This is a genomic window from Methylobacterium mesophilicum SR1.6/6 (assembly GCF_000364445.2).
Taxonomy (GTDB): domain Bacteria; phylum Pseudomonadota; class Alphaproteobacteria; order Rhizobiales; family Beijerinckiaceae; genus Methylobacterium; species Methylobacterium mesophilicum_A.
In genome coordinates this window covers 1,091,774-1,203,914 of record NZ_CP043538.1, presented here as the reverse complement: position 1 = coordinate 1,203,914, position 112,141 = coordinate 1,091,774, and the positions used below count along the sequence as shown (strand labels likewise).

Below are 112,141 nucleotides of genomic sequence, written 5' to 3'. Positions count from 1 at the left end.
GTTCGCCCGCAACACCGGGGTGAACCAGCGGGGCGAGCCGGTCTTCGCCTTCGACAGCGCCGTGTTCCATCAGTGGGCGCCGTGAGCCGACCGGCCCCGTCAGTTCTGGCCCTCGCGGGCCCAATCCTCACGCCGCCTGCCGGCGCTCCGGGTACAGCCCGTACAGCCCCTCGCGGCTCGCCGCGCAGACGCCGCGCTCGGTGATGATCCCGGTCACGAGGCGCGCCGGCGTCACGTCGAAGGCGGGGTTCGCCACCGGGCTGCCCGGCGAAACCACCTCGATCGTGGCGAAGCCGCCGTCGGCCAGACGTCCGGTCATGTGGGTGACCTCGCGCCCGTCGCGCTCCTCGATCGGGATTTCCTTCACCCCGTCGTCGAGCGTCCAGTCGATCGTCGAGAACGGCAGCGCCGCGTAGAACGGAACGCCGGTGTCGTGGGCGGCCAGCGCCTTCAGGTAGGTGCCGATCTTGTTGCAGACGTCTCCGCTCGCCGTCGTCCGATCCGAGCCGACGATGCAGAGATCGACCTGGCCGTGCTGCATCAGGTGGCCGCCGGCATTGTCGGCGATCACCGTGTGGGGCACGCCGTGGCCGTTCAGCTCGAAGGCGGTGAGCGCAGCGCCCTGGCTGCGCGGCCGGGTCTCGTCGACCAGCACGTGCACCGGCACGCCCCGTTCGTGGGCCGCGTAGATCGGCGCGAGCGCCGTGCCCCAATCCACCGTGGCGAGCCAGCCGGCGTTGCAATGGGTCAGCACGGTGATGGGCCTGCCCATCGAACTACCCTTGGCCGCGTGCAGGTCGGCGATGATCTGGCCGCCATGGGCGCCGATGGAGCGGCAGCTCGCCACGTCCTCCTCGGCGATGCGGCCCGCCTCCGCGAAGGCGCGGGTGAAGCGCTCGTCCGGCGCGACCTGCCGCAGGTTGGCGGAGACCCGGTCGAGCGCCCAGCGCAGGTTGATCGCCGTGGGCCGCGTCGCGGCGAGCGTCGCCACCGCCCGGTCGATCCCGTCCGTGGAGGCATCCGCCCGCATGGCCAGCGCCAGCCCGTAGGCCGCGGTGACCCCGATCAACGGCGCGCCGCGCACGATCATGGTGCGGATCGCCACGGCGGCGTCCTCCAGGGTGGCCAGCCGCTTCAGCACGAAGGCGAAGGGCAGGCGCGTCTGGTCGATCACCTGGACGCTGACGCCGTCCGGGTCCGGGAAGATCGTGCGGTAGGGCTGGCCGTCGATGTTCATGACCGGTCCTGTGCCACAGAGGGGCGGCTTTTGCACCCACCGGAACGGGGGCGACGGCTCAGGAACGACGGCTTGGAGATGCGCGGCTTGGGGATGTGCGGCCCGGAGCCGGTCAGCCTTCCTCAACCTTAGCGGCTCGTTAAGGGGGCCGTGCCTAGCCTTCCGGGTAAGTCCCCGTCCTGCGTCCGGTCCCGCATGCGCTCGCTCCGCCGTCCCGCATCGCCCTACGACACCTTCGTCGACAGCGTGCGCCCGTTCCTGGGCAAGCGCCTGACGGAACTCGGCGGGCTCGTGCTGTTCACCGGCGCGGTGGCGCTCACGGTGGCGCTGGCCACGTGGTCGATCGACGACCCGAGCCTGAATCACGCCACCGACCACGCCGCCCACAACGTGCTCGGCCAGCCGGGGGCCGTGCTGGCCGACCTCGCCATGCAGATCCTCGGCCTCGGCTCCCTCGCCTTCGTGCTGCCCCCGGCCCTCTGGGGCGTGCGGCTGATGCGCGAGCGCGACCTGCCCGACGGGGGGATGCGCATCGCCCTCTGGATCATCGGCTTCTGCGCGGCGAGCGCGGTGGCGAGCGCGCTGCCGCCCACGACGCGCTGGCCGCTGCCCACGGGCCTCGGCGGGGTGGCCGGCGACGGCCTGCTGTCGATGGCCCGGGTGATCGTCGGAGCGGTCTCGTCGGCGGCGGCCCACCTCGTCGGATTCGTCTACGCCGCCGTGGCGATCCTCAGCCTGACCGGTGCCTGCCGGTTCGGCGCCGTCGAGGACGACCCCTTTCACGACGAGCCCTACCCGGTCCGGCGCGGGCCTGCCAACGGCCGCGACCTGGGGCGGCAATCGGGACGCGACACGGGCCGCGGGTCAGGCCGCGACGAGCGCGAGGATGCCGACGAACCGGGCCTCGGCCTCGTCGGCGTCGGCGCCCTGGCGCAGGGCCTGATGGGGCTGCGGCTCGCCGTGGGCGACCGGATCGCCGCGTGGCGCCAGGGCCGGGCCGAGCCCTTCGACGGCGCCTCGCCGGCGCTCGCGGCCCGCCGCGCCTTCACGGATGCCGACCTGCCCTGGGCCGACCACGTACCCGCCCACATGGCCGCTCCCGTGGCCGCTCCCGTGGCCGCCTCCATGCCGGCAGGGTCCCGGCCCGGTGCGGGCCGGCGCGAGCCGGTCTTCGCCGTGGAGGACGAGGTCCCCGCGGCGGCCGAACCCGTCCGGCGGGCAGCCATCACGCACGACGACGATGACGATGCGGATGCCTTCGAGCCCCCGCGCCCCGCCGCACTCCGGCCCGAGCCGGCGGCTTCCCGCGTCGCGCCGCCGGCCGCGGCCCCCGTGCCGGCCCGCCGGGCGCCGGCGCCGCCGGTCCATCCCGAGGATTACGCCCTGCCGGCCCTCGACCTGCTGGCCGCCCCCCGCGGCCCCTCGCAGGCGAGCCTGATCTCGGCGGATTCCCTGGAGCAGAACGCCACGCTGCTCGAGGCGACGCTGGGCGATTTCGGCGTGCGCGGCGACATCCTGGCGGTGCGGCCCGGGCCGGTCGTCACCCTCTACGAGCTCGAGCCCGCACCGGGCACCAAGTCCAGCCGCGTCATCGCGCTCGCCGACGACATCGCGCGGTCGATGTCGGCGGTCTCGGCCCGCGTCGCGGTCGTCCCCGGCCGGAACGCGATCGGCATCGAATTGCCGAACGCCAAGCGCGAGACGGTCTACCTGCGCGAGCTTCTGGCCTCCACGGACTTCGCCGAGAGCAAGCACAAGCTTGCGCTGTGCCTCGGCAAGAACATCGGCGGCGAGCCGATCATCGCCGACCTCGCGCGCATGCCGCACCTCTTGGTCGCCGGCACCACCGGCTCGGGCAAGTCGGTGGCGATCAACACCATGATCCTCAGCCTGCTCTACCGGCTCAAGCCCGAGGAGTGCCGCCTGATCATGGTCGACCCCAAGATGCTGGAGCTGTCGGTCTACGACGGCATCCCGCACCTGCTCTCGCCGGTCGTCACCGACCCCAAGAAGGCGGTCATCGCCCTCAAGTGGGCTGTGCGCGAGATGGAGGAGCGCTACAAGAAGATGGCCAAGATCGCCGTCCGGAATATCGACGGCTACAACGCCCGGGTCGCCGAGGCGGCGGAGCGCGGCGAGGTGCTGACCCGGACCGTGCAGACCGGCTTCGACCGCCATACCGGCGAGGCGGTGTACGAGGACGAGGCGATGGACCTCGCGCCGCTGCCGTACATCGTGATCGTGGTGGACGAGATGGCCGACCTGATGATGGTGGCCGGCAAGGACATCGAGGGGGCGATCCAGCGTCTGGCGCAGATGGCGCGGGCGGCGGGCATCCACCTGATCATGGCGACCCAGCGCCCGTCGGTGGACGTGATCACCGGCACGATCAAGGCCAACTTCCCGACCCGGATCAGCTTCCAGGTGACCAGCAAGATCGACTCGCGCACCATTCTCGGCGAGATGGGCGCCGAGCAGCTTCTGGGCCAGGGCGACATGCTGTTCATGGCCGGCGGCGGGCGCACGACGCGGGTGCACGGGCCGTTCTGCTCGGACAGCGAGGTCGAGACCGTCGTGGCGCACCTCAAGCGCCAGGGCCGGCCCAGCTACCTCGACGCCGTCACGGCGGATGACGAGGAGGGCGCGCCCGAGAAGGGAGCCGCCAAGGGCAAGGCCGGCGCGGCCGAGCTCGAACTCGACGGCGCGGTCTTCGACCAGGGCTCCTTCGGCGAGGCCGGCGGCGATCTCTACGAGCAGGCCGTCCAGGTGGTGCTGCGCGACCAGAAGGCCTCGACCAGCTATATCCAGCGCCGGCTGCAGATCGGCTACAACCGTGCCGCCTCGCTGATGGAGCGGATGGAGGTCGAGGGCATCGTCGGCCCGGCCAACCAAGCCGGCAAGCGCGAGATCCTGGTGGAGGACGCGGTCGGCTGAGGCCGTCTCGATCGGGTTCGGAGAGTGGCTGAACGGTCCCGCGCGTCTCCCTCCCCCCTCTGCGGGGGAGGGTGGCCCCCGAAGGGGGTCGGGAGAGGGGAGCGACGCTGCAGAACAAGGCTCTGCGCCGTGTGAAGGCCGCGCTCAATCCTGACGCCGGGTTCCCCTCTCCCGACCCTCGCTGACGCGAGGGCCACCCTCCCCCGCAGAGGGGGGAGGGAGGGCGCGTGGACATCCCGGTCAATCGACCTGACAACGATCCCGAGCCCGATCTGTGAATCCGCAAGCCCGCTCGGAAGCGGGGACCCACGCCTCGTTCGGCACGGCCATCGACACTGTCACAGCCCGATCGGGAACGACTCTGGGGCCGGACCCCACGCGCCCCGGAACGGGCCCCGCCGCAGCGGGTTGTCCCGCCGGTTTGCTGCAGCGCAGCCGGACGGGAGGCAGGGATGGCCGAGCCGACGACGACCCTCAAGGACAAGGCGGCCTGCGGCACGAAGCCGGCGCCGCCCTGCACGCTGGTGATCTTCGGCGCGGGCGGCGACCTGACCAAGCGATTGCTGATGCCCTCGCTCTACAACCTCGCGGGCGCGGGGCTGCTGCCCGAAGGGTTTTCCATCCTCGGCGTCGACCACAACGACGGCACCGACGAGGGCCTTCGCGACAGCCTCACCCAGACCATGGAGGCGTTCAGCAAGGATCCGACCTCCGAGTTCCACGCCGACCACATCGACGCGAAGAGCTGGGGCTTCATCCGCGACCGGCTGCACTACCTGAAGGGCGACTTCGAGAAGCCCGAGACGTTCGCCGCCATCAGGGAGCGGGTGACGGGCAGCGCGGTGTTCTACTGCGCGGTGGCGGCGCGCTTCTTCGGGACGATCGTGGACGGGCTCGGCCAGGCCGGCCTGCTCCGCCAAGAGGGCGACCGTTTCCGCCGGGTGGTCATCGAAAAGCCGTTCGGCTCCGACCTCGCCTCGGCCCGGGACCTCAACGCCCGCATCCTGAAGCAGGGCGACGAGAGCCAGTTCTACCGGATCGACCATTTCCTGGGAAAGGAGACGGTCCAGTCGATCATGGCGTTCCGCTTCGCCAACGGCCTGCTGGAGCCGGTCTGGCGACGGGAATACATCGACAGCATCCAGATCACCGCCGCCGAGACGGTGGGCGTCGAGGAGCGCGGCGGGTTCTACGAGCCCACCGGGGCGCTGCGCGACATGGTGCCGAACCACATGTTCCAGCTCCTCTGCATGGTCGCCATGGAGCCGCCGAACTCCTTCGACGCGGAGGCGGTGCGCAGCGAGAAGGCCAAGCTCGCCGAGGCCGTGAGGCCGATCCCGCCCGGGGACGCGGTGCGCGGCCAGTACACGGCCGGAACCTCGGAGGGCCGCAACGTGCCGGCCTACCGGGACGAGCCGCACGTGGCGAAGGATTCCGTGACCGAGACCTACATCGCGTTGAAGCTCAACATCGAGAACTGGCGCTGGGCGGGCGTGCCGTTCTACGTCCGCACCGGCAAGCGCATGACCGGCCGGCGCACCGAGGTCGCGGTGCTGTTCAAGCCGGCCCCGTTCAGGATGTTCGAGGACACGCCCACCGCCGACCTCGGGCCCACCGTGATGCGGATCCTGATCGATCCCGACCACGGGGTCAGCACCGAGTTCAACGTGAAGGTGCCGGGGCCGCAGATGAAGATCGGCCGGGTGCGCTCCGGCTTCCGCTACAAGGACTTCTTTCCGGACCAGCCCAATGTCGGCTACGAGACCCTGCTGTACGATTGCATGATCGGCGACGCGACCCTGTTCCAGCGGGCCGACAACATCGAGGCCGGCTGGGCGGCGGTCGACCCGCTGCTCAAGGGCTGGCCGCAGGGGGATGTCGCGTTCTACCCGGCCGGCAGCACCGGCCCGAAGGAGGCCGACGACCTGCTGGCCCGCGACGGTCGCCACTGGCTGGGGTTGGACGGGACGACCGACTGACCGGTCCGGCTCCGGGCGGAACTGCTGTTCAGCGTCGCTTGAACGGCAGCATCGCGGCGACCGCCAGCGCGTCGACCCGGTTGTTGAGCGGGTCGCTGGCGTGGCCCTTCACCCAGTGCCATGCCACGTCGTGGCGCTCGCGGGCGGCGTCGATCCGGCGCCAGAGATCCTCGTTCTTCACCGGCTTCTTGTCGGCCGTGCGCCAGCCCCGAGCCTTCCAATTGTGGATCCAGCCGGTGATGCCCTGACGCAGGTACTGCGAGTCCGTGAACAGGTCGACCCGGCAGGGACGCTTCAGCGCCTCCAGCGCCTCGATCGCCGCCAGGATCTCCATGCGGTTGTTGGTGGTGTGGGCCTCGCCCCCCGACAGCTCCTTCTGGGTGTCGCCGAAGATCAGGATCGCCCCCCAGCCGCCCGGCCCGGGATTCCCCGAGCAGGCGCCGTCCGTGTAGATCGTCACGCGCTTCGGCTCGGCCGCGGCGGCCCCCGTCCCCTCGGTGCTCATCCCGTCCTCGACCCTGCCGCCCTCAGCCCTGCCGCCCGTAATCCCGCGCATCCCGCGCCTGCCGGTGGAAGGTGAGCCGGCGATCGAATTCCCGCGGGTCCTTCGGCTTCACCAGGGCGCCGGGCGGAACGTTCAGCCAGTCCACCAGCCGGGTCAGCATGAACCGGAGCGCCGCCCCCCGGCACAGGATCGGCAGGGCCGCGACCTCGGCGGCCTCCAGGGGCCGCACGGCCTCGTAGCCGGCGATCAGCGCCGCCGCCATGTCGCGATGGAAGGTGCCGTCGGCCTCGAAGCACCAGGCGTTAAGGCACACCGCGAGGTCGTACGCGAAGGCGTCCGTGCAGGCGAAGTAGAAGTCGATGAGGCCCGACAGGGCATCGCCGATGAAGAAGACGTTGTCGGTGAAGAGGTCCGCGTGGATTACCCCGCCCGGCAGATCCCGGGGCCAGTGCGACTCCAGGAAAACGAGGTCGGCGCGGGTGCGCTCCGCGAGGCCGGGCTCGACCGAATCGGCCTGCGCCTCGGCCTGCACGAAGAGCGGGCGCCAGGAGGAGACCGAGAGGTTGTTCTCCCGCACCATGGTGAAATCCCGGCCGGCTTCGTGCAGCGCGGCGAGCGCGCGGCCGAGTTCCCGGCAATGCTCCACCCCCGGCGCCTTGACCGAGACGCCCTCCAGGAAGCTCACGATGGCGGCGGGCCGCCCGCACAGGCGTCCGAGCGCGGTGCCGGCCCGGTCCCGCACCGGCTGCGGGCAGGCGAGGCCGCGGGCCGAGAGGTGCTCCATCAACCCGATGAAGAACGGCAGATCCTGCTCGCGGACCCGCTTCTCGTAGAGGGTCAGGATGTAGGAACCGTCGGTGGTGTGCAGGAAGAAGTTCGAGTTCTCGACCCCCTCGGCGATGCCCTTGTAGGAGAGCAGGCCGCCGATCGCGTAGGCGGACAGGAAGTCGGCGAGCGCCGCGTCGGATACCTCGGTGTAGACGGCCACGTGTTGCGCTCTGAATTTTTGGAACTTCGATACGACGAGGGGCGCCGAAGCGCCCCCGCATAAAGCCTGCCGCGCCTGTGTCCAGGCTGCCTGATCGCGGCTGCCTACTCGGCGGCCTCGCTGCGCAGCTCCCGCGGAAGCGGGAAGACCATGTCCTCGATCACCGTCGAGACCGTGTCGACCATCACGTCGTAGCGGGCCGCGAACGCGTCGATGATCTCCTCGACCAGCACCTCGGGAGCCGAGGCGCCGGCCGTGAGGCCGAGCTTCCGGATGCCCTCGAAGGCCGGCCAGTCGATCTCCTCGGCGCGGAGCACGAGGCGGGTGATCGGGCAGCCGACCCGCTCGGCGACCTCGCGCAGGCGCTGCGAGTTCGAGGAGTTGGACGAGCCCACCACGATGAGCGCATCCACCAGCGGCGCCACCTGCTTCACCGCCTCCTGGCGGTTGGTGGTGGCGTAGCAGATGTCGTCCTTGTGCGGCCCGGTGATGGTCGGGAACTTCTGCTTCAGCGCGTCGACGATGTGCCGGGTGTCGTCCACCGACAGGGTCGTCTGGGTCACCCAGGCGAGGTTGTCGGGGTTCTCCGGCGTCAGGGCCTCGATCTGGTCGAGGTCCTCCACCAGGGTGATCGAGCCCTTGGGCAGCTGGCCCATGGTGCCCACCACCTCCGGGTGGCCGGAATGGCCGACCAGCAGCACGTGGCGGCCGCGCTTGTGGTGAATCTCGGCCTCGCGGTGGACCTTGGTCACCAGCGGGCAGGTGGCGTCGATCGTGGTCAGGCCGCGCGAATCGGCGTTGGCCGGTACCGTCTTAGCGACGCCGTGGGCGGAGAAGATCACCGGGGCGCCGCCGTCGGGCACCTCGTCGAGCTCGCGGACGAACACCGCGCCCTTCCGCTTCAGGCTCTCGACCACGTACTTGTTGTGGACGATCTCGTGGCGGACGTAGACGGGCGGCCCGTAGATGGCGAGAGCCCGCTCCACCACGTCGATGGCCCGCACCACGCCGGCGCAGAAGCCGCGGGGTGCACAGAGCAGGATCTCCAGCGGCGGCTTGCCGGTGGTGCCCGCGACGGGCTCGGAGGGCGCGATATCGACGGTCATGCGGGGGATGTGGCGAGGGTGAGGCTGTCCTGTCAACAGGACTGGCCCACGAACCGGGCAGGAAGAGGGAAGCGGGACGGCTCTGTAGCACGTTTGCCGCGGAACTTGGACCCTCTTCCTCGAAAGGTGCCGGCTCAGAGGCGCCTTATGCCGGTCACCGCGCCGAAACTGTTGGCCTCGATCCGGGCGACCGCCCCGGCCAGCGGCTCCGCCGCCACCGCCATGTGGTGTCCGTTGGCATGGATCAGCGTCTCGGGATCGCGCATCAGCCCGACATGGCCGCGCCAGAACACGAGATCGCCCCGGCGCAGGCCGGAGAGGTCGAGGGGCAGCGGCCGCCCGAGGTCGCGCTCCTGCATGTCGGCGTCGCGCGGGCAGGGCAGGCCGGCGGCATCGAGACAGAGCTGCACGAGACCCGAGCAGTCGAGACCGAGGCTGGTGCGCCCGCCCCACAGGTAGGGCGTTCCGATCAGCCGCGCGGCCGTGGCGACGTGATCCGGCTCGCGATGCGCCACGGGCGCGCAGTGGGCGGCGAAGACGTAGCCGCCCGGCGTCTCCAGGTACGATCCAGACTGGCCGGTCACGACCAGACGCGCCCCGAGGCTCAGATGCGCGCGGACCGGCCGCTTCAGGTCCGGCTCGGGATACAGGAAGGTGCGCAGCGCCGTGACCCGATGCGTCGGCTCCGGCTCCGCCGGGCCGAGGCAGGCGGCGGGCACGTAGCCGACATAGCCGTCGCGGACGAGTTGCACGAACGCGAAGCCGTCGGCCTCGTCGTAGAGCGCGACCGCGTCCCCGAGGAGCGCCTCGGTGTCGAGCCCGGCTTCCGGCGAAGGAGCGCGGTGCAGGGGAGCCGCCGGTGCCATGACCCGACGCGGCGTGGCGGCGACGAAGCGCGCGGCCGCGACCTGGCCGCGCAGGCGGATGTCGGCGACCTCGGGACGGGCCGGGGTCAGGCGGGGATCGAGCGGCTCGGTCATGGGCCGATCCTACACGCCGGATCTTAAGCCTGTCCGCTTCCCGCAGATGCGGTCCCGGGCGTCTCCGGTCAGACCGTCCGCAGCAGCCCCTCCCCTTGCGGCGGCCGGACCGTGCCATTATGCCGCAGGCGCGGCGATCCGGGAAGGAATCTGCCCAAGGCGTGTTCGTGTGCTCGACATCGCCGCCATCAGGCTGCCCATCGGAGTGCCAGGAATGGCCCCATCACCCCTCAGGCATGTGCCGGGAACGGCGGACACGCGTTTTTGATGCACTGCACAACCGGCCCGGAAGGCGCTATGTCTGTCCTATGAAGACCGCGAGTCGCCCCGTGAAGAAGACGCAGAAGAGCTTCGCCGACCTGCCGCCGATCCGGGTGCGCCGCGAGCCGCCGACGGTGAACGAGGCGGTGGCCGCCGCGCAGGATCTCGCCGACGACGTCGAGCAGCAGGTAGAGATCGCCGCGGGCCTGATGGGCTTGGCCGCCGACGAGGTCCGCCCGCACGTCCTGGCTGCCAAGAAGGCCAAGCCGGAGCGCACGCCGGAGCGGATCCTGACCCATGCGAGCCCGAGCCGGGCACCCCGCACGGTGGTGGTCGAGCGTCGCACCCGCCCGACCGTGGTGATCGAGCGCCGCGGCCGTCCCCTCGATCCCCGTCGCTGAGGCGATCCGGCCCCTACCAGGGCAGCGTCTCGCCCCGGTAGTCGAGGTAATGCGCGCCCGGCTCGCCGAGCCGGGCCGCGATCACCTCGGCCAAGCCCCTGACGCTGGTGGCCACGTCGATATCGGCCTCCGCTCCGCCCATCTCGGTGCGCACCCAGCCCGGATGCAGGATCAGGACGGAAAGATTCTCGGCCCGATGGCGACTCTCGAAACTGCGGGCCAGGCTGTTGAGCGCCGCCTTGCTGGCTCGGTAGGTCTCCCAGCCGCCCGTGTCGTTCAGGCTGACGCTGCCGAGGATCGAACTCATCAGGGCGACGCTGCCGCCGGGAGCGAGACGATCCAGAAAGGCTTCCGCGAAGCGGATCGGGCTGACCGCGTTCGTGAGATAGACCTGCGCGGCGACAGCCCGGGGCACCGCGTGCAGCGGGTCGTGGGCCTGGGTGGCGACGCCCGCCACCACGAAGATCAGGTCGAAATGCTCCGCGGCCAGACGGTCGTGCAGGGCGGCGACGCTCGCCTCCTCGTCGATGTCGACGGTCTCGACCCGCAGGGTTTTCGCGGCGCGGCGGGCGAGGTCGGCGGACGGCGTGCGCTGGGTCGCGGTGACGCGCCAGCCGCGCTCCAGAAAGGACTCGACGAGTCCGAGCCCGAGGCCGCGCGAGGCTCCGACGATCAGCGCGCTCTTCTGAGACTGGGTCATGGTGGATCTCCGGATTCGGCACGGTAAGGTCCGGCCGCCTTCAGAGGTTTCCTCACCGCGGGCCCACTTCGAGAAAGGCAATCCCGGAAAGTCAGTCGGCAGTCTGGACCGACCACGTGGCGTGGCGGATGCCCGGCAGGCGGGCGAGGTCGTTGGTCACGGCGTCGAGTTCCTCCGCCTTCACGGCGCTCGCCGTCAACGTCGCCACGACGTCGACCGCATTCTCGCCGCGCTCCTCCACCTCGACGTTGCTCACCGGGTAATTGGCCGCCTCCAGGCGTTCCACCAGCAGGTCTTGCGCCGGGCCGGCCTCCCCCGGCGCCGTGGTCACCTGGACCTCGTAGGTCGCCTCGGTGGCGGATTCGCGGATCGGCGCGCGGTTGATGGCGTTCACCAGCGGCCGCAGCGCCGTGTTGCAGGCGAGCACCGTGATCATCACGAACAGGGCTTCCAGCGGCAGGTCGGCGCCACAGAACGCGCCGACGGCGGCCGAGCACCACAGGGTCGCGGCGGTGTTGAGGCCGCGGACGTTCATCCCCTCCTTCATGATCACGCCGGCGCCGAGGAAGCCGATGCCGGAGATCACGTAGGCGACCGTGCGGACACCGCCGTCCGGGCCGGTGAGCCGCATGCCGAGATCCACGAAGGCGCTGGCGCCCACCGCGACGAGGACCGCGGTGCGCAGGCCCGCGGTGCGCTGCCGGTACTGGCGCTCGGCCCCGATGATCGTGCCGAGCACGAAGGCCACGAGCAGGCCGAGCGCGGATTTCGCTTCTTCGGGGAGGGCGGCGTAGCTGGTCATCGTCGGTTCTAGAAAGCGGTGCGGTGACGAAACCGTGACACCATGGCCCGGCACAGGCGCGAAAGGGCGTCCGGCGCGGGATTGACGGCCGCACCGGGCAGCGGGCACACCGGCAAGAGCCTGAGGATCCCTTAAGAATTCGGGACCCGGCCGAGGAGACGTGCAGGATGCAGCACATGGCCCGAGCGGCGGACGCGGTCCGCGCAGGATCTCTTCGCTCAGAACCCCTTCGCGCAGAACCCCTTCGCGCAGAACCCCTTTGCGCAGAACCCCTTCGCGCAGGACTTGTCCTCGCATGAGCGACGGCCTCGCCGAACGCCGGCCCGAAATCGTCCCGGATCAGGCCCTGCACGGCCGCGTCATGGCGCTGCGCGAGGGGCTGGAGCGCGGCCTGATCGGCAGCGCCGGCCTGGTCGAGCGCCTGCTGATCGGGCTCCTGACCGGCGGCCACCTGCTGATCGAGGGCGCACCGGGTCTGGCCAAGACCCGCGCGGTCAAGCGGCTCGCCGACGGCCTCGACGGCTCCTTCGCGCGCATCCAGTGCACCCCGGACCTGATGCCGGCCGACCTCACCGGCACCACCGTCTGGCGGCAGGATAGCGGCACCTTCGAGTTCCTGCCCGGCCCCCTGTTCCACGCCCTCGTGCTGGTGGACGAGGTCAACCGCGCGCCCCCGAAGGTGCAGTCGGCGCTGCTCGAATCCATGGCCGAGGGGCAGGTGACGGTCTCGGGGACGACCCACCGCCTGTCCGATCCGTTCATGGTCGTGGCGACCCAGAACCCGATCGAGCATGCTGGCACCTTCCCCCTGCCCGAGGCGCAGCTCGACCGCTTCCTCCTGCACGTCGTGGTCGACATGCCCGACGAGACCACCGAGCGGGCGATCCTCGACCTCGTGGAGGGCGAAATCACCCACCACGTCGACGCGATGACCATGCGGTTGTCGCTGGCGGACGTGCGCGCCGCCCGGGAGGCGGCGCTCGCCACCTACGTGTCGCCGGCCCTCAAGGACTACCTCGTCCGGCTCGTGGCGGCGACCCGCACCGACGCGGCCGCCCCGGACCTGCGCGCCATGATCGAGCATCCGGCCTCCCCGCGCGGGACCCTGGCGCTGATGATGGCCGGCAAGGCCCGGGCCTGGCTGCGGGGCCGGGACCACGTCACGCCCGAGGACGTCACCGACCTGGCCCGGGACGCCCTGTCCCACCGGATCGGCCTGACATGGCGGGCCGCCGCCGAGGGCAAGACGGCGCGCGGCCTCGTCGGCGAGCTGGTGCAGCGGGTGCGGGCGCTCTGACGGTGTTCGGGCTCGGGCGCGCGCGGCGCGATCTTCCTCTCCCGGCAGCGAACGGCGACCGGGAGACCGGCATCCACCTCTCGGGCGAGGCGCTGATGGGCCTGCGCCACCTCGCCCGGCGGGGCTCGGCCCCCGCGACCCGGACGCTCGCGGGCCTGCCGGGCGGGATCGTCACGCGGCGCCGTGGCCGCGGTTCTGAGCCGGAGGATGTCCGCCTGTGGTCCGAGGGCGACGACCGCCGCTTCATCGACCGCAACGCCACGGCCCGCACCGGGCAGCTGCACGTGCGCACCCACCACGACGAGCGCGACCGCGCCGTGGTTCTGCTCGCCGATTTCCGGCCCGCGATGCTGTTCGGCACCCGCCGGACCCTGCGCTCGGTGGCCGCCGCCGAGGCCCTGGCGCTGCTCGGCTGGCGGGTCGCCGCCGATGGCGGCCGGGTCGGCCTCGCGGTGGCCTCGGCGGGCGCGCCGACCGTGCTGCGGCCGGCGGGCGGCGAGCGCGCCATGGTCGCGGTGACCGGCGCCCTCGCCCAGGCCCATGCCGACGCCCTCGGGGCCGGGTCCGGCGCGCCGACCGGCGCGGAGCCGCCGCTCGAGGCGACGCTCGCCCTCGCCCGCAGCCTGCTGCCCGCCGGCGGCCACCTCGTCATCGCCAGCGCCCTGGACGATCCCGGCCCGGGCTTCGACGAGCTCCTGACGCTGCTGGCCGAGCGGATCGCCATCCGGCTGATCCTGGTGAGCGACGCCTTCGAGCGGACCCGGCCGCCGGGCTTCTATCCCTTCGCCCTCGCGGATGGCCGCCGCGGGACCGCGCTGCCGACCGCGGCCGGAGCAGCGGGGGATTCCGCCGAGGCGCGGCTCGCCGACTACGCCCGCCGGGGCATCGCGGGCGTGCGCCTCGACGTCGAGACCGGCCCGGAGGCCTACGCGCCGCTGATGGAGCGCCTCGATGCGGTGCTGTGAGGCCGGGCCTGCCCGTCGGATCCGTGCCGGTCGGATACTTGCCGGTCGGATACTCGCCGGCTCGATCCGATGACTCCCGTCACGCCCGCCGAGATTCCCCTGTCCCTCGAGCAGCTCCGGGGCCTGCACCTGCCCGGCGGCGCCGCGGGCGCCGTGCAGGGCGAGGTCGTCGCGGCGGCCGTCCTGGGCTTCCTCGCCGCCCTGCTGGTCGGGCTCGTGCGGTACGGCCGCAGCCGGGCGCGGGCCAGCCTGCGCCGGGCGGCGCTCGCCGAACTCGCCCGGAGCCGCGGCCTCCCTCCGGAGGCGCGCCTCGTGGCCCAGGCCCGGTTGCTGCGCCGCCTCGGCCGGACGCTCGGCGACGATGCCGGGGCCACGGGCGCCGACTGGGCTGCCCGCCTCGACGGCCTGCTCAGGACCGACTTCTTCACGCGCGGTGCCGGCCGGGTCCTGACCGACGGGCTGTACCGGCGTCAGGATCCCGACCTCGACGCCCTGGACGCCGAGCTCGGCCGCCTGATCGGACGGCTGCGGGCATGAGCGCGCATCTGCCCGCGTGGCTCAGCGCGCTCCTGTCGGCCTTCGACCTCGCCGCGCCGTGGGCGCTGCTGGCCTTGCCCCTGCCGCTGCTGGCCGCCCGCCTGATCCCGGCCGAGCCGGAGGGCGGCAGCGGCGCCCTGCGCGTGCCCGGCACCCTGGTGGGCGCGGCGCGCTCCGGCGCCGACCGCACCGCCCGGGGACGGCGCAGGGCCCTGCTCACCTGGACGCTCTGGGCCGCCCTCGTGGCGGCGCTGAGCGGTCCGCGCCTCGTCATGCCGGCGGCCGCGCTGCCGGCGTCCGGCCGCGAGATCATGATCGCCATGGACCTGTCGGGCTCCATGGAGCGGCGCGACTTCGCCCTCGACGGCGAGACCGTGACCCGCCTCGCCGCCGTGAAGCGCGTCGGCACCGACTTCATCCGGCGCCGGGCCGGCGACCGGATCGGCCTCGTGATCTTCGCCGACCAAGCCTACGTGGCGGCCGCGCCGAGCTTCGACACCGCCGCGGTCGCCCGCGCCCTCGACGAGGCGACGATCGGCATCAGCGGCCGCTCCACCGGGATCGGCGACGGCCTCGGGCTGGCCCTGCGCCGTCTGGATCCCCGGGATGCGGAGGGTGGCGCGGCGTCGGGCAGCGGGGCCGGCGAGAAGGCCGCGAAAGCCGTGGTCCTGCTCTCGGACGGGGCCAACAATGCCGGCCAGACGGCGCCCAAGGACGTGGCCGAACTCGCCAAGTCGCTGGGCATCAAGGTCTACACCATCGCGCTGGGCCCCCGCGACATGGCCGACGCCGACGGCGAGCAGGACGTGGTCGACACCGAGACGCTGCGCGACATGGCGCAGGCCAGCGGCGGCGAGGCGTTCCGGGTGCGCACCACCGAGGATCTGGTGCGGGTCGCCGACGCCATCGACCGGCTGGAGGGCGGCCGGGCGCTCGCCCCGCCCCTGCCCCTGCGCCGGGACCTCTGGCCCTGGCCGGCCGCCCTGGCGCTGCTGGCCGCCGCGGCGCTGCTCGCGAGCCGGAGGGGGGCGTGATGAATCTGTCGTCCGCAGTCTTGGTCGATCACGCATCGATACCCGCGGCGGCGATGTGGCGCCTGATCGATAGGGGCGACGACCGAAGCCGAGCGCTGCTCCCGCCCCCCTCTGCGGGGGAGGGTGGCCCCCGAAGGACGTCGGGCCGGGACGTAGTCCCGCAAGAGAGGCAGCGCGACGGTGGAGGACAAGGCTTTGTGCTGCATAAAGGCCGTGCCCTTTCCGGAAGCCGGGTTCCCCTCTCCCGACCCTCGCTGACGCGAGGGCCACCCTCCCCCGCAGAGGGGGGAGGGAAGGCGCGCCCGCTCTGCGGATCCATCCGATGAGCCTCCTCGAGACCTTCGCGCTGCTGCGCCCCTGGTGGTTCCTGGCGGTCCCGGTCGTCGTCCTGCTGGCGCTCCGCGCCGCCTCGCGCTCGGCGCCGCTGGGCGACTGGGCCCGGGCGGTGGACCCGGCGCTGATGGCCCATCTCGCCCGCGCCGGCGCGGTGCTCGGCGGCCGCCGGCAGGCGAACCTCGCCGCCGCGCTGGCGGCCGGGCTGATCGCCGTCGCGCTGACCGGTCCGGCCGTCGAACGGGCGGACGGGCGGACCTACCGCAACCTCGACGAGACCGTGATCGTCGTCGATCTCTCCCGCTCGGTCACGGAGGGCGGCAACCTCCTGGGCGTCCGGCAGGCCGCCGCCGCGGTCGCCGAGGCCGCCGGCACCCGGGCCGTGTCGCTCGTGGTCTACGCGGGCGACGCCTATCTCGCCGCCTCCCCCACCACCGACCGCGACAGCCTCGGCACCACCCTGTTCGCCCTCGACGCCGACACGGTGCCGGACCGCGGCACGCATCCCGAGCGGGGTCTCGCGCTCGCCCGCCGCACGCTGGCGGAGGCCAACGTGGTGGCGGCCGACGTGGTGCTGATCAGCGACGGCGACGGCATCGGCGAGGCCGCCACCCGCGAGGCGCGGGCCATCGCCCAGCAGGGCTGGCGCCTCCAGGCGCTGTTCGTCCCCGCCGACAAGCCGCTCCCGCCCGGCGCGCCGAAGCCTGACCGGACCGCCCTCGACGCCCTCGCACGGGCCGGCGGCGGCACGGTCGCCGACATCGCGACCCCGGGCCCGGTGCTCGACGCGGTCGGCGCCGGTCTCGCGCAGCACCTCGCGGCCGGCGGCTACGGGGTGCTGGCCTACGCGGATCTCGGGCGCTGGCTGCTGCTGCTGGCCGCCCTGCCGGCCCTGATCCTGTTCCGCAGGAGCGCCTGATGAGGAGCGCGTGATGCGGCTGACCCTTCCCGATACGGGCTTCGCCGTCCCGCTCCGGGCCGGCCTGCCGCCGCGCTGGCGGCGCCGCGCCCGCATCGCCGGCCTGGCGCTCGCCGGCGTCGGCCTCCTGGCGCTGCTCGCCGTCTCGCAGCCCCGCACCGGCTTCGGGCGCCTGCTCATGGGTCTCGGCCTGCCGGGCCTCGCGGCCGACGTCTTCATCGACCCGGCCTGGCGCGCCGCCGCGCTCTACGAGGCCGGCCGCTACGACGCGGCGATCGCGCTGTTCCGCGCCGGCGGCCGCCGCGCGAGCTACAACCTCGGCAACGCGCTCGCCAGGGCCGGGGACCTCGACGGGGCGCTGGCCGCCTACGACGAGGCCCTGCGCTTCAACCCCCGCGACGCCGACGCCCAGGCCAACCGCTCGCTCATCGCCCGGATGCGGGCCGAGGTGATCGACCGCGGTCCCGGCGGCGGCATCGCCAACGGCACTGCCCAGTACGGCGCCCGCTACAACAACACCGCCAACCAGGACCAGAACAACGACATCAACGCCGCCTCCAGCGGCGAGGGGCTCGCCGGCAACAAGGAGTCGAACGCCAGCGCCTCACTGCCGGGCAACAGCAAGGTCGCCCGCCGCGGCAAGGCCGAGCAGCAGTCGATCGACGCCGGCAAGGGCCAGGCCCGCGGCTCCGCGGGCGACGCGGCCGGCCGCGGCCGGACCGGCGGCGGCTCCGCCATGGTGGCCGAGGCGCCCGAGCGCGAGGTCCGCCGGGTGACCAAGAGCTTCGAGGCGCACGAGATCCGCCCGGACCGGCTCTGGCTCCAGACCCTGCCGGACGATCCGGGCCGGTACCTCAAGCTGCGCCTGCGCGCCGAGCAGACCCGCCGGGTCGAGGCCGGCACCGCGATTCCCGCCGGGAGCAACCCGTGGTGATGTTTTTCGGGGTATCGAGTCGGCGTACCCTTGCCGAGATGCGCCCATCCCCTCCCCCTTGCGGGGAGGGGTCAGGGGTGGGGGTGGCCCAGGATCGAGCGCAGCGGTGCCGTCTGCACCACCCCCACCTCCAACCCCTCCCCGCAAGCTCGAGCGATCCCGGGCAAGCCCGGGATCGCCAGGGGAGGAGAGAGCCCGGCGGCCGACGACGCGTGATTATCGGAGCCCTCGCGCAGCGGAGGGGGACGCACGCGTGGCGCCTCGCCCTGTTCCTCGTCCTCGCCCCCCTCCCCGCCCAGGCCGAGATCGAGCCGGGCGACCTCACCCTCACGGTCACCGCGGAGCTGAATGGCAACAGCGCGCCCTTCCCCCGCGAGATGGTGCTGCTGAAGATCCACGGGGTCTACAAGCAGCCGATCCTGCTGGAGGAGGTGGTGCAGCCCTCGCTCGCCAACTTCTCGTGGACGCAGCTCGGCCGGGACCACTGGAGCAAGGCGAAGCTCCCCGACGGCCAGAGCGCCATCGCGTTCGACCGCACCGTGGCGATCTTCCCGCACCATGCCGGTCAGTTCACCATCGAGCCCTTCACCCACAAGCTGACGATCAACGATGTCGGCGAGCGGCGCATCGTCGAGGTCCGCTCGAAGCCGATCCCCTTCCCGGTCGCGCAATGGACCGACCCCACGGGCGGCCCCGACGCCAAGGAGCCCTGGTGGCTGCCGGCCAAGGACGTCGCCATCACCGATTCCTGGAGCCCCGATCCCGAGACCATCAAGGTCGGCGAGACCACCCGGCGGATCGTCACCCTGGAGGCCCAGGGCATGATCGCCGAGGGCCTGCCGCCCCGGCCGGTGATGCGCACCCGCGGCATCATCACCTTCGCGGGGCCCGTCACCCGCGAGACCCTGCTGACGCCCTCGGGTCCCGTGGCCCGCGCCACCTACCAATGGGACGTGAAGCCCGGCGTCCCGGAGATCATCCCCCTCGACGCCATCGCGATCCCGTGGTTCGACACCAGCACCCGCACCCTGCGCGAGACCGAGATCCCGGCCCGTCAGATCGGCGGCGGCCTGCCCGACCGCGAGACCGACCGGGCGCCGCCATCGATCCCCTCGCCCCTCGTGGTCGCCGCCGCGGCGCTCGCCGCCTTCGGGCTGGGGCTGGCGCTGATCGGCTTCGGCCTCGGCCGGCCCGCCTTGCGCCTGTCGGCTCCGGCCCGCCGGGCGCTCCACGCGGCGGCCCAGGCCGGCGATCCGGCCGGGTTCCGCGCGGCGCTCGACGGGGCGATGCGGGAGGCGCCGGACCTCGCCCGGATCTGGCGGGCGCGGCCCGACCTCGCGGCAGCCTTCGCGGCCCTCGACCGGTCGGTCTTCGGAGCCGCGGGCGCGGCGGCGCCGGACCTGCCGGCCCTCGCCCGCGCCCTGTCGCGTCCCGAGACGGTCGCCGCCGCGGCCGGTCCGGACCGGCTGATGCCGCTGGATGGTCCGGCCCGCTGAACGTCGGCCCGTGATGGCCGGCTTCTGATCGTCGCCTTGTGAAGGCGCCTTCGGGAACGGCCGGAGCCGTGACGGCTTGGGCTGCCGGCGCTGATCGCCACCGGAGGTTCCAGTCCATGCCCGCGACCCTGCACCGCCCCGCCCGCGCCGCGACGCTCGCAGCGACCCTCGCCATCCTCGTCCTGCCGGCCGCGCTCTCCGCCCCGGCTCTCGCCCGGTCCGCCGGCACCGAGCGCACGCTGAAGATGGTCGACACCGACCACGACGGCTCGATCGATCTGGCCGAGGCGCAGGCCGCGGCCGGAAAGGTCTTCGACGGCGCCGAGAAAGACAAAGACGGTACCGTCGACGCCAAGGAGCTGAAGGGCCGCGTCAGCAAGAAGGAGCTGAAGGCCGCCGACACGGATGCCGACGGTACCCTCGACCGCAAGGAATACCTTGCGCTGGTCGAGCAGCGCTTCAAGGCGGCCGATCCCGACAACGACGGCACCCTCGACGCCAAGGAGCTCAAGACCCCGGCCGGACGGAGCCTGCTGCAGCTCCTCAAGTAAGCGCACCGCAGCGCACCCGGCACGATCGATCCGCCGCTGCACAGTTCGTGAGCAAGTATTATTCCTGTGCAACGGCTCAAGATCTGAGCAAGCATCAATATTTTGCACGATCTTGCATCATCTGAATTGTCTTCGTAGTCTCCCAGTGTCCGAGCCAAAGCATCGGGCCGAACCACCAGGGAGGAGCGCGATGGCACGCGCGAACGAGATCAAGGACAGGTTCCGCGCGCGGCTGCAGGAGGCCGATGCCCGCAGCAACGACTTCCGCATGAAGCTTCTGGCGGACGGCGCGCGGGCGCTGGAGCCGGTCGTGGGCGTCCTGAACCTCATGGCCGAGGTCCTCAACGAGGAGGACAACGTCCACGGCAGCATCACCGGCCTCGAGGCCAAGATTGATCAGGACAACTTCATCAGTCTCTGCGCGCAGCTGCGCGGCACCGACTCGGAGCAGAAGATCAAGATCAAGTACGGGCCCGAACTCGGCGGCAGCAACTACATCTCGGTCTCGGGCCTGAACCAGCGCTACAACGAGCGCCTCGTGCCCGGCGCCGCGAGCTGCTCCGTCGGCCGGACCGTCGGCAGCGACATCCAGCTCGACGAGCACCGGGGCGACGAGCTGGCCGAGGTGGTCCGCGAGGTCGTCGAGGATTTCTACGCCGCCCAGATCGAGCAGCGCAGCCACTTCGCCTACGCGCGCTGACGCGGCGGGGCGGCGTGCGGGGCCCGGAAAACCGGATTCCCCTGCCCGGTCTCCTGCGCTAAGCCTGTCCGCGATGGGGATGGAGCTCCCCGACAACCGCCCGGCCTCCCGCGCCGGGCTGATGGCTCCTACCGCACGGGCGCGCCTCTCGCCGTCCGCGGTGGGGCCGTGCGCCGAAGCCGCGACGTGACGGGGCCGCCCGACCGAACAGGAAGGGCAGGCATGATCAACACCCTCATCGTCATCCTCGGGGCCGGGCTCGGCGGCGGAGCCCGCCACGGGGTCAACGTCGCGGTGGCCCGGCTCCTGCCGGGCCTCGGCTTCCCGCTGGCCACGCTGATCATCAACGTGCTGGGCTCGTTCCTGATGGGCGTGCTGGCCGAGGGATTCGCCCTGCGGGGCGCGGCCGGACATCCGGCCCGGCTGCTCCTGACCACCGGGGTGCTCGGCGGCTTCACCACCTTCTCGACCTTCTCGCTCGACGCGGTCAGCCTGTACCATCGGGGCGAGACGGCGGCGGCCGCGCTCTACGTGGTGGCCTCGGTGGGGGCCGGGCTGATCGGGCTGGTGGCCGGCCTCGCCCTGGTCCGGGCGGTCCTGAGCGGGGGCTGAGAAGTCCTGGTTTCGAAAGGTCGAGACCTTCCGCGGGGCCAGGGCGGAGCCCTGGTCATTCAGGGGCTCCGCCCCTGAACCCCGCCAAAGAGCTTGCCCTTTGGGAACCCGGTTTCAATCCGCGATGAACTTCAGGCGGTGGTCCCGGTAGAGATCGACGATCGCCGCTGCCGTCTCCTCGATGGAGCGGCGGGTCACGTCGATCGTCGGCCAGCGGTTCTTGACGAACAGCCGGCGGGAGGCGGTGATCTCGTCCGCCACCGCCGAGCGGTCGACGTAGAGGGACGATTCGTCGGCGTTGAGGCTCGACAGCCGGTTCTGCCGGATCTGCACGATGCGCTCCGGCGAGGCGAACAGGCCGACCACGAGGGGCTTGCGCGCCCGCTCGATCGCCGGTGGCAGCGGCATGCCCGGCACCAGCGGCAGGTTGGTGGTCTTGAGGCCCCGGTTGGCGAGATAGATTGAGGTCGGCGTCTTCGACGTCCGGCTGACGCCGAGCAGGATCACGTCGGCCTCCTCCAGATCGTCCGGCAGGTTGCCGTCGTCGTGGGCCAGCGTGAAGTTCATCGCGTCGATGCGCTTGAAGTACTCGGCGTTCAGCATGTGCTGGGCGCCGGGCCGCGCCGTGGTCTCGGCGCCCAGATAGGCGCGCAACAGGTCGTGGACCGGCCGCAGCACCGACAGGCAGGGCGAACCGGTCTCCCGGGCGACCTCCTCCAGCCGCTCGCCGAGGTCGCCCCCCACCAGCGTGTACAGGACGAGGCCCGGCGCGGCCCGGATCTCCGAGATCACCCGGTCGAGCTGCGCGGCCGAGCGCACCAGCGGGTAGACGTGCTCGATCGCCGACACGCCCTCGTACTGGGCGGCGGCCGCGCGCCCGACATTGATCAGCGTCTCGCCGGTGGAGTCGGAGACGAGGTGGAGGTGGAAGTAGCTGCGGCCCATTCCGATCGCCTCTGCGGTCGACCTCTCGGCCGACTGTGCGGTCGCCTCGCGCGGCGCCCACGTTGTCCACCGCCGGCCGCCAGGGGAGTCGATGAGTGTGGATAGGATGCCCCGCCGGGCCGGTCCAGCGCGATCCCGATGCGCGCTATCGACTCCGCCGTTCACAGGCAGATGATCGGGACAGGCGGAATCCGGCTCTCTGGACGAATCGGCCGCGAATCCGGCGCCCGTACACGACTCAGCGTTGCCAAGCTGCTGTCGGACCATCCGGTTCTCGCAAGTTGGAGGAAATCCTTTAAAGCCCCGTTAACGGCGCGGCGCCGGGGACCGCCTGTGGACGCTTTTGTGCCCCCGAGATTCGGCCCTCCAAGAGAAAAAACAGACTCCAAGAGTCTCTCTTATCTTTTCGAAGGGGCCTGTGTGGGGATCGGCGCGCCTCGACTCGACAGGACGCCCGCCGACGGGCATGCGGGGTGAGGGATACGGGATGGGAGCGACCATGACGGGGACGGAGCGCGAGCCCGGGCAGACGACGTCGGGGACGACGTCCGAGCGCAAGGTGCTGCGGGTCCTCGAGGGCGAGGCGATCGGGCCGCCCCCCGCCTGGATGATGCGCCAGGCCGGGCGCTACCTGCCGGAATACCGGGCGACCCGGGCGGAGGCCGGCTCGTTCCTCGACCTCTGCTACAGCCCGGATTTCGCCGTCGAGGTGACGCTCCAGCCGATCCGGCGCTTCGGCTTCGACGCGGCGATCCTGTTCTCCGACATCCTGGTCGTCCCCCACGCGCTCGGCCAGGACGTGCGCTTCGTGGAGGGCGAGGGGCCCCGGCTCGACCCGCTCGACGGCCGGGACGCGTTCGCGCGCCTGCGCGAGGCCGGCGACCCGGCGGTGATGACCCATCTCGCGCCGGTCTTCGAGACGGTGACGCGGCTGCGCGCGGAATTGCCGGGCGAGACCACGCTGCTCGGCTTCTGCGGCGCCCCCTGGACGGTGGCGAGCTACATGATCGGCGGCCGCGGCACGCCGGACCTCGCCCCCGCGCGGGCGCTCGCCGAGGGCGACACCGCCCTGGTCGACACCCTGATCGACCGCCTCGTCGCCGTGCAGACCGAGTACCTCGTGCGCCAGCTCGAGGCCGGCGCCGACGCGGTGCAGATCTTCGAGTCCCACGCCGGCACCCTCCCCCGCGCCGTGCCGGCCTCCGGCGGCGGCGTCGAGCCCGTGGGCGACGTGGCCGAGAGCGCCCTGCCGGCCGCGTCCGCGGCGGACGCCCTCACCCGCTGGTCGCTGCAGCCGATCGCCCGGATGGTGGCGGGGGTCCGTGCCCGGGTGCCGGGAGCCAAGATCATCGTGTTCGCCCGCGGCTCGGGCCTCGACGGCCATGCCCGGGTCGTCCCGGAGACCGGCGCCGACGCCGTCGGCGTCGACTGGGGCGTGGACCTGAAGGCCCTGCGGCAGACGGTGCCAGCCACGACGGTGACGCAGGGGAACCTGCATCCCGACACGCTGATCGCGGGCGGCGCGGCCCTCGACGCCGCGGTGGACGCGGTGCTGGCGGCGACCGCCGGCCTGCCGCACATCTTCAACCTCGGCCACGGGATCACGCCACAGACGCCGGTCGCCCATGTGGAGCGGATGCTCGCGCGGCTGCGCGGGCAGGGCTGAGGCCGGGCGTGCTGTACGACTGGATCAAGGCCCTTCACGTCATCAGCCTGATCGCCTGGATGGCCGGGATGCTCTATCTGCCCCGGCTGTTCGTCTATCACGCGAGCCTGCCGCCCGGCTCGGAGGCGCAGGCCGCGACCTTCAAGGTGATGGAGCGCCGCCTGCTCAAGGCGATCATGAACCCCGCCATGATCGCCACCTGGGCGTTCGGGCTGGCGCTCGCCTGGATGAGCGGCTTCTACGCGAGTCCCTGGCTGCAGGCGAAGTTCGTACTGGTGCTGGCGATGTCGGGGATCCACGGCTGGCTCGCCCGGATGGTCAAGGATTTCGCCGCCGACCGGAACACCCGCGGGCACCGGTTCTACCGGGTGCTCAACGAGGTGCCGACGCTGCTGATGATCGGCATCGTCATCCTGGCGATCGTCAAGCCGGGCCTCTGATCCTAGGATCCCGTGATCCCGGGACGATGCACCCTGCCGCCGCACGGGCCGGAGCCTTTCGGGCGGCGGGCCGTTGGGAGGCCATGTCGAAGCCGCTCGTCCTCGCCCTGTCGCTGGCCGCCCTCGCCGGCGCATCCCCCGCCCGGGCTGCCAGCTTCCCGTGTGCGAAGGCCGCGGCGCCCGACGAGGCGGCGATCTGCGCGCATCTCCCGCTCAACGACCGGGACGTCGAGATGGCGACCCGGTTCGAGATCCTGAAGAGCGTGCTGCCGATGGGCGGCCAGGCCAAGCTGCGCGACGACCAGGAGGCGTGGCTGAAGGAGCGGCAGGCCTGCGGCGGCGACGTCGCCTGCCTGACGGCCGCCTACGACGCCCGGCTCAAGGTGCTGCGCGGGGTCCTGGCGGAATTCGCCAAGCAGGGGCCGCAGTAGAGCCGACTTCCGACCCGGGTCCCGAAAACGCGAAAGGAGGCCGAGGCCTCCTGATGCTGTGGGGCGGGGCCTGCCGGAACCCCGCATGGCGCTCCCGTCATCCGCAAGGACGACGGTGCTGCGGCAGGCAGATTGTCACCGTGTCACCCACGCGCGAGATATACGCTCCGGCTGGTGAGTCTTCCCGCTGTCCGGCACCGGATCGGCCGATGAACCGGGCGCTCATACCGTTTCCGGTTGAACGCGTCGGTCGGTGCAGCCCACTCCGGCTTTGCGAGCGCAGCGAAGCAACCCAGGGCTGCGGTACCTCAGGGAACGTGGTGCCGGCTGGATTGCTTCGCTCCGCTCGCAAAGACGGCGGAACCGATCTGATCCACCGAAAACGGTATCACAACCGCGCCAGCAGCCGCTCCGCCAGCGGATTCTCGGCCGCGAAGGCATAATCCACCCGCCGCACCGTCACGGCCCGCGCCCCGGCCTCGACCAGGGCGCCGGCGAGGTCGAACACCGCGGCCTCCCTGCAGCGCAGCACGATCTCGCCCTCGGCCCCGCGCGGTGCGCCGTAGGGCAGTTCGGCCTCGTGCAGGCCCGCCAGGGTGGCGAGGTCGATCGTACCGCTCTGCGGCAGGGCGGCGCGCACCTCCCGGGTGGTGCGGGCGCGCTCCTCGGCGGCGATGCGGCCGAGCACGGTGCGGAGCGCGGCCCGCTGGCCCTCGCCCCAGGGGGCCTTCAGCGAGGCGACGAGGTTCGCCTCCGAGCGCAGGATGATGCCGTCGTCCAGCACCTTCAGGGCGTTGGCCGAGAGCGTCGCCCCCGTGGTGGTGATGTCGACCACGATCTCGGCCGAGCCCGCGGCCGGCGCCCCCTCGGTGGCGCCCAGGCTCTCGACGATCCGGTAATCGGCGACGCCCTTCTCGGCGAAGAACCGGCGGGTCAGGTTCACGTACTTGGTGGCGACCCGCAGGCGCCGGCCGTGGCGGGTCCGCATCCCGGCCGCCACCTCGTCGAGGTCGGACATGTCGCGCACGTCGATCCAGGCCTGGGGCACGGCCACCACCACGGTGGCGTTGCCGAAGCCGAGCGGCGTCAGCAGCTCGACCTGGCCGCGCACGTCCGGCAGGGTCTCGCGGATCAGGTCCTCGCCGGTGACGCCGAGATGGGCAGCGCCCGAGGCGAGCTGCGCGGCGATCTCGGAGGCCGAGAGGTAGCGCACCTCGACGTCGGGCACGCCGAGCAGCTTGCCCCGGTAGTCGCGGGCGCCCGCGCCTTGAGCGAGCTTCAGCCCGGCCCGGCCGAAGAACGCGCTGGCATTCTCCTGCAGGCGGCCCTTGGACGGGACGGCGAGGATCAGGGCGCCCTCGGAAGAACTCATCGGCCGGCTCCCGCCACGCGCGCGATCCAGAAGGTGCAGCCCACCGCGGGCAGCGGCACCGGGCTGCCGAGATGGCCGAGCAGGCCGTCGTAGCGGCCGCCGCCGACCAGGGTCGGACCCTCGCCCGAGGCATCCCGCTCGGTCACCTCGAAGATGAAGCCGGTGTAGTAGTCGAGGTTGCGGGCGAAGCCGCCCTGGAAGCGGAACCGCTCGATCGGCAGGCCGCGGGCCGCGATGAAGCCGATGCGCTCCTCGAACAGGTCGAGGGCGGCCGCCAGGGCGTCGTGGCGGATGTTCGCGTCGGCGACCAGCGCCCGCAGGTCGCGGGCAGCGGCGTCCGGATGGCCGCCGATCGCCCGGTAGCGGTCGAGGAGCGCGCGGTTCTCGGCGTTGAGCCCGGCCCCGCCATGGGCCTGCGCGGAGGCCTTGGCGAGGAAGCGCTCGGCGATCTCGCCGGCGCTGCGGCCGCCCACCGCCGAGATCCCGGCGATTGCCAGCACGTCCTCCACGAAGGCGCGCACGCCCCGTGGGTCCTGGCCCTGGATCGCCGCCAGCAGGCCCGCATGGGGATCCTCGGGACGCGAGCCCTCGGCGCCGTTGGTCACGGCGTCGAGCGAGCGCCCGGCCGCCAGCGCCCGGAGCGTCCGCCGCTTGGCCGCGGGCGGGACCGCGAGCCCGTCGAGGAGCGCCACGGTCAGGCCCATGTCGCCGAGCCGCACCGCCGGGTCGGTCCGGCCGAACAGCGCGAGCCCCTCCAGGGCGAGGCCCAGCACCTCGGCGTCGGCCGCCGGCGTATCGGTCCGCCCGATTGATTCGATCCCGGCCTGGAAGAACTCGTCGGGCTCGTCGGCGGCCAGCCGGAAGACCGGGCCGCAATAGCTGTAATCGGCCGCCTGCCCGTCGGCCTCCGCCCGGTGCAGGCGGCAGACGGGAATGGTGAATTCGGGCCGCAGGCACAGTTCGGCCCCGCCCGTGTCCTGGGTGACGAAGATCCGACGGCGGATATCCTCGCCCGACAGCTCGAGGAACGGCTCCAGCGGCTGCAGCACCGGCGGCGTGACCGGCCGGTAGCCCGCCGCCGCCAGATGCGCGGAGAGACGCGCGCGCGCCGAATCCCCCGCCCCCGTCTCGCCCGGCTCCGGTCGTGTCATCGCAATCCACCTCGCGGGGCGATCCACCTCGCGGGCGCTCTGTAGCAACCGCGACCCGGCTTGGCGACAGGGCTCAGCGACAGGGCTCGGCGACAGGGCGCAGGGGAATGCGGCCGGCGGCTCGTCCCGAACAATATTCGCGCCGCTGCCTCGCCCCGCGCGCGGGAAGAAAGCGATGTGCTCATCGACCGCGCCGTGGTGTGGGATGCCGGTGGGAGCCGCCGGCCAGCTTCAATCGGGCCCGTCGCTGAAGATCAGGATTCCGATTTGAAATCCAACGCTGCAGGATCCGTCCGTCAAGGGCGCCCTGATCTGAAATTTCGTAATTCATATATCTCGAAAATGAATATCGAGCGATACTTCATGTCGAAATAAGGAGCAAAAATACGAGCGGTTGCGCCCGCCCTCCCGCTTGATCCATGATCCCGCGGCTCACGCATCCGGCGAAGACAGGGGCAAAGACCGTGATATCTCGGCGGGTTCTTGGAGCCTTCGGCCGCCTGCGCCATGCCGGGCTCGGCGCCGGGCTGACCCTCCTCCTCGGCGCACCGGCCTCCACCGGGGCCGAGCTCAAGCTGGACCGGGTGGTGCTGGTCACGCGCCACGGGGTGCCCGCGCCGACCGCCTCGCCGGCCGCGCTGGACAAGGTGACAGGTCGGCCCTGGCCGGCCTTCCCGGCGGAGCCGGGCGAGCTCACACGGCACGGCGCCGAGGCGCTGTCCCGGATGGGGGCCTATCTGCGGACCGTCTATGCCCGGGCAGAGCTGCTCCCGGAGACCGGCTGCCCGGCGGTGAGCGCCGTCCAGGTCTGGGCGGACGGATCGGCGAGTCGCACCCTGCGCAGCGGCCAGATCCTGGCCGACGCTCTCGCGCCGGATTGCGGCCTCGTGGCGCGTCACGGACCGGCGGGCGCACTCGACCCGGTCTTCGACAGCGGGCGGGTCTGCCCCCTCGATCCGGCCGAGGCCCTGGCGGCGATCCAGCGCCGGACGGCGGGCGGGACCGCCGTGACCGACAAGCCTGCCGACAAGGCCGTCGCGGCGCTGAAAGGGATCCTCGGACCGGAGGCCTGCGCGGCGATCCCGGCCGCCTGCCTCGACGGCCCGAGCACCCTGGTCGCCGACCCCGCCAAGCCGAGGATCGCCGGCCCGCTGGCGCTCGCCGCCCCGGTGTCGGAGAACCTGCTCCTCGCCTACGCCGAAGGCCTGCCGGCCGATCAAGTGGCCTGGGGCCAGGGGCTCCCCCGGGACCCTGGCGGTCCTCGCCGCCGCCCATCGCCGCGCGGCCGACCTCCTGTACCGGACGCCCGAGCTCGCCGTCTTCCGCGCGGCGACGCTGCTGCGGATGCTCGCGGACCTGCTGGCGGGCGAGGCGCCCCGGGGCCTCGGCGTCCCGCCGATCGGGACGCGCGCGCGCCTCCTCGTCCTGGCCGGCCACGACACCACCCTGTCGAACCTGGCCGGCGCCCTCGGCCTGGGCTGGCAGCTCCCGGGACAGCCGGACCCCACGGCCCCCGGAGCCACCCTCGCCTTCGAGGTCTGGCGCACCCCGGAGACGGGCGCACGGACGGTCAGGATCCGCATCTACGCCCAGACCCTCGACCAGCTGCGCTCTGCCCGGGTCCTCGGCCCCCTCGATCCGCCGGTCTCGCTGCCCCTGGCGATCGGGATCTGCCAGGCGCGGGACGGGGCCTGCGGTCTGGAGACCTTCGCGACCAATGTCCGCGCCGCGCTCCCGCCCGCCTGCGTCCGGTAACGCCTGCCCTCAGAGCGGGCGGAGGCTGCCGAGCCGCGCCCCCCGGGGCCGCCGCGCCGGCTTCCGCCGGGTCAGGGCCGCGAGCGCGGGGGCGCCCGCGACGCCGGCGCTGAGGATCGGGGCGCTCCCGGTGCCGGGCGTGGCGGCCGCGACGGCACTCGGCAGCCGGCCGGGGAGCGGACGGGCCGCGGAGGCCGGTGCCGCGCCGGCGAGGACCAGCCCGGCCGGCAGAAACAGGATCTTGAACAGGAACTCGGCACGCATCCCCGGGTCTCCCGGCCGACGGCGTCGCGGCCCAGACCCGGAACCAACGCCGCTGCAGCCGCGGCGTTTCAATCCGCGGCGGATGAGAAGTGCCGGGCCAGCACGGCGCGGACCTGCGCCACCAGATCGGCCTCGGGGCAGGAGAACTGGGCCGGTCGCGCCGCCTTCCACTCGGCGTTGCTGGCGATGGACTCGGCCGCCCGGGCACCCTCGATCAGGTCCTTGATCTGGACTTCGCCGGCCAGCCGCTCGTTCGAGCCCTGGATCACCGCCACGGGGGCGCGGCGGCGGTCGGCATACTTCATCTGCGCCTTCATGCCCGCAGACCCGAGGTAGAGCTCGGCCCGGATGCCGTCCGCCCGCAGCAGCGCGACGAGGCGCTGGTAATCGGCCATGTTCTCCCGGTCGAGGACCAGCACCACCACGGGCCCCGGCGCCTCGGCTCCGGCGAGCAGCGGGCTGTTCACCAGCTGGAGCGCCGAGAACAGCCGCGAGACGCCGATCGAGAAGCCGGTGGCCGGCACCGGCTCGGCCCGGAACCGCCCGACGAGCCCGTCGTAGCGCCCGCCGCCCGCCACCGAGCCGAAGCGCACGGTCTGGCCGTCCTCGTTGGTGACGGGGAACGTCAGCTCGGCCTCGTAGACCGGGCCGGTGTAGTATTCGAGCCCGCGCACCACGCTCGGATCGGCCCGGATCACGTCGTGGCCGTACCCGGCGGCGGCGCAGAGGCGCATGATCGCGTGCAGCTCGGCGATGCCCGCCCGCCCGGTCTCGGAATCGCCCACCGCGTCGTGCCAGCCGGCGAAGAACCTTTCCCAGAACGCCACCTTGTCGGCCCCGTCCGCGGCGTCCGCCTGGAACGACACGTAGGCGAGGATCCGGCCGATCGCCGTCGCGTCGAGCCCGGCGCCCTTGGTGAAGTCGCCGCTCTCGTCCTTGCGGCCGGCGCCGAGGAGGTCGCGTACCCCGTCGACGCCCAGCCGGTCGAGCTTGTCGATGGCCCGCAGGACCGTCAGGCGCTGGCCGGCCTTGTCGGGGCCGGCGAGCCCGATCGCCTCCATGACGCCGTCGAGCACCTTGCGGTTGTTGACCTTGACCACGTACTGCCCGCCGAGCCCGAGGCGGTTCAGGGTGTCGGCCATCAGCATGCAGGTCTCGGCATCCGCCGCGACGCTGCCGGCGCCCACGATGTCGGCGTCGAACTGCATGAACTGGCGGAAGCGGCCCGGCCCCGGCTTCTCGTTGCGGAAGACGTAGCCGGCCCGGTAGCTCCGATACGGCTTCGGCAGCGCGTCGAAATTCTCGGCCACGAACCGGGCCAGCGGCGCCGTGAGGTCGTAGCGGAGCGACAGCCACGCCTCGTCGTCGTCCTGGAACGAGAACACGCCGGCGTTCGGCCGGTCGAGGTCGGGCAGGAACTTGCCCAGAGCCTCGGTGTACTCGACGAAGGGCGTCTCCAGGGCCTCGAAGCCGTAGAGCTCGAAGCTCCGCCGAATCGTCTCCAGCATCCGGCCCTGCGCGGCGATCTCGCCGGCGCGCCGATCGACGAAGCCGCGCGGCAGGCGGGGCTTCAGGGTCTCGGCCTTCTCGGCCTTCGGAGTTTCAGCTTTGGACATGGGTGCATTCGCTTCTCGCGGACCCGAGTCCTGGGTCCCACATCGAATCGTCGATCGTCTCCGGCGCACGGAGATCCTGCGGCCGGGCTCTAGAGCATGCCGGGCGAAAGGGGAATTCGGTTCGGCGGCGCTCTTTGCAGGCACTCTCGGCACCCGACCAGCCGGCGCAAGACGGCGCCGCCCTCCTTGCGGGCGGAGCGAGGCAATCCAGGCGGCGCGACGCTGACCGGGGTCACCCTGCCCGGGGTCACGTCGCTGCGCTCGTGATGACGGGCGGGGCGCATCAACCGAAGCGTTGAAGCGGGGACAGGACGTGTGTGGTTCGCCCCGGAACAAGAACTCAGTACGGCGCGGTCAGCTTGAGCCACATCAGGGCCGCGAGGCTCACCACGGCGATCGGCATCTGCAGGGGACGCAGGCGGGCATGGGCGAGGGGCACCTCGCCGGCGCGCGCCGCGATCGGGTCGAGGATCCCGATGAGGGCGTAGCCGAGGATCAGCATGGCGAGCGCCGGGACCGCCTTGCCCAACACGGCGGTGAACAGGCTGGCGAGCCCGAGGGCGTACAGGACCAGCATCGTGACGATCTGCGAGATCTGCGGGCCGCCCTCGGTCCGGAAGCTGACGCCCCGGTGCACGCCCGCCAGGAACAGCAGGATGGACGCGGCGTAGAGAAGGGTGAACAGGGCCACCAGGTAATCGAGGGGCTGCCCGTTCATCCACCACGCCGCCGCGGCTCCGACGGCGATCGGCACCATGGGACCGAAGCCGAAGACGATGTCGAGCCAGGGGATCCGGCGCGGCTCGTGCGCGGTGAGGGTGCGTCCGGTGGCGTCGTCGCGCATGGCGTTCAGGTGGTTCTCGGGTGGAAAGGTCTCGGGTGGATCTCTGTTGCGCTGCGGCGCCGGCACGATGAACGGCCCCGCGCGGGCACGGTTCCGAATCGGCGCCCGCACCGCGCCGGCGCATCGGCGCGGCCGGTCCCGAGTCAGCCGATCCTGAGGGATCAATCTTGCCGGGCGCTTGTGACCCCGCGTGCCCCCCGGCCTGCCCCCTCGGCCTACCCCCTTGAGTGCGGTGAGGAAACGCGTTATTTCTCCCTTGCCCTCATCACAAGGTCTGCGCCGCAGCGCGCCCGTGAGCCGCGAGGGTCCTGCCAAAACGGTTTTGCCAACCTGATCTCCGGGCCCCTCGCCGCAGCGCGGCCCGCCCTTCGGCGCCCGTCCCCCGGGTGCCTGGCATAGAACCGGCCCTCCCACCTTCTCCGTCGGTTGCAAGACACCCCATGACGCCAAACCCCGACGCCCTCGCCGACCTCGAAACCGCGGAGCCGGCCGACGCGACCGCCGAGCGGCCCGCCATGCCCGCCGCCCTCGAAGGCGTCCGCGAGGTCAAGCTCCAGGACCTCAAGTCCAAGACGCCCACCGACCTCACGGCCTTCGCCGAGGAGGTCGAGGTCGAGAACGCCTCGACCATGCGCAAGCAGGAGCTGATGTTCGCGATCCTGAAGCAGCTCGCTGCCAAGGAGGTCGAGATCATCGGCTCGGGCACCGTCGAGGTGCTGCAGGACGGCTTCGGCTTCCTGCGCTCCTCCGACTCGAACTATCTGCCGGGTCCCGACGACATCTACATCTCGCCGACCCAGATCCGCCGCTTCGGCCTGCGTACCGGCGACACCGTCGAGGGCCCGATCCGCGGCCCCAAGGACGGCGAGCGCTACTTCGCCCTTCTGAAGGTCAACACGATCAACTTCGAGAACCCGGAGAAGATCAAGCACAAGGTCCACTTCGACAACCTGACGCCGCTCTTCCCGACGAAGCGCTTCAAGCTCGAGCTGGACAACCCGACCAAGAAGGATTTCTCGCCGCGGATCATCGACATCGTGGCGCCGATCGGAAAGGGCCAGCGCGCCCTGATCGTGGCGCCGCCGCGCACGGGTAAGACCGTGCTGATGCAGAACATCGCGCAGTCGATCACCCTGAACCACCCGGAGTGCTACCTGATCGTGCTGCTCATCGACGAGCGGCCCGAGGAGGTCACCGACATGCAGCGCTCGGTGAAGGGCGAGGTCATCGCCTCCACCTTCGACGAGCCGGCCACCCGCCACGTGCAGGTCGCCGAGATGGTGATCGAGAAGGCCAAGCGCCTCGTGGAGCACGGGCGCGACGTGGTGATCCTGCTCGACTCGATCACGCGGCTGGGTCGCGCCTACAACACCGTGGTGCCGTCCTCCGGCAAGGTGCTCACCGGCGGCGTCGACGCCAACGCCCTGCAGCGGCCCAAGCGCTTCTTCGGCGCGGCCCGCAACATCGAGGAGGGCGGCTCGCTCTCGATCATCGCCACGGCGCTGATCGACACCGGCTCGCGCATGGACGAGGTGATCTTCGAGGAGTTCAAGGGCACCGGCAATTCCGAGATCATCCTGGACCGCAAGGTCTCCGACAAGCGTATCTTCCCGGCGATCGACATCACCCGCTCGGGCACCCGCAAGGAGGAGCTGCTGGTCCCGCCGGACTCGCTCAAGAAGACCTACGTGCTGCGCCGCATCCTCAACCCGATGGGCGTGACCGACGCGATCGAGTTCCTGCTCGACAAGCTGCGCCAGACCAAGAGCAACAGCGACTTCTTCGACTCGATGAACACCTGAGGCGGTACCGCGCGTCCTCCTCCCCCCTCGGCGGGGGAGGAGGGAAGCGGAACGGGATTCATCCACTCCCTGTCCCGCCGCGGCACGGAACGGCCAGACGACGCGGTTCGCCCGTTGACCTTCCCCTAACCGGCCCCTGCCTAAGGTCATCCCCGGGCGCCAGGTTGCGTATCGGCCCCGCGACAGCCCCGCCGGCCGGCCCATCCCGGCGGCGGGGCTCGTCGCAGCCCCGTCATGGGCGCGGTCGCCGACTTGCACCCGTCCGCGGATCCGTGACACTGGCGCGATGCCCCGCACGCCCTGGACCGGTCCGGACCCGCTCCTCCTCGCCTCCACGAGCCCGACCCGGCGCCTCCTGCTGGAGAGCGCCGCCCTGCCGGTCGAGACCGCCGCGCCCGAGGTGGACGAGCGCGCCCTGGAGGCGGAGAGCGCCGGCCTCTCCCCGCCGGACCTCGCCCTGACGCTGGCCCGCGCCAAGGCCCGGTCGGTGGCGGCGCGGTTCCCGGGACGGTTGGTCATCGGCGCCGATCAGGTGCTCGACCGCGACGGCGCGGTGTTCCACAAGCCCGCCGACGCCGCCTCGGCCCGGGCGCAGCTCGCCCGGCTCGCCGGCCGGACCCACGCCCTGCATGCCGCTGTGGCGCTCGCCGGTGCGGTGGAGGATGCCTTCGTGGAGACCGCCCGGCTGACCCTGCGCCCCCTCGATGACCGGGCCATCGCGGCCTATGTGGACTGCGCCGGCGAAGACCGCGTGCGGTCGAGCGTCGGCGGCTACCAGCTCGAAGGGCCGGGGATCCACCTGTTCGAGTCGGTCGCGGGCGATCACAGCACCGTGCTGGGCCTGCCGCTGCTGCCGCTCCTCGCACGGCTGCGCGCCGCCGGCTACCTGGCCTTCTGAGGGAGCACCGACTTGGCCGGACACGATCATGCGCACGGCGGCCATGCCCATGGTGAACACGTCCATGGTGAACACGTCCATGGCGAACACGCCCATGGCGGCCCTTCGCACGGCAGCCACGCCCATGGCGGCCTCGGCGGCCACGCCCACGCGCCGAAGAATTTCGGGCCGGCCTTCGCGATCGGGATCACCCTCAACACGGTCTTCGTGGTGGTCGAGGCGATCTACGGCTACCTCAGCAACTCGATGTCCCTTGTGGCCGATGCCGGCCACAACCTGTCGGACGTGCTCGGCCTCGCGGCGGCCTGGATCGCCGCCATCCTGGTCCGCCGCCGCGCGACCGCGCGCTTCACTTACGGCTACCGGGGCTCCTCGATCCTGGCCGCCCTGTTCAACGCCGTGTTCCTGCTGATCGCCATGGGGGCGGTGATGTGGGAGGCGCTGGTCCGGCTGGTCCACCCGGAGCCCGTGGCGGGCACGACCGTGATGGTGGTGGCCGGCATCGGCATCCTGGTGAACGGCGTCACCGCGTGGCTCTTCGCCAGCGGCGCCAAGGGCGACATCAACATCCGCGGCGCCTTCCTGCACATGGCGGCCGACGCCGCCATCTCGGCCGGGGTCGTTGTGGCGGGCCTCGTGATCCAGCTCACCGGCCTCGTCTGGCTCGACCCGGCGGTCAGCCTCGGGGTCGCGGGTCTCGTGGTCTGGGCGACCTGGGGTCTCCTGCGCGACAGCGTGGCCATGTCCCTCGACGCGGTGCCGCCGGAGATCTCCCCCGCGGCGGTGACCGGCTTCCTGCGCGAACGCCCCGGCGTCGCCGACCTCCACGACCTGCACATCTGGCCCATGAGCACCACCAGCGTCGCCCTGACGGTCCATCTCGTGATGGAAGACGGCCATCAGGCCCATCGCGCGCCCGGCAACGGTTTCCTCAACGAGACCGCCGAGGGCCTGCGCGCCCGCTTCGGCATCGGCCACGCGACCCTGCAGATCGAGGAGGCGGGCGGCCCGGCCTGCCGGCTCGCGCGGGATTGCGCGGCATGAGCGGTCCGCATCCCCGCGCCTTCGTGGTCGGCCACCCGATCGCCCACTCGCGCTCGCCGCTGATCCACGGCCACTGGCTCGCCGCCCACGGGATCCCGGGTTCCTACGAGCGCCTGGACGTGGCGCCCGCGGCCTTTCCGGACTTCGTCCGCGGCCTGGCCGCGTCCGGCTACCGGGGCGGCAACGTCACCCTCCCCCACAAGGAGGCGGCCTTCGCGCTGGCGGACGGGCTGACGCCGCGGGCGGAAAAGATCGGCGCGGTCAACACCCTGGTGGTCGGGCCGGACGGACGGATCCGGGGCGACAACACCGACGCGCCGGGCTTCTGCGCGCATCTCGACCAGAGCCTCGGTGCCGACTGGCCGGCGCGGGCGGGCGGCACCGCGGTCGTGCTCGGGGCCGGCGGGGCGGCGCGCGCCATCGTGGTCGGCCTCGCCGAGCGCGGGGCGGCGCGCATCCTCGTCGCCAACCGTACCCCGGCACGGGCCCAGGCGGTCGCGGCCCTCGCGCCGGGCATCGCCGATGCCATCGCCTGGGACGACCTCCCGGCCGCCCTGAGCGAGGCCGGTCTCCTCGTCAACACCACGTCGCTCGGCATGAAGGGGCAGCCGCCCCTGGCGCTCGACCTCGCCCCGATGCCCGCCGGGGCCGCGGTGGCCGACATCGTCTACGCGCCCCTGGAGACGGATCTCCTCGCCGCCGCCCGGCGCCGGGGCCTCGCGGCGGTGGACGGGCTCGGCATGCTGCTGCACCAGGCGGTGCCGGGCTTCGAGGCCTGGTTCGGCCTGCGCCCCGCCGTCACGCCGGACCTGCGGGACCGGATCGTGGCGGATCTCGGCGGATGAGACCCAGGGCCGGATCCGGACCCCTCGTCCTCGGGCTGACCGGCTCGATCGGGATGGGCAAGTCGGCCACCGCGGCGATGTTTTCGAGGCTCGGCGTCCCGGTCCACGACGCGGACGCCGCCGTGCACGCCCTCTACGGGCCCGGCGGCGCGGCGGGGGCGGCCATCGCGGAAACCTTCCCGGGCGTGCTCGACGCGGACGGCGGCGTCGACCGGACGCGCCTGCGCGCCGCGGTGCTCGGCGCCCCCGAGCGGATGGCGGCCCTCGAGGGAATCGTCCACCCGCTGGTCCGGGCGGCCAGCACGGATTTCCTCGCGCGCCACGCGGGGGCGGCCCTCGTCGTCCTCGACATCCCGCTCCTGTACGAGACCGGCGGCGAGGCGCGCTGCGACGCGGTCGCGGTGGTGAGCGCCCCGGCCGAGATCCAGCGCGCCCGGGTGCTCGCCCGCCCCGGCATGACCGAGGCGGCCTTCGCGGCCATCCTGGCCAAGCAGATGCCCGATGCCGAGAAGCGCGCCCGGGCGGATTTCGTGATCGACACGAGCCGGGGGTTCCCCGCCGCCGAGGCCGAGGTGGCGCGGATCGTGGCTCAACTGACGGAGGGCCGTGCGCCGCGACCCGATGGGGAGGCCTGAGGGGCCGATCGCGTGCTCGGCCCGGGACAGGGGGTTTCGATGGCGGAACGGCTGCTGGGCAAAGTGGCGCTCGTGACCGGCGCAGGCCGCGGGATCGGTGAGGCTGTGGCCCGGGCCTTCGCCGTCGAGGGCGCGTTCGTGTGGGTCACCGATCGCGACGGCACGGCGGGCCGAGCGGTTGCCGAAGCGATTGGTCGCGATCAAGCCCACTTCGCGCAGCTCGATGTCCGCAACGAGGCGGCCTGGGAGGCCGTGATGGCCGACCTCCTCGCCCGGCATGGCCGCCTGGACGGGCTCGTCAACAATGCCGGCATCACGGGATTCGAGGACGGGCCTGCCGCGCACGATCCGGAGAACGCGACGCTCGCCGATTGGCGGGCCGTGCACGCGACCAATCTCGACGGCGTCTTCCTCGGCTGCAAACACGCGATCCGGGCGATGCGGCACAGGGGCTCGGGCGCCATCGTCAACATCTCGTCGCGCTCCGGCCTCGTCGGCATTCCCATGGCCGCAGCCTACGCCTCCTCCAAGGCGGCGGTCCGGAACCACACCAAGTCGGTGGCACTCTACTGTGCCGCGCAGGGCCTGAATGTGCGCTGCAATTCGATCCATCCGGCCGCGGTACTGACGCCGATGTGGGAGCCGATGCTGGGAGACGGGCCCGGACGCGCGGACCGGATGGCAGCCCTCGTCGCCGACACGCCGCTGCGGCGCTTCGGGACCCCGGAAGAGGTCGCGGCGGTTTGTGTCCTGCTCGCCTCGGACGAGGCCGCCTACATGACCGGTTCGGAGATCAGCATCGACGGCGGATTGCTCGCCGGCACCGCGGCAAGTCCCGGAGACTGAGCAGATGCCGTTCGAGCCACGGAGCGTTTCCGAGAGGGCGTCATCCCATGTCTCACGCCGGACTGTTCGCCTGTGTTGCTCGCATCCTGGCCGTGATGGCCCTGCTCGGAGCCGCGCCGGCGCAGGCGCAGTACGCCACCAGCTGCCCGCCGCCCAGGAAGCTCGCGGCCGGCGCCTGCGTGGCGGCCTGCCCGGCCGGCTACGAGGACCAGGGCCGCGTCTGCGTGTATCGCAACACCTCCCGGTGAGGCGCGCACGGGCGCTTAACCGCGCCGGTCTATGCGGATAGCTTCCGCCCCTCATCTGGGAACCGCGAGACCCATGCTGCGCGAGATCGTCCTCGACACCGAGACCACCGGCACGGAGGCCAGGGGCGGCGACCGGCTGATCGAGATCGGCGCGGTGGAACTCCTCAACCACATCCCCACGGGGCGGACCTTCCACCGCTACTGCAACCCGCAGCGCGCGGTCTCGGAGGGCGCCTTCAAGGTTCACGGCCTCTCCGACGCCTTCCTCTCCGACAAGCCGGCCTTCGCGGAGATCGTGGGCGAGCTGCTGGCCTTCCTGGCCGACGGGCGCCTCGTCATCCACAACGCCCCCTTCGATGTGGGCTTCCTCAACATGGAATACGCGCGGCTCGGCGCCGACGCCCCGCCGCCGATCCAGCTGGAGGACGTGGTCGACACCCTGCCGATGGCCCGGCGCAAGCATCCCGGAGCAGCCAACAACCTCGACGCCCTCTGCGCCCGCTACGGCATCGACAACACGAAGCGCACCAAGCACGGGGCGCTCCTCGACGCGCAGATCCTCGCCGAGGTCTACGTGGAGCTGCTCGGCGGCAAGCAGACCAGCCTCGGCCTCATGGAGGCGGCGGTCGCCGCCCCGGTCCCCGGATCCGTCCTCGATGCGGCGGCTCCCGCGGCGCCCCGGCCCTACCGGAGCCGCCTGACCGAGGCGGAGCGGGCCCGGCACGACGGCTTCCGGGCGAGCCTCGGTCCCGCCGCGATCTGGGCCGACTATATCGGCGCGGAGGATCCCGCCTGACCTGATGCGCCCCGGTCGTGCCGGCCGGTCCGCCGGCCTGCCCCGTGCCGGGCGGCTGTTGCCGCAGCGCACATCGGCGTTTATTGCAATGCACAATAAGCCGTCGGCCCACCGTCTCGACCTGGGGGGTTGAGGGCGATTCGTGCGGCGGCACAGGCGTTCCGGTCCCGACCGCGACAGGATTGCTGAGGCAACGAGGCGTGCACGCATGACCGAGGATATCGGTGGCCGCGACGGGGACCACGGTGCGGATCGCGGCGCCAAGGCAGGCGCATCGCCGTTCGCCGACATGATCGAGGCCACCCGGCTCACCGGCCTCGGCCGGCTGGAGGAGGCGACCGCCCTGATCCAGCGCAGCCTCGGGGGCCAGAGGCCTCCGCCCGCGCCGCCCGAGGGTCCGGTGCGTCGCGAGGAGACCCGCCCCGCGGCGGAGCCGGGGACGCGGGTGCGCGAGGTGGTCGGCCAGGTCGTGGGCGACGTCGTGCGCGGCCTCGCGCCGGTTCTCAAGGGCCTCGGCAACCCGCTGCGCCAGCCCGCCTCGCCCCCCGAGCGGAAGCGTCCGGCGGGGGGCAGCTTCGTGACCCTGAGCCACACAGAGACCGCCGGCACCCGCGAGTACAAGCTGTTCATCCCGAGCCATCCGGACAGGCGCGCGCCGCTGGTCGTGATGCTGCATGGCTGCACGCAGAATCCGGACGATTTCGCCGCCGGCACCGGCATGAACGCGCTGGCCGAGCGGGCGGGCGTGTACGTCGCCTACCCGGCTCAGAGCCGTCAGGCCCACGCCCAGCGCTGCTGGAACTGGTACGATCCCCGCGACCAGGTCCGCGGATCGGGCGAGCCGGCGATCGTCGCGGGTCTCACCCGAGCGCTCCTGGCGGAGCACCCGATCGACCCGGCCCGGGTCTACATCGCCGGGTTGTCGGCCGGGGGCGCGGCCGCTCTCAACATCGCCCGCGCCTATCCGGATCTCTACGCGGCGGTCGGCGTCCATTCGGGCCTCGCCGCCGGCTGCGCCCGCGACCTCGGCTCGGCGCTGATGGCCATGCAGGTCGGCGCCCCGGGCCTCGGCAGCCCGACGCCCTTCGGGGCGCCCCCCGCGGCGACGCGCGTGCCCACCATCATCTTCCATGGCGAGGATGACGGCACGGTGAGCGTGCGCAACGCCGATCAGGTTCTGGCGCAGGCCAATGTCGCGGGCCTGACCGCCCGGTCCGAGACCATCGAGGGCCGCGGCCATCCCTTCACTCGCACCCGCTACCGGGACCCGGCGGGCCGCGTGGTCGTCGAGGATTGGCGCGTGCGCGGCGCCGGCCACGCCTGGTCGGGCGGCCGCCCCGAGGGCAGCTACACCGACTGCGAGGGCCCCGACGCCTCCCGCGCCATGCTCGACTTCTTCGCCGAGCACCGGCTGGGCCCGCAACGCCGGTAACGGGTGTCCATAGGGCGCGCCCTTTGGCGGGTCGCCAGGGCGGAGCCCTGGCCTCGAGGAACTCGCCCGCTTGCAGGGCGCCGCCCTGCACCCGCAAAAGGTCCCGGACCTTTTGAAACCAGGACGTCCACGGACCATCATGACCGCCATCCCGACCCTGAATGGCCTCGCCGCGATCGCCGACCGATACGACCTGATCCTCTGCGACGTGTGGGGCGTGCTGCACGACGGCCAGAAGGCGCACGGGCCCGCCGGCGAGGCGCTGATCCGCTTCCGCGGCCTTGCCGGAGACCGGCCGCGCCGGGTCGTCCTCGTCTCGAACGCCCCGCGGCCCGGCGACGGGGTGGGGCGCATCCTCGACCGGTTCGGGGTGCCGCGAGAGGCCTACGACGCGATCCTCACCTCGGGCGACCTCACCCGCGACCTGATCGCCCAGCGCCCGGGCGCGCGGATCCGCCATATCGGGCCGGAGCGCGACCTCGGCATCTTCCAGGATCTCGACCTCAGCCTCGTCCCGGAGGCGCAGGCCGACCTCGTGGTCTGCACGGGGCTGTTCGACGACCGCAGCGAGACCGCGGAGGATTACCGCGACGAGCTAGGGCGCCTCGCCGCCCGCGGGCTGACGATGATCTGCGCCAATCCCGACCTCGTGGTCGAGAGCGGCAACCGGCTGATCCCCTGCGCGGGCCTGCTGGCGGCGGCCTACGCGGAGATCGGCGGCACGGCCGTCTATGCCGGCAAGCCGCATCGTCCGGTCTACGAGGCGGCGCTCGCCAGGGGGGCGGACCTGATCGGCGCCCCGGTGGATCCGGCCCGGGTCCTGGCGATCGGCGACGCGATCCGCACCGACATCGCCGGTGCCCGGGGCTTCGGCATCGCGAGCCTCCTGGTGGCACGGGGCATCCACGCGGAGGAACTCGGCGTCACGGCCGAGCACCACCGGCTCGGCGACGTGGCGGAGTGGCTCGGCCGGCAGGCGGTGCATCCGGACGCGGTGATCGAGCGGCTGGTCTGGTAGGGCCGCGCCGGTCTACGGCGGCGGGCCGGCGTGCTACGTCAGGCCATGACCGAGCCTGTATCCGCCGCCGCCCATGCCCGGACCGTCCTGGCCGCGCACGAGCATCGCCGCCGGATCCCGCCCCTGACCGGCTGGGATCCCGGCCTCGATCTGCCGGCCGCCTATCGGGTGGCCGCGGAAGTCCGGCGGCTGCGTGAGACGCGCGGCGAGCGGCCGGTCGGCCGCAAGATCGGGTTCACCAACACGACGATCTGGGCGCGGTACGGCGTCGATGCCCCGATCTGGGGCCACATCTACGACACGACCCTGCGCGACCGGGACGCGCTGGCGGAGCCGGTGGCGCTCGCCGCCTTCGTGGAACCGCGGATCGAGCCCGAGATCGTGTTCGGCCTCGCCCACGCGCCGGAGCCGGGCATGGACGCCGCGGCCCTGATCGCGTGCCTCGACTGGGCGGCCTGCGGCTTCGAGATCGTGCAGTCGCTCTATCCCGGATGGCGCTTCGCCGCCCCCGACACCGTGGCGGCCTTCGGGCTGCACGGGCTGCTGGTGGTCGGCGAGCGGGTCCCGATCGTCCCGGCGGATCGGCCGGCCTGGATCGGGGCGCTCGAAGCCTTCACCGTCGACCTCCTGCGGGACGGCGCCGTGGCGGAGCGTGGCGGTGGCCGGAACGTGCTCGGGACAGGCCCTCTCACGGCCCTCGGCCACCTCGTCGATGTGCTGGCTAACGATCTGGCGTCGCCGCCGCTGGCGGCCGGCGAGGTCGTCACCACCGGCACCCTGACCGACGCCCTGCCGGTAGAATCCGGGCAGGTGTGGAGCGCGCGGCTGGCGGGCCTGCCGCTGCCGGGCCTGGATCTTGCCCTGATCTGATGTGGCGCTGCGGCCGGATCCCCCGTGTCGGATAGGCGCGAGAAATCAGGTGTTGGTGATGGTTAGCCGACATGGCACATGCTGAGACATGCCCGGACGCCTGCGGAGACGCTACACGACTTTCCTCGTCTCCGTCACGACGGGGCGACCCGGCAAGGCGCAGGGTTCCACCGTCTACGCGGTGATGAAACCCGGAGCCGAGGAGGCGCTGGAGGCGATCCGGGCCCTCGCCGGTCGGGAGGCCGCCGTGGCCGTCGTGGGCAGCCTGTCCACCCGGATCGCCAAGGCCCTCAAGCTGAAGCCCGACGAGCCGCGCGTCGTGTGATCCGGACGCCGCTTCAGTCCACCGCGAGCCGGTAGCCCACGCCCCGCACGGTCTGCAGGAAGACCGGGTTGGCGGGATCGACCTCGGTCTTGCGGCGCAGGCGGTTGATCTGGACGTCGACGGTGCGCTCCGCCGCCGCGCCACCGCTGCCCGCGAGCTGCTCGCGCTCGACATTGGCGCCGCCCGCCATCGCCAGGATCGTCAGGATCTCGCGCTCGCGCTCGGTGATTCGGATCAGCTCGTCGTCGCGGCGCAATTCGCCCCGGTCGATCCGGAACGCGAACGGGCCGAAGGTCACGGCCTCGGCGCTCACCTCGCGGGGGCGGCCGTTGCGCTTGATGATGTTGTTGAGCCGGAGCGTCAGCTCCCGCGGCTCGAAGGGTTTCGGCAGGTAATCGTCTGCGCCGATCTCCAGTCCCATCACCCGGTCGTTGGTGTTGGAGCGGGCGGTGAGCATCAGGATCGGCACCCGCGAGGTCTCGCGCACGCTGCGGGCGTAGTCGAAGCCGTTCTCGCCCGGCATCATCACGTCGAGCACCATGGCGTCGAACACCACGCTCTGGGCCCGCGCCCGGGCCTCCGCGGCGCTCGCCGCCGCGGTGACGCGAAAACCCTGGTCGGTGAGGTAGCGGGCGAGCAGCTCGCGCAGGCGGCGGTCGTCGTCGACCACCAAAACGTGCGGGGCCTCGTCGGGCAGTTCGGCCCGGACCGGGATCGTCACGCGCCGCTCCCGCGCCGCGCCATCAGGCGCTGGACAGCCGGGCGATCCTCCGGCTCGATCATGGCCATCAGGAAATCCTCCGGCGAGCCCCGCGCATCCGGGGCGGCCAGCGCCCGGGCGAGGCGGCGGGCCTGGACGCGGGTGAGGTCGGCCGCCAGGCCGGCGCCGGCAACCGTACAGTACAGCAGGCGCTGGCGCCGGTCGCTGGAGCCGGGCTTCTGCGCCACGTAGCCCTGGCCGATCAGGTCCTTGAGGACCCGGTTCAGGCTCTGCTTGGTGATGCGCAGGATGTCGAGGAGTTCCGCGATGGTCAGGCCCGGGTAGCGGTCGACGAAGTGCAGCACCCGGTGGTGCGCCCGGCCGAAGCCGTAGGCGGCCAGGATCCGGTCCGGATCGCCCACGAAGTCGCGGTAGGCGAAGAACAGGAGCTCGATCAGGTCGTCGCTGCCGAGGGCGGCCTGCGCGGCGACCGGGACGGGCTTTGCCGCGAAGGACTCCTCGTGCGGGGCTGTCCGTCTCACGGCGCGGCCGCTCCCAACAGGTGATAGGTCAGGTTCCGTGACGTTTCTCAAGCACGGCCGGGCCCGTCAACCCTGGCGCCCGTCCGGCCGGGGCAGAACGCCTGCCATCCCGGGGTGGCGACCTCCAGGTCCGCCCGGATGGAGTTCCGCCCGGATGGGGAATGGGCCTGCAGGATCCCGGCTTGGCAACGGGCCTCCGCCTGACGGCGCGCCCGACCCATGTCCGACCCTTGTCCGGCCCATGTCCCGCGGCGCATCCCGGGATGGGGCGGAAGGATGGGGCAGCCGGTCCTGAAGCGGCCTCCGCCCGGGCGCAACCCGAGCGGGCACGGCACGACAGGCCACCGGCCGCGGGGGCGGCCTCCCGCCCTCTCAGGCGGCCAGCGCCAGTCCTTCCTCCTCCTCGGCCTGGGTCGCCATGAACTGCGCCCGGGCGAGGTCGGCGAAGCGGCCGTCCTGGGCCACCAGCTGGTCGAAGGTCCCGGCCTCGACGATCCGGCCCTCGTGGAACACCAGGATCCGGTCGGCGTCGCGGATCGTCGCGAGGCGGTGGGCGATCACGAAGGTGGTACGCCCCTCCATCACGGTCTCCAGCGCGCCCTGGAGCTTGCGCTCGGTGGCGGCGTCCAGCGCCGAGGTCGCCTCGTCGAGGATCAGGATCGGCGGGTTCTTCAGGAGCGCCCGGGCGATCGAGAGCCGCTGGCGCTCGCCGCCCGAGAGCGACCGGCCGCGCTCGCCGATCACCGTGTCGAGCCCGTCGGCCTGGCGCGCCATGAAGGCGCTGGCCTGGGCGCGCTCCAGGGCGTCGAGCATCTCCTCGTCCGTCGCGTCGGGGCAGCCGACCTGCAGGTTCTCGCGGATCGAGCGGGCGAACAGCATCGGCTCCTGGAACACCACGCCGATGTTGTGGCGCAGGGACGACAGGCCGACGTCGCGGATGTCCATCCCGTCGATGCGGATCGCGCCGGCGGACGGGTCGAAGCTGCGGTGCAGGAGGCCGAGCGTCGTCGACTTGCCCGAGCCGGTGGTGCCGACGAGCGCGATCGTCTCGCCGGGGCGCGCCGAGAACGAGACGCCGTCCAGCGCCTGGCGCCGTCCGTCATACGAGAAGGCGACGTCCTCGAAGGTGACCGCGCCCTCGAACCGGGCGACCTGCCGGGCGTGCGGCCGGTCGGCCACCGCCGGGACGGTGTCGTAGATCTCGAAGAACTCGGCGATCTTCGGGGCCTGCTGGAACAGGCCGTTGACGAAGCCGACCACGTGGTCGAGCCGGGCCACGAAGGCGGTGGCGAGGCTCATGAAGGCCACGACCTCGCCCACCGTGGTGGAGCCCGCCTGATAGAGCCAGATGCCGGTGACGAAGATCGCCGTCATGGTGATGGTCGCGGACGCCCGGGTCGCCACGTTGGCGAGCGCCCACCAGGACAGGACCGGGATCTGCGCGGCGAGCAGGTTGGTGATGATGCCGCGCATCGCCTCCTTCTCGGCCTTGGCGCGGGTGAAGGACTGGATCACCGCGACGTTGCCGAGCGCGTCCGAGGCATGGGCCGCGAGGCCGGAATTGAATTCCTCGACCTGCCCCTGGAGCGCCTCGGTCCGGCGCATCACGAAGGTGGTCAGCGCCGTGAAGGCGAGCACCAGCACCACCAGGATCGAGCCGAGCTGCCAGTTGATGAACAGGGTCATCGGCAGGAGCACGCCGAGCGAGACCAGGGCGACGAGGTGGTCGCGGAAGAAGCCGAGCCACAGCCACGCCATCCCGTTCGTGCCCTCCAGCATCGCCTTCAGGACGCGGCCGGAATGGTTGGCCGAGTGGAAGGCGAGCGGCAGGTCGAGGACGTGCTCGAAGTAGCTCGCCATCGACGACAGGCGGTTGCGGTGGGCGAGCCGGTCGGCGTGGAGGGCGATGAACACGCCCGCCGCGATGGTGAAGAAGCCGAACGCCACCCAGGCGGCGAGCAGGGGCAGCATCGTGCCCATGGCGTCGCCGCCGCGCTTGAGATGGGTCAGCTGGTCGATGATCCGGCCCATCAGCAGGGGCTCGGCGAAGGCCGCGATCGCCAGGATCACGTTGGTGACGGCCAGGCCTATGGCCAGCCGCCTTTCCGCCTTCAGGAATCCCAGGACCCGCCCGTACAGACGAACCATCGTACCGCTCCGCCACCCCTGGCGCGGCCCGTGTGACCCGGGTCTCACGCCTTATCTGAGGAGTTCCGCGCGGTCGGCATCGGCGCCGGATCCGGGTCAAACCCCTCTTGGAGAACGGCTATGCCAGCTTCCGCCTGAACGGGCGATGACGAGCCGATACAGGTTCGAAACAGTTTCCTTACGATCCGCTAAGCAAGATTTCCTGTTCGCGCGATCCCGGCCGGTACCGAGTTCCGGACGACCGGTTCGCCTCGGTCGCCGGCAAGGCCGGCACTGGGCGGATGTTCCCCGACGCCCCCTCCAGGCCGGCCAACCGCCGCGTGGTCGTGAGGGTCCTCGAGAGGGCCATCGAGGAGGCGCCGCCGATCCCAAACGGGACGGGACTGCCGGAGGGACCGAGGCGATGGGAGTCGCGGCTACTTGGCCGTCAGGAGCGCCCAGTAGACCTTGTACTTCGACCCCGGCGCGTAGGCGGTGGCGATCCCCATCTTGGTCGCCCGGGGCGCCAGCATGGTGGCGTCGTGCGGCGCGCTCTCGCGCCAGCCGGAGAACGCCTCCGCCAGGGTGTGATAGCCCGCCGAGAGGTTGGCGTTCACGTCCGCGTAGCCGAGCCGCTCCACCGCGGCCTTGACGGTCTGCGCCCGGCTCGGCCGGTCGGCGAGCGCCATGGCGGCCGCCTCGGCCTCCGCGAGCCGCTGCAATTCGGGATCGACCGCGAGCGGCGCTGCGCCGCGGTTGCGGCGATAGGACGAGATCATGTCGCGCGCCGCCTCGACGTCGATATGGGCGCTGTTGCTGGCGAGCGGCAGGTAGATGCTCGGCAAGGCGGAGGTCGTCGGCGCCTCGGTGTTGCAGGAGCCGAGGAGCGCCAGCACCGGGATGCAGGCCGCCCGCCTCAGGATCCGTCTCGTGTCTCGTGCGCCCACGTGTCTCTGGTCCCCGCTCGGCAGCCGGCACGGCCGCCCGAGGCATATAGGCGGCCCCGGGCCAAACCGCATCGGTCCCTCAGCCCCCCGCGCTCCGCAGGGCCCGGTCCCGCTGCGCCCGGGCCGGTTCCCCCGCCTCGGCCGCCTCGGCGGCCGGCGCCGGCAGCCCGAACCGGCTGGCGATCTCGCCCATGGCGCTCTGCATCGTGTCGAGGCCCTGGATGGTGACGATGCTGGAGCCGGGGCCGAGCGGCGGGATGAAGCCCGCCCCCGAGAGCGTCGCGAACACGGAGAAGTTCAGGTCGGTCAGGACCTTCTGGCCGAGGCTCACGTCCACGATCCAGACCAGCAGCTCGAACTCCAGGAACGGGTCGCCGATCTTCTTGAACACCACCCGCGGGGCCGGGTCCTTGAGCACGTCCGAATGCGCCTGCGCGCAGCCGACGATCATCTCGGCGGCCCGCACCGGATCCTGGTTGCGCAGGACGCTGACCGTGATGCTGACCCGCCCGGAGCGGTCGCCCCGCACCCGGTTCTTGACCACGCCGGAGATCAGGTTCGAGTTCGGCACGATCACGGCCGAGCGGTCGAAGGTCTGGATCTCCGTGGAGCGGACCGAGATCCGCTTCACGATGCCCTCGGAATCGCCGATCACCACCTGATCGCCGACCCGGATCGGGCGCTCCCAGAGGAGCAGCAGGCCCGACACGAAGTTGTTGACGATCGACTGGAGGCCGAAGCCGATACCGACCGACAGGGCGCCGGCCACGATGGTGAGTTTCTCCAGGCTCAGGCCCAGATACGAGAAGGCGAGCGCGAGCGCGATCAGGAAGCCGCAATAGCCCGCCACCGTGGTGATCGAGTTGCGCAGGCCCGCGTCGAGGTCGGTCGCCGGCAGGTAGGTGTTCTCCAGCCAGCGCTGCACGCCGCGGGTGATGAACACCCCGAGCACCAGGATGCCGACGCCCAGCGCGATGCTGGACAGCGAGATCGTCACGTCCCCGACCTTGAAGCCGAAGAAGGCCTGCCGGACCGACGAGAGGATGTCGGTGGAGTCGAGCCCCCAGGGCGCCAGCACCAGGACCGCCGCCGCCAGGAACAGGACGAGCCGGGCCGCGCCGGTCGCCAGGACCGAGATCTGGTTCAGCGACCGCTTGCGCAGGCCGGTATTGGCCTGGAGCGTGGTGGCGAGCCGCGTCTCGTCCGAGAGCGCCCGGCCGATGAAGATGTCGACGCTCTGGACCAGGAGGTAGAGCATCACCAGGACGCCCGCGTCCCAGATCAGCTGGTCGATCATGAAGGCCGCGAAGGCGACGTAGCCCACCAGCGCGCCGAGCCCGATCAGCGCCACCGCGGCCCAGCCCAGGAGCCGGGCCGGCCCGCCGATGCCCGTGGTGGTCTTGGTCGGCACGTAGGGGCCGAAGCAGGCCTCCTCCTCCTGCTCGGTGTCGGCGAAGCGGTGCAGGCCGATCGCCAGGATCAGCGCGGTCGCCACGGCGCCGATGCCCCGCGTGGCGATGGAGATCGGCAGGGCCGCCGAGATCCCGGAATTCAGGGCCTCCACGGATTTCACCACGGTGATCACCGTGGCGATGCCGACCGCGAGCCGGGTCAGGCGGACCGCCGCCGCGTCGCTCACGGGCGCGGGGCGCCAGGCCGGCTTCTCGGTGCTGAGCAGCCCGTCGCAGAGGGCCTCCACGAAGGCGATGAAGGCGAGGCCGCCGAGGATCGCGGCCGCCACCGGCAGGAGCCGGGAGGGCAGGAGGTTGGTGGCGTCCAGCGCGTAGTAGACCGCGTAGGACCCGGCCACCGCCGGGACCGTGCCGAGCAGGATCACCCGCCACGCGGCGAGCATCACGGCCCGGCGCGACGGGTCGGTCTTGCCGGCGTCGCGGCGGGCGCCGCGCGGGGCGATGTTGCGCCGGCCGAAATACAGCGCGACCGAGATCCCGAAGGCGAGCCCCAGGAGCAGCAGGTTGCCGAGGCTGCCGTTGCGGGAGAACAGCAGGCCGATGTCGGAGACCGCGCTCTGCAGGGCGCGCGTGTCCCGGGGGATGTCCCCCATCACCTTGGCCCAGAGGCCCGGTCCGACCAGCGGCTGGGAGCGCTGGAACAGGTCGCGGGTGAAGGATTCGCGGCGGCGGTTCGAGACCCGGTCGACGATCTGGTCGCCCTGCACCACCAGGGAGCGGGCCAGCCGCTGGGTCTCGTCGATCCGGGTCACGGCGGCCTCGCGCTCGAGGCGCTGCTCGGCGACGTCGGCGCTCTCCTGGGTGTCCTTCGGCTTCGGCCCGAGCTGGGCCAGCCGCTCGCGGGCGGCCTCCAGCGGCGCGTCGAGGCGGGTGACCAGGGTGCGGATCTCGTCCGTGACCGTGACGGCGCTGTCGCGGATGGCGGTGAGGTCGGCCACCGTCAGGTCGTTATGGCCGAGCTGCTTCTCGCGGGCATCGAGCTCGGCCTTGGCGGCGTCGATCTTGGCCCGGACCGCCTTGAACTGCTCGGGAAGTTCGGCCTGTGCCGGGCTGGGCTTCGCGACCGCCGGCTTGGTGTCCGAAGGCTTGGCCTCCGCCGGCTTGGCCTCCGCCGGCTTGGCCTCCGAAGGTTGCCCGGTCGGCTTGGCCTCCGCAGGCTTGGCCTCCGAAGGTTGCCCGGCCGGCGCGTGATTCTGGGTCTGCCCCTGAGGCTGCGTCTGGCTCTGAGCCTGGGCGAGGGCCGGCGCGACCGCGGGGGGGCCGAGCACGAGGGCTGTGAGAACCGGAAGGAGCAGCAACGGGCGCGGACAGATCCGCGCTGGCGTACGAGTCATGGGCAACCTCTCGTCGGGTGCGCCGGATGCGGGGTCACGGGGCCGGCATCGGCGAATCGGCGGGGATGGGGGACCGGGGCTGGCCGCTCAGTGGCCCAGCATGGCGGCCCAGCGCTCTGGGCGAGCTTTAGGGCGAAACGTTGCTCCTGCCCACCCTCGGGCGGATTCGACGCCCGGCGGGCGGCCTGTGGGTGCGTCCCTGGGGCCCGGCGGGAAAAGCTTCACAAGGGTGTCACGCTGGGATTAGATGAACACCTGATGGACAGGGCCTTTTCGTCATCACGCGAAAGGGCACGGCCGGTGACAGCGCCGGCCCGGCCCGGCCGCGTTCCGGATGTGACCGCCCCGACCGGCGCCCCCGCGCGCCGGCCCGCCGCCCTGTTGCTCCCTCCGCCTCTCCCGCCAAGCCGACGCGCCGCGCGCCGGCCCGTCCCGCATCGGCCCTGGGCCGGTCCGGACGGGCCTGTGGGGCGGTGGCGCGGTCCCGCGCGTTATCCGCGTTCGAGATAGTCCGAAGAGTCGCGCCGATGATGGATCTCCAAACCCTCGTCCTCAACGCGGATTATCGGCCGCTCTCGTACAATCCGCTCTCGCTCTGGTCCTGGAAGGACGCGTTCACGGCCCTGTTCCTCGACCGGGTCACCCTGGTGGCGAGCTACGACGTGGAGGCCCGCTCGCCGTCCCGCGCCCTGCGGGTGCCGAGCGTGGTGGCGCTGAAGAACTACGTGGCGCTGGCCCGCAGCCCGGCCTTCACGCGCTACAACATCTACCTGCGCGACGGGTTCAGCTGCCAGTATTGCGGCCTGCGGCTGCCCTCGGGCGGCCTGACCTTCGACCACGTGGTGCCGCGCTCCCGGGGCGGCCTGTCGAGCTGGGAGAACGTCGTGGCGGCCTGCTCGCCCTGCAACCTGCGCAAGGCCAACCGCACGCCCGACGAGGCCGACATGCCGCTGATGAACGCGCCCCGCCGGCCGACGCGCTACGAGCTGCACCACCGCCAGCCCGAGTTCGACCACCGGCAGTACCACCACACGTGGCTCGACTACCTGTACTGGGACAGCGAGCTGGAGAGCTGAGGGCGTCGCCGGCGCGTCACCAGGCCGGCCCGCGCCGGGGCGGCTCGTTGTACATCGGGACGTTGTGGTTGCGCGGCAGATAGTCCCGGAAGAGCACGGGCGGCGGCGCGACCGGGACCGGGTCCAGGCGGACCCGGTGGTGCCGGATCACGCGCGGCGCGTGCCTGTGTCCATGCCTGTATCCGTGCCCGTGCCGGGCTGCGGAGGGCTCCGGTGCCAGGACGAGCCCGGCGAGCAGGAGGGGCGCGGCAAGCCGGAGGAACCGGTGTGTTCGCATGTGCAGGCTCCGCCAGCGCGGCACGAGGCGCTTCAAGACAAGGCGCTTCAAGACGAGGCGCTTCAACGAGAGGGACATCGACCCGCGGTCGCCGGCCGCGGGCCCGGCTTTCAGAACTTGACGGCGGCGCCGGCGCGGACGGTGTTCAGGTTGACCTTGTGCCCGTCGAAATCGTTGAACAGCACGTACTGGTACTCGGCGCGGAGCAGGATGTTCGGCGTGATCGCGTACTCGATGCCGGCTCCCGCCGCCACGCCGGCGACGACCTTGGTCTTCGACTGCGCCTGGAGGGAGGTGTACGGCGTGCTGCTGTAGGGCGCGCCCGGGTTGAAGCTCGCGTAGCCGAAGTTGCTCACGGAGGTCGGCGTCCCTGCCAGCGTCGCGTTGTAGGCGGTCAGGTTGAACCCGTAATTCTGGTAGCTGGTCGCGTCGGCGATGCGCGCCCGGCCGATGGCCACGCCGCCGGTCACGTAGGGCATGAAGTTCTCGAACGCGTAGCCGATGCGGGCGCGCAGGGTCCCGTAATCGTTGACCCGTGTGGCCGTGGAACCCGACAGGTTCACGGCCTCGTACTGGCCCGCGGCCGAGACCTGGCTGCGCCCGAGCCCGTCGCTCGACACGCCCATCCGGCCGAAATAGGTGTAATCGGCTTCCACGCCGAAGACGAACTGATCGTACTGGACGTTGTAGCCCGCGAAGGCGCCGAAGCTCATGTCGCCGACGCGCCGCGACGGCGGGCTCAGGAGGGTCGAGGCGCCGAAGTCGGACTCGCCGGTCGTGTTGTGCGAGTCGCGGTAGATCAGCGGCTGGAGCGCCCCCCGGCTGCCCAGGGCCGCGGACGTGTAGCCGCCGTGGCCGCCGACATAGATGCCGCTCCAGTCGACCACCGCGGGGGCGGGCAGCGGATCATACTCGGCGCCGCGCAGGTAATCGTAGTCCAGATCGGCGGCCCGGGCCGTGCTCACGCCGCAGAGGCCGAGAACTGCCAACAACGGAAAGGTGACGGTACGCATCGGGATCGTCCTGGCACTACGAGGCGGACGGCTGATCGAGCCTCGACGCAGTGATAGACGAGTAACCTTAATTGTCCGTTGCTTCGGGGTAATCTCGGGTTTCCCGCCGAAACAATCCTGTTTCTGACGGAAATGCCGGGCTTCAGGACTGATCTTCCTCGCAGGTCCGGCATGGCCCGCGGCGCGGCCGTGAAAACGCGAAACGGCGCGGAGAAGCTCCGCGCCGTCAGGCCTTGGCGGTGAGATCAGGTCCGGTCGGTGCTCAGTACTTGCGCACCAGCGGGCCCGGGACCGGCTCCGGCATCAGCGGCGGCAGCGGGGCCGCGACGAAGCCGCCGAGGTAGTAGCGCAGGCCGATCTTCACGTCGTGCGCCTCGATGTCCTTCACCTTGACCGCCGGCAGGGCACCGGTGCAGCACGGCACGTAGCCGGCGCCGGTCTCGGCCTTGCCGAGGTTCAGGTAGCGGTAGGCCAGTTCGACCTTGAACGCGTCGGTCACGTTGTAGGCCAGACCGGCGTGGAGCGCCCAGGCGAAGCTGCCGCTCGACTTGTCCTTGTAGAACTTGGTGCCGCTGTTGGTGTTGTAGACCGGATTGCCGTTGTTGTCGTAGACCGGCCTGTAGTTGTACGAGGGTGCCCCGCAGTCGCAGCCGTAGATCGGGTTGGCGTAATCGTAGCCGTAGGTCGGGCTCGTGAACTGCTGGTTGGTCGAGTAGGACGAGACGTGGTTGAAGGCGTAGCCGACGCCGCCACCGATGAACGGCGTGATGCCATACCAGGTGCCGAGGTCGAAGTAGGCGTTGGCGAGCACCACCGCGGAGTCGAAGCTGCCGCTCGACTTGTTCACGCCGTAGGAGCCGAGGCCGTCGTCGTAGTCGGGGCCGCGATAGTACTCGCTGCCGCGCAGGCCGGTGGAGTAGCGGTACTCTCCGGTGATGTCGCCGCGGAAGAACGGGGTGAACTGGTAGCCGACGCCGACACCCGCGAAGCCGCCGCTGCCGATGACGTTCCCGAAGGAGCGGTTGGCGTCGGCGTAGCCGGTGTAGTCGTAGGCCTCGCTGTATTTCGGGCGGGTGTAGATGCTCGCGCCGACATCGCCGCGCAGGTACCAGCCGCCGCCGACCTCGATCGGGGGGGGCGGAGGCGGCGGGGGTGGCGGCAGCAGATCTGCAGCGGCGGCGAGGCAGGGCGCGCCGACGCTCGCCGCGAGCGTCAGGCTACGCACCAAAGCGTTCAGCTTGGAGCGGGCCATAGGACTTCCTTCCGGACTCATGAGCGGACACGCAGCGCGCGGCTCGGGGACACTTGGTGAAGGATGTCCGGAAGGTCTTAAATCCGGCTTAACGTTAAATGTTATGCTTGCACGTTCATTGCGCGTCCTTCGAAACTGGCGAACGGGAAGTATTTGTTTATCTTCTTGGCGCCGTGCTGCGGCGTTCCGGGCATCAACTCTACGTACGAAGGCGTGCCCATGGTGAATCCGATCCCGGACGGCCCTCCGGGCGGCCAGGGCCGACCGGCCCGGCCCCTTCAGGTCGGCTGAGCGCTCCGTGCTGCCGGAGGACGTGCGCATCCTGGCGTTGATGCTGCCCGAGACGGTGGCGGGCGCGCACAGCGGCAACCCGGATTTCCGCGTCGGCGGCCGGGTGCTGGCCACCCTGTGGGTCGAGGAGGCGCGGGTGGTGCTGCGCCTCGCGCCCGAGGATCAGGCGGCACTGTGCGAGGCCGAGCCCGACCTGTTCACGCCGCTGGACGGAGCCTGGGGCCGGCGCGGCTGGACCAACCTCGACCTCGACCTGTGCGCGGAGGACACGCTGCGCGACGCCCTGCTGGCGGCGTGGCGCAGGACGGCGCCGCCGGAGCTGCGCGCCCTCTACCAGGACGCGTGAGCAGGCCGGCTGAGGCCCGTTTCAGGCCGCCGCGCGGGTCACGGCGTCGACCACCTCGTCGACCACCTCGTTGACGAGGCTGCGGTCGTCGCCCTCGGCCATCACGCGGATCACCGGCTCCGTGCCGGAGGGGCGGATCACCAAACGCCCGGCATTGCCCAGCCGCTGGCGGGCGTGCTCGATGGCGCTGACCACGCTGTCCTGGCGCAGCGGCTCCCCGGTCCGGTAACGGACGTTCTTGAGGATCTGCGGCAGCGGGTCGAAGCAGTGGCAGACCTCGCTCACCGGCCGGTTCTGCCGCTGCACGACGCTGAGCAATTGCAGCGCCGCCACGAGGCCGTCGCCCGTGGTGGTGTAGTCCGACATGATGATGTGGCCGGACTGCTCGCCGCCGAGGTTGTAGCCGTGCTCGCGCATGTGCTCGAGGACGTAGCGATCGCCCACCGCGGTGCGGGCCAGCGTCAGGCCGAGGCCGCCGAGATAGCGCTCCAGGCCGAGATTCGACATGATCGTCGCCACCACGCCCGGCTGGGTGAGGCGCTCGTCCTCTTTCCAGGAGCGGGCCACGACGGCCATGAGCTGGTCGCCGTCGACCACCTGGCCCTTCTCGTCGACGATCAGCACCCGGTCGGCGTCGCCATCCAGCGCAATGCCGATATCGGCCCGGCGCTCGCGGACCATGTCGATCAGGGCCGCCGGGGCGGTGGAGCCGACGGCGCGGTTGATGTTGAACCCGTCCGGCTCGGTGCCGATGGCGATCACGTCGGCGCCGAGTTCCCACAGGGTCTCGGGGGCGACCTTGTAGGCGGCGCCGTTGGCGCAATCGACCACGACCCGCAGGCCGTCGAGGGTCACGTGCCGCGGCAGGGTGCGCTTGGCGAACTCGATGTAGCGGGCATGCACGCTCTCGATCCGCTTGGCCCGGCCGAGGTCGTTCGCGCCGGAGAGGCGCTTGTGCATGTCGGCGTCGATCAGCCCCTCGATCTCGTGCTCGATCGCGTCGTTGAGCTTGAAGCCGTCGGGCCCGAACAGCTTGATGCCGTTGTCCTCGAACGGGTTGTGCGAGGCCGAGATCATCACGCCGAGATCGGCCCGCATGGAGCGCGTCAGCATCGCCACGGCGGGCGTTGGCACCGGCCCGAGCAGCAGCACGTCCATGCCCACCGAGGTGAAGCCCGCCACCAGCGCGGTCTCGATCATGTAGCCGGACAGGCGCGTGTCCTTGCCGATCACCACCCGGTGGCGGTGGTCGCCGCGCTGGAACACGAGGCCGGCCGCCTGACCGACCTTGAGGGCGAGTTCGGGGGTGATCACCCCGTTGGCCCGGCCCCGGATGCCGTCGGTTCCGAAATACTTGCGCGCCATGACGTCTCCGATGCCGGGCCGCGGACCCGACATAGCCTAGCAGATGACCGGTGCTTCCGGATGCCTAGTGACCGGAAGGATGAATCGGGTGCTCCGCGACAAAGGCGGTCGAAATGCGGCGCCCGGCGCGCTCCGGAAGCCGCGTTCCAGGAGCCGCGGCACCGAGGCCGAGACCAGCGCGAGACCCGAGAGGGTCAGGAGGCTGAGGACGAGCCGGCGGAACGCGGCCTCGCTGATGCCCAGGTAGATCCGGGCGCCGAGGAAGGTCGGGACCAGCATCGCCGGCAGCACCACCGCCAGCATCGGCAGCGCCGCCCGGGTGACGAGCCCGGAGGCGAGATAGGTCGCCATGGTCACGCTGAGCATGGCGAGGTTGAAGTTCTGGATCACCGACCGCTGCACGTCGCGCTCGTAGCGGCGCAGGGTGCACCAGAGGGTCGGCAGCACGCCGGTGAAGCCGCCGAGCCCGCCCATCAGGCCACCCCCGAGTCCCACCGCGGCATCGGCGAGCCGGCCGCCGGCCGTGATCCGCGGCAGGTTCTGGGCGAACAGCATGGCCGGGCACCAGACCATCAGCAGGGCGCCGAGGAGGGCCTTGAACCAGTCGGCGTCGAGCCGCGGCAACAGGAGGAGGCCGAGGGGGATCCCCGCGAGGCCGCCGAGCACAAAGGGCGCGAGGCGCCGGAGGTCGAACCCGCGCCGGACCGAGAGGGCGGCCACGACCTGGCCGGTGAAGGCGCCGGACACGGCCAGAACGGCGGCGAGCTGCGGATCGATCACCCAGGCCCAGAACGACAGGGAGACGAGCCCGAAGGCGAAGCCCGAGAGGCCCTGCACGAAGCCGGCGACGACCGCGCCCAGGGCGACGACGAGATAGGTCGAGACCGGCATCGGGGCTTTTGGGTGCGCTGCCTGGAGGAGGACCCTGTGTTTCCGATTCGCGGTGGGAGGCCGAGGCTCCGGCCAAGCTGGCAGCGTCGGTTTGCCGACAGGGGAAGCGGTTTGTCACGGGAGACGCGATGCGTTCTTCGATCCTCTCGGCGCAACGATGAGCCCGCGGCTTTGGCGAATACCGACGCGCGCGGCCGGGGGCGACAGGCTCCTCTCCCGTGCGGAGGGGGTTGGGGTGAGGGATACGACGGATCCGGATAGGACCCGCCATCGTCGCGCGCGCGACGAGCCACTTCCGGACGGACCCGATCCCTCACCCTGTCCCTTTCCCGCACGGGCTATGGGTTGCACAGTGGGCGATCGTCATCTCCTGTTTGCGGGAATGTCTCGATTCTCTTCTCTGTATCGCAGCGTCTCCGTTTCATCCCGTCATCCCGGGGCCGCGCAGCGGAGCCCGGGATTCAGAGACGCTGGTGCGGCAAGACCTTGCACCGATAGAGGTTCTGGATCGCCCGCCTCCGGCGTGCCCCTTCGGGTCCGGGCTCGCCTTCGGCGCCCCGGAATTGTCTGTTGCGGTGTTGCTAAGGTCAGGCCGTTCCGCGCAAGCGGGATGCTTGGTCCGGGTGGCCACCCGGACCAAGCGCGGAGCGCCGGCCGTCCCGGAATGGGGCTGCAACTCCCGAGAACGCATCGCCGATCTGAATCCCGACTCTGCAAGCCCGAGGGCGAGATGTCTGCGCGATCCGGACTGCGCTATCCCGAACCGGCACGCGCAACGAAAAAGGGCGCCTCGCGGCGCCCTCTTCGCTCATCCGACCCGTAGGGTTTCAGGAGGGTCTCAGGCCTGCGGCTGGGGCTCCAGCCCGCCGTCGGTCTCCTTCGGCCGGCCGCGGCCCGCCGAGGGGACCGAGGAACCCCGGGCCGGGGTCGGCGGCACGTCGCCGCCGTCGCGGATCGGGGGCTGGCCCTTGAGCAGGTTGCGGATTTCCTCGCCCGAGAGGGTCTCGTACTCGAGGAGCCCCTGCGCCAGGGCCTCCAAGTCGTCCTTGTGCTCGGCCAGGATGCGGCGCGCCTCCTCCAGGCCGGTCTCGACGAGGCGGCGGACCTCGGCGTCGATCTTCTGGGCGGTCGACTCCGAGACCGATTGCTGCCGGCCCATCGACATGCCGAGGAAGACCTCGTCGTTGTTGTCGCCGTACGCGACGGTGCCGAGCTCGGGGCTGAAGCCCCAGCGGGTGACCATCATCTTGGCGAGCCGCGTCGCCTGCTCGATGTCCGACTGCGCGCCCGAGGTCACCTTCTCGCGCCCGAAGATCATCTCCTCGGCGATGCGCCCGCCCATCATGATCGCCAGCCGCGAGGTCATCTGCTCGAAGCTCATGGAGAGCTTGTCGCGCTCGGGCAGCTGCATGACCATGCCGAGCGCCCGGCCGCGGGGGATGATGGTCGCCTTGTGCACCGGGTCGGTGGCCGGGACATTGAGGGCGACGATGGCGTGGCCGCCCTCGTGGTAGGCGGTGAGCCGCTTCTCGTCCTCGGTCATCACCAGGGTGCGCCGCTCGGCGCCCATCATGACCTTGTCCTTGGCGTCCTCGAACTCGTGCATCGTGACGATGCGCTTGCCGCGACGGGCGGCGAGCAGCGCGGACTCGTTGACCAAGTTCATCAGGTCGGCGCCCGAGAAGCCCGGGGTGCCGCGCGCGATGGTCTTCAGGTCGACGTCGGGGGCCAGCGGCACCTTGCGGACATGGACGCGCAGGATGCGCTCGCGGCCGGTGACGTCCGGGTTCGGCACCATGATCTGGCGATCGAAGCGGCCGGGACGCAGCAGGGCCGGGTCGAGCACGTCGGGGCGGTTGGTCGCCGCGATGATGATCACGCCCTCGTTGGCCTCGAACCCGTCCATCTCCACGAGGAGCTGGTTGAGGGTCTGCTCGCGCTCGTCGTTGCCGCCGCCGAGGCCAGCGCCGCGGTGGCGGCCGACCGCGTCGATCTCGTCGATGAAGATGATGCAGGGCGCGTTCTTCTTGGCCTGCTCGAACATGTCGCGCACGCGGCTGGCGCCGACGCCCACGAACATCTCGACGAAGTCGGAGCCCGAGATGGTGAAGAACGGCACGTTGGCCTCGCCCGCGACCGCCCGGGCGATCAGGGTCTTACCGGTGCCGGGCGGGCCGACGAGCAGCACGCCGCGCGGGATCCGGCCGCCGAGCCGCTGGAACTTCTGCGGGTCGCGCAGGAACTCGACGATCTCCTGGAGATCCTCCTTCGCCTCCTCGACGCCCGCGACGTCGTCGAACGACACGCGGCCGTGGGCCTCGTTCAGGAGCTTCGCCTTCGACTTGCCGAAGCCCATGGCGCGGCCGGCGCCCGACTGCATCTGGCGCGAGAGGAAGATCCAGGCGCCGATGAAGACGAGGATCGGCAGCCAGCTCACCAGCAGCTGGATGAACCAGGGGGTGTTGTCGGACGGGGGACGGGCGGTGATCGTCACGCCCTTGCCCTGCAGCTTGGAGACCAGGCTCGGGTCGTTGGGCGCGTAGCTCGTGAAGTTGCCGCCGCCGACATAGGTGCCGGACACGTCCTGCCCGGAGATCACCACCGACTGGATCTTGCCGGAATCGGCGTCGTTCAGGAGCTGGCTGTAGGCGATCTCGCTGCCGCCGCCCCGGTGTCCCGGATTCTGGAACAGGGTGACGAGGGCCAGCACCAGCAGGAAGATGACGACCCACAAGGCAAAGTTGCGAAAATTCGGGTTCATCGATCAATCCCTGGCGTGTGCGGCCCCCGGATGGACGCGTCACCCGGCTCGGCCGGCCCATCCGTGCACACCTCGCCAATGTAAGCGGGGGGCCCTCCCTTGCCAAGTAATCGGGGATCCCCTGCGGCGAGGGCAGCATCTTGCGGGTGTCGTCGCGGCGGCGCGGGGGCCAGACTCACGGTCGCCGCCGCGTCGGACGCGATCAGAATCCCGGCCAGCGTGCGCCGGATCGGCGCGTTGCGCCGCAGGGCCGGCAGCAGGGATTCGAGGACGAGCGCCTCGAGACGGTCGAGACGGCGTGGCGCGGCCCCGGCCCGCGACAGGGCCAGATCGACGCAGCGCAGGGCCACGGCCTCCGGCAGGGCCGCGAGGCGTGCGCCGTCGAGGCGCAGCGTCGCCCCCTGCTCCGTGCCGGGCCGCAATGCCGTGGCGAGCGCCCGCTCCGCCGCGCTCCTCAGGGCGGCCTCGTCGCGCGCCGCGCGCTCGGCGAGGCGGGCGAGGCGCGCCGCGCTCAAGCCTTCGCGCTCCAGGGCCGGCCAGGCGTCGCGCAGGCGGCCGCGGGCGAAGCGCGGGTCGGCGTTGGTGGGGTCGCGCAGGACCGGGATGCCGCGCGCTTCGCACCACGCCACCAGGGTCGCCTTCGGCAGGTGCAGGAACGGTCGCCCGAGCACGATCTCGGGGGCGAGGTTCCGCTCGGCGCGCATGCCGGCGAGGCCCGCGAGGCCGCTCCCGGCGGCGAGGCGCATCAGCACCGTCTCGGCCTGATCGTCACGGGTGTGGCCGGTGAGCACGAGGCCGGCACCGATCGCCGCGGCCTGGGACGACAACAGCGCGTAGCGGGCTTCGCGGGCGGCGTCCTGCAGGCCGCTGCCGGGTTTCGGCCCCGTCCAGCGCAGGGTGGTGTGCGGCAGGCCGAGCCGGTCCGCGGCGCGGGCGACCCCCTCGACCTCGTCGCCGGATGTCGGCCGCAAGCCATGGTCGACGGTGGCGACCCGCAGGGATGTGCCGGGATGCGCAAGGGCCGCCGCCGCGTGCATCAGGGCGCTCGAATCGGGCCCCCCGGAGACGGCGAGCAGGACGGCGCGCCCGTGGCGGGCGGACCGTTCGAGCCAGGGGGCGATCGCGTCGCGGAGCGGGTCGCCCGCTCCGCTCAAGCGGCGCAGCGGGCGCGCTTCTGCTCGCGCACGACGCCCTGGCGGACGCCCGCGGCGGCGTTGGGGAACTTCCGGTCGAGCTCGGCCAGCGTCGCGCAGGCCTGTTCGCGGGCGCCCAGCGCGTTCAGCGTGACGCCGAGCTTCAGCATGGCTTCGGGGGCCTGGGTCGAGCGGGCGTAGTCGGTGGAGACCTTCAGGAACTGCTCGGCCGCCTCGCGGTTGCGGCCGCGGGCGAGGTAGCTCTCGCCGAGCCAGTAGGTTGCGCCGGCAACCCGATTGTCGCGGGGATGCGACTGGATGAACTGGCGCAGGCCCATCTCGGCCTGCTCGTACTGCTTGGCGCGGAACAGCTCCACCGCGGCGTCGTAATCCGCCGCCGGGTCGCCGCTGCGCGTGGCGGCCACGCTCTCGGAGGGGCGCGCCGCCGGGATCGCGCCGGTCCGCGCCGGCGGGCGCAGGTCCACCGGCTCGTCGTAGCCGGGGGCGGCGGACTCCGCGTCCTCGTCGTCCGTCGCCCCGCTGATCGCGCCTTGGGGGATACGCTGCGGACGGGGCGCAGTCTCGGCCTCGACCGCTTCCCGGGGCGGCAGGGGCGCGGAGGGCTGCGTGCTGCCGAGCTGCATCGGCGCGCCGGGGGCGCCGGGAGATTGCGCCGGGTCGAAGGCGTCGCCGCGCTTGCCCGGGCGACCGGAGCCGGGATTGACGCCGTTGACGTTGCCGCCACCCGACCCGGAGGACGGAGCGGCCGAAGGCGCCGGCTTGCCGCCGCCCTTGCCCTCGTTCAGGCGGAACTCGACGTCCTCCTGGAACTTGCGCAGCTGCTCCTTGAGCTGGCGGTTCTCGTACTGGAGGGTCTCGATCTGCCCGGCCATGACCCGGGACTGGTTCTCGATGCGCCCGAGGCGCACCACCAGTTCGGAGGCGTCCTGCGCGGCGGCCGGGTGGCCGAGGAGCGCGGCGCCGAGGGCCGTGGTGAGGGCCGTGGCGAGGGCGAGGCGGGTGCGAAGGCGGGCGGGCATGGTGCGGCTGCGGTCCGGTGTCAGCGCGAGGCCCTATCAGATGCGCCGCACCGCGGCAAAACTGGGGCGCGGTGCGGAGGCGGGATCGTTCCCGCCCCCGTCGGGGGTGCCAGGGGGCTTACGCCCCGGCGCCCCGGTCGAGCACGATCACCGCCCGGCGGTTCTGCGACCAGCAGGAGATGTCGTTGCACACCGCCACCGGCCGCTCCTTGCCGTACGACACGGTCCGCATCCGGCTCGCCGCGATGCCGCGGGTGGCGAGGTAGTCGTTCACCGCCTGGGCGCGGCGGGCACCCAGGGAGAAGTTGTATTCGCGGGTGCCGCGCTCGTCGGCATGGCCCTCGATGATGAAGGTGTAGCGCGGGTAGCGCTGCAGCCACGCGGCCTGCTTGTCGAGGGTCGCGGTCGCGGTGGGCGTCAGGTCGGTGGAATCCGACTCGAAGAAGACCCGGTCGCCGATATTGACGACGAAGTCCTGCGCGCTGCCCGGGGTCGCGGCACCTGCCCCGAACGCGGAGGCGTCGGCGAGGTCCTTGTCGTTGCTGCAGGCGCCGAGGCCGAGCGAGGCCACGAGGGCGAGGCCGAGGGCGGCGGCGCGAAAAGACTGGGCCATGATCTGGAAAAACTCCTCGAGCGGTGCCGAAGGCCGGCTGCGGGTCTTCGAGGCGGGTCCGCGTACTCCTGAGCGCCGTCTTAGGCGCGGATGGTTAAGCGACGGTTCCGCCGCCTGGGGCGGAGACGTGGTGGCGGCTCGCCCCGGTCGGTGGCGTGCGCTGTCGCACCCGGAATGCGGCGGCTGCGGGGCGCATCGGCGTGCACGGGGGCGGAGTGCGGCTCCAGCGGCGATTTCGGCGGCGCGGGTTGCGGCGTAGCCACACGGCGGCCCGCGCGCGGTGGTCGTCAGAGGCCGGTATTTTAAGGGTTCCTCAACCCTAATGACTTCTGAATCGCGGGTGTAAAACTCCGGACCCTTGCCATGCGACCCGCCCAGAGCGTCCTCATCGTCGAGGACAGCTACCTGCTCCTCGAGATCATCGCGAGCCTGTGCGAGACGCACGGGATCCGGGTGATTGAGGCCTCGACGGGCGAGGCGGCGCTGACGCTCCTGCGCGCGCAGGGCGCGGCAATCGACTGGCTGTTCACCGACATCCACCTGCCCGGCCTGATCGACGGCTGGACGGTGGCCCACGCCTTCCGGGCGATCCATCCGGACCGGCCGGTGGTCTACACCTCGACGGACACGAACGGCCGCAGCGGCGTGCCCGGCAGCCTGTTCCTGCGCAAGCCGTTCCAGATGCAGGAGGTCAACCGGCTCGTGCGGATGATGGTCGACGGCCTCGGCGCCGCGCATCTCGACGCGCCGCTCCGCGCGGCGGGCTGAGCGGCCTCAGCCGCCCCGGAACAGCGCCACGATGTCCGGCGCGGCGAGCCACGCCTCCACCCGCGGGCAGGCGAGGTCGCCGGGCGGCGTCGTGTCGTAGATGGAAAAGCTCGCCGCGACGAAGCCCGGCAGGTCGTAGAGCACCGGGAAGTCGTCGCCCCGGGGCTTCGCCTTGAACAGGTACGCGCCGGTGAGCCCGAAATGCTCGGCGATGGCCGGGTAGAGCGGCCAGACCACGTCCTGCGCCAGCTCGTCGCCGAGGTAATCCTCGATCTCCACGGGCTCGGGCGTCAGCCCGTTCTCCTGCAGCAGCCGCCGGGCGATGTCGCCGAGGACGTGGACCTTGGGATGGTTCATCAGGTGCATGAAGGCGCCGCGGCGCGCCCAGCGGGTCACCTCGCGCTGCAGGTCGAAACCGAGGGCATCCGCCGCACCGACGAGTTCCCGCACCGCCGGGTCCCAATGGTCGAGGTAGCCGAGGCGGGCGAACACGTCCTCGCGGAACAACGCGGCGGTGCGGCCGGCATCGAGGCCGAGCCGGTGGGCGGTGAGCGCGATCGCCGAGTGGTACTGACCCATCGGCGACGGGGTCAGCTTCAGGGCGGCCAAGTCCGAGGCCTGGCCCACGTAGACCATGTCCGGGTGGAAGGCCGAGAACACAATCGACGGGAACAGCCTGAGCCGGGGATCGGCGGCGCGCAGGGTGGCGACGTCGCCGCCCGGGATCAGCCCGGCCGGGAAGGCCTGCGAGAAGACGTGGTCGTGGGCGCGCAGGGTCCGGATCAGGCCGTCGACATGGCCGTGGTCGCGCTTCAGCGAGCCCATGGGCAGGTAGCGGACCGGGCTCCGCGGGGCGAGCAGGCGCATCGCCCGGGCGATGCCCCGCGCCTGGCAATTGCCCAGCACCGCGATGGTCGGCCCGTCACGGGTCGTGGCGGCGCGGGCGCGGTTCCGCCATGGTGTCGCCCAGGTGGGAGCCCAAGTGGTCGGCGAGAGGGTGAACGCGCTGCGGGCGCGCCGGGGCAGGTCGTTCAGGGCCACGTCGCGTGCCGGTGTCCGCGGACGGCTCAGCACCCCCGAGGGCCTGTCGCCGTCGTGAAGAAGAGGGTTCGAGGATGGCGTTGAATCCGTATACGGGTCTACCGGCCGAGCGATTCTGGCGCAAGGTCGTCACCAACGTGCCGCCTTTCGCGGTCAACCCGCATCCGAAGGACACCTTCGTGATCGCGCCGACCGACAAGGTCGCCACCGGCGGCTCCTGCTTCGCGCAGCGGGTGGCCGAGGCGGTGCGCGGCGCCGGGTTCAACTACTACCTGACCGAGCCGCCGACCCCGGGGATGAGCGCCGAGGAGGCGAATGCCCGCCAGTTCGGCACGTTCTCGGCGCGCTACGGCAATCTCTACTACACGCGCCAGTTCGTGCAGCTGTTCGACCGGGCCTACGGCACGTTCGAGCCTGAGCTGAAGGCGTGGCTGCGCGACGACGGCCGCTACGTCGATCCGTTCCGCCCGACCGTCGAGCCGGACGGCTTCGCCAGCGAGGCCGAGGTGGTGGCGGCCCGCGACGCGCACCTCGCCGAGGTGCGCCGCCTGTTCGAGACGCTCGACGTGTTCGTGCTGACCCTGGGTCTCACGGAAGGCTGGCGCTGGCGGGCCGATGGCGCGGCGCTGCCGCTCGCCCCCGGGGTCGCGGGCGGGACCTTCGACCCGGCGCTCTACGAGTGCGTGAATGCCGGGGCGGGCGAGGTGCTCGGCGACCTCAACGGCTTCCTCGACCGGCTCTGGAGCGTGAACCCGAAGGCGCGGGTGATCTTCACGGTCTCGCCGGTGCCGATGATCGCCACCTACATGGACCGGCACGTGATGGAGTCGAACAGCTACTCCAAGTCGGTGCTGCGTGTGGCGGCCGGCGAGGTGGTCGGCCGGGGGGACCCGCGGGCGGTCTACTTCCCCGCCTACGACATCGTCACGAGCAACGTGAATGCCGGGCGCTACTACAACGAGGACCAGCGCACCATCAACGACGCGGGCGTGCGCCACGTCATGCGGCTGTTCCTGGCGACCTTCGCGCGCGACCGGGTCAATGCGGCCCCGGTCCGCGCCCCCGTCGATCTCGCGGCGGAGTTCGAGGGCAATGCCGGCGTGATCTGCGACGAGGAGGAGATCGAGCGCAGCGTGGCGTAGCGGTCCAGAGTTTGCCTCCGGACGGGCGTTTCGGGCAAGCTCGGCCGCCCGGGCGCCCGCGCCCTTCCGGAGACAAATCCCTTGAGCCTGCCCCCGCCCCGCCGCGCCGACCACGACATCGATCCGGTCTTCGTGAAGCGGCACTCGCCCCGCGCCTTCACGGGCGAGGCCGTGCCCGAATCCGAGCTGATGCGGATGATCGAGGCGGCGCGCTGGTCGCCCTCCGCCTACAACTCGCAGCCCTGGCGCTTCCTCTACGCGCTCCGGGGCGACGCCCACTGGGACACGTTCTTCGGCCTGCTCGTGCCCGGCAACCAGAAATGGGTCTCCGGCACCGGGGCGATTCTGTTCCTGGTCTCCAACGGGATGATGAAGGTCGGCGACGAGCTGAAGCCGTCCTACAGCCACTCCTTCGACGCAGGCACCGCCTCCCTCGCCTTCCAGCTCCAGGCGATCCACCAGGGCTGGCATGCCCACGGCATGGTCGGCTTCGACCATGTCCGCGCGCCGGAAATCCTGCGCCTGCCCGAGAACCACCGGATCGAGGCCGCCTTCGCGGTCGGCCGCAAGATCCCGGAGGCGGACCTCACCGAGGAGCAGCGCCCGCGCGAGACGCCGAACGGCCGGCGGCCGATCGGTGACTTCACCATCGCGGGCCCGTTCCCCGCCGCCAGCTGAGGCGAAGCGGAACCGGCGCCTGCGACCGAGGATTGTGCTCGCATCGCAACGCCGTCGCGGCCGGGGATCATCGCCGACAGGCTGGTCCCCGGGCAGCGGGTCGCCGGTTCCGCGCGCATCCCGTCCGCCCTGCGACGTGTCCGGAGCCGACCCGATGGATCCGTCCGACAGGACCCCTGCATCCGCCGCCGTCCCGGACGAGGGCGGGTTCGACCATGCGTCAGGGCTGCGGAGCGTCGCCGAGCGTCACGGGGTCAGCCTGGACGCAGTACGCCACGTCGTGCAGGCGCTCGAGCGCGGGCACGGCACGATGGCACAGTTCGACCATCCCGACCTCGGCGGGATGGGCCAATGGTTCGCCGGCGGCATGGTGATGGTCGGCCGGATGTTCGACGACGGCCTGAAGGCCCGGGTCAAGGCCCTCTGCGACGAGCTGGCCGCGGCGCTCCCGAAGGCCGGCTTCTCGGAGGCGCCGCCGACGGCGCGGCGCGGCGGCGGCGAGTGGTGGCCGGCCGATCTCGGATCGCCGGCGAGCACCGGCGCGCAGAACGGGCTGCGCTACGCGTATTTCCCCGGGCGCCGGCGGCTCGCCGTCGAATCGGGCTCGGGCGTCGCCGTCTACGACACGGGCGAACACCACATCACGGGGGTCTCCCAGGCGAACGGCACGCTCGGCTTCACCGGCCCGGCGGGTGTCGTCGATCTCGACCGCCTGCACCGCATCGAGGCCGCGGCGGCGGCCCCACGGCAGGCCGACCCGGCGCAGGCGCGGCCCGCGCCCGTCGAGGCACCCGCGCCGATGCGGCCGTCCGGGGAGGACGTGCTGGCGACCATCGAGCGGCTCGCGGACCTGCACGCGCGGGGCGTGCTCACCGAACGGGAATTTTCCGACAAGAAGGCGGAGCTGCTGGCGCGGCTTTAGGGATCTCTTCGCCGAAGCGGACGCAATCCGCGCCACCGCGCCCCCCGCAGGGCGATCCCATCCATTCCCCTCATCCTGAGGTGCCGGAGCGCAGCGGGCCTCGAAGGAGAGCCCCAGGGATCGCGGTGGCTTCTGAAGGGCTCCTTCGACGCCTCCGCTGCGCTCCGGCACCTCAGGATGAGGGGGTGGGACAGCCGAGACGTCGGTAGTAGCTCCGGAGCCGCGGCTGAGATCCTACTCGTCCGGCCGCACCGCCTGCCCGCCCCGGTCGATCGGGAGGCTCGGACCCTTCAGCTCGGAATCGCTCGGCAGCGAGCGTACGTCCCAGCCGCCGCCGAGCGCCCGGATCAGCGTCACGGCCGCGGTGAAGCGGTTCAGCCGCACCTGAAGGGCGTTGATCTCGTTGGTCACCAGCAGGCCCTGCGCGGTCACCACGGTGGTGAAGTTCTGCGTGCCGGCCCGATACTCGTTGAGCGTGATCTCCACGGCCTTGCGCGACAGGTCGACGGCCTTGTCCTGCGCCCCCTGCTGCTGGCCGAGGATGCGGAGCGCCGCCATCTGGTTCTCGACCTCCGCGAAGGCGGCGAGCACCACCTGCCTGTAGCCGGCCACAGCGGAATCGTAGCCGGCTTCCGCCGAGCGCAGGGCGGCGGTGCGGGCGCCTCCGTCGAACAGGACCTCGCTGCCGGACGCCGCGACCGACCAGACCTGGTTCGCCGCCGACAGCAGCCCGTTGCGGGTCGCGCCCGAGATGCCGCCCTGGGCCGAGATCGTGACGGTGGGGAAGAAGGCCGCCACCGCCACGCCGATGCGCTCGCTCTGTGCCTGGAGGAGGCGCTCGGCCTGGGCGACGTCCGGCCGCCGCTCCAGCAGGTCGCTCGGGATCCCGACCGGCACGCCCGGCGGGTTCCGGGCGATGCCCGCGACCGGGATCGACACCTCGGAGGGCGGCCGGCCGATCAGGGTGGCGATGGCGTTCAGGTACTGCACCCGGGTCAGGCGCACCGCGATGGCCTGGGCCTCGATGGTCTGGACCTGGGTCTGCGCGGTGATCACGTCGGAGCGCGCCGCCACGCCGGCGGCGTACTGGTTCTCGGTGATCGCCAGGGTCTTCTTGAAGTTCTCGACGTTCTCGTCGAGCACCCTCTGGAGGGAATCGGCGTAGCGCACTGTCAGGTAGTCGGCTGCCACCTCCGCCTGGATGGTCAGGCGGGTGAGCGCGATCGTGGCGGCGTCGGACTGGGCCAGCGCCGCCTCGCTCTCGATGGTGCGGCGGGTACCGCCGAACAGGTCGAGTTCCCAGCTCGCCTGACCGATCAGCGAGACGTTGGTGCGCGTGGTGCTGCCGCTGCCGGTCCGGGTGATGCTCGGCGCGCCGATCACGGTCGGGTACAGGGCGGCCTGCGCGGAGGCGACGAGCGCCCGGGCCTGCCGGTAGTTGGCCACCGCCTGCCGGAGGGACTGGTTGTCCACGTCGACGAGGCGGATCAGCCGGTCGAGGGTCGGATCCCGGAAGACCCGCCACCAGTCGCCGCGCTCGACGGCATCGCTGGGCCGGGCCTCGCGCCAGCCCTTCCTCCGGGCGGCGACGTAGGCGGGGCTGTCCTCCCGGACGCCGCCCTGCTTGTAGGCGAGCGGAGTCTCCACGGAGGGCCGGGCATAATCGGGACCGACCACGCAGCCGGCGAGGAGGAGCGGCAGGCACAGGGCCGGCAGAACGGCGCGCGACACGCGCGTTCTCGCAGCCGCCGCTGTTTCACGTGAAACCGTAACCATCACTCTCCGGCCGGCATTGCCGCTTCTCCACCCCGTCCGGTGCGCCTGCGCCGGTCGAGCACCCTGTGCCGGAGGCGATCGAGGGTGAGGTAGACGACGGGGGTGGTGTAGAGGGTCAGGATCTGGCTCACAATCAACCCGCCGACGATGGCGATGCCCAGGGGACGGCGCAGCTCCGCGCCCTCGCCGTTGGCCAGGATCAGCGGCACGGCCCCCAGCATGGCCGCGAGCGTCGTCATCATGATCGGCCGGAAGCGCAGGAGACAGGCCTCGCGGATCGCGTCCACGGGATTCGCGCCCTGGGTTCGCTCGGCGTCGATGGCCACGTCGATCATCATGATCGCGTTCTTCTTCACGATGCCGATCAGGAGGAAGACCGCAATCAGCGCGATGATGGTGAAGTCGGTGCCGGTCACCAGCAGGGCCAGCACCGCGCCGACGCCCGCCGACGGCAGGGTCGAGAGGATCGTGAGCGGGTGCACGAAGCTCTCGTACAGGATGCCCAGCACCGCGTAGACCGCCAGGATCGCCGCCAGGATCAGCAGCGGCTGGCGCGAGGCCGAGGCCACGTAGTTTTTGGCCGCGCCCGCGTACTCGCCGTGGATCGTCGCCGGCAGGTGCAGGGAGGCCATGGCCCGGTCGATGGCGTCGGTGGCGTCCGACAGGCTCTTGCCCGGGGCGAGGTTGAACGAGATCGTGGTCGCCACGAACAGGCCCTGGTGGCTGACCTGCGTGGGCGCGTTGCCGGGCTCGATCCGCGCGAAGGCCGAGAGCGGGATCATCGTCTCCTTGGCGGCCGAGACCGGCGCGCTCGACGAGGCGCCGCCCTTCGAGGCCGCGATGGCGTTGGACGAGGCGTTGCGCGCCGAATCCGACGCGATGGCGGCGGCGTTCGAGGCGGTGTCGGCCGTGCTGGTGGACGCGGCGGCGGTCGCGGCCGCGGCGCCGCCGGGGCTGGCCGAGCTGCCCCCCACCGCGCCGGAGCCGGTGGCGGCCCCCGCGGCGGCAGCCGTCGACGCGCTCCCCGGGCTGCTGGTGCCGGTGGCCGCGTTGGTGTTGACGCTGCCCCCCGCCGCCACCGTGCCGGCCACCGCGTTGGTGGTCGCAGAGCCCGCCGCGTTGCCGCCCGAGGTCGAGACGTAGATCTGCTTCAGCGTCTCCGGCGACTCCAGGTAGCGCGGCGCGATCTCCATCACCACGTGGTACTGGTTCAGCGGGTTGTAGATCGTCGAGACCTGCCGCTGGCCGAAGGCGTCGTAGAGGGTGTTGTCGATCTTGTTCGGCGTGATGCCGTAGCGGAAGGCCGTGTTGCGGTCGATCACCACCCGGCTCTCGAGCCCACCCTCCTGCTGGTCGGAGGTCACGTCCGCGAAGGTCGGGTCCTTCTGGAGGGCCGCCACCAGCTTCGGGGCGGCGGCGAACAGCTCCTCGGGGGTGTCGCCCTGGAGGGTGTACTGGTACTGGGCGAAGCTCTGGCGGCCGCCCATCTGCAGGTCCTGCCGGGGGAAGACGTAGAGCCGCGCGCCGGCCACCTGGGCGAGCTTCGGCCGCAGCCGGGCCATCACGGCGGAGATCGGCGCCCGCTCGTTGAGGGGCTTCAGGCCGATGAACACGTTGGCCGAGTTGGTGCCGCGCCCGCCCGTGAAGCCGACCACACTCTCGATCGCCGGATCGGCGCCGACGATCGACGTCGCCTGCTTGAGCTTCTGCTCCATGGACTGGAACGAGATGCGCTGGTCGGCCTGGATGCCGCCCATCATCTGGCCGGTGTCCTGCTCGGGGAAGAAGCCCTTCGGGACGATGATGTAGAGGTAGACGTTCAGCCCGACCGTGGCGAGCAGGGTCAGGAGCACGAGGCGCGGATGGGCGAGCGCCACCTCGAGCGTCCGCGCATAGGCGCCGAGCAGCCGGGTGAAGCCGCCCTCCAGCATCCGGATCAGCCAGTTCGGCCGGCGGCCCGAGGGGGGGGCACCGTTGGTCCCATGCCCCTCGGCGCGCAGCAGCCGGGCGCACATCATCGGGGTGGTGGTGAGCGACAGGACCAGCGAGATCAGGATCGACAGCGACAGGGTCACCGAGAATTCCTGGAAGATGCGGCCGACGAGGCCGCCCATCAGCAGGATCGGCAGGAACACCGCGATGAGCGACAGGCTCATCGAGATCACCGTGAACCCGACCTCCCGCGCCCCGATCAGCGCCGCCTGGAGCCGGGGCTTGCCCTCCTCGATGTGGCGCTGGACGTTCTCCAGCACCACGATGGCGTCGTCGACCACGAAGCCGGTGCCGATGATCAGCGCGGTCAGCGACAGGATGTTGAGCGAGTAGCCGAGCAGGTACATCGCCGAGAAGGTGCCGATGATCGAGATCGGCACGGCCACCGCCGGGACCAGGGTGGCCCGCCAGGAGCGCAGGAAGGCGAAGACCACCAGGATGACGAGGCCGACCGCCACCAGCAGGGTCTCCTCGGTGGCCGAGAGCGAGGCGCGGATCGTGGCGCTGCGGTCACCGGTGAGCTTGATGTCGATGCCGCCGGGGAGCGCCGCGGTGATCTGCGGCAGGGCCTCCTTCACGGCCTTGATGGTCTCGACCACGTTGGCGCCGGGCTGCTTGTAGACGAACAGCAGCACGCCGGGCTTGCCGTTGACGATGCCGAGGTTGCGCTTGTCCTCGACCCCGTCGAGCACCTGCCCGACATCGGTGAGCTTCACCGCGGCGCCGTTGCGGTAGGCCACGATGATGTCGCGGTAATCGGCGGCCTTGCGGCCCTGGTCGTTGGCGTAGAGCTGGTAGCGGCGGTCGCCGGCGTCGATCTCGCCCTTGGGCGAGTTGGCGTTGGCGGAGGCGAGCGCCGCCCGGATGCCCTCGAGGCCGATCCCGTAGTTGAACAGGGCGGTGGGATCGAGCTCGACCCGCACCGCCGGCAGGGACGAGCCGCCGATATCGACGTTGCCGACGCCGGGCAGCTGGGAGAGCTTCTGCTGCACGACGGTGGCGGCGGAATCGTAGACCTGACCGCGGGTCAGGGTCTCCGAGGTCATGCCGAGGATGATGATCGGCGTGTCGGCGGGGTTGAACTTGCGGTAGGTCGGATTCTGCCGGAGCGCGGTCGGCAGGTCGGCGCGGGCCGCGTTGATGGCGGCCTGGACGTCGCGGGCGGCGCCGTCGATGTCGCGGTTGAGGCCGAACAGCAGCACGATCCGGGTCGAGCCCAGGGTGTTGGTGGACGTCATCTCGTTGACGTCCGCGATGGCGCCGAGCCGCCGCTCCAGGGGCGCCGCCACGGTGGTCGCCATGGTGTCGGGGGAGGCCCCGGCCATCTGGGCCTGGACGAGGATCACCGGGAAGTCGATCTGCGGCAGCGGCGCCACCGGCAGCTTCAGGAAGGCGAACAGCCCGGCGAGCAGCACGCCGATCGTGAGCAGCGTGGTCGCCACCGGCCGCCGGATGAACGGCTCGGAGATGTTCACGGCAGCGCCTCGCCGGGCGCGAGATCCGGTCCCCGCCGCCCGGAAATCCGCCGCTCCAGCCGGTCGAACGCCAGGTAGATCACCGGCGTGGTGAACAGCGTCAGCACCTGGCTGACGATCAGGCCGCCCGCGATGCAGATGCCGAGCGGCTGGCGCAGCTCGGAGCCGACGCCGGTGCCGAGGATCAGCGGCACCGCGGCGAAGAGCGCCGCCAGCGTCGTCATCAGGATCGGCCGGAATCGCAGCAGGCAGGCCTGGAAGATCGCCTCTCGGGGCTCCAGCCCGTCCTCGCGCTCCGCCTGGAGCGCGAAGTCGATCATCATGATTGCGTTCTTCTTCACGATGCCGATCAGCAGCACGATGCCGATCACCGCGATGATGTCGAGCGACAGCCCGAACAGCATCAGGCCGAGCAGCGCTCCGATCCCCGCCGACGGCAGGGTCGAGAGGATCGTGATCGGGTGGATGAAGCTCTCGTAGAGCACGCCCAGCACGATGTAGACCGTGACGATCGCCGCCAGCACGAGGAACAGCTCGTTGCCGAGCGCCGACTGGAAGGCGAAGACCGAGCCCTGCGGCACCACCCGGAACGAGGGCGGCAGGCCAATCTCGGCCTTGACCCTGTCGATCGCCTCGACCGCCTGGCCGAGTGCCGCGCCGGGCGCGAGGTTGAACGACACGGTGGTGGCCGGAAACTGGCCGAGATGCGAGATCAGGAGCGGCGCCCGCCGCTCGCTGATCCGCGCCACCGCGGAGAGGGGGACCTGCCCGTTCGCCGCCGTGGACGAGGGCAGGTAGATCGCGTCGAGGCTGCGGAGCGTCGTGTGCAGCTTCGGATCCGCCTCCAGGATCACCCGGTACTGGTTGGACTGGGTGAAGATCGTCGAGATGATCCGCTGCCCGAAGGCGTCGTAGAGGGCGTTGTCGATGGTGGCGGGGGTGATGCCGTAGCGGCCGGCGGTGGGCCGGTCGATCGTCACGTAGGCGGCGAGGCCCTGGCCCTGGTGGTCGCTCGCCACGTCCATCACCACGGGCGATTGCGCCAGCGCCTCGGTGAAGCGCGGCACCCAGGTCTCGAAATCGTCGATGTTCGGGCTCTCCAGGATCACCTGGTACTGGGTCGCCGAGACCGCGGTGTCGATGGTCAGGTCCTGGACCGGCTGCATGTAGAGCCGCATGCCGGGCTCGTTCGCGGCCGCCGCCGAGATCCGCCGGATGATCGCGCTGGCGGACGCCGAGCGCGCGTCCCGGGGCTTCAGGTTGATCAGCATCCGGCCGGAATTCAGCGTGACGTTCTGGCCGTCGACGCCGATGAAGGACGACAGGCTCGCCACGTCCGGGTCCTTCAGGACGATCTCGGCCATGCGCTGCTGGCGCTCGGCCATGGCGGCGTAGGAGACCGACTGGTCGGCCTGGGTGATGCCCTGGATCACGCCCGTGTCCTGCACGGGGAAGAAGCCCTTCGGGATCACCGCGAACAGGTAGATCGTGAGCGCGAGCGTGCCGAGCGCCACCAGCAGCGTCAGGCCCTGGTGGTTCAGGACGATCCGCAGGGAGCGGCCGTAGGATTCGATCGTGCCGTCGATGGCGCGCCGGCCGAGGCGGGAGAGCACGCCCTCCCGGCGTTGGGCCGCCTCCGGCACGTGCTTCAGGAGCCGGGCGCAGAGCATCGGCACCAGGGTCAGCGACACCACCGCCGAGATGATGATGGTCGCCGCCAGGGTGATGGCGAATTCGTGGAACAGCCGCCCGACCACGTCGCCCATGAACAGGAGCGGGATCAGCACGGCGATCAGCGAGACGGTCAGCGAGATGATCGTGAAGCCGATCTCGCGGGAGCCCTTGAGCGCCGCCTCCAGGGGGGAGATGCCGGCCTCCGAGTCGCTGCCCTCCACGTGCCGGGCGATGTTCTCGATCACCACGATGGCGTCGTCGACCACGAAGCCGGTGGCGATGGTGAGCGCCATCAGCGACAGGTTGTCGAGGGAGAAGCCGTACAGGTCCATCACCGAGAGGGCGCCGACCAGCGACAGGGGCACCGACAGGCTCGGGATCAGGGTCGCCGACAGGCTGCGCAGGAACAGGAAGATCACCAGCACGACGAGGGCGATGGCGAGGCCGAGCTCGAACTGCACGTCCTCCACGGAGGCGCGGATCGTGGTGGTCCGGTCGGTGAGCGGCGCCACCGCGACGGCGGCCGGCAGGCTCGCCTGGAGCTGCGGCAGCAGCGACTTGATCTTGTCGACGGTGGCGATGACGTTGGCGCCGGGCTGGCGCTGGATGTTGAGGATCACCGCCGGTGTCGCGTCGGCCCAGGCGCCGAGCTTGGTGTTCTCCGGCCCCTCGACCACGTCGGCCACCTCGGAGAGCATCACCGGGGCGCCGTTGCGGTAGGCGATGATCGCCGAATCGTAGGCCTTGGGGTCGCGGATCTGGTCGTTGGCGTTGATCGCGTAGGACTGCTTCGGCCCGTCGATCGTGCCCTTGGGCGTGTTGACGTTGAGGTTGGTGATGGTGGTGCGCAGGTCGTCGATGTTGAGCCCGTAGGCGGCGAGCGCCCGCGCGTTGAACCGCACCCGCACGGCCGGGCGCTGGCCGCCCGAGATGCTCACCAGCCCGACGCCCGCTACCTGGCTGATCTTCTGGGCGAGGCGCGACTCTGCGAGGTCGCGCACCTGGGTGAGCGGCAGGGTCTTCGAGGTCAGCGCCAGCGTCAGCACGGGCGCGTCGGCCGGGTTGACCTTGGCGTAGATCGGCGGCGCCGGCAGGTCGGAGGGGAGCAGATTGCCGGCGGCGTTGATCGCCGCCTGGACCTGCTGCTCGGCGATGTCCAGGGGCAGATCGAGGCTGAACTGAAGCGTGATGACCGAGGCGCCCGCCGAGGATTGCGAGGTCATCTGGTTGAGGTTGGCGAGCTGGCCGAACTGCCGCTCCAGGGGCGCGGTGACCGAGGAGGTCATCACCTCGGGGCTGGCGCCGGGATAGAAGGTCTGGACCTGGATCGTCGGGTAGTCGACCGCCGGCAGCGCCGAGACCGGCAGGTTCAGGTACGACACGCCGCCGACGATCAGAATCGCCAGCATCAGCAGCGTCGTGGCCACCGGGCGGAGGATGAAGAGGCGGGACGGGTTCATGACGCGCTCCCGTTCTCCCTCCCCCCTCTGCGGGGGAGGGTACCCTGCGCAGCAGGGGGGCAGAGGGGAGCGACGGCGCAGGAGAGGGCGCCGGCCTTCATGAAGGTCACGCTACATCCGGAGACGTCGCTCCCCTCTCCCGACCCATGCTGACGCAGGGGCCACTCTCCCCCGCAGAGGGGGGAGGGGGAGGGGAGCGCGAGTCCGGTTCTCACTGCGCCTGACGGCGCCGGTGCCGACGACCGCCCTCCGCTGCCCCTTGGGAATCTGCCGCGCCGGGCTGCACCTCGCCCTTGCCGTCCGGCTTCGCCTCAGCGGCCTTGCCGGCATCCGCCTGCGCGCCCTCGGTGATCCGCACCGGTGCGCCGTCCTTCAGCCGGTCGGTGCCGTCCGTGACGACCCGGTCGCCGGGGTTCAGCCCGGAGACCACCACCGTGTGGGTCCCGTCGGTCTCGCCGGTCTTGATCGGCCGGACCGTGACCTTGCTGTCCCCGTCCATCAGGTAGACGTAGGTGCCGGGCGTGCCCTGGAGCAGGCTGGAATTCGGCACCAGCGTCGCGCCCCGCACCGTGTCGACGGTGAGCTTGGCGTTGACGAACTGGTTCGGGAACAGCTCCTCGTCGGCATTGTCGAACAGGGCGCGCAGCTTCACCGTACCGGTGGTCGTGTCGATCTGGTTGTCGACCGTGTCGAGACGGCCGGTGGCGATCTCGTGGGCGTCGCCGCGGTCGTAGGCCCGCACCGTCAACTTCGTGCCCGCCCGGACCTGCCGCATCACCCGCGCGACGTCGTCCTCCGGCAGGGTGAACACCACCGAGATCGGGTGAAGCTGGGTCACCACCACGATCGCCGTGGAGGCGGCCGAGATGTAGTTGCCCTGGTCGACCTGACGCAGGCCGACCCGCCCGTCCACGGGCGAGACGATGTGCGTGTAGGCGATGTTGAGCTTCTGCTGGTCCACGAGCGCCTGGTCGGCCGCGACCGTGCCCTCGTTCTGCTTCACCAGCGCTCCTTGCGTGTCGACGTTCTGCTTCGAGATCGAATCCTGCCGGTTCAGCGTCTGGTAGCGCTGGAGGTCGAGCTTCGAGTTCTGCAAGAGTGCCTGGTCGCGGGCGAGCTGGCCCTGGTACTGGGCGAGCAGGGCCTCGTAGGGCCGGGAATCGATCCGGGCCAGCTCGTCGCCCGCCTTGACCATCTGGCCCTCGCGGAACTGCACCTGCGTGAGATAGCCGCTGATCTGCGACTTCACCGTCACGGTGGCGAGCGGCGTCACCGTGCCGAGGCCCTGCAGCACCACCGGCATGTCGCCGGTCGTGACCGACGCGATGCCCACCGCCTGCGGCATGTCGGCGCCGCCGTGCCGGCCGCCGCGGCCGCCGGTCCGGTGGGCCGTGGCGGGCTCCGCGCCCTTGTCGGTGCGCGCCTCGTACCAGCGGTGGCCGATCGCCCCGGCGCCCGCGAGCAGCACGAGGATGACCAGCCAGCGGATCGGCCGGAACCGCCGCCGCCGGACGTCGCGCACCGGCGCCTCGCCCGGCTGGTAGGCGCGGGCCGTGTCGGTCCGGATCGGTGAACTCTCGTTCATGCCTGACTAGAGCACAGGACGGTCACCTGCGCGACCGTCGGCACCCTATCCCTCGCTGTCCAAGCCCCCGGTCCGATCGCCGCGGCGCCGCACCCTGCTGCGCCCCGGAAACCCGCGTCGGCGCCGCCGTCCCTCCCGGGCCGACGATTCCGATCCCGCACGCGGGAGCATAAGCCCATAAAGCTGTCCGGCTCCCGAACGGCTCCTTACCGCGGCGACATGTTCGCTCTGCGCTGTCACCGAACGGGTCCGTCACTGGACACGGCGCATCGGTGCCTGCCCAATGCGCCGTCACTAGGGCGGCGACGTTTCACTCGTGTTGCTGAGGCCCGCCGGCCGGGTCCGGCGCCGCGTAGGCCCGCAGCACGGCGCGGAACGCGTCGTCCACCGGCGTGACCGCCACGGCGCGCCGCAGACCCACGCCGAGGCCGCCGATCAGCAGGGCCAGGAGCAGGCAGACGGGGAGTTCGCGTGGCATCGTCCGCATCGTCGCATCCGGGGCGGCGGCCCGGTGATCGGGGCAGCCCGCCCCGGACATGACGAAAGGGCCACCGGCCCGCAAGCCGATGGCCCTTCGAGAGGACCGGAGCGGCACCCCGCTGACGGGGCGAGGGGGCGAAGCCCCGTCGGCGAGAGCGCCGCTCCAGCCGTGCCATCAACCTACGATACGAGTGATGAATGTCAACATTCGTCAGTCGGTTGCTGCGATGCCGAAAGGAGGTCTGTGCGGAGGCACACATTCCGCTCCGCGGCGCGCCCGTGCTACAGGCCGGCCATGTCGCGATCTGTCCTATCGGGATCTGCCACTCCGAGATCCGTCCTGCCGCAGCCCTCCAGGCCCGGCGCCGCCCGCCGCGCCGCATGAACCCGGTCTTCGATGCCCTGCCGACGACGGTGTTCGAGACCATGTCGCGGCTGGCGCGGGTCCACGGCGCGATCAATCTCGGCCAGGGTTTCCCGGACGATCCCGGCCCGGAGGACGTGCGCGAGCGCGGCGCCCGGGCTCTGCGCGACGGCTGGAACCAGTATCCGCCGATGATGGGGCTGCCGGCCCTGCGGGAGGCGGTCGCCGCCCACTACGCCCTGCATCAGGGGCTCAGCGTCGATCCCGAGACCGAGGTGATGGTGACGTCCGGCGCCACCGAGGCGCTGGCCGGCGCGCTCCTGGCGCTGATCGAGCCCGGCGACGAGGTCGTGCTGTTCGCCCCCATGTATGACGCCTACCTGCCGCTGGTCCGCCGGGCGGGGGGCGTGCCGCGGGTCGTGGCCCTGAAGCCGCCGGCTTTCCGCCTGGACGAGGACGCGCTGGCGGAGGCGTTCGGGGACCGCACCCGGGTCGTGGTGCTGAACAATCCCCTCAACCCGAGCGCCACCCTGATGGCGCCGGACGACCTCGACCTGCTCGCCCGCTACTGCCGGCGTTTCGACGTGACCGCCCTCTGCGACGAGGTCTGGGAGCACGTGGTCTTCGACGGCGCCCGTCACCAGCCGCTGATGGCGCGGCCCGGGATGCGCGAGCGGACGGTGAAGATCGGCTCGGCGGGCAAGATCTTCTCGCTCACCGGCTGGAAGGTCGGCTTCGTGATGGCCGATGCCCGGCTGATGCGCGGCCTCGCCAAGGCGCACCAGTTCCTGACCTTCACCACGCCCCCGAACCTCCAGGAGGCCGTGGCCTACGGGCTGGGCAAGCCGGCCCCGTGGTTCGAGGCGATGCGGGCGGGCTACGCGCGGTCCCGCGACCGGCTGGCCGGGGGCCTGCGCGACCTCGGCTTCGCGGTGCTGCCGGCCCAGGCGACGTGGTTCCTCAACATCGACATCGCGGGTCTCGGCTACGCCGACGACGCGGCGTTCTGCGAGGCGCTCGTCACCCGGCACGGCGTCGCGGCGATCCCCGTGAGCGCCTTCTATCCGGACGCCGCGGTGCGCAACCTCGTCCGGCTCTGCTTCGCCAAGGCCGACGCCACCCTGGATGCGGCGCTCGACCGCATGGGCGGGCTCCCCGGGAGGCCGGCATGAGCGCGGCGGGCGCCGTCCTTGCGGGGATCCGATCGGGGGGCCACATCGTTGGGAGCGATGGCTTTCCGACGGACCCCGATCATGGACTTCACCCAGGCTGCCCGGGCCGGGCGTTTCTCCCGTGCCGAGACCTTCGCCGAGACCTTCCCGGGCGACGCCCGCGCGGCCCATCGGCCACCCTTCCTGTCGGCGGATCTCGGCCGCGAGGCGAGCCTCGCCCGGCTGGAGACGCTGGCCCACCTGATGGACACGGCCTTCATCATCCCGGGCATCAACCGCCGGGTCGGCCTCGACGCGGTGATCGGCCTCGTGCCGGTGATCGGCGACGTGGCCGGCATGGTGATCTCGTCCTTCATCGTCTACGAGGCCAAGCGCCTCGGGGCGCCGCGCTGGCTGCTGGCCCGGATGGGGCTGAACGTGGCCTTCGACGGGCTGATCGGCGCGGTGCCGGTGGCGGGCGACCTGTTCGACGCCGCCTTCAAGGCCAACCGCCGCAACGTCCGCCTGCTGCGCCGCTGGATGGAGCGCAGCGGCGGCCTGCGCCCCGCCGAGATCGACGGCACCGCGACCCGGCTCGAGGGCTGAACGGGTCTGGCCTTCATCGCGAGACAAGCCTTCACACCCCGCCGGGTGAACGGGTGGGCGCGGCTCCGCGCCACGTTCTCCTCGGTGGGCAGACGGTTCGCACGGCGTGTGTACCGACGCGGCGTCAGGATCGAGCGCAGATCCCCTCTCCCGTGCGGGAGAGGGACAGGGTGAGGGGTGGGACGTGTCAGGATCAGGCGCTGCCTGAACGCGCCGCGATGGCGTGCCCGCTCCGGAAACGTCTGGTCGCTCACCCCAACCCTCTCCCGCACGGGCTACCGGATTCACACGTCTCGGTCTGGCGCCAACGCTTTGAAAAAAGGGCGCTTTCCCCTCCCCCTTGCGGGGAGGGGTCAGGGGGTGGGGGTGGTGCAGAAGGCACCGCGGCGCTCGATCCTGAACCACCCCCACCTCCAACTCCTCCCCGCAAGGGGGAGGAGAGAGCCCAGCGGCCTGCGATGTGTGAACATCGTAGCCCGCTCGGGAGAGGGGGCGCGGCGCGATCCGTCACCAGCGTCAGCCTTCCGCGCAGACCTGCGGCCACCGGCGCTCGCCGAGGAACGGACAACCGCGCGGACCGACTTGGGAGCCCCCAGCGATGAACGAGGTCGCCCGCCCCGGCGAGAGCGAGGTCGTGCCGGCGCCGATGCCCGGTGCCCAGCCGCTCGTGCTGCGCCCGGACGAGGGGGCGCCCCCGCCCCTGACCCCGGCGGGACGCCGCGGGCTGTCGCCGCTCAACCGGCGCCGGCTCGACAATTTCCGCCGCAACCGCCTCGGCTTCTGGTCGTTCCTGATCTTCGCCGGGTTGTTCGTCCTCAGCCTGTTCGCCGAGTTCATCGCCAACGACCGCCCGATCCTCCTGTCCTACAAGGGCGAGTGGCTGGTCCCCGTGCTGGTGGACTATCCGGAGGAGAAGTTCGGCGGCTTCCTCGCGGTGACCGATTACCGCTCCCCCGAGATCCGGAAGGAGATCGCCGAGAACGGATGGGCCCTCTGGCCGCCGATCCGGTTCTCCTACGACACGATCAACGAGGACCTGCCGACCCCCTCCCCCTCCCCGCCGACCTGGATGCTGTCGGACGCGCAGTGTCGGCCCGTGGCGGAAAAGCTCGGCGGCGCGACCTGCGCCGACATCCCCTGGCACTGGCTCGGCACCGACAACACCACCCGGGACGTGCTGGCGCGGGTGATCTACGGCTTCCGCATCTCGGTGCTGTTCGGCCTGATCCTGGCCGCGGTCTCGTCGGTCATCGGCGTGATCGCGGGGGCCGTGCAGGGCTATTTCGGCGGCTGGGTCGATCTCGCCTTCCAGCGCTTCATCGAGGTCTGGGGCGGCATCCCGACCCTCTACCTGATCATCATCATCTCGGCCTTCATCGCCCCGGGCTTCTTCGTGCTGCTCGGGATCATGCTGCTGTTCTCCTGGGTGGCGCTGGTGAGCGTCGTGCGCGCCGAATTCCTGCGGGCGCGCAACTTCGAGTATGTCAGGGCCGCCCGGGCGCTCGGCCTGTCGAACATCCGCATCATGGCGGTGCACCTGCTGCCGAACGCCATGGTGGCGACGCTGACCTTCCTGCCGTTCATCCTGAACGGTTCGATCACCACGCTGACCTCGCTGGACTTCCTGGGCTTCGGCCTGCCGCCGGGCTCGCCGTCCCTCGGCGAATTGCTCGCCCAGGGCAAGGACAACCTGACCGCGCCCTGGCTCGGGCTGACCGGCTTCCTGGTCATCGCCGTGATGCTGAGCCTGCTGGTCTTCGCCGGCGAGGCGGTGCGCGACGCGTTCGACCCGCGCAAGACCTTCGCCTGACCACCGTCGCCCGGACGTCTCCGCGCCCGACGGCCGGTCCGCGGGGCCGAACCGAATGACGCATGCGACGCGTTCATCGCGGACTTTTGCGCGAAGATTGTGCCGCTTTTTCAACAGGACCGAAAAACGGTGCCGCAAGACCGTCTAGAAGGCCGGCTCTGCTCGCGGGTAAAGGTCTCTGCCGTCAACGAAAACCCGGCCGGCGGATCCGCCGAGCATTCACAGATTTGACCGGGACAAATCGCTTTGGAAGAGCCCTTATTGTGCCGTGAATGCAACCTTGCCCTGTAAGCCAAGCCCCATGATGCATACTTAGACTTTTGGCTGGGCACAGGGAATTGTATGGATCACCTTGCATTTTCCAGGCGGTGTCTTAACTCGCGAAAAGAGGGGACCTCATCAGGCTTCGTTGCCAAGGAAAGAGAGAATGTCTGACGCTGCGCCGACATCCCAGATGGATTACATCGAACAGACCGTAGACGTCGTCGCGGCCTACGTTTCCAACAACTCGCTGCCCTCGGCCGAACTGCCGCTGCTGATCGCGAGCATCCACGAGGCGCTGCATTCGATCGGGTCCGGTCCGGCCGCGGTCGTCGACGAGAGCGTGGAGCGCCCGACACCGGCCCAGGTCCGCAAGTCGATCCGCCCCGACGGTCTGATCAGCTTCATCGACGGCAAGTCGTACAAGACCCTGAAGCGCCACCTGACCAAGCATGGCCTGGATCCGCAGGGCTACCGCGAGCGCTACGGGCTGCCGAGCGACTACCCGACGACCTCGGCGAACTACTCGGCGCAGCGCTCGGCCCTGGCCAAGAGCCTCGGCCTCGGTCAGCCCGGCCGCGCCCAGCAGGGTGGCAAGGAGGAGGCCGAAGCGGTGGAGGCAGCCCCCGCCCCCGCGGAGAGCCGCCGCAAGGGCGGGTCCGCCTCGGCCAAGGGCCGCGGGTCCAGCCGCAAGGTCGAGGCCGCCTGAGCGGCCCCGGACGGGCGGCCTGGATCAGGCCGCGATCCGTCCCTCCAGCGGGAAGACCTTGGCGGGGTTCAGCATCCAGTCCGGATCGAACACCGCCTTGACCCGCATCTGCTGCTCGAGATCGACCTGATCGTACTGGAAGCGCATCAATTCGCGCTTCTCGATGCCGACGCCGTGCTCGCCGGTGAGACAGCCGCCGACCTCGACGCAGAGCTTCAGGATCTCGTCGCCCGCTTCCTCGGCCTTCTGCAGCTCGCCGGGCCGGTTGATGTCGAACAGGATCAGCGGATGCAGGTTGCCGTCGCCGGCGTGGAACACGTTGGCGACCCGCAGGCCCTTCTCGGCGCAGATGGCGCCGATCCGCTCGAGCACCGGCCCGAGCTGGCCGGTGGGGATCGTGCCGTCCATGCAGATGTAGTCGGAGATCCGGCCGGTGGCGCCGAAGGCCGACTTGCGGCCCTTCCAGATCGCGGCGGACTCGGCTTCCGAGCGCGAGACCCGCACGCTGGTCGGGCGGAATCCTTCCGCGATCCGCTCGATCCGCGCCAGCATGGCGTCGCACTCGGTGTCCGAGCCCTCGACCTCGATGATCAGCATCGCCTCGGCGTCGCGCGGGTAGCCGGCCTGGGCGAAATCCTCGGTGATCAGGATCGCCTCGCGGTCCATGTACTCGATCGCCACCGGGATGATGCCGGCCGCGATGATCGCGGCGACGCAGTCGCCCGCATCCTCGACCTTCGAGAAGCCGACCAGCACCGGCCGCGCCCCTTCGGCCGCGCGCAGGATCCGCACGGTCGCCTCGGTGACGATGCCGAGCTGCCCCTCCGAGCCGCAGACGAGGCCGAGCAGGTCGTAGCCGCCGCTGTCGAGGTGCTGACCGCCGATCTCCACCACGGTGCCGTCGTTGAGCACCAGGGTGACGCCGAGCAGGTTGTTGGTGGTCACGCCGTATTTCAGGCAGTGCGCGCCGCCGGAATTCATCGCGATGTTGCCCGCGATGGTGCAGGCGAGCTGGCTCGACGGGTCGGGGGCGTAGAAGAAGCCCTCGTGGGAGACCGCTCCCGAGATCGCCAGGTTGGTGATGCCGCTCTGCACCCGGGCGGTGCGGTTGGCGAAGTCCATGTCGAGGACCTTCGTCATCTTGCCGACGCCCAGGATGATCGCGTCGGCCTGCGCGATGGCGCCGCCCGCGAGCGAGGTGCCGGCACCCCGAGGCACGACCCGCACGCCGTTGGCGTGGCAATAGGCCATGACCGCCGCGACTTCCTCGGTGGTCGAGGGCAGCACCACGGCGAGCGGCATCTGCCGGTAGGCGGTGAGCCCGTCGGTCTCGAAGGCCCGGCGCTCGTCCTCGCTCACCACCAGGGCCTCGGGCGCCACCAGGGGCGCGAGTCCGGCCAGGATCGCCTCGCGCCGGGCGAGGATGGCGGCATCGGGTTCGGGGAAGCGGATCGACATGGGGCTGGTGCCCTCGGTTACGTGTGGCGTGGCACCAGCATGGACCCGGGCGGGCGCGGCTTCAACCGGAGCGGGGTCGGCGGGCCTGCGGCCCTGCGTCGTCCCCGCGTCACATTTCAACCACGACGGCTGCCTAGCGTCGGCGCTCACGCTTCGCATCGCCGGCCCGGCCGCCGGGTTCAGAACGGAACCGATGAACGCTCCCGCCTCCAGCGCCCTGCGCGACGACCGCCGCGACGACAGCTTCGCGGTGCCGTCGGCGCACCTCGCCACCACCCGGGATCTCGGGATCCGAAGCCTGCAGCTCGGCATCGCCGCCCTGCAGGAGGCGAGCGCGGCGTTCCAGGGCCGGCTCGGCGCCGCCTTCGAGGAGGCGGTGCAGACGATCCTGCAGAGCAAGGGCCGGGTGATCGTCAGCGGCATCGGCAAGAGCGGGCATGTCGGGCGCAAGATCGCCGCGACGCTGGCCTCCACCGGCACCCACGCGTTCTTCGTCCACCCCACCGAGGCGAGCCACGGCGACCTCGGGATGATCGCCCGCGACGACGTGATCATCGCGCTCTCCTGGTCGGGGGAGACCGCCGAGCTGTCCGACCTCGTGGGCTTCAGCCGCCGGTTCTCGATCCCGCTGGTCGCCATCACCCGCAACGGCGAGAGCACGCTGGGCCGCGCCGCCGACGTGCTCTTGGAACTGCCGCGGGTGCGGGAATCCTGCCCGCACGACCTCGCGCCGACCTCCTCCAGCCTAATCCAGCTGGCGCTCGGCGACGCGCTCGCGGTGGCGCTGCTGGAGCGGCGGGGCTTCACCTCGGCCCGGTTCCACACCCTGCATCCCGGCGGGACCCTGGCGGCCCGCCTGAAGACCGTGCAGCAGGTGATGCACGGCCCCCAGGACATGCCGCTGGTCAGCGAGACCGCGCTGATGTCCGAGGTGCTGATCGAGATCGCGGCGCGGCGCTACGGCTGCGTCGGCGTCACCGACGCGGCCGGCCGGCTCGTGGGCATCGTCACGGACGGCGACCTGCGCCGCCACATGGGCCCGGCGCTCCTCGACACGCCGGTCTCGGCGGTCATGACCCGCGACCCGATCACCGTCGAGCCGCACAAGCTCGCCCAGGCGGCCCTGGAGCTGATGAACCGCCGGCTGATCACGGCGGTCTTCGCGGTCGCGGACGGGCGGCCGGTGGGCATCGTCCACGTCCACGACCTGCTGCGCGCCGGCATCGCCTGATCGGAGCCGACACGGGCCCCGCCCTCCCTTCCGCGGGGTGAGAGGGCGCGGGATGTCGGGTGCGCCCCATCGGCCGATCGGGCGACGATGCCGAGCCCGATATGTGAGGCCGCACGCTTCTACGGGAGGGAGATCCGCAGATCCGGCTGCGCCGCCCTCATCCCCCGCGTCGAGCCCCGAAAAATTTCGCCTCAGCCCGGGAACCCACGCCCAACCCGCGACATTTCGCGCGTGCGAGGCCCGAAACCGGGCTCGCCTTGGGCGCCGGACACGGTGTCCGGCGTCGCTTGTAGTCACGTTGCTCGTCGGAGGATGTGGTTATGAGGACTTACGACGTTTCGCCCCTGTTCCGGTCGTCGATCGGGTTCGACCGGCTGTTCGAGCTGCTCAATCAGGCTGAGCGCGTCGAGACCACCGCGGCCTGGCCGCCCTACAACATCGAGAAGGTCGCCGAGGACCAGTACCGCATCACCATGGCGGTGGCCGGCTTCACGCCCGATGAGATCGAGCTCATCCAGCAGGACACCACGCTGCTGGTCTCGGGCCAGAAGGCGGCGCCGGAGGGGGAGCGGCACTACCTCCACCGCGGCATCGCGGCGCGCACCTTCCGCCAGACCTTCAACCTCGCCGAACACGTGAAGGTCGTCGGCGCAAGCCTGGAGAACGGCCTGCTCATCGTCGCGCTGAAGCGCGCGGTGCCGGAGGCCCTGAAACCCCGGCGCATCGCCATCGGCGGCGTCCCGGCCACGTCTGCGCAGGACAATGCGCCGACGCGGATCGCCGAAGCCGAGGTTGCCGAGAGCAAATCCGTCCAGGCCAAGGCTGCCTGATCGGCCGACCGACCGGCCGCCCGGGCTTCCCAAGCCCGGGCCACTCCCACCTGAGCCGATGGCATTCCTCCTGCCGTGCGCGGCCTTGGCGGCGCCCTGCCCGATGCCGGCGCTACCCCGGGTCCTGGCCGGGCTGCTGGCCTGTCGGGCTTTGCCTGGCTCGGCCTTGCGATCGCGCGGGCCGGCCGGGCCACGCGCCCCACCGGACAGCCTGGGACGCCGCGCTGCTGTCGCTCGCGGGCGCGTTTCGGCGTTCGATCCGCCCCACGTCGCGCGCTCCTCTGATGCGCGGGCGCATGATCGACGCGGAGACAACCATGCAGGATCCTGTTCAGGATCGTGTAGCCGGCTCCGGACACAGCGACCTGCCCGTCGGGACACCGGCCTGGGCATCCGCGCCGGGGCTGGCCGGCCGCCGGGCCCTGATCCGGCGTCGCGGCCGCGCCGCGCGCAATCCCGTCCGCCCTCCTGGGCGTGACCGGCGCGGCGACCCGGAGCGGCGCAGCCAGCCGGATAGTGCGGCCGGACCGTTCGAGCGGGGACGGGCTCACGCCGCCGAGAACCGGAACTCCGTGGTCGCCGCGAAGGTCTCGCCGGGCCGGAGCACCGCGGACGGGAAGGTCGGCCGGTTCGGCGCGTCGGGAAAACCCTGCGTCTCGAAGCAGACGCCGTCGCCGGATCGGTAGATCCGTCCGGAGGGTCCGATCAGCGTGCCGTCGAGGTTGTTACCGGTGTAGAGCTGCAGCGCCGGTTGCGTGGTCCAGACGTCGAGGCGCCGCCCGCTGCCGGGATCGATGCAGGTGGCCGCCGGCCGCAGCGTGCCGGCCGGCCCGCGCAGCACGAAGGTGTGGTCGTAGCCCTTGGCGATGGCGAGCTGCGGATCGCCGTCCCGGATGTGCGCCTCCAGCCGGCGCGGCGTGCGGAAGTCGAACGGCGTGCCGTCGACCGGCCGGATCTCGCCCGTGGGGACCTGCGTGGCGTCCGTCGGGGTGAAGGCGTCGGCGTCGAGCCGAACCTCATGGCCCAGCACGCTGCCGGCGCCCTCCCCGGCGAGATTGAAGTAGCTGTGGTTGGTGAGGTTCAGGATTGTCGGCCGGTCGGTCGTGGCGGCGTAGTCGAGGCGCAGCACGCCCTCCCCGGGCAGGCTGTAGCGCACGCGCACCTCCAGATTGCCCGGGAAGCCCTCCTCGCCGTCCGGCGAGAGCCGGGCGAGGGCGAGGCTCGTCGCGTCGGATCGCTCCACCCGCCACATCCGCCGGCCGAAGTTCCGCGGCCCGCCATGCAGGGTGTTGGGGCCCTCGTTCACCGGCAGCCGGTAGGTGTGCCCATCGAGGCTGAAGCGCCCGCCCCCGATCCGGTTGGCGTAGCGGCCGACCACCGCGCCGAAGCTCGGGCTCACGGTCTCGTAGCCCTCCAGGGTGTCGAGGCCGAGGACCACGTTGGCGCTGCGACCGGCCCGGTCGGGAACCTCGATCGCCGTGACGGCAGCCCCGAAATCGATGACGGCGACGCGCAGGCTCCCCCGGCTCAGGACGTGGCGCGCGACCGCCTGTCCGTCCGCCGTATGACCGAAGACCTGACCCGGCATGCCGTTTCCTTCCGGCCGAAGCCCGGTCAGCGCTTCCAGACGCCGAGCCGCTCGCTCCGGGCATGGTCCTCGGCGGCGACCAGTTCCGGGCTGGCCTCCGGCGAGGCGCGCCCGCCGCCGTTGAACAGCACCACCTCGGAGAGGTCACGGCCGTCCACGAGGCAGTTCATGGTCTGGCTGCCGGGGGCGGGCTGGCAGGTCACCGGCCGGCCGCCGATGTAGCGGGCGAGTTCCTCTGCCTGACCGCCCCGCACCCATTCGACGCCGAACAGACGCACGACCTTCCCGCCGACCTTGAGGGTGGCGGTGTCGACCACCTGGACCGGACCCGTCACGGAGTTCGGGGCGGGCGGCGTCGGGTCGGGCTCGGGTTCGCCGCCGGTCTCGGGCGGCGGCGTGACGGTATCGGGGGCGGACGGCGTCGCGGCGGGCGGTGCGGCCGGGGCCGCGCCGCCGGGGACGGGGCCGCTGGGAGTTGCGCTGCCGGGGGACGCCGTCTGGTCCGGGGTCCGCGCGGTGGCAGCCGGGCGCGCGGCCTCGGGCGGGCGACCCTCCAGGACGAGGCCCGCGGCGATCACCGCCACCAGGGCCGCCACGCTGGCACCCGTGAGCCAGCGGCGCTGGCGGTTGGCGCCCTCGTCGCCGAGGCCGCCGCCGAAGCCGAGGCGATCGCGCACCGCCTCCAGACGGTCGCGCACGGCCTCGCCGAACCGGCCGGGACCGCTGTTCCAGGCCGCGACCGGATCCGGCCGCCGCGAAGCGCCGGCCTCGTCGACGGCCGGGCCGGCGCCGGGATCACCGATCGCTTCGACCGGCCGCACGAACCGGCCGCGCAGGGTGGTCCGCAGGGTCGCGAACCGGCCGGCGGCGGTCTGCGCCAGCGCCCGGCCCTGCACCGAGGAGCGCTCCGCCAGGGAGCGCGCACGCTCGGACTGCGTCCCGACGAAGCGCGCGGTGGCTGCCTTCACCTCGTAGGCGCTGCTCAGGAGGGCTGAATCCCGCTGTTCCTCGGCCTGCGGGACAGGCTCCGGCTCCGGCTCGGGCGGCAGGAACAGGGCGGGATGCCGTTCCTGCAGCTCCGCGATCAGATCCGCGAGGGTCATCGGCTCGGCGGTGTCGCCGCGCCTGCGCACGGCCCCGTGCCGGTCGAGCACGCGGATCCCGGTCCCGGCCGCCTCCGGGGCCGTGGCGGCTTCCGCCAGGAGTTCGAGGGTCCGGACGGCCACCGGGCGGGGACGGGCGCGGACGATCTCGGCCCGGATCGCCGCGCGCAGGGCGGCGCGGCCGGGATCGTCGAGGGCCGGACGCGCCGGCTCCTCATCCTGTTTCGCCACCACCGTTGAAGACGTCATACACCCGATCCCGGCCCGACCCGCGCGGCGCAGGGCCTGCGCGGGAGCGCCTCGCTCAACGCCCGATCGCCGGGACGTATCCCTCGTCCGCGCCGCGGCGCAACCGGGCGCGCCACGGCCCGGGGCCCCACCCGGATGCTCTTACGCCTTGCCGGGCGAGGGAGCCAGGGTGCCGGCCTGGAGGCTCCGGCGCAGGACGCGCCCGCTCTCCCCGATGATGTAGGGCCGGGTGCCCGCGAAACCCACCTCCAGGATCAGCTCGGCCTCGCCGCTGGAGACCGCGCCGCGACCGGGGTTGGCGGTGCGGAACGCCACGAGCGTGCGGATCGTGCAGGTCTCGGCGTCGCAGGCGGTGCTCATCGCCCGCGGCTCGTAGCGACGCTCGGGCCAGCGCTGGACGAAGCTGCGCTTCTCGGCGGCGAGGCCCGCCGTCGTGACCGGCCGGCCGTAGAAGCGGACGCGCGTCGCGTACAACCGGTTCGCGGCCCCGACCATCGTGTCGACCGGGCCCGAGACGGTGGCGAGATAGTCGGCGGTCAGGGTCCGCGCCGCGGCGGCACGTTCGCCGGAGACGGCCGGTGCCATCGGCCTCGTCGGAGCGGTCGGCACCGCGGCGAGGCGGTGCGCCGCGTGGGCGTGGCGGCGGAGTGCCTCCCGGGCCGGCGGCCGCTCCGGGGCGGCCCGATCCGGAGCGCGAACCCGGGTCGCGGCGGCCTTCGGCTGCGCGCGGGATGCCGTCCCGGCGGCCTGCCGGACGGGCGCAGGATCGCGGTTCCCGTCGTCCCGGTCCTTCGCCACCGTCTGAGAGCCCTGTCGGCCGGCCGAATCCTGCGCGGGCGCCGCCACGGACGCGCGCTGCGGTGGATCCACCCAGGCCGTCTGCGGCGCCCCCGTCTGCTGCTGGGCCGAGGCCGCCCCCGCCAGAGCCAGCGGAAGCAGCAGGCCGAGCGCGAGGGCTTTGGGCGCGAAGGCTTTGGGCGCGAGGACTCGGGGCGCCAGGACTTGGGGCGCCAGGACTTGGGGCGCCAGGACTCGGGGCGCGAGGACTTTGGGGCGGTGGGAAACGGTGGCGGGCATCGGTGCCTTCCTGGCGGCCGGGTCTGACGTCTGATGGCGGAACGCGCCCGCCTGTCCGAGGCGCTTCATGGACGGCTCGGGCGCGTCCACCATCCTGCCGGATGATTCGGCCGCGACCAGCCCTGGATTGCGGGGATGATGGGGTTGCGTTCGTGCGTTTGGGTACCAAGTCGGGGACAGCCTTGGCCTTGCCGGGCCTGAGGCTGTTCCCAGGTTCTCATCCCTTCCGCACCGCGCCGCCGCGCATCGAGGATTCCGTGGTCCGACCTGAGACCGAGACGCCGGCCGGCCCGCAGGCCGGGATCCCGCGATGAGCACCGTCCAGCGCCGGGCGCTGCTCATCTGCAACGCCAAGGCCCGCAACGGCGGGCTCGACCTGGAGGAGGTGCGCCGCATCCTCCGGGAGGGCGGCATCGAGCCGGTCGAGCCGCCGCCGGACGCCGAGTGCCGCGACGTGATCCGCGCCGGGGCCGGCAAGGTCGACCTCGTGATCCTCGGGGGCGGCGACGGTACCATGAACCACGCCGCGCCCGCGCTGGTCGAGAGCGGCCTGCCGCTGGCCATCCTGCCGCTCGGCACGGCCAACGACCTCGCCCGCTCGCTGAGCCTGCCGCCGGATCCCCTGGCGGCGGCACGCTTCATCCCGACTGCGCAGGCGCGGCCCGTGGATCTCGGCTGGGTCAACGGCCATTATTTCTTCAACGTGGCGAGCGTCGGGTTCTCGGCGGAACTCGCGGGCGAGCTCACCGCCGAATCGAAGAAGACGTTCGGCGTGCTCGGCTACGCCGTCGCGGCCGTTCGGGTCCTGCGCCGGGTCCGGCCCTTCACGGTGACGATCGAGCACGACGGCACGGTGGAGAAGGTCACCACCATCCAGGTCTCGGTCGGCAACGGCCGCCACTACGGCGGCGGCATGACGGTGGCCGAGAGCGCCGCGGTGGATGACGGCAAGCTCGATTTCTACAGCCTGGAGATCAACCACTGGTGGCGGCTGCTCGCGCTGCTCCCCGCGCTGCGGCGGGGCACGCACGGCCGCGCCGCCGACGTGCGGGCCTTCCACGCCCAGGAGATCCGGCTCTCGACCCGCAAGCCCCGGCCGGTGAACACCGACGGCGAGCTGACCACGCACACGCCGGCCCACTTCAAGGTGATCCCGAAGATCCTGCAGGTCTTCGCCCCGGAGCCGGTGCGCGGGCCCGCCCCGTTCGACCTCGCTTCCCTCGGCAGCTCCTTCGGCAGCCGCCTGTTTCCGACCAGCGAGGCGCCCCGCCTGTGACCGACCTGCTCCAACTCGCCAGCCAGCCCGCCGTCTGGGCCGCCCTCGCCACCCTGGTGGTGATGGAGGTGGTGCTCGGCGTCGACAACCTGATCTTCATCTCGATCCTGACCAACAAGCTGCCGGCGGGTCAGCAGACCCGGGCACGGCGCATCGGAATCGGGCTGGCGCTGATCCTGCGGCTGGGCCTGCTCGGCACGGTGGCGTTCATCGTGCACCTGACCGAGCCGGTCTTCTCGATCCTCGGCCAGGACTTCTCCTGGCGCGACATGATCCTGATCGGCGGCGGCCTGTTCCTGCTGTGGAAGGCCACCAAGGAGATCCACCACACGGTCGATCCCGACCCCGACGCGAAGGAGGGCGGCGGCAGCCTCGGTTTCGGCGCGGCGATCGGCCAGATCCTGCTTCTCGATCTCGTCTTCTCCATCGACTCGATCATCACGGCGGTCGGCATGACCGAGCACGTGCCGGTGATGATGGTGGCGGTGGTGGTCGCCGTGATCGTGATGCTGGTGGCGGCCGAGCCGCTCTCGGCCTTCATCGCCCGCAACCCCACGGTGGTGATGCTGGCCCTGGGCTTCCTGATCATGATCGGCATGACGCTGATCGCCGAAGGGTTCGGCGCGCACGTGCCGAAGGGCTACATCTACACCGCCATGGCGTTCTCGGCCGGCGTCGAGGGGCTCAACATGCTGGCCCGGCGGCGCAGGCGGGGTGCCAAGGGAGAGGCCGTTGCGCCGGTCGATCAGGCGCGGCGGGCCTGAGGCCGTGTCCGAGTGATCAAACCGAGGCCGCAGGCGAGCCCGGCCCCGGAGGAGCACGCCGCAGGCGGGCGATCCCGAATCGCCCGCCGTGCCGTGCGCGTTGTGGATCCGGATTCCGGGCCCTGCTCCACAGTCCCGGAATGACGATGTTGTTCCTGCGCGCGGGAGCCAGATCTCGTTGGCCCGAATTCGGAGCCCTGCGCCCGGATGGGTCTGCCGGTTGGCGGGTCGCTCTCTAAAACGGCTCTCCGAATCGACCCGGACGCTTCACACCACCAGGTTCACGATCCGCCCCGGCACCACGATCACCTTGCGGGGCGCCCGCCCCTCCAGGATCGTCTGCACCGCCTCCAGCGCCAGGGTGGCGGCCTCCACGGCCTGGGCGTCGGCGTCCCGCTTCACGGTGACGTCCGCGCGCTTCTTGCCGTTGATCTGGACCGGCAGGGTGATCTCGTCCTCGACGAGGAGGCCGGCCTCCGCCTCCGGCCAGGGGGCCTGGGCGACGAGGCCCGGGCGCCCCAGCACGGCCCAGCACTCTTCCGCCAGATGCGGCATCATCGGCGCGATGAGCTGCACCAGGATCCCGGCCGCTTCCTTGGCAGCCGCCGGCGAGACCGGGCCGCGCAGGCCCTCCTCCAGGGCGTTGGCCAGGGTGTAGATATGGGCCACGCAGCGGTTGAAGCGCAGGCGCTCGATATCGTCCTGCACGGAGGCCAGCGCCCGGTGGGCGGCCTTGCGCAGGGCGAGGTCCGCGGCGCCGTCGCCGGTCGCCTGCCCGGCAGCGTTCACCAGCCGCCAGACCTTCTGGACGAAGCGGGCTGCGCCCTGCACGCCCTCCTCGGTCCAGATCACGTCGCGCTCGGGCGGCGAGTCGGACAGCATGAACCAGCGTGCCGTGTCGGCCCCGTAGCTCGCGATGATGTCGTCGGGGTCGACCACGTTCTTCTTCGACTTCGACATCTTCTCGATCGGGCCGATGGCGACCGGCGCCTGAGTTTTCACGTGAAACGCGCGGCGCTCGCCCTCCTCGGCGGTGATCCGGACCTCGGCCGGGGGCACCCAGGCGCCGGCGGCGTCCTTGTAGGTCTCGTGGACGACCATGCCCTGCGTGAACAGGCCCGCGAAGGGCTCAGGCGTGCCGGCCCAGCCGGTCTCGCACATGGCGCGCATGAAGAACCGCGCGTAGAGCAGGTGCAGGATCGCGTGCTCGATGCCGCCGATATACTGGTCCACCGCCAGCCAGCGGTCGACCACCGCCCGGTCGGTGGGGGCGTCCGCCAGCCAGGGCGCGGTGAAGCGGGCGTAGTACCAGGACGAATCGACGAACGTGTCCATCGTGTCGGTCTCGCGCCGGGCCGGCGCGCCGCAATGCGGGCAGGGCACGTTCCGCCACGCGGCGTCGCGCTCCAGCGGGTTGCCGGGCTGCTCGAAGGAGACCTCCTCCGGCAGCCGCACCGGCAGCTCCGCCACCGGCACGGGGACCGGGCCGCAGGACTCGCAGTGGATGATCGGGATCGGGCAGCCCCAGTAGCGCTGGCGCGAGACGCCCCAGTCGCGCAGGCGGAACTGCACCTTGCGGGTCGCGATCCCCTCGCCTTCCAGCCGCCGGGCCACGGCCTCGAAGGCCTCCGCCGTGCTCATCCCGTCGAGGAAGCGCGAGTTGATCATCCGCCCGTCCTCGACATAGGCGGTGTCGGTGACGACGAAGGCCGCCGGGTCCTGGCCCTCGGGGCAGACGACGGGCGTGTTGCCCAGCCCGTACTTGTTCGCGAAATCGAGGTCGCGCTGGTCGTGGGCCGGGCAGCCGAACACCGCGCCGGTGCCGTATTCCATCAGCACGAAGTTCGCCACGTAGACCGGCAGCTCCCAGGACGGGTCCAGGGGGTGGCGGACGGTCAGGCCGGTGTCGAAGCCGTGCTTCTCGGCGGTGTCGATCGCGGCCTGGGCGGTGCCGGTGCGGCGGCACTCCTCGATGAAGGTCTGCAGGTCCGGCCTGCCCACGGCCAGAGCGGCCGCCAGGGGATGGTCGGCCGCGATCGCCAGGAACTTGGCGCCGTACAGCGTGTCGGGCCGGGTCGTGTAGACGGTGACCGAATCACCGGCGCCGGCCACCGGCCGCGCCAGGGCGAACCGGACCTCCAGACCCTCCGAGCGGCCGATCCAGTTCTTCTGCATCAGCCGGACCTTGTCCGGCCAGCGGTCCAGACCGTCGAGGGCGGTCAGCAGATCCTCGGCAAAGTCGGTGATCTTGAAGAACCACTGGGTCAGCTCGCGCTGTTCCACGAGCGCGCCCGAGCGCCAGCCGCGCCCGTCGATCACCTGCTCGTTGGCCAGCACCGTGTGGTCCACCGGGTCCCAGTTCACCTTGGCGGTACGGCGAGTGACCAGGCCCTTCTCCAGGAAGTCCAGGAACATGCGCTGCTGGTGCTTGTAGTAGTCGGGGTCGCAGGTCGCGATCTCCCGGCTCCAGTCGAGCGACAGGCCCATGGCCTTCAGCTGGTCGCGCATCGACGCGATGTTGGCGTAGGTCCAGTCCCGCGGGTTGACCTTGCGCTCCATGGCGGCGTTCTCGGCCGGCAGGCCGAACGCGTCCCAGCCCATCGGGTGCAGCACGTTGAAGCCGCGGGCGCGCTTGTAGCGGGCGACCACGTCGCCCATCGCGTAGTTGCGGACATGGCCCATGTGGATGCGCCCCGACGGGTAGGGGAACATCTCCAGCACGTAGTATTTCGGGCGCGAATCGGAATTGTCGGTCTCGAACAGGCGCTGCTCGGCCCAGGCTTCCTGCCAGCGCGGCTCGGCATCCTTGGCGTTGTAGCGCTCGACGGGCTGGGGGGCGGTGCTGGTCATGGATCCGATGAGGTCAGAGGCTCGACGGTGTTCGGGAAACGGCCGCGGCACGGTCGCGCCGCGATAGCATATCTGCGCCGGAGCCGGTCAACGGCGGGCGCGATTCGGACTTGCGCGGGGCGCGCGAGCGCATAGGTCGGCAGGAACGGTACACGACGCGGACTCAACCGCGGGGTCATCCCATCCACCCCTCATCCTGAGGTGCGGCGAAGCCGCCTCGAAGGAGGGCTCCAGGGATCGCAGTGGTGTCCGGAGGGCTCCTCCGAGGCCTCCGCGCCGCTCCGGCACCGCAGGATGAGGCGGTTGGACGGGATGACCGTCGCGCAATCCGGCGCCCGGCAGCGACAGGACAGGCACGCCATGGACGATGCGACCACCGACACGAACGCCCTCCCGACCGACGGGATGGGTCACAGGACTGAGAAGCCCCCGGTGGGGCAGGCCGACGTCGCCGCCGGCCTCGCCGAGGTGCGGGCCGCCATCGCCCGGGCGGCCGAGGATTCCGAGCGCGACCCCGCCTCGGTGCAGCTCGTCGCGGTCTCCAAGACCGTGCCGGCCGACGGCATCCTGCCGGCGCTCAAGGCCGGACAGCGGGTCTTCGGCGAGAACTACGTCCAGGAATCCACCGCGAAGTGGCCGGACCTGCGGGCCCGCTATCCGGATGTGGAGCTGCACCTCGTCGGCCCGCTGCAATCCAACAAGGCGCGGGAGGCGGTGGCGCTGTTCGACGTGATCCACTCCCTGGACCGCCTGTCGCTGGCGGCGGCGCTCGCCAAGGAAATCGACCGGTCCAGCCGGACGCCGAAGCTGCTGATCCAGGTCAACACCGGCGCGGAGCCGCAGAAGGGCGGGGTTCTGCCCGACCAGCTCGACACCCTGCTGTCCGAGTGTCGCGAGACCCACGGCCTGGCGATCCAGGGGCTGATGTGCATCCCGCCGGCCGAGGATCCGCCCTCCGCCCACTTCGCCCTGCTGGCCCGGCTCGCGAAGGCGCACAACCTGCCGATCCTCTCCATGGGCATGAGCGCGGATTTTCCGGCCGCGATCCAGCTCGGTGCCACCCATGTCCGGGTCGGGACGGCGATCTTCGGGGCGCGAACCCGGAAGGCGTGAGCCTCACCCGATCCGCAGATGCGTCCGCGGTCCGAGCCGGCGGAGCAGCCGCAGCAGATCGGCCCGGGCCAGGGCGACGCAGCCCTCCGTCGGGCGGTAGCCCTCCCGGGCGACATGCAGGAAGATCGCCGAGCCCCGCCCCTTCCGGATCGGGGCGCGGTTGTAGTCGAGGTCGATCACCACGTCGTACAGCCCGTCGCCCCGCCACATCGCCTCGGCGCTCACCCCCGGAGCCGGCAGGCGGATCGGTTGGTTGTAGCGGCGGTGGCGCCGGTCGTCGCACCAGCCGTCATCGGGACGGGTCGCCCGGAGCGGCAGCGCCGTGCGCGGACGGATCCCGAGATGGTCGGGCCGGTAGGCGCCGCCCCGCAGGCGGAAGCGTCCCCGCGGCGAGCCGCCGTCGCCCTCGCGCTTGTCGCCGACGATGCCGCCGGCCCCGAGGGCGCAGGGAATCACAGCCGTGCCGACCAGGAGTTGCCCGCGTCGCCGGTCTCCGACCAGCGCCCGCACGCGGATCTCGCCCAGCGTCTGACGGATCGGTTCGGGATGCTCACTCTGCCGTCGACGCACGCAACCCCTCCGCTATTCGTCCTCACCGGGCCGCCGAGGCCGGGTGGCGCCTCTCAGGACCGGAAGCGCGTAGCAAAACCGGTGAACAATTGCGCACAAGGCAATTTCCAGCCACAAACGTTGCCCTATCCTTAGCCGGAAACCGGACCGCCGAGTCGGGATCAGGGAGCGAACCCACCCACCGCCTGGGCGGAGGGATCGACGCCTCCGGATCCCGGTCCCGTCCAGTCCGCCGCCGCAACCTCGTTCGCCGCGCGTTCAGCGTCCGGCCTGAACAATGATGCGGAAACAAAAGCCTCGGCAGAGTCGCCGCGCGCGATCCTGCCGAGATTTAGTCATCGCACGCTGCGACCGGAAGGCGGCCCTCCCCTTCCCGCAGCTTGCTCTGGGACCCGGACGATGTCGAACGCCTACCGCCTGCTGATCTGCGACGACGACGCGATCCTGCGCGACACCCTCACCGAGCAGCTGGATCTCTGCGAGGAATTCTCGGTGTTCACGGAAGCGAACGCCGCGGACGCGATCCGGCGGGTCGCTTCGGAGCGCATCGACCTCGCCGTGATGGATGTCGGCCTGCCCGACCTCGACGGGCGCGAGGCCGTGCGCCGGATGCGGGCCGGCGGCTTCCGCGGCCCGGTGATCATGCTGACCGCGCAGGATTCCGAGGCCGACCATGTCGAGGGCCTGGAGGCCGGCGCCAACGACTACGTCACCAAGCCGTTCAAGTTCGGCATCCTGCTGGCCCGGATCCGCGCGCACCTGCGCAGCCACGAGGCCTCCGAGGACGCGGTGTTCCAGATCGGCCCCTACACGTTCCGGCCCGGCGCCAAGCTGCTGGTCGGCGAGCGCGGCTCGAAGCTGAAGCTCACGGAGAAGGAGACCGCGATCCTGCGCTTCCTCTACCGGGCGGGGCGCGCCGTGGTGAACCGCGACACCCTGCTCGCCGAGGTCTGGGGCTACAACGCCCACGTCACCACCCACACGCTGGAGACGCATATCTACCGGCTGCGCCAGAAGATCGAGCCGAACCCCGCCACCGCGGCGATCCTCGTCACCGAGGGTGGCGGATATAAATTGCTGCCCTGACTGTTCCGGTTTTTGCGTGTAATCGATCCTGCAATCCCGGTCGGCAGGGTTGATGGGGCGGTTCCTTGGGGCTCGACGACGACATCGCGATCCTCGCCGCCGCGCCGGTATTCGGCTTCCTCGACCGTGATGCCCTGCGCCTGCTGACCTTCGCGGCCGAGCGGCGCGAACTCGCCGACGGCGACCTCCTGTTCGACCGCGGCGACGCCGCGGATGGCGGCTTCGTGGTCCTGTCCGGCACGATCCGGCTGACCCCGCGCCACGGCGGCGAGCCGGTGCGGGCCGGCCGGTCCGCGGTGATCGGGCAGCTCGCCCTGTTCGTGCGCGGCACGCGACCCACGCAGGCCCGGGCCGAGGGCCCCGCGGAAGTCATGCGCATCACCCCGACTCTGATGCGCCGCGTCCTGGAGGAATTTCCGGAGGCTGCGCAGGCGGTCCACGCCACGCTGGCGGAGGATCTCGCGGCGTTCGTGACCGATCTCGACCGCGTGCGGGTTCTGCTCGACGACGCGTGAGGATGACGGCGGTGCGCGCCGCCTGCGCCGTCCCCTCCCCTCCCCTCAGGTGACAGGCCCGAGCCCCGCTTGTAAGCACGGGCTCCCGTCGCACGAGTTGTCCAGATCTCCATGTCTCAGCCCTCCCCGTCTCAGGCCGGCATGCCCCATTCCGATCTCGCCCAGACCATCGAAGCCGCCTGGGAGGACCGCGCGAACGTCTCGACCGCCACGAAGGGCGCGGTGCGCGAGGCCGTCGAGGCGGCCCTGGACCTGCTCGATTCGGGCAAGGCCCGCGTCGCCGAGAAGAGCGGCAACCACGACTGGGTGGTCAACCAGTGGCTCAAGAAGGCGGTGCTGCTCTCCTTCCGCCTCAACGACATGGCGACGATCGAGGGCGGCCCCGGCGGCGCTCCCTGGTGGGACAAGGTCGCCTCCAAGTTCGCCGGCTGGGGCGAGGCCGAATTCCGGGCCGCGGGTCTGCGCGCGGTGCCGGGCTGCTTCGTCCGTCGCGGCTCCTACATCGCGCCGGGCGCCGTGCTGATGCCGAGCTTCGTCAATCTCGGCGCCCATGTCGGCGAGGGCACCATGGTCGACACCTGGGTGACGATCGGCTCCTGCGCGCAGGTGGGGAAGAACTGCCACATCTCGGGCGGCGCCGGCATCGCGGGCGTGCTGGAGCCGCTCCAGGCCAACCCGGTGATCATCGAGGACGATTGCTTCATCGGCGCCCGCGCCGAGGTGGCCGAGGGCGTGATCGTCGGCCAGGGCAGCGTCCTGTCGATGGGCGTCTATATCGGGGCCTCCACCAAGATCGTGGACCGCACCACCGGCGAGGTGATGTACGGCCGCGTGCCGCCCTACTCGGTGGTCGTGTCCGGCACGATGCCCGGCAAGGCCCTGCCGGACGGCTCGCCCGGTCCGGGCCTGTACTGCGCGGTGATCGTCAAGCGCGTCGATGCCGGCACCCGGTCGAAGACCGCCATCAACGAGCTGCTCCGCACCTGATTCGTCCGGGACTCGAGGGCGGCCCCATGGAGACGCAGGCGCTGAACCTCACGGTGGCGGGCCGGCCGGTGCCGACCCCCTGCGACGTGATCGGGCAGGGCAGGGACGCGCTGCTGCTCCCGGCCCTGTCGACCATCTCGGCGCGTGCCGAGATGGAAGGCCTCGCCCGGGCGCTCGGCTCGGATTACCGCTGCCGCATCCCCGACTGGCCGGGTTTCGGCGCCCATCCCCGGGTGCGGGTGCCGCTGGCCCCGGAGACGTTCCACGCCTACCTGGACGCGCTGCTCGAAGCCGCTCCGGGCCCCTACGCCCTCGGGGTCGCGGCCGGCCACGCGGCGGGCTACCTCGTGGCGGCGGCGCGGCGCCATCCGCAAGCCTTCGCGCGGCTCGTCCTGGTGGCGCCGACCTGGCGGGGGCCACTGCCCACCGCGATGCCGGGCCGGGCCCACTGGTTCCCGCGCATCCGCCGGGCCGTGGAGGCGCCGATCCTCGGCGAGGCCCTGTACCGGATCAACATCAGCCCGCCGATCATCGGCCGGATGATGCGCGCCCACGTCTACGCCGATTCGGCCCGGGTGACCCCGGACCTGATCCGGGGGAAGCACGCGATCACCCGCCAGCGCAACAGCCGGTTCGGCACCGCCGCCTTCGTCACCGGCGGCCTCGACCCGGTCGGGAGCCGGGAGGCGTTCCTCGACCTGTTCGGCGGCCCCCTGCCGCCGACCCTGGTGCTGCGGCCCGCGGGCGCCCCGCGCCGCTCCGGGGCCGAGATGGACGCCCTGATCGCGAGCGGCCGGGTGACCGGCGCCGCGATTCCCGGTGCCCTGAGCCCTCACGAGGAGCATCCGCAGGCGGTCGCGGCCGCGATCCGGGCGGGCTGAGGGCGGCCGGCGCAGGGTGCCGGGTCGATGCTCCGGCGGCCCGGATCGACGGCGGGGCGCGCCCCTGGACAGATCGGGGCGGCTGTGCAGGGACTGAGGCGGCCGGTCGGGACGTTCGTTCGGCAGCGGGAGCGGCCCGCAGATTCCATCCGAGCCAACCACGGATCCGATGCTCCGCACCCTGACCCCGCCGATTCTCGCCGTGCTTCTCGCCGCCGTGCCCGCCCGCGCCGAGGAGACGCCCCGCCCTCCCCCGCCGGACGCGGCCGCCCCGTCCCTCGGCTCCGACACGCTCAAGCCCGGCAAGCCGGCCGTGAAGCCCTACCTGGCCGACGCCGCGGTCCCCGACGGGATCCAGATCCTCCTGCCGCCGCCCGCCCACGACGCGCCCCTCGACAAGGCGGACCGGGCCGCCTTCGCCAACACCCGCGCCCTCAAGGGCAGCCCCCGCTGGGACATCGCCGCCAACGACGTCTCCGAGGGGGCCGCCGCGGTGCTGGAGAACTTCGCCTGCGTGCTCGGCACCCGCATCGACCAGGCCCGGGTCCCGGCGGTGATCAACCTGCTGGAGCGCGCCCGCCTCGATCTCGCCCGGGCGACGCGGGGACCGAAGGTCCACTATCGCCGCCTTCGACCCTTCGTGGGCAACGAGGCGCCGATCTGCGTGCAGCGGACCCAGGCGCTGGCCGACAGCTTCAGCTACCCGTCGGGCCACGCGACGCAGGGATGGGCCTACGCGCTGATCCTGGCGGCCCTGGTGCCCGAGAAGGCGACCCCGATCCTGGTCCGCGGGCGGGCCTACGGCGAGAGCCGGGTGGTGTGCGGCGTGCACTGGCTCAGCGACGTCGTGGCGGGACGCCTCACCGGCACCGCGGTCTTCGCGGCCCTGATGGGCGACCCGACCTTCCGCGCCGACCTGGAAAAGGCCCGCGCCGAACTCCGCGCCGCCCTGGCCGGGGCCGGGGCGGCCCCCGATCAGGCCGTCTGCACCCGCGAGGCCAACGCCCTGCGCGAGCCGCCGCTGGATTTCTAGCCTCGAACGATTCCAGATTTGAAGTCTTCTAAGTGTGTGATTTACAACACGAATTCGGCTTGATCGCGAGGCCGTGACCGGTTGAACGTGGGCTCCGTACCGCGCCTGAGTTTGAGCGCGTTCGGGGTCTCCGATGTCACTCAGTTCCGTCCGGATTGGTCTGCTTCTCGCCAGCACCGCCTTGACCGGCGTCGCCCTCGTCGGCGCGGCCGCCGCGCAGGGTGCCGCCGCACAAGGTGCGGCCGTGCAGCTCAACGAGATCTCCGTCGAGGCGAGCCGCCCGGCGGCGGCGCCGGTGGCCGGTGCCGGGACCGGCGGCGCGAACGTGAGCGGGGGCGGCGGCAACAGTTCGGCGACGAGCGGCGGCGGGGGCGGCCCCTCGGGCGTCACCGGCTACGTCGCCCGCGTCAGCCCCACCGCGACCAAGACCAACACGCCGCTGATCGAGACGCCGCAATCGGTCTCGGTGGTCACCCGCGAGCAGCTCAATGACCGCAACGTCCAGAGCCTCAACGAGGCCCTCGCCTACACGCCGGGCGTGGCGAGCAACGTGTTCGGTTTCGATCCGCGGGCCGATTCCTTCTACATCCGCGGCTTCGCCGAGACCTACGACGGCATCTTCCGCGACGGCCTGCGCCAGACCGGCGTCGGCTTCGCGGTGCCGCGCATCGAGCCCTACGGCGCGGAAGCCCTGACGATCCTGCGCGGTCCGGCCAGCGGGCTCTACGGCCTCGGCTCGCCGGGCGGCATCGTCGACGTGACCAGCAAGCGCCCGGTCTTCGCGCCCTTCGGCGAGGTCTGGTTCCAGGGCGGCAGCTTCGACCGCTACCAGGGCAATTTCGACCTCGGCGGCCCGGTCGAGGGCTCGGACGGCACCATGGCCTTCCGGCTCACCGGCGTCGCCCGCCAGTCCGACACGTTCCTGCCGGGCCCGGGCGTCCGGGACGACCGGTTCACCATCGCCCCCGCCTTCACGTGGCGGCCCTCGAGCGACACCACCTTCACGCTGCTGACCGAGTTCCAGGAATCGAACGTCCCGGGCAACGCGAGCTTCTACAACTTCCCGGGCTTCCGGGTGTCGCGGATCTACTCGGGCGACGGCGCGCTCAACACCTACCGGACCGACCAGCACCGGATCGGTTACGCCTTCGAGCACGTCTTCACGCCGGACCTGATTGTCCGGCAGAACTTCCGCTACACCGGGGTCGACGCCAACTTCTCGTACACGCAGGTCGATTCGGTAACCGGCCTCAGCGCGCAGCGCTCCACCGGCCTGTTCAAGCAGTCGCTGGCCTCCGTCGCGGTGGACACGCAGCTCGAGGGCCATGTCCGGACCGGGCCGGTGGCCCACACGCTGCTCGCCGGAATCGACTACTACCACTACGATTTCTCGAGCCTCGCCGGCTTCGGCGTGGCGCCCGACCTCAACCTGCTCACGCTGAACTACGGCCGCCAGCCGATCGCCCGGCCGAGCATCGACCGCACCTCGCGGCAGGCGCAGGACCAGGTCGGCCTCTACATCCAGGAACAGGCCAAGTGGGGTCAGTTCGTGCTGACGCTGACGGGACGCCAGGACTGGGTCGCCTCCGACACGGCGAGCAACACCCGGGGCGTGATCGCCGGCCCGCAGAGCCAGAACGACAGCGCCTTCACGTACCGCGCCGGCCTGAACTACGAGCTGGCCCCCGGCCTCGTGCCCTACGCGAGCTACGCCACGACCTTCACGCCGCAGGTCGGCGTCAACACCGTCACCGGCCGCCCGTACCGGCCCGCCACCGGCGATCAGATCGAGGCGGGCGTGAAGTACCTGATCCCCGGCACCAACATCAGCGCGGCGATCGCGGGCTTCGACATCAACCAGACCAGCATCTTGCGCCAGGACCCCACGAACTTCGCCAACCAGGTGGCGACCGGCGCGGTGAATTCCCGCGGCTTCGAGATGGAGGCGACGGCGAACTTCGCGCCGGGCACCAACCTGACGGTCGCCTACACGCATCTCGACTTCCGGTTCGTCCGGCAGACCTCCGCGGTGACCGGCGCGGCGATCGACGGGAATCAGCTCTCGGGCATCCCGGGGGACACGTTCGCGTCCTTCCTGACCTACCTGTTCCCGCCCTCCTCGGCCCTGCGCGGCCTGACGATCGGCGGCGGCATCCGGTTCAACGCCAACAACTTCGCCGACGACGAGAACACGGTGCGCAACCCGACCGTGACGCTGTTCGACGCCCTCGTGGCCTATGATTTCGCCGCCCTCGACCCGAAGTACAAAGGCTTCCGGGCGCAGATCAACGCGTTCAACATCTTCGATCGCGATTACTACAACTGCCAGGCCGGCTTCTGCTACCGCGGTGCCCCCGCCACGGTGATCGGCAGCCTGATCTACCGCTGGTAGGCAGCCGGAAGGGTAGGGGGCGGGACCAGCAACATGGCAGGCCCCCGCCTCCGGCACTGGAGATCGGCGCGGGGATCGTCCTAAGGCCGGAGCATCGTCCTCCGTCCCGGACCCGCCATGCTCTCGACCCTGCTGGTCGTGCTGCCGATCTTCGCGCTGATCTTCGCCGGCTGGCTCGCCCGGCGGATCGGCGTGCTCGGCGCCGCCGCCACCACCGAACTCAACCGCTTCGTGGTGTTCCTGGCGCTGCCGGCGCTCCTGTTCGACGTCACCGCCCACGCCCATTGGAGCACCATCTGGAAGCCCGGCTTCATCGGCGCCTTCGGCCTCGGCAGCCTCGCGATCTTCGCGCTCACCGTGCTGATCCGGCGGGGGCAGGGGCGCCCGCTGGCGGACGCCGCCGTGGACGGGCTCAACGCCGGCTACGCCAATTGCGGCTTCATGGGATTTCCCCTGGCGCTCGTCGCCTTCGGGCCGGAGGCCCTGGCGCCCACCACGGTGGCGGCCATCATCACGGTCTGCGGTGTGTTCGCGGTGGCGATCGTGCTGATCGAGACGGGGCTCCGGCGGGAGGCGGCAGCAACCGGCCGGACCGGGCCGCGCGTGCCCGTCTGGCGCGCGGTCGGCCGCTCCCTGGTGCGCAACCCGCTCCTCGTGGCGCCGGCGCTGGGTGCCCTGGTGCCCGCCGCGGGGCTGGCGCTGCCGGCCGCCGCCGAGACCTTCCTGAAGCTCCTCGGCGGCGCGGCCGCGCCCTGCGCCCTGGTGGCGCTCGGCCTGTTCCTGGCCCAGGAGCGCCGGCCCCAGGCCGGGCAGGGGCGGGTCGCGGCCCTCCTGGTCGGTCTGAAGCTGGCCGGCCACCCGCTCCTGGTCTACGGGCTCGGCCGCTCCCTGTTCGACCTGCCGCCGCTCCTGCTGCACACGGCGGTGCTCATGGCCGCGCTCCCCACCGGCACCGGGCCGTTCATGCTGGCGGAGTTCTACCGGCGCGAGGCCGACCTGACCGCCACGGTGGTGCTGGTCTCCACGGTGCTGGCGGTCATCACGGTCTCGGCCTACCTGGCGGCGATCGGCTAGAGCCGTGACATTCCGAAACCGCGCGACCACGCTCTTGCCGCAGAGGACGCGCAACGAGGACGCGCGACAGGGAATCGTAACGGTTGGTCTCTAGCATCGTGGCGCGGCACGCCGTGTCCGCGCTAGAACGAACCGGCGAAGCGGGGTGGAACAGCGGCGCGATGGTGAGTTCGGGCGTATCGATTGCGGGGCGGATCGCTCGCCTCGCCTGCGTGGCCAGCCTGGGCTTGAGCCTCTCGGCCTGTTTCCGGCCGCTCTACGGGCCGACGGCGTCCGGCGAGTCCGTCCAGGCGCTGCTCGCCTCCGTCCAGGTCGACGAGGTTGCCATGGCTCAGGGCCAGGAGCGGCTCGGGCACTACCTGCGCAGCGAACTCGTCTTCGACCTCGACGGGTCGGGCCAGCCGGCGACCAAGCGCTACCGCCTGAAGCTCGCGGGCTCCGAGATCGTGCAGACGCCGCTCGTCTCCACCACCACCGGCCGCGCCGAAGCCGGCACGCTGGTGGCCAACATCAAATACAGCCTCGAGGACATGAGCGGCGCGAAGGTCTACACCGAGGGGGTCGCCACCTCGACGGCGACCTACGACCGCTCGGTCCAGCGCTTCGCCAGCCAGCGCGCCGCCCGGGATGCCGAGATCCGGCTGGCCAGCGTCCTCTCCGACCAGATCAAGAGCCGCCTCGCCGCCGTGCTCTCGACGAAGCCTTAGGCGTGACCGCCGTCAAGGCCGGCGAGATCGAGGGGCTGATCCGGCGCGGGCCCGATCCGCGCATCCCGGTGATCCTCGTCTACGGGCCCGACACCGGCCTCGTGACCGAGCGCGCCCGCAAGCTCGCCGAGGATTTCGTCGCCGACCCGGCGGACCCCTTCGCGCTGGTGCGGATCGACGGCGACGCCCTCGCCTCCGATCCCGGGCGCCTCTGCGACGAGGCCGGGACGATGGGCCTGTTCGGCGGCCGCCGGTCGATCTGGGTCCGGCCGGGGAGCCGCAACTACGCGCCGGCCGTCGAGGCGGTGCTGGGGGCCGCGGTCGCCGACGCCCGCATCGTCGTGGAGGCGGGCGACCTCGCCAAGAACAACCCTCTGCGCACCCTCTGCGAACGCTCGGCCAAGGCACTGGCGATCCCCTGCTACGCCGACGACGAGCGGACCCTCTCGGACCTGATCGAACGCACCCTGCAGGCGCGCGGCCTGCGTATCGACCGGGCCGCCCGGGAGGTTCTGGCCCGCAGCCTCGGCGGCGACCGCCGGGCCAGCCTGATGGAGATCGAGAAGCTCGCCCTCTACGCGGCCGGGGAGGGGACCGTCACCCTCGACCACGTCGAGGCGGTGACGAGCGACGTGGCGGCCAGCGTGCTCAACACGCTGATCGACGCCGCCTTCGACGGCCGCCGCGACGCGGTGGAGCGGGATTACCGGCGGTTCCGCCACGAGGGCCTGGACCCGGGGGTCGTGCTGGGTTCGGCCCTGCGCCACGCCCTCACCCTGCTGACGACCCGCCTCGACAACCCCGACAAGACGCCCGCCCTGATGGTGGCCACGTGGCGCGGCCTCCATTTCAAGCGCAAGGCCAGCATCGAGGGCCAGCTGGGCGCCTGGCCGGCCGGAACCCTGCGGCAGGCGGTGGCGGCCCTCCAGGAGGCGGTTCTCGCCTGCCGGCGGGCCGAGCCGGACCTCGCCCACGCGCTCGCCTCCGCGGCGCTGCTGCGCGTCGCCGAGGCGGCGGCGCGGCGGCGGCGGTAGGGGGCTCAAGCGCCGTCGAAGCGTCCGGCACGGCGGCGCGCGAGCCACGCGCCCCAGAACAGGCTGGAGAAGAAGCGGGTCGGAGCTTCGAAGCCGGCCGCATCCAGCAGGGTCGCGACGGCCTCCTCGGAGTGGGGCGGATCGGCGCCCTGCAGGATCTTCCCGCGCTTGGCCTCGATCTCCTCGGCGCCGGCGCCCTGCTGACGCCAGCGCTCGCCCCAGGCCGCCAGCAGCAGGGGCTGGCTCGCATACGCGTAGTGGTTGCCGGCCAGCACCAGGGGCGCCCCCGGCCTCAGGCGCTTGGCAATGGCGTGCAGGATCGCCCGCTTCGCCGCGTCGCCCGGCAGATGATGCAGCACGCCGATCAGGGTCGCGGCGTCGTAGGCCGCATCGCGGGGGAGGGCCTCCGGCGGGCCGCAGACGATCTCGGTCCGGTCGAGGAGCCCGTCCTGCTTCAACCGAGCGACGGTGAGATCCATCATGGCGCTGGAGGGGTCGACGGCAGTGAAGCGCCACGCGGGCTCAACGGCCGCCGCGGTGACGATCTCGGTCCCCCCGCCGCCCGCACCGACGATCAGCAGCCGCGCGGGCGTGCCGCGACCCAGCGCGGCGGCGAGCATGCAGGCGGCGAGTTCGTGGCAGGCGTCGTAGCCGGCCAGGGCGATCCGGCTCTGCTGCGCGTATTCCCCCGCCCGGTCGGCGTCGAACTTCCGCGCCGCGGCGCTGACCCGTTCTGCCAAGATCTGTCCCTCCGATCATCGGGGCACTGACCGGGCTGCTGGTCCCGACCTCCGGTGGAGCGGCACGGCCGCTCAACCGGGATGGCCCGCGTTGGTCGAGGGCGGCGCCGACCGAGCCTTCTCAGCCGTCCGACACCCGGAAGCGGTTGAGCAGCCCCTGCAGCTCGTCCTGAGTCTCGTAGCGGATGCGGATCTCGCCCGAATCCGCGTCCTTCGGCCGGTAGGAGACCGGGACGCCGAGCGCCCGGTGGATCCGCAGCTCCAGGTCGCGGACCGGGGCAGCCCGCTCGGCGGAGAGGCGAGGGCGGCCGGCCCGGGGGGTCTCGGTCGGCTGGGCCTCGGCGGCCGCGATCGCCTCCACGTCCCGGACCGACAGGCCCTCCGCGACGACGCGGCGGGCCAGCGCCTCCGGATCGCGCACGGCGAGCAGCGCGCGGGCATGGCCGGCGGTGAGCTCGCCCGCCGAGACGCGCTCCTGCACGGAGGCCGGCAGGTTGAGCAGGCGCAAGGTGTTGGCGAGGTGGCTGCGGCTCTTGCCCAGGATCTCGGCCAGTTCCTTCTGCGTGTAGGAGAAGTCCTGCATCAGGCGCTCGTAGCCCGAGGCCTCCTCGATCGGGTTGAGGTCACTGCGCTGGACATTCTCCAGGATGGCGAATTCCAGCGAGCCCCGGTCGTCGATCTCGACCACCACCACCGGCACCTCGTCGAGCTCGGCCCGCTGGGCCGCCCGCCAGCGGCGCTCGCCGGCGACGATCTCGAAGGTCCCGGGCACGTCGCTGATCGCCCGCACGACGATCGGCTGGATGATGCCGCGCTGGGTGATCGAGGCCGCGAGCTCGGCGAGTTCGGTCTCGCCGAAGCTGCGGCGCGGGTTGCGCGGGTTGGGGCGCAGGAACTCCACCGGCACCTTGCGCTGCCCCTCCGCCTTCGCGGGCGCCTGCCCGGTATCGCCGAAATCGCCGATCAGCGCCGCGAGTCCGCGCCCCAGTCGGGGTCTTGCCCCCTCCTCCGCCATGATCGCCACCCGTGTCACGCTCCACACTCGACCCCTCAGGCCATGAGGGGGCTCACCGGGACGCGCCGCCCCGCGAGGCCGGCCGGTCCCCGTTCGACGTCGATGCCGTCAGGCCGCCGCCGGCACCCGGCCCTCGCGCTGGATCACCTCCGAGGCGAGGCGCAGATAGGCTTGGCTGCCGGCGCATTTCAGGTCGTACAACAGGGCCGGCTTGCCGTGCGAGGGCGCCTCGGAGATCCGGACGTTGCGCGGGATCACGGTCTCGTAGACCTTGTCGCCCATGAAGCCGCGCACGTCCGCGACCACCTGGGCCGAGAGGTTGTTGCGCGGGTCGAACATCGTCAGCACGATGCCCTGGATCGTCAGCTTCGGGTTGAGGGCGCCGCGGACCTGCTCGACCGTCCGCAGCAGCTGGCTCAGGCCCTCCAGGGCGAAGAACTCGCATTGCAGCGGCACCAGCACCGCGTCGGCGGCGGCCAGCGCGTTGATGGTCAGGAGGTTGAGCGAGGGCGGGCAGTCGATCAGCACGTAGCTGATCCGGCTGAGGCTCGGCGCCTGGGTCAGGCTCTTCAGCACGCCACGCAGCCGGTGCGCCCGGTCGGGCAGGGTGGCCAGTTCCAGCTCCAGCCCCAGGAGATCCATGGTCGAGGGCGCGATCGAGAGCCGCGGCACCGCCGTGGGGACCACCGCCTGCGCCAGGGAGGCCTCGCCGGCCATCACCTCGTAGGTCGAGACCCGGCGGCTGGCGCGGTCGATGCCCAGCCCCGTGGACGCGTTGCCCTGCGGGTCGAGGTCGATCACCAGCACGTCCTCGCCGATCGCCGCCAGGGCGGTTCCGAGGTTGATCGCCGTGGTGGTCTTGCCGACACCGCCCTTCTGGTTGGCGAGCGCCAGCACGCGCAGGGGGCGTCGCATGGATGAATCCATGGACCGGTCGGCGGGATCGCCGAGGATCGCTTCGCTCATCGGTGGCTCGGGGCGGCGAGGGCAGTGACGCGCACGATCCGGGCTTCGGAATCGGTCCGGCTCGGCACGAGGTCGTTAACGACTGTCCACTGCGTGGCGGCCTGGGTCAATTCGGCTTGTACGTCCCGGCCCTTCGGAAACAGACCGGTGGTGCCCGTTTTCAACAGAGGTGCCGTCCAGGCGAGGAGCTGGGTCATCGGCGCCAGCGCCCGGGCGCAGACGATCTCGGTCCCGACATACGCGTCGATCACCGCCTCGATCCGGGCATTGCGCACCCGGACCGGCGCCTCCGTGAGGCGGGCCGTCTCGGTGAGGAAGGCGCATTTGCGCGCGTTGCTCTCCACGAGGTCCACCCGGATGCCCCGCTCCGCCCCGGCGATGGCCAGAATCAGGCCCGGGATCCCGGCGCCTGAGCCGAGGTCGAGCCAGCTGCGGGCCTCCGGCGCGAGATCGAGGAGCTGGAGCGCGTCGTCGATGTGGCGGCTCCAGACCTCCGTGAGCGTGGCCGGACCGACGAGGTTCTTGATCGGCTGCCAGCGCCTGAGCTGGGCCACGTAGAGGTCGAGCCGCTCGGCTGTTTCACGTGAAACACGAGAGCCGGCGAGGACGCGGGCGCGGTCCGGGTCGGTCATGCCGACAGGCGGCCAGCGCCCGCACGGTCCGCGCCCGATCGCTCACCCCGCCGGGCGTGGGCGGCCAGGAGCGTCAGCGCCGCTGGCGTGACGCCCTCGATCCGCGCCGCCTGCCCCAGGGTGCCGGGCCGCACGGTCTCCAGCTTCGCGCGCATCTCGTTGGACAGGCCGCTGATCGCCGCGTAGTCGAGACCGGCCGGCAGCCGCACCGCCTCGTCGCGCCGGAAAGCGGCGATGTCGGCGTTCTGGCGGTCGAGATAGACCGCGTAGGTCGCGTCGGTCTTGAGCCGGTCGGCGATGCGGGACGGGACTGCCGCGAGGTCGGGCCAGACCGCCGCCAGGTCCGCCCAGGCGATCTCCGGATAAGCCAGGAGCTGGAAGCCCGTGCGCCGGATCCCGTCCCGGTTGAGGCCGATCCCGTGGGCGGCCGCCTGGCTCGGCGTCAGGCTCACCGCGTCCAGCCGGGACCGGGCCTCCGCGAGGGCCAACTGGGAGGCGGTGAAGTGCCCGGCGCGGTGGGAGCCGACGCAGCCCAGGGCGACGCCGCGGGGCGTCAGGCGGGCATCGGCATTGTCGACCCGCAGGGACAGCCGGTACTCCGAGCGTGAGGTGAACATCCGGTAGGGCTCGCTGACCCCGTGGGTCACGAGGTCGTCGATCATGACGCCGAGGTAGGACTCGGCCCGGTCGAAGGCGGCGATGCCGAGCCCACCCGCGTGACGGGCCGCGTTGAGCCCGGCCACGAGCCCCTGGCCGGCCGCCTCCTCGTAACCCGTCGTGCCGTTGATCTGGCCGGCCAGGAACAGGCCCGGCAAGCGTTTCACCTGAAGGCCCGCATCGAGCTCGCGCGGATCGACGTAGTCGTACTCGATCGCGTAGCCGGGTCGGAGGATCGCGGTGCGCTCCAGCCCCGGGATCGCCCGCACGAGGTCGTGCTGCACGGCCTCGGGGAGCGCCGTGGAGATGCCGTTCGGGTAGACCGTCGGGTCGTCGAGGCCCTCGGGTTCGAGGAAGATCTGGTGCCCCTCCCGGTCGCCGAAGCGCACGACCTTGTCCTCGATGGAGGGGCAGTAGCGCGGGCCCCGGCTGGCGATGCCGCCGGAATACATCGGCGAGCGGTGCAGGTTGGCGCGGATCAGGTCGTGGACCGCCTGGGTGGTCCGGGTGATGCCGCACCGGATCTGCGGCGTGGTGATCCGCTCGGTGAGGGTCGAGAACGGCACCGGATCGGCATCGGCCTCCTGCATCTCCAGCTCGGCCCAGTCGATCGTCCGGCCGTCGAGGCGCGGGGGCGTGCCGGTCTTCAGCCGCCCGAGGCGCAGGCCCAGGCGGTCGAGGGTCCGCGCCAGCCCGATCGCCGGGGCCTCGCCGACACGGCCGGCTGGAATCTGCGTCTCGCCGATATGGATCAGGCCGCGCAGGAAGGTGCCGGTCGTCAGCACCACGGCGCCGCAGAGGAGGGTGCGCCCGTCGGCCAGGACAAGTCCGCATAGGTGGCCCGCGGCATCGAAGGCGAGATCCTCGCAGGCGCCCGCGATCACCGTCAGGCCCGCGGTATCGGCGATAGCCGCCTGCATGGCGGCCGCGTAGAGCTTCCGATCGGCCTGCGTGCGCGGGCCGCGGACGGCCGGTCCCTTGCGGCGGTTGAGCAGGCGGAACTGGATGCCGGCGGCGTCCGCAACCCGGCCCATCAGGCCGTCGAGGGCGTCGACCTCGCGCACGAGGTGTCCCTTGCCGAGACCACCGATGGCGGGGTTGCACGACATGGCGCCGATCGTCGCCGGATCATGCGTCACGAGGGCGGTGCGGGCGCCGCAGCGCGCCGCCGCGGCGGCGGCCTCGACGCCGGCGTGACCGCCGCCGACGACCGCGACGTCGAATCGGTCGCGTGTTGGTGTGTCCATCGTGGAACGAGCAGCCTCTCGCAGGGATCCCGCCGCAGGCTCGCGCGGGGGAGGGGGCCGGCTGGCCCGACATGGCGGGGCTGGTCTAAGCGGGTGCGGGCGCGGCGGTCAACGCGCCCGCGCGCCAGACCATGCCGCGTCGCACGAGATCGACGTCGATTTCGAATCCAGTATTCAGATCGATAATGTAGGCGAATGAAGTCTCACCTGCCGGTTGTACTGCTGGCAACGTGATCAGGACTTGATGTCAAAACTTGCCAGTTGGCACGGCTCATGCAAGGCTCGCGTCGTGCCCGACTCCCGAACGGACAACGGCGTCCGGCAGGCCCACAGGATGGACTGTTCTTCCCGCGCGGCCGGGGACGCGGGATGAGGAGAGACCGAGATGTCGTCGCTCACGATCGGCCTGGGTGCCGTCTGTTGCGCGGCCGGCGCCGCCGCCCATTTCCTCGATCGCACCAAGCGGAAGGAAGGCCTGTTCGGGCTCGCGGGTTTCGCCCTGCTGCTCGCCGGGATGTTCCTCACCCGCTCGTAAGCCGGGTCCACCCCTGGCGAGGCCTGTGCCTGGCCTGCGTCGGCCGGTCCCGGCGACTCAGCCGGTCATGGCCGTGGCCGCGTAGCCTGCCTTCGTGAGGGCTTCGGCGATGATCAGGGCCTGCGCGTCGGTGCGGATGGCCACGCGCCCCGCGCTCCGGTCCACCGCGACGTCGGCTTCGGGATCGATGCGGCGCACCGTGCGGGTCACCGCGGCGGCGCAGCCGTCGCAGGTCATGCCGTCCACCCGCATCAGCAGCTCGGCGCGCGTCTCGTCCATGGCGACCTCCTGGAATCGTGTCGCCGGCATGTCGGGGTCCGGTCCGGCCCGCGCAAGCGGGTCAGAACAGGGCCGGCATGCGGAAGGCGTAGTCGATGCGCAGGCCGAACTGGTACTGGTTGGGGTTGCCGAACGGGCGGCGCACCAGAGGGCTGTCGCCGGAGGCCCCCAGGATGCGGTTGTAGCCGGCGTAGGCCGTGTAGGCCCAGGTCTCGCTCTGCGTGTAGGTCACGGCGCCGAGGACGCCCGCCGCGTAGTAGCTGTCCGGATTGTACGGGGTGACGCGGCCGTTCAAGGCCGCCTCGGCCGGCGACACGCCGAAATACTTCCGCGCGAAGCTGGCATCGCCGATGTTGAAGCGCGGACCCACCGAGAACAGGAACTTCTCCGTGGGGATGAGGTAGTCGGCCGCCAGTGAGCCGACCGTGCCGTGATGGCCATACACGCCCTGCCGGATCTCCGCCCGCGTGCGGATGAAGGAGACCGGGTAGAACTCCACGAACAGGCCCGGCTCCACGGCGAAGCGTGCGTCGCGGAGCCCGAACAGGTGACGGCGGTCGTCGCCGTAGTAGCGACCGGGCACGAACCGCGCCGTGGGGCCGATCCGGAAGGTCTGGTCGTCGTAGAGCGACAGGCTGAAGCCGTCATCCGGCGTCGAGAAGCG

101 protein-coding genes, 1 pseudogene and 1 riboswitch (2 of these 103 cut by a window edge) are annotated in these 112,141 nt (G+C 71.7%); of the genes and pseudogenes, 56 read left to right on the top strand and 46 right to left on the bottom strand.

Annotated elements, in window-relative coordinates; translation table 11 throughout:
- Positions 1–85: the final stretch of a MaoC family dehydratase gene (locus MMSR116_RS05470; RefSeq protein WP_010685254.1), read on the top strand. 905 nt of this gene lie to the left of the window's left edge; only the last 85 of its 990 coding nucleotides appear in the window; the start codon falls outside the window, past its left edge; it ends in the stop codon at positions 83–85.
- 42 nt (positions 86–127) lie between these two features.
- Here the strand turns inward: MMSR116_RS05470 and mtnA are convergent, their stop codons facing one another.
- A complete protein-coding gene (gene mtnA, locus MMSR116_RS05465) occupies positions 128–1,237 on the bottom strand; it encodes an S-methyl-5-thioribose-1-phosphate isomerase (RefSeq protein ID WP_010685253.1) in 1,110 nt (369 codons plus the stop codon).
- Positions 1,238–1,432: 195 nt separating this feature from the next.
- On the opposite strand from mtnA, the gene MMSR116_RS05460 reads away from it, so the two are divergent.
- Both MMSR116_RS05460 and zwf read left to right on the top strand, forming a co-directional pair.
- Positions 1,433–4,171 (top strand): DNA translocase FtsK, encoded by a 2,739-nt coding sequence (locus MMSR116_RS05460; protein ID WP_010685252.1) that lies wholly within the window; start codon positions 1,433–1,435, stop codon positions 4,169–4,171.
- A 452-nt stretch (positions 4,172–4,623) separates the two neighbouring features.
- On the top strand, positions 4,624–6,150 hold the full coding sequence (gene zwf / locus MMSR116_RS05455; RefSeq protein ID WP_010685251.1) for a glucose-6-phosphate dehydrogenase: 1,527 nt from the start codon (positions 4,624–4,626) through the stop codon (positions 6,148–6,150).
- A 28-nt stretch (positions 6,151–6,178) separates the two neighbouring features.
- On the opposite strand, the gene rnhA is transcribed toward zwf, so the two are convergent.
- The 4 genes from rnhA to MMSR116_RS05435 all read right to left on the bottom strand — a co-directional run bounded on the left by rnhA (position 6,179) and on the right by MMSR116_RS05435 (position 9,729).
- Positions 6,179–6,655 carry a ribonuclease HI gene (rnhA, locus tag MMSR116_RS05450; protein ID WP_010685250.1) on the bottom strand — a complete coding sequence of 159 codons (477 nt, stop codon included), beginning with the start codon at positions 6,653–6,655 and terminating at the stop codon, positions 6,179–6,181.
- Between the two features lie 22 nt (positions 6,656–6,677).
- A complete protein-coding gene (locus tag MMSR116_RS05445) occupies positions 6,678–7,643 on the bottom strand; it encodes a homoserine kinase (RefSeq protein ID WP_010685249.1) in 966 nt (321 codons plus the stop codon).
- A gap of 104 nt (positions 7,644–7,747) precedes the next feature.
- Entirely contained in the window at positions 7,748–8,749 is a 1,002-nt protein-coding gene (gene ispH, locus MMSR116_RS05440; protein ID WP_010685248.1) for a 4-hydroxy-3-methylbut-2-enyl diphosphate reductase, read from the bottom strand.
- 134 nt (positions 8,750–8,883) lie between these two features.
- On the bottom strand, positions 8,884–9,729 hold the full coding sequence (locus tag MMSR116_RS05435) for a C40 family peptidase (protein ID WP_010685247.1): 846 nt from the start codon (positions 9,727–9,729) through the stop codon (positions 8,884–8,886).
- Positions 9,730–10,058: 329 nt separating this feature from the next.
- Here MMSR116_RS05435 and MMSR116_RS05430 point away from each other — a divergent pair, with 329 nt between their 5' ends.
- A complete protein-coding gene (locus MMSR116_RS05430) occupies positions 10,059–10,391 on the top strand; it encodes a hypothetical protein (protein ID WP_010685246.1) in 333 nt (110 codons plus the stop codon).
- A gap of 13 nt (positions 10,392–10,404) precedes the next feature.
- On the opposite strand, the gene MMSR116_RS05425 is transcribed toward MMSR116_RS05430, so the two are convergent.
- Both MMSR116_RS05425 and MMSR116_RS05420 read right to left on the bottom strand, forming a co-directional pair.
- Positions 10,405–11,091 (bottom strand): SDR family oxidoreductase, encoded by a 687-nt coding sequence (locus MMSR116_RS05425; RefSeq protein WP_010685245.1) that lies wholly within the window; start codon positions 11,089–11,091, stop codon positions 10,405–10,407.
- Between the two features lie 91 nt (positions 11,092–11,182).
- Positions 11,183–11,893: an MgtC/SapB family protein gene (locus MMSR116_RS05420; RefSeq protein WP_010685244.1), complete on the bottom strand. Its 711-nt coding sequence runs from the start codon at positions 11,891–11,893 to the stop codon at positions 11,183–11,185.
- A gap of 295 nt (positions 11,894–12,188) precedes the next feature.
- Here MMSR116_RS05420 and MMSR116_RS05415 point away from each other — a divergent pair, with 295 nt between their 5' ends.
- From MMSR116_RS05415 to crcB, 10 genes are all read left to right on the top strand, one after another.
- On the top strand, positions 12,189–13,190 hold the full coding sequence (locus MMSR116_RS05415) for an AAA family ATPase (protein WP_010685243.1): 1,002 nt from the start codon (positions 12,189–12,191) through the stop codon (positions 13,188–13,190).
- 95 nt (positions 13,191–13,285) lie between these two features.
- A complete protein-coding gene (locus MMSR116_RS05410; RefSeq protein ID WP_039893956.1) occupies positions 13,286–14,155 on the top strand; it encodes a DUF58 domain-containing protein in 870 nt (289 codons plus the stop codon).
- Between the two features lie 69 nt (positions 14,156–14,224).
- Positions 14,225–14,692, top strand: a complete 468-nt coding sequence (locus MMSR116_RS05405) for a DUF4381 family protein (RefSeq protein ID WP_010685241.1) — start codon at positions 14,225–14,227, stop codon at positions 14,690–14,692.
- Positions 14,689–15,726 carry a VWA domain-containing protein gene (locus MMSR116_RS05400; protein ID WP_010685240.1) on the top strand — a complete coding sequence of 346 codons (1,038 nt, stop codon included), beginning with the start codon at positions 14,689–14,691 and terminating at the stop codon, positions 15,724–15,726. The genes MMSR116_RS05405 and MMSR116_RS05400 overlap by 4 nt, the downstream gene beginning before the upstream one ends.
- A gap of 322 nt (positions 15,727–16,048) precedes the next feature.
- Entirely contained in the window at positions 16,049–16,978 is a 930-nt protein-coding gene (locus tag MMSR116_RS05395) for a VWA domain-containing protein (protein ID WP_010685239.1), read from the top strand.
- A 13-nt stretch (positions 16,979–16,991) separates the two neighbouring features.
- A complete protein-coding gene (locus MMSR116_RS05390) occupies positions 16,992–17,912 on the top strand; it encodes a tetratricopeptide repeat protein (RefSeq protein ID WP_010685238.1) in 921 nt (306 codons plus the stop codon).
- Between the two features lie 212 nt (positions 17,913–18,124).
- Positions 18,125–19,408, top strand: coding sequence for a BatD family protein (locus MMSR116_RS05385; protein ID WP_010685237.1), 1,284 nt, complete (start codon positions 18,125–18,127; stop codon positions 19,406–19,408).
- Between the two features lie 116 nt (positions 19,409–19,524).
- Entirely contained in the window at positions 19,525–19,959 is a 435-nt protein-coding gene (locus tag MMSR116_RS05380) for an EF-hand domain-containing protein (protein ID WP_010685236.1), read from the top strand.
- 190 nt (positions 19,960–20,149) lie between these two features.
- Positions 20,150–20,659, top strand: coding sequence for a hypothetical protein (locus MMSR116_RS05375; protein ID WP_010685235.1), 510 nt, complete (start codon positions 20,150–20,152; stop codon positions 20,657–20,659).
- Between the two features lie 66 nt (positions 20,660–20,725).
- A riboswitch (Fluoride riboswitch) is annotated at positions 20,726–20,797 on the top strand.
- 84 nt (positions 20,798–20,881) lie between these two features.
- On the top strand, positions 20,882–21,271 hold the full coding sequence (gene crcB, locus MMSR116_RS05370) for a fluoride efflux transporter CrcB (protein WP_010685234.1): 390 nt from the start codon (positions 20,882–20,884) through the stop codon (positions 21,269–21,271).
- 114 nt (positions 21,272–21,385) lie between these two features.
- Here crcB and MMSR116_RS05365 read toward each other — a convergent pair whose 3' ends face one another.
- The gene (locus MMSR116_RS05365; protein ID WP_010685233.1) at positions 21,386–22,216 is read right to left on the bottom strand and encodes a pyruvate, water dikinase regulatory protein; all 831 of its coding nucleotides are present in this window, start codon (positions 22,214–22,216) and stop codon (positions 21,386–21,388) included.
- Between the two features lie 499 nt (positions 22,217–22,715).
- Here MMSR116_RS05365 and MMSR116_RS05360 point away from each other — a divergent pair, with 499 nt between their 5' ends.
- The 3 genes from MMSR116_RS05360 to MMSR116_RS05350 all read left to right on the top strand — a co-directional run bounded on the left by MMSR116_RS05360 (position 22,716) and on the right by MMSR116_RS05350 (position 24,753).
- Positions 22,716–23,882, top strand: a complete 1,167-nt coding sequence (locus MMSR116_RS05360; RefSeq protein WP_039893950.1) for a uroporphyrinogen decarboxylase — start codon at positions 22,716–22,718, stop codon at positions 23,880–23,882.
- Between the two features lie 8 nt (positions 23,883–23,890).
- Positions 23,891–24,322: a protoporphyrinogen oxidase HemJ gene (gene hemJ / locus MMSR116_RS05355; RefSeq protein WP_010685231.1), complete on the top strand. Its 432-nt coding sequence runs from the start codon at positions 23,891–23,893 to the stop codon at positions 24,320–24,322.
- An 83-nt stretch (positions 24,323–24,405) separates the two neighbouring features.
- A complete protein-coding gene (locus tag MMSR116_RS05350) occupies positions 24,406–24,753 on the top strand; it encodes a lysozyme inhibitor LprI family protein (RefSeq protein ID WP_039893870.1) in 348 nt (115 codons plus the stop codon).
- A 388-nt stretch (positions 24,754–25,141) separates the two neighbouring features.
- Here MMSR116_RS05350 and hisG read toward each other — a convergent pair whose 3' ends face one another.
- Positions 25,142–26,125 carry an ATP phosphoribosyltransferase gene (hisG, locus tag MMSR116_RS05345; protein WP_010685229.1) on the bottom strand — a complete coding sequence of 328 codons (984 nt, stop codon included), beginning with the start codon at positions 26,123–26,125 and terminating at the stop codon, positions 25,142–25,144.
- Positions 26,122–27,276 carry an ATP phosphoribosyltransferase regulatory subunit gene (locus tag MMSR116_RS05340; protein ID WP_010685228.1) on the bottom strand — a complete coding sequence of 385 codons (1,155 nt, stop codon included), beginning with the start codon at positions 27,274–27,276 and terminating at the stop codon, positions 26,122–26,124. The genes hisG and MMSR116_RS05340 overlap by 4 nt, the downstream gene beginning before the upstream one ends.
- Before the next feature lie 419 nt (positions 27,277–27,695).
- Between MMSR116_RS05340 and MMSR116_RS32470 the strand changes: the two are divergent.
- Together MMSR116_RS32470 and MMSR116_RS05335 are read left to right on the top strand one after the other, a co-directional pair.
- Positions 27,696–28,148: pseudogene (locus MMSR116_RS32470) on the top strand (histidine-type phosphatase); the annotation flags it as partial.
- 472 nt (positions 28,149–28,620) lie between these two features.
- Entirely contained in the window at positions 28,621–29,031 is a 411-nt protein-coding gene (locus tag MMSR116_RS05335) for a histidine-type phosphatase (protein ID WP_158168518.1), read from the top strand.
- Positions 29,032–29,040: 9 nt separating this feature from the next.
- Here the strand turns inward: MMSR116_RS05335 and MMSR116_RS05330 are convergent, their stop codons facing one another.
- The 3 genes from MMSR116_RS05330 to MMSR116_RS05320 all read right to left on the bottom strand — a co-directional run bounded on the left by MMSR116_RS05330 (position 29,041) and on the right by MMSR116_RS05320 (position 31,755).
- Positions 29,041–29,295, bottom strand: coding sequence for a hypothetical protein (locus tag MMSR116_RS05330; RefSeq protein WP_010685226.1), 255 nt, complete (start codon positions 29,293–29,295; stop codon positions 29,041–29,043).
- A 68-nt stretch (positions 29,296–29,363) separates the two neighbouring features.
- Positions 29,364–30,911 (bottom strand): histidine--tRNA ligase, encoded by a 1,548-nt coding sequence (gene hisS / locus MMSR116_RS05325; protein WP_010685225.1) that lies wholly within the window; start codon positions 30,909–30,911, stop codon positions 29,364–29,366.
- A gap of 340 nt (positions 30,912–31,251) precedes the next feature.
- Positions 31,252–31,755: a DUF3429 domain-containing protein gene (locus MMSR116_RS05320; protein ID WP_010685224.1), complete on the bottom strand. Its 504-nt coding sequence runs from the start codon at positions 31,753–31,755 to the stop codon at positions 31,252–31,254.
- Positions 31,756–32,195: 440 nt separating this feature from the next.
- On the opposite strand from MMSR116_RS05320, the gene rho reads away from it, so the two are divergent.
- The 12 genes from rho to MMSR116_RS05260 all read left to right on the top strand — a co-directional run bounded on the left by rho (position 32,196) and on the right by MMSR116_RS05260 (position 42,514).
- Positions 32,196–33,557 carry a transcription termination factor Rho gene (gene rho, locus MMSR116_RS05315; protein WP_010685223.1) on the top strand — a complete coding sequence of 454 codons (1,362 nt, stop codon included), beginning with the start codon at positions 32,196–32,198 and terminating at the stop codon, positions 33,555–33,557.
- A 286-nt stretch (positions 33,558–33,843) separates the two neighbouring features.
- Complete coding sequence (locus MMSR116_RS05310) at positions 33,844–34,455, top strand: Maf family protein (RefSeq protein WP_010685222.1); 612 nt, start codon at positions 33,844–33,846, stop codon at positions 34,453–34,455.
- A gap of 12 nt (positions 34,456–34,467) precedes the next feature.
- Positions 34,468–35,499: a cation diffusion facilitator family transporter gene (locus MMSR116_RS05305; RefSeq protein WP_010685221.1), complete on the top strand. Its 1,032-nt coding sequence runs from the start codon at positions 34,468–34,470 to the stop codon at positions 35,497–35,499.
- The gene (locus MMSR116_RS05300; RefSeq protein ID WP_010685220.1) at positions 35,496–36,344 is read left to right on the top strand and encodes a shikimate dehydrogenase; all 849 of its coding nucleotides are present in this window, start codon (positions 35,496–35,498) and stop codon (positions 36,342–36,344) included. Before MMSR116_RS05305 ends, MMSR116_RS05300 begins: the two co-directional genes overlap by 4 nt.
- Positions 36,341–36,979, top strand: a complete 639-nt coding sequence (gene coaE / locus MMSR116_RS05295; RefSeq protein WP_039893867.1) for a dephospho-CoA kinase — start codon at positions 36,341–36,343, stop codon at positions 36,977–36,979. The genes MMSR116_RS05300 and coaE overlap by 4 nt, the downstream gene beginning before the upstream one ends.
- 39 nt (positions 36,980–37,018) lie before the next feature.
- Positions 37,019–37,825, top strand: coding sequence for a glucose 1-dehydrogenase (locus MMSR116_RS05290; RefSeq protein ID WP_010685218.1), 807 nt, complete (start codon positions 37,019–37,021; stop codon positions 37,823–37,825).
- A 47-nt stretch (positions 37,826–37,872) separates the two neighbouring features.
- Positions 37,873–38,073 carry a hypothetical protein gene (locus MMSR116_RS05285; protein WP_010685217.1) on the top strand — a complete coding sequence of 67 codons (201 nt, stop codon included), beginning with the start codon at positions 37,873–37,875 and terminating at the stop codon, positions 38,071–38,073.
- A gap of 73 nt (positions 38,074–38,146) precedes the next feature.
- Complete coding sequence (dnaQ, locus tag MMSR116_RS05280) at positions 38,147–38,869, top strand: DNA polymerase III subunit epsilon (RefSeq protein WP_010685216.1); 723 nt, start codon at positions 38,147–38,149, stop codon at positions 38,867–38,869.
- Positions 38,870–39,077: 208 nt separating this feature from the next.
- Positions 39,078–40,301, top strand: a complete 1,224-nt coding sequence (locus MMSR116_RS05275; protein ID WP_010685215.1) for an extracellular catalytic domain type 1 short-chain-length polyhydroxyalkanoate depolymerase — start codon at positions 39,078–39,080, stop codon at positions 40,299–40,301.
- A 139-nt stretch (positions 40,302–40,440) separates the two neighbouring features.
- Positions 40,441–41,319, top strand: a complete 879-nt coding sequence (locus MMSR116_RS05270) for a TIGR01459 family HAD-type hydrolase (protein ID WP_039893864.1) — start codon at positions 40,441–40,443, stop codon at positions 41,317–41,319.
- Positions 41,320–41,364: 45 nt separating this feature from the next.
- Positions 41,365–42,189 carry a 2-keto-4-pentenoate hydratase gene (locus tag MMSR116_RS05265; protein WP_010685213.1) on the top strand — a complete coding sequence of 275 codons (825 nt, stop codon included), beginning with the start codon at positions 41,365–41,367 and terminating at the stop codon, positions 42,187–42,189.
- Positions 42,190–42,277: 88 nt separating this feature from the next.
- The gene (locus MMSR116_RS05260) at positions 42,278–42,514 is read left to right on the top strand and encodes a hypothetical protein (RefSeq protein ID WP_010685212.1); all 237 of its coding nucleotides are present in this window, start codon (positions 42,278–42,280) and stop codon (positions 42,512–42,514) included.
- A 13-nt stretch (positions 42,515–42,527) separates the two neighbouring features.
- Here MMSR116_RS05260 and MMSR116_RS05255 read toward each other — a convergent pair whose 3' ends face one another.
- The 5 genes from MMSR116_RS05255 to MMSR116_RS05235 all read right to left on the bottom strand — a co-directional run bounded on the left by MMSR116_RS05255 (position 42,528) and on the right by MMSR116_RS05235 (position 49,636).
- The gene (locus MMSR116_RS05255) at positions 42,528–43,235 is read right to left on the bottom strand and encodes a response regulator (protein WP_010685211.1); all 708 of its coding nucleotides are present in this window, start codon (positions 43,233–43,235) and stop codon (positions 42,528–42,530) included.
- Positions 43,232–43,756 carry a MarR family winged helix-turn-helix transcriptional regulator gene (locus MMSR116_RS05250; RefSeq protein WP_010685210.1) on the bottom strand — a complete coding sequence of 175 codons (525 nt, stop codon included), beginning with the start codon at positions 43,754–43,756 and terminating at the stop codon, positions 43,232–43,234. The genes MMSR116_RS05255 and MMSR116_RS05250 overlap by 4 nt, the downstream gene beginning before the upstream one ends.
- 372 nt (positions 43,757–44,128) lie before the next feature.
- A complete protein-coding gene (locus tag MMSR116_RS05245) occupies positions 44,129–45,904 on the bottom strand; it encodes a glucan ABC transporter ATP-binding protein/ permease (protein WP_010685209.1) in 1,776 nt (591 codons plus the stop codon).
- Positions 45,905–46,320: 416 nt separating this feature from the next.
- Positions 46,321–46,785: a CAP domain-containing protein gene (locus tag MMSR116_RS05240; protein ID WP_085988044.1), complete on the bottom strand. Its 465-nt coding sequence runs from the start codon at positions 46,783–46,785 to the stop codon at positions 46,321–46,323.
- Between the two features lie 124 nt (positions 46,786–46,909).
- Positions 46,910–49,636 carry a DUF3772 domain-containing protein gene (locus MMSR116_RS05235; RefSeq protein ID WP_010685207.1) on the bottom strand — a complete coding sequence of 909 codons (2,727 nt, stop codon included), beginning with the start codon at positions 49,634–49,636 and terminating at the stop codon, positions 46,910–46,912.
- Positions 49,637–50,163: 527 nt separating this feature from the next.
- Between MMSR116_RS05235 and MMSR116_RS05230 the strand changes: the two genes are divergently transcribed.
- Complete coding sequence (locus MMSR116_RS05230; protein ID WP_010685206.1) at positions 50,164–50,712, top strand: HNH endonuclease; 549 nt, start codon at positions 50,164–50,166, stop codon at positions 50,710–50,712.
- 16 nt (positions 50,713–50,728) lie between these two features.
- Here the strand turns inward: MMSR116_RS05230 and MMSR116_RS05225 are convergent, their stop codons facing one another.
- The 3 genes from MMSR116_RS05225 to MMSR116_RS05215 form a co-directional block, all read right to left on the bottom strand.
- Positions 50,729–51,067, bottom strand: coding sequence for a hypothetical protein (locus MMSR116_RS05225; RefSeq protein WP_244625603.1), 339 nt, complete (start codon positions 51,065–51,067; stop codon positions 50,729–50,731).
- Positions 51,068–51,099: 32 nt separating this feature from the next.
- The gene (locus MMSR116_RS05220) at positions 51,100–52,002 is read right to left on the bottom strand and encodes an outer membrane protein (protein ID WP_010685205.1); all 903 of its coding nucleotides are present in this window, start codon (positions 52,000–52,002) and stop codon (positions 51,100–51,102) included.
- Positions 52,003–52,264: 262 nt separating this feature from the next.
- On the bottom strand, positions 52,265–53,254 hold the full coding sequence (locus tag MMSR116_RS05215; RefSeq protein WP_010685204.1) for an outer membrane protein: 990 nt from the start codon (positions 53,252–53,254) through the stop codon (positions 52,265–52,267).
- A 298-nt stretch (positions 53,255–53,552) separates the two neighbouring features.
- Between MMSR116_RS05215 and MMSR116_RS05210 the strand changes: the two genes are divergently transcribed.
- Positions 53,553–53,891, top strand: coding sequence for an MmcQ/YjbR family DNA-binding protein (locus MMSR116_RS05210; RefSeq protein WP_010685203.1), 339 nt, complete (start codon positions 53,553–53,555; stop codon positions 53,889–53,891).
- Positions 53,892–53,912: 21 nt separating this feature from the next.
- Here MMSR116_RS05210 and glmM read toward each other — a convergent pair whose 3' ends face one another.
- From glmM to pal, 6 genes are all read right to left on the bottom strand, one after another.
- A complete protein-coding gene (gene glmM / locus MMSR116_RS05205; protein ID WP_010685202.1) occupies positions 53,913–55,256 on the bottom strand; it encodes a phosphoglucosamine mutase in 1,344 nt (447 codons plus the stop codon).
- A gap of 36 nt (positions 55,257–55,292) precedes the next feature.
- Entirely contained in the window at positions 55,293–56,147 is an 855-nt protein-coding gene (locus MMSR116_RS05200; RefSeq protein WP_010685201.1) for a sulfite exporter TauE/SafE family protein, read from the bottom strand.
- An 838-nt stretch (positions 56,148–56,985) separates the two neighbouring features.
- Entirely contained in the window at positions 56,986–58,908 is a 1,923-nt protein-coding gene (ftsH, locus tag MMSR116_RS05195; RefSeq protein ID WP_010685199.1) for an ATP-dependent zinc metalloprotease FtsH, read from the bottom strand.
- Complete coding sequence (tilS, locus tag MMSR116_RS05190; protein WP_010685198.1) at positions 58,905–60,062, bottom strand: tRNA lysidine(34) synthetase TilS; 1,158 nt, start codon at positions 60,060–60,062, stop codon at positions 58,905–58,907. The genes ftsH and tilS overlap by 4 nt, the downstream gene beginning before the upstream one ends.
- Positions 60,059–61,081 (bottom strand): tol-pal system protein YbgF, encoded by a 1,023-nt coding sequence (gene ybgF, locus MMSR116_RS05185; protein WP_010685197.1) that lies wholly within the window; start codon positions 61,079–61,081, stop codon positions 60,059–60,061. The genes tilS and ybgF overlap by 4 nt, the downstream gene beginning before the upstream one ends.
- A gap of 118 nt (positions 61,082–61,199) precedes the next feature.
- Positions 61,200–61,694 (bottom strand): peptidoglycan-associated lipoprotein Pal, encoded by a 495-nt coding sequence (pal, locus tag MMSR116_RS05180; RefSeq protein ID WP_010685196.1) that lies wholly within the window; start codon positions 61,692–61,694, stop codon positions 61,200–61,202.
- A gap of 363 nt (positions 61,695–62,057) precedes the next feature.
- Here pal and MMSR116_RS05175 point away from each other — a divergent pair, with 363 nt between their 5' ends.
- Positions 62,058–62,462, top strand: a complete 405-nt coding sequence (locus MMSR116_RS05175; protein WP_010685195.1) for a response regulator — start codon at positions 62,058–62,060, stop codon at positions 62,460–62,462.
- A 6-nt stretch (positions 62,463–62,468) separates the two neighbouring features.
- Here MMSR116_RS05175 and MMSR116_RS05170 read toward each other — a convergent pair whose 3' ends face one another.
- Positions 62,469–63,503 (bottom strand): WcbI family polysaccharide biosynthesis putative acetyltransferase, encoded by a 1,035-nt coding sequence (locus MMSR116_RS05170; RefSeq protein ID WP_106428287.1) that lies wholly within the window; start codon positions 63,501–63,503, stop codon positions 62,469–62,471.
- A gap of 74 nt (positions 63,504–63,577) precedes the next feature.
- On the opposite strand from MMSR116_RS05170, the gene MMSR116_RS05165 reads away from it, so the two are divergent.
- From MMSR116_RS05165 to MMSR116_RS05155, 3 genes are all read left to right on the top strand, one after another.
- Positions 63,578–64,645, top strand: coding sequence for a GSCFA domain-containing protein (locus MMSR116_RS05165; RefSeq protein ID WP_010685193.1), 1,068 nt, complete (start codon positions 63,578–63,580; stop codon positions 64,643–64,645).
- 81 nt (positions 64,646–64,726) lie between these two features.
- The gene (locus tag MMSR116_RS05160) at positions 64,727–65,323 is read left to right on the top strand and encodes a nitroreductase family protein (protein WP_010685192.1); all 597 of its coding nucleotides are present in this window, start codon (positions 64,727–64,729) and stop codon (positions 65,321–65,323) included.
- A 154-nt stretch (positions 65,324–65,477) separates the two neighbouring features.
- Complete coding sequence (locus tag MMSR116_RS05155; RefSeq protein WP_010685191.1) at positions 65,478–66,245, top strand: SHOCT domain-containing protein; 768 nt, start codon at positions 65,478–65,480, stop codon at positions 66,243–66,245.
- A 234-nt stretch (positions 66,246–66,479) separates the two neighbouring features.
- Here the strand turns inward: MMSR116_RS05155 and MMSR116_RS05150 are convergent, their stop codons facing one another.
- The 5 genes from MMSR116_RS05150 to MMSR116_RS31285 all read right to left on the bottom strand — a co-directional run bounded on the left by MMSR116_RS05150 (position 66,480) and on the right by MMSR116_RS31285 (position 76,685).
- Positions 66,480–68,021, bottom strand: coding sequence for an efflux transporter outer membrane subunit (locus MMSR116_RS05150; protein WP_010685190.1), 1,542 nt, complete (start codon positions 68,019–68,021; stop codon positions 66,480–66,482).
- The gene (locus tag MMSR116_RS05145; protein ID WP_010685189.1) at positions 68,021–71,488 is read right to left on the bottom strand and encodes an efflux RND transporter permease subunit; all 3,468 of its coding nucleotides are present in this window, start codon (positions 71,486–71,488) and stop codon (positions 68,021–68,023) included. The genes MMSR116_RS05150 and MMSR116_RS05145 overlap by 1 nt, the downstream gene beginning before the upstream one ends.
- Positions 71,485–74,622 carry an MdtB/MuxB family multidrug efflux RND transporter permease subunit gene (locus MMSR116_RS05140; protein WP_010685188.1) on the bottom strand — a complete coding sequence of 1,046 codons (3,138 nt, stop codon included), beginning with the start codon at positions 74,620–74,622 and terminating at the stop codon, positions 71,485–71,487. Before MMSR116_RS05140 ends, MMSR116_RS05145 begins: the two co-directional genes overlap by 4 nt.
- A gap of 211 nt (positions 74,623–74,833) precedes the next feature.
- Positions 74,834–76,207, bottom strand: coding sequence for an MdtA/MuxA family multidrug efflux RND transporter periplasmic adaptor subunit (locus MMSR116_RS05135; protein ID WP_010685187.1), 1,374 nt, complete (start codon positions 76,205–76,207; stop codon positions 74,834–74,836).
- Between the two features lie 310 nt (positions 76,208–76,517).
- Positions 76,518–76,685 carry a hypothetical protein gene (locus MMSR116_RS31285; RefSeq protein WP_191991988.1) on the bottom strand — a complete coding sequence of 56 codons (168 nt, stop codon included), beginning with the start codon at positions 76,683–76,685 and terminating at the stop codon, positions 76,518–76,520.
- 383 nt (positions 76,686–77,068) lie between these two features.
- Between MMSR116_RS31285 and MMSR116_RS05130 the strand changes: the two genes are divergently transcribed.
- The 4 genes from MMSR116_RS05130 (at position 77,069) to MMSR116_RS05115 (ending at position 81,588) form a co-directional block, all read left to right on the top strand.
- Positions 77,069–78,223, top strand: coding sequence for an aminotransferase (locus MMSR116_RS05130; RefSeq protein WP_010685185.1), 1,155 nt, complete (start codon positions 77,069–77,071; stop codon positions 78,221–78,223).
- Positions 78,224–78,304: 81 nt separating this feature from the next.
- Positions 78,305–78,808 carry a DUF4112 domain-containing protein gene (locus MMSR116_RS05125; RefSeq protein ID WP_010685184.1) on the top strand — a complete coding sequence of 168 codons (504 nt, stop codon included), beginning with the start codon at positions 78,305–78,307 and terminating at the stop codon, positions 78,806–78,808.
- Positions 78,809–79,406: 598 nt separating this feature from the next.
- Positions 79,407–80,618 (top strand): ABC transporter permease, encoded by a 1,212-nt coding sequence (locus MMSR116_RS05120; protein WP_010685183.1) that lies wholly within the window; start codon positions 79,407–79,409, stop codon positions 80,616–80,618.
- 427 nt (positions 80,619–81,045) lie between these two features.
- On the top strand, positions 81,046–81,588 hold the full coding sequence (locus MMSR116_RS05115; protein ID WP_010685182.1) for a MucR family transcriptional regulator: 543 nt from the start codon (positions 81,046–81,048) through the stop codon (positions 81,586–81,588).
- A gap of 24 nt (positions 81,589–81,612) precedes the next feature.
- Here MMSR116_RS05115 and MMSR116_RS05110 read toward each other — a convergent pair whose 3' ends face one another.
- Positions 81,613–83,046 (bottom strand): FAD-linked oxidase C-terminal domain-containing protein, encoded by a 1,434-nt coding sequence (locus MMSR116_RS05110; protein ID WP_010685181.1) that lies wholly within the window; start codon positions 83,044–83,046, stop codon positions 81,613–81,615.
- A 193-nt stretch (positions 83,047–83,239) separates the two neighbouring features.
- On the opposite strand from MMSR116_RS05110, the gene MMSR116_RS05105 reads away from it, so the two are divergent.
- Positions 83,240–84,277, top strand: a complete 1,038-nt coding sequence (locus tag MMSR116_RS05105; RefSeq protein ID WP_039893859.1) for a KpsF/GutQ family sugar-phosphate isomerase — start codon at positions 83,240–83,242, stop codon at positions 84,275–84,277.
- 320 nt (positions 84,278–84,597) lie between these two features.
- A complete protein-coding gene (locus MMSR116_RS05100; RefSeq protein WP_010685179.1) occupies positions 84,598–85,107 on the top strand; it encodes an Hsp20 family protein in 510 nt (169 codons plus the stop codon).
- Positions 85,108–85,654: 547 nt separating this feature from the next.
- On the opposite strand, the gene MMSR116_RS05095 is transcribed toward MMSR116_RS05100, so the two are convergent.
- From MMSR116_RS05095 to MMSR116_RS05085, 3 genes are all read right to left on the bottom strand, one after another.
- Complete coding sequence (locus MMSR116_RS05095; protein ID WP_010685178.1) at positions 85,655–86,695, bottom strand: aldose epimerase family protein; 1,041 nt, start codon at positions 86,693–86,695, stop codon at positions 85,655–85,657.
- A 26-nt stretch (positions 86,696–86,721) separates the two neighbouring features.
- A complete protein-coding gene (locus tag MMSR116_RS05090) occupies positions 86,722–88,047 on the bottom strand; it encodes a thermonuclease family protein (protein WP_010685177.1) in 1,326 nt (441 codons plus the stop codon).
- Positions 88,048–88,188: 141 nt separating this feature from the next.
- Positions 88,189–89,124 (bottom strand): hypothetical protein, encoded by a 936-nt coding sequence (locus MMSR116_RS05085; RefSeq protein ID WP_010685176.1) that lies wholly within the window; start codon positions 89,122–89,124, stop codon positions 88,189–88,191.
- Positions 89,125–89,434: 310 nt separating this feature from the next.
- Here MMSR116_RS05085 and MMSR116_RS05080 point away from each other — a divergent pair, with 310 nt between their 5' ends.
- Entirely contained in the window at positions 89,435–90,400 is a 966-nt protein-coding gene (locus tag MMSR116_RS05080; protein ID WP_010685175.1) for a lipid kinase, read from the top strand.
- A complete protein-coding gene (locus MMSR116_RS05075; RefSeq protein WP_010685174.1) occupies positions 90,397–91,164 on the top strand; it encodes a TerC family protein in 768 nt (255 codons plus the stop codon). The genes MMSR116_RS05080 and MMSR116_RS05075 overlap by 4 nt, the downstream gene beginning before the upstream one ends.
- A 267-nt stretch (positions 91,165–91,431) precedes the next feature.
- Here MMSR116_RS05075 and leuS read toward each other — a convergent pair whose 3' ends face one another.
- The gene (gene leuS / locus MMSR116_RS05070) at positions 91,432–94,014 is read right to left on the bottom strand and encodes a leucine--tRNA ligase (protein ID WP_010685173.1); all 2,583 of its coding nucleotides are present in this window, start codon (positions 94,012–94,014) and stop codon (positions 91,432–91,434) included.
- 405 nt (positions 94,015–94,419) lie between these two features.
- Here leuS and MMSR116_RS05065 point away from each other — a divergent pair, with 405 nt between their 5' ends.
- Positions 94,420–95,127 (top strand): YggS family pyridoxal phosphate-dependent enzyme, encoded by a 708-nt coding sequence (locus MMSR116_RS05065; RefSeq protein ID WP_191991925.1) that lies wholly within the window; start codon positions 94,420–94,422, stop codon positions 95,125–95,127.
- Positions 95,128–95,130: 3 nt separating this feature from the next.
- Here MMSR116_RS05065 and MMSR116_RS05060 read toward each other — a convergent pair whose 3' ends face one another.
- Positions 95,131–95,697, bottom strand: coding sequence for a L,D-transpeptidase family protein (locus MMSR116_RS05060; RefSeq protein WP_010685171.1), 567 nt, complete (start codon positions 95,695–95,697; stop codon positions 95,131–95,133).
- 399 nt (positions 95,698–96,096) lie between these two features.
- Between MMSR116_RS05060 and MMSR116_RS05055 the strand changes: the two genes are divergently transcribed.
- The 9 genes from MMSR116_RS05055 to holA all read left to right on the top strand — a co-directional run bounded on the left by MMSR116_RS05055 (position 96,097) and on the right by holA (position 105,406).
- On the top strand, positions 96,097–96,783 hold the full coding sequence (locus MMSR116_RS05055) for a response regulator transcription factor (protein ID WP_010685170.1): 687 nt from the start codon (positions 96,097–96,099) through the stop codon (positions 96,781–96,783).
- Between the two features lie 65 nt (positions 96,784–96,848).
- Positions 96,849–97,298 carry a cyclic nucleotide-binding domain-containing protein gene (locus MMSR116_RS05050; RefSeq protein ID WP_010685169.1) on the top strand — a complete coding sequence of 150 codons (450 nt, stop codon included), beginning with the start codon at positions 96,849–96,851 and terminating at the stop codon, positions 97,296–97,298.
- Positions 97,299–97,439: 141 nt separating this feature from the next.
- Complete coding sequence (gene dapD, locus MMSR116_RS05045; RefSeq protein ID WP_039893858.1) at positions 97,440–98,285, top strand: 2,3,4,5-tetrahydropyridine-2,6-dicarboxylate N-succinyltransferase; 846 nt, start codon at positions 97,440–97,442, stop codon at positions 98,283–98,285.
- Positions 98,286–98,311: 26 nt separating this feature from the next.
- Complete coding sequence (locus tag MMSR116_RS05040) at positions 98,312–99,166, top strand: alpha/beta fold hydrolase (RefSeq protein WP_010685167.1); 855 nt, start codon at positions 98,312–98,314, stop codon at positions 99,164–99,166.
- 169 nt (positions 99,167–99,335) lie between these two features.
- Positions 99,336–100,199: an acid phosphatase gene (locus MMSR116_RS05035; RefSeq protein ID WP_010685166.1), complete on the top strand. Its 864-nt coding sequence runs from the start codon at positions 99,336–99,338 to the stop codon at positions 100,197–100,199.
- 133 nt (positions 100,200–100,332) lie between these two features.
- Positions 100,333–102,591 carry a TonB-dependent siderophore receptor gene (locus tag MMSR116_RS05030; protein WP_010685165.1) on the top strand — a complete coding sequence of 753 codons (2,259 nt, stop codon included), beginning with the start codon at positions 100,333–100,335 and terminating at the stop codon, positions 102,589–102,591.
- A 117-nt stretch (positions 102,592–102,708) separates the two neighbouring features.
- A complete protein-coding gene (locus MMSR116_RS05025; RefSeq protein WP_010685164.1) occupies positions 102,709–103,665 on the top strand; it encodes an AEC family transporter in 957 nt (318 codons plus the stop codon).
- A 161-nt stretch (positions 103,666–103,826) separates the two neighbouring features.
- Positions 103,827–104,372 (top strand): LPS assembly lipoprotein LptE, encoded by a 546-nt coding sequence (lptE, locus tag MMSR116_RS05020; RefSeq protein ID WP_039893855.1) that lies wholly within the window; start codon positions 103,827–103,829, stop codon positions 104,370–104,372.
- Positions 104,373–104,374: 2 nt separating this feature from the next.
- Complete coding sequence (holA, locus tag MMSR116_RS05015) at positions 104,375–105,406, top strand: DNA polymerase III subunit delta (RefSeq protein ID WP_010685162.1); 1,032 nt, start codon at positions 104,375–104,377, stop codon at positions 105,404–105,406.
- Positions 105,407–105,411: 5 nt separating this feature from the next.
- Here holA and MMSR116_RS05010 read toward each other — a convergent pair whose 3' ends face one another.
- From MMSR116_RS05010 to mnmG, 5 genes are all read right to left on the bottom strand, one after another.
- The gene (locus tag MMSR116_RS05010; RefSeq protein WP_010685161.1) at positions 105,412–106,146 is read right to left on the bottom strand and encodes a class I SAM-dependent methyltransferase; all 735 of its coding nucleotides are present in this window, start codon (positions 106,144–106,146) and stop codon (positions 105,412–105,414) included.
- A 121-nt stretch (positions 106,147–106,267) separates the two neighbouring features.
- Complete coding sequence (locus MMSR116_RS05005) at positions 106,268–107,161, bottom strand: ParB/RepB/Spo0J family partition protein (RefSeq protein WP_039893932.1); 894 nt, start codon at positions 107,159–107,161, stop codon at positions 106,268–106,270.
- A 108-nt stretch (positions 107,162–107,269) separates the two neighbouring features.
- Positions 107,270–108,127 (bottom strand): ParA family protein, encoded by an 858-nt coding sequence (locus MMSR116_RS05000; RefSeq protein ID WP_010685159.1) that lies wholly within the window; start codon positions 108,125–108,127, stop codon positions 107,270–107,272.
- Positions 108,124–108,759: a 16S rRNA (guanine(527)-N(7))-methyltransferase RsmG gene (gene rsmG / locus MMSR116_RS04995; protein WP_010685158.1), complete on the bottom strand. Its 636-nt coding sequence runs from the start codon at positions 108,757–108,759 to the stop codon at positions 108,124–108,126. The genes MMSR116_RS05000 and rsmG overlap by 4 nt, the downstream gene beginning before the upstream one ends.
- A complete protein-coding gene (gene mnmG / locus MMSR116_RS04990; RefSeq protein ID WP_010685157.1) occupies positions 108,756–110,663 on the bottom strand; it encodes a tRNA uridine-5-carboxymethylaminomethyl(34) synthesis enzyme MnmG in 1,908 nt (635 codons plus the stop codon). The genes rsmG and mnmG overlap by 4 nt, the downstream gene beginning before the upstream one ends.
- Before the next feature lie 385 nt (positions 110,664–111,048).
- Between mnmG and MMSR116_RS31280 the strand changes: the two genes are divergently transcribed.
- Complete coding sequence (locus tag MMSR116_RS31280) at positions 111,049–111,198, top strand: hypothetical protein (protein WP_010685156.1); 150 nt, start codon at positions 111,049–111,051, stop codon at positions 111,196–111,198.
- 57 nt (positions 111,199–111,255) lie between these two features.
- On the opposite strand, the gene MMSR116_RS04985 is transcribed toward MMSR116_RS31280, so the two are convergent.
- Both MMSR116_RS04985 and MMSR116_RS04980 read right to left on the bottom strand, forming a co-directional pair.
- Positions 111,256–111,477, bottom strand: coding sequence for a heavy-metal-associated domain-containing protein (locus tag MMSR116_RS04985; RefSeq protein WP_010685155.1), 222 nt, complete (start codon positions 111,475–111,477; stop codon positions 111,256–111,258).
- Between the two features lie 61 nt (positions 111,478–111,538).
- Positions 111,539–112,141, bottom strand: partial view of a MipA/OmpV family protein gene (locus MMSR116_RS04980; RefSeq protein WP_010685154.1) — the 3' portion only. It continues 276 nt past the right edge of the window; the window shows 603 of its 879 coding nt (coding positions 277–879); the start codon falls outside the window, past its right edge — the gene reads right to left on this strand; the stop codon is at positions 111,539–111,541.

What these genes read in the sequence shown, in the direction of transcription:
- mtnA (WP_010685253.1), bottom strand. Translation starts at nt 1,237, where the DNA reads ATGAACATCGACGGCCAGCCCTACCGCACGATCTTCCCGGACCCGGAC.
- MMSR116_RS05460 (WP_010685252.1), top strand. Translation starts at nt 1,433, where the DNA reads ATGCGCTCGCTCCGCCGTCCCGCATCGCCCTACGACACCTTCGTCGAC.
- zwf (WP_010685251.1), top strand. Translation starts at nt 4,624, where the DNA reads ATGGCCGAGCCGACGACGACCCTCAAGGACAAGGCGGCCTGCGGCACG.
- rnhA (WP_010685250.1), bottom strand. Translation starts at nt 6,655, where the DNA reads ATGAGCACCGAGGGGACGGGGGCCGCCGCGGCCGAGCCGAAGCGCGTG.
- ispH (WP_010685248.1), bottom strand. Translation starts at nt 8,749, where the DNA reads ATGACCGTCGATATCGCGCCCTCCGAGCCCGTCGCGGGCACCACCGGC.
- MMSR116_RS05435 (WP_010685247.1), bottom strand. Translation starts at nt 9,729, where the DNA reads ATGACCGAGCCGCTCGATCCCCGCCTGACCCCGGCCCGTCCCGAGGTC.
- MMSR116_RS05425 (WP_010685245.1), bottom strand. Translation starts at nt 11,091, where the DNA reads ATGACCCAGTCTCAGAAGAGCGCGCTGATCGTCGGAGCCTCGCGCGGC.
- MMSR116_RS05420 (WP_010685244.1), bottom strand. Translation starts at nt 11,893, where the DNA reads ATGACCAGCTACGCCGCCCTCCCCGAAGAAGCGAAATCCGCGCTCGGC.
- MMSR116_RS05415 (WP_010685243.1), top strand. Translation starts at nt 12,189, where the DNA reads ATGAGCGACGGCCTCGCCGAACGCCGGCCCGAAATCGTCCCGGATCAG.
- MMSR116_RS05410 (WP_039893956.1), top strand. Translation starts at nt 13,286, where the DNA reads ATGGGCCTGCGCCACCTCGCCCGGCGGGGCTCGGCCCCCGCGACCCGG.
- MMSR116_RS05405 (WP_010685241.1), top strand. Translation starts at nt 14,225, where the DNA reads ATGACTCCCGTCACGCCCGCCGAGATTCCCCTGTCCCTCGAGCAGCTC.
- MMSR116_RS05400 (WP_010685240.1), top strand. Translation starts at nt 14,689, where the DNA reads ATGAGCGCGCATCTGCCCGCGTGGCTCAGCGCGCTCCTGTCGGCCTTC.
- MMSR116_RS05395 (WP_010685239.1), top strand. Translation starts at nt 16,049, where the DNA reads ATGAGCCTCCTCGAGACCTTCGCGCTGCTGCGCCCCTGGTGGTTCCTG.
- MMSR116_RS05390 (WP_010685238.1), top strand. Translation starts at nt 16,992, where the DNA reads ATGCGGCTGACCCTTCCCGATACGGGCTTCGCCGTCCCGCTCCGGGCC.
- MMSR116_RS05380 (WP_010685236.1), top strand. Translation starts at nt 19,525, where the DNA reads ATGCCCGCGACCCTGCACCGCCCCGCCCGCGCCGCGACGCTCGCAGCG.
- MMSR116_RS05375 (WP_010685235.1), top strand. Translation starts at nt 20,150, where the DNA reads ATGGCACGCGCGAACGAGATCAAGGACAGGTTCCGCGCGCGGCTGCAG.
- crcB (WP_010685234.1), top strand. Translation starts at nt 20,882, where the DNA reads ATGATCAACACCCTCATCGTCATCCTCGGGGCCGGGCTCGGCGGCGGA.
- MMSR116_RS05365 (WP_010685233.1), bottom strand. Translation starts at nt 22,216, where the DNA reads ATGGGCCGCAGCTACTTCCACCTCCACCTCGTCTCCGACTCCACCGGC.
- MMSR116_RS05360 (WP_039893950.1), top strand. Translation starts at nt 22,716, where the DNA reads ATGACGGGGACGGAGCGCGAGCCCGGGCAGACGACGTCGGGGACGACG.
- MMSR116_RS05350 (WP_039893870.1), top strand. Translation starts at nt 24,406, where the DNA reads ATGTCGAAGCCGCTCGTCCTCGCCCTGTCGCTGGCCGCCCTCGCCGGC.
- hisG (WP_010685229.1), bottom strand. Translation starts at nt 26,125, where the DNA reads ATGAGTTCTTCCGAGGGCGCCCTGATCCTCGCCGTCCCGTCCAAGGGC.
- MMSR116_RS05340 (WP_010685228.1), bottom strand. Translation starts at nt 27,276, where the DNA reads ATGACACGACCGGAGCCGGGCGAGACGGGGGCGGGGGATTCGGCGCGC.
- MMSR116_RS05335 (WP_158168518.1), top strand. Translation starts at nt 28,621, where the DNA reads ATGCTCGCGGACCTGCTGGCGGGCGAGGCGCCCCGGGGCCTCGGCGTC.
- MMSR116_RS05330 (WP_010685226.1), bottom strand. Translation starts at nt 29,295, where the DNA reads ATGCGTGCCGAGTTCCTGTTCAAGATCCTGTTTCTGCCGGCCGGGCTG.
- hisS (WP_010685225.1), bottom strand. Translation starts at nt 30,911, where the DNA reads ATGTCCAAAGCTGAAACTCCGAAGGCCGAGAAGGCCGAGACCCTGAAG.
- MMSR116_RS05320 (WP_010685224.1), bottom strand. Translation starts at nt 31,755, where the DNA reads ATGCGCGACGACGCCACCGGACGCACCCTCACCGCGCACGAGCCGCGC.
- rho (WP_010685223.1), top strand. Translation starts at nt 32,196, where the DNA reads ATGACGCCAAACCCCGACGCCCTCGCCGACCTCGAAACCGCGGAGCCG.
- MMSR116_RS05310 (WP_010685222.1), top strand. Translation starts at nt 33,844, where the DNA reads ATGCCCCGCACGCCCTGGACCGGTCCGGACCCGCTCCTCCTCGCCTCC.
- MMSR116_RS05300 (WP_010685220.1), top strand. Translation starts at nt 35,496, where the DNA reads ATGAGCGGTCCGCATCCCCGCGCCTTCGTGGTCGGCCACCCGATCGCC.
- coaE (WP_039893867.1), top strand. Translation starts at nt 36,341, where the DNA reads ATGAGACCCAGGGCCGGATCCGGACCCCTCGTCCTCGGGCTGACCGGC.
- MMSR116_RS05290 (WP_010685218.1), top strand. Translation starts at nt 37,019, where the DNA reads ATGGCGGAACGGCTGCTGGGCAAAGTGGCGCTCGTGACCGGCGCAGGC.
- MMSR116_RS05285 (WP_010685217.1), top strand. Translation starts at nt 37,873, where the DNA reads ATGTCTCACGCCGGACTGTTCGCCTGTGTTGCTCGCATCCTGGCCGTG.
- dnaQ (WP_010685216.1), top strand. Translation starts at nt 38,147, where the DNA reads ATGCTGCGCGAGATCGTCCTCGACACCGAGACCACCGGCACGGAGGCC.
- MMSR116_RS05275 (WP_010685215.1), top strand. Translation starts at nt 39,078, where the DNA reads ATGACCGAGGATATCGGTGGCCGCGACGGGGACCACGGTGCGGATCGC.
- MMSR116_RS05270 (WP_039893864.1), top strand. Translation starts at nt 40,441, where the DNA reads ATGACCGCCATCCCGACCCTGAATGGCCTCGCCGCGATCGCCGACCGA.
- MMSR116_RS05265 (WP_010685213.1), top strand. Translation starts at nt 41,365, where the DNA reads ATGACCGAGCCTGTATCCGCCGCCGCCCATGCCCGGACCGTCCTGGCC.
- MMSR116_RS05260 (WP_010685212.1), top strand. Translation starts at nt 42,278, where the DNA reads ATGCCCGGACGCCTGCGGAGACGCTACACGACTTTCCTCGTCTCCGTC.
- MMSR116_RS05245 (WP_010685209.1), bottom strand. Translation starts at nt 45,904, where the DNA reads ATGGTTCGTCTGTACGGGCGGGTCCTGGGATTCCTGAAGGCGGAAAGG.
- MMSR116_RS05235 (WP_010685207.1), bottom strand. Translation starts at nt 49,636, where the DNA reads ATGACTCGTACGCCAGCGCGGATCTGTCCGCGCCCGTTGCTGCTCCTT.
- MMSR116_RS05230 (WP_010685206.1), top strand. Translation starts at nt 50,164, where the DNA reads ATGATGGATCTCCAAACCCTCGTCCTCAACGCGGATTATCGGCCGCTC.
- MMSR116_RS05225 (WP_244625603.1), bottom strand. Translation starts at nt 51,067, where the DNA reads ATGTCCCTCTCGTTGAAGCGCCTCGTCTTGAAGCGCCTTGTCTTGAAG.
- MMSR116_RS05220 (WP_010685205.1), bottom strand. Translation starts at nt 52,002, where the DNA reads ATGCGTACCGTCACCTTTCCGTTGTTGGCAGTTCTCGGCCTCTGCGGC.
- MMSR116_RS05215 (WP_010685204.1), bottom strand. Translation starts at nt 53,254, where the DNA reads ATGGCCCGCTCCAAGCTGAACGCTTTGGTGCGTAGCCTGACGCTCGCG.
- glmM (WP_010685202.1), bottom strand. Translation starts at nt 55,256, where the DNA reads ATGGCGCGCAAGTATTTCGGAACCGACGGCATCCGGGGCCGGGCCAAC.
- MMSR116_RS05200 (WP_010685201.1), bottom strand. Translation starts at nt 56,147, where the DNA reads ATGCCGGTCTCGACCTATCTCGTCGTCGCCCTGGGCGCGGTCGTCGCC.
- ftsH (WP_010685199.1), bottom strand. Translation starts at nt 58,908, where the DNA reads ATGAACCCGAATTTTCGCAACTTTGCCTTGTGGGTCGTCATCTTCCTG.
- ybgF (WP_010685197.1), bottom strand. Translation starts at nt 61,081, where the DNA reads ATGCCCGCCCGCCTTCGCACCCGCCTCGCCCTCGCCACGGCCCTCACC.
- pal (WP_010685196.1), bottom strand. Translation starts at nt 61,694, where the DNA reads ATGGCCCAGTCTTTTCGCGCCGCCGCCCTCGGCCTCGCCCTCGTGGCC.
- MMSR116_RS05175 (WP_010685195.1), top strand. Translation starts at nt 62,058, where the DNA reads ATGCGACCCGCCCAGAGCGTCCTCATCGTCGAGGACAGCTACCTGCTC.
- MMSR116_RS05165 (WP_010685193.1), top strand. Translation starts at nt 63,578, where the DNA reads ATGGCGTTGAATCCGTATACGGGTCTACCGGCCGAGCGATTCTGGCGC.
- MMSR116_RS05155 (WP_010685191.1), top strand. Translation starts at nt 65,478, where the DNA reads ATGGATCCGTCCGACAGGACCCCTGCATCCGCCGCCGTCCCGGACGAG.
- MMSR116_RS05150 (WP_010685190.1), bottom strand. Translation starts at nt 68,021, where the DNA reads ATGGTTACGGTTTCACGTGAAACAGCGGCGGCTGCGAGAACGCGCGTG.
- MMSR116_RS05140 (WP_010685188.1), bottom strand. Translation starts at nt 74,622, where the DNA reads ATGAACCCGTCCCGCCTCTTCATCCTCCGCCCGGTGGCCACGACGCTG.
- MMSR116_RS05135 (WP_010685187.1), bottom strand. Translation starts at nt 76,207, where the DNA reads ATGAACGAGAGTTCACCGATCCGGACCGACACGGCCCGCGCCTACCAG.
- MMSR116_RS31285 (WP_191991988.1), bottom strand. Translation starts at nt 76,685, where the DNA reads ATGCCACGCGAACTCCCCGTCTGCCTGCTCCTGGCCCTGCTGATCGGC.
- MMSR116_RS05130 (WP_010685185.1), top strand. Translation starts at nt 77,069, where the DNA reads ATGAACCCGGTCTTCGATGCCCTGCCGACGACGGTGTTCGAGACCATG.
- MMSR116_RS05125 (WP_010685184.1), top strand. Translation starts at nt 78,305, where the DNA reads ATGGACTTCACCCAGGCTGCCCGGGCCGGGCGTTTCTCCCGTGCCGAG.
- MMSR116_RS05120 (WP_010685183.1), top strand. Translation starts at nt 79,407, where the DNA reads ATGAACGAGGTCGCCCGCCCCGGCGAGAGCGAGGTCGTGCCGGCGCCG.
- MMSR116_RS05115 (WP_010685182.1), top strand. Translation starts at nt 81,046, where the DNA reads ATGTCTGACGCTGCGCCGACATCCCAGATGGATTACATCGAACAGACC.
- MMSR116_RS05110 (WP_010685181.1), bottom strand. Translation starts at nt 83,046, where the DNA reads ATGTCGATCCGCTTCCCCGAACCCGATGCCGCCATCCTCGCCCGGCGC.
- MMSR116_RS05105 (WP_039893859.1), top strand. Translation starts at nt 83,240, where the DNA reads ATGAACGCTCCCGCCTCCAGCGCCCTGCGCGACGACCGCCGCGACGAC.
- MMSR116_RS05100 (WP_010685179.1), top strand. Translation starts at nt 84,598, where the DNA reads ATGAGGACTTACGACGTTTCGCCCCTGTTCCGGTCGTCGATCGGGTTC.
- MMSR116_RS05095 (WP_010685178.1), bottom strand. Translation starts at nt 86,695, where the DNA reads ATGCCGGGTCAGGTCTTCGGTCATACGGCGGACGGACAGGCGGTCGCG.
- MMSR116_RS05090 (WP_010685177.1), bottom strand. Translation starts at nt 88,047, where the DNA reads ATGACGTCTTCAACGGTGGTGGCGAAACAGGATGAGGAGCCGGCGCGT.
- MMSR116_RS05085 (WP_010685176.1), bottom strand. Translation starts at nt 89,124, where the DNA reads ATGCCCGCCACCGTTTCCCACCGCCCCAAAGTCCTCGCGCCCCGAGTC.
- MMSR116_RS05080 (WP_010685175.1), top strand. Translation starts at nt 89,435, where the DNA reads ATGAGCACCGTCCAGCGCCGGGCGCTGCTCATCTGCAACGCCAAGGCC.
- leuS (WP_010685173.1), bottom strand. Translation starts at nt 94,014, where the DNA reads ATGACCAGCACCGCCCCCCAGCCCGTCGAGCGCTACAACGCCAAGGAT.
- MMSR116_RS05065 (WP_191991925.1), top strand. Translation starts at nt 94,420, where the DNA reads ATGGGTCACAGGACTGAGAAGCCCCCGGTGGGGCAGGCCGACGTCGCC.
- MMSR116_RS05055 (WP_010685170.1), top strand. Translation starts at nt 96,097, where the DNA reads ATGTCGAACGCCTACCGCCTGCTGATCTGCGACGACGACGCGATCCTG.
- dapD (WP_039893858.1), top strand. Translation starts at nt 97,440, where the DNA reads ATGCCCCATTCCGATCTCGCCCAGACCATCGAAGCCGCCTGGGAGGAC.
- MMSR116_RS05040 (WP_010685167.1), top strand. Translation starts at nt 98,312, where the DNA reads ATGGAGACGCAGGCGCTGAACCTCACGGTGGCGGGCCGGCCGGTGCCG.
- MMSR116_RS05035 (WP_010685166.1), top strand. Translation starts at nt 99,336, where the DNA reads ATGCTCCGCACCCTGACCCCGCCGATTCTCGCCGTGCTTCTCGCCGCC.
- MMSR116_RS05030 (WP_010685165.1), top strand. Translation starts at nt 100,333, where the DNA reads ATGTCACTCAGTTCCGTCCGGATTGGTCTGCTTCTCGCCAGCACCGCC.
- MMSR116_RS05025 (WP_010685164.1), top strand. Translation starts at nt 102,709, where the DNA reads ATGCTCTCGACCCTGCTGGTCGTGCTGCCGATCTTCGCGCTGATCTTC.
- lptE (WP_039893855.1), top strand. Translation starts at nt 103,827, where the DNA reads ATGGTGAGTTCGGGCGTATCGATTGCGGGGCGGATCGCTCGCCTCGCC.
- MMSR116_RS05005 (WP_039893932.1), bottom strand. Translation starts at nt 107,161, where the DNA reads ATGGCGGAGGAGGGGGCAAGACCCCGACTGGGGCGCGGACTCGCGGCG.
- MMSR116_RS05000 (WP_010685159.1), bottom strand. Translation starts at nt 108,127, where the DNA reads ATGAGCGAAGCGATCCTCGGCGATCCCGCCGACCGGTCCATGGATTCA.
- rsmG (WP_010685158.1), bottom strand. Translation starts at nt 108,759, where the DNA reads ATGACCGACCCGGACCGCGCCCGCGTCCTCGCCGGCTCTCGTGTTTCA.
- mnmG (WP_010685157.1), bottom strand. Translation starts at nt 110,663, where the DNA reads ATGGACACACCAACACGCGACCGATTCGACGTCGCGGTCGTCGGCGGC.
- MMSR116_RS31280 (WP_010685156.1), top strand. Translation starts at nt 111,049, where the DNA reads ATGTCGTCGCTCACGATCGGCCTGGGTGCCGTCTGTTGCGCGGCCGGC.
- MMSR116_RS04985 (WP_010685155.1), bottom strand. Translation starts at nt 111,477, where the DNA reads ATGGACGAGACGCGCGCCGAGCTGCTGATGCGGGTGGACGGCATGACC.